General features: G+C 44.9%; 97 protein-coding genes, 8 tRNA genes and 1 other annotated feature (2 of these 106 cut by a window edge). Of the genes, 33 read left to right on the forward strand and 72 right to left on the reverse strand.

Features of this window, described 5'->3' with window-relative positions; all coding sequences use genetic code 11:
* On the forward strand, window positions 1–1,371 hold the 3' portion of the coding sequence (lnt, locus tag K5609_RS14185; protein ID WP_221074217.1) for an apolipoprotein N-acyltransferase. It extends 183 nt beyond the left edge of the window; only the last 1,371 of its 1,554 coding nucleotides appear in the window; its start codon lies beyond the left edge, outside the window; it ends in the stop codon at window positions 1,369–1,371.
* Between the two features lie 43 nt (window positions 1,372–1,414).
* Here lnt and K5609_RS14190 read toward each other — a convergent pair whose 3' ends face one another.
* Window positions 1,415–1,909, reverse strand: coding sequence for a zinc ribbon-containing protein (locus tag K5609_RS14190; protein ID WP_221074218.1), 495 nt, complete (start codon window positions 1,907–1,909; stop codon window positions 1,415–1,417).
* 173 nt (window positions 1,910–2,082) lie between these two features.
* Between K5609_RS14190 and leuS the strand changes: the two genes are divergently transcribed.
* The 14 genes from leuS (at window position 2,083) to lipA (ending at window position 15,787) form a co-directional block, all read left to right on the forward strand.
* The gene (gene leuS / locus K5609_RS14195; protein ID WP_221074219.1) at window positions 2,083–4,662 is read left to right on the forward strand and encodes a leucine--tRNA ligase; all 2,580 of its coding nucleotides are present in this window, start codon (window positions 2,083–2,085) and stop codon (window positions 4,660–4,662) included.
* Between the two features lie 46 nt (window positions 4,663–4,708).
* A complete protein-coding gene (locus K5609_RS14200) occupies window positions 4,709–5,203 on the forward strand; it encodes an LPS-assembly lipoprotein LptE (protein ID WP_221074220.1) in 495 nt (164 codons plus the stop codon).
* 1 nt (window position 5,204) lies between these two features.
* Window positions 5,205–6,215 carry a DNA polymerase III subunit delta gene (gene holA, locus K5609_RS14205; RefSeq protein WP_221074221.1) on the forward strand — a complete coding sequence of 337 codons (1,011 nt, stop codon included), beginning with the start codon at window positions 5,205–5,207 and terminating at the stop codon, window positions 6,213–6,215.
* On the forward strand, window positions 6,208–6,849 hold the full coding sequence (gene nadD, locus K5609_RS14210) for a nicotinate-nucleotide adenylyltransferase (RefSeq protein WP_221074222.1): 642 nt from the start codon (window positions 6,208–6,210) through the stop codon (window positions 6,847–6,849). Before holA ends, nadD begins: the two co-directional genes overlap by 8 nt.
* 57 nt (window positions 6,850–6,906) lie before the next feature.
* Entirely contained in the window at window positions 6,907–7,251 is a 345-nt protein-coding gene (rsfS, locus tag K5609_RS14215) for a ribosome silencing factor (protein WP_221074223.1), read from the forward strand.
* Window positions 7,248–7,718, forward strand: coding sequence for a 23S rRNA (pseudouridine(1915)-N(3))-methyltransferase RlmH (rlmH, locus tag K5609_RS14220; RefSeq protein WP_163131315.1), 471 nt, complete (start codon window positions 7,248–7,250; stop codon window positions 7,716–7,718). The genes rsfS and rlmH overlap by 4 nt, the downstream gene beginning before the upstream one ends.
* A gap of 10 nt (window positions 7,719–7,728) precedes the next feature.
* On the forward strand, window positions 7,729–9,591 hold the full coding sequence (mrdA, locus tag K5609_RS14225) for a penicillin-binding protein 2 (protein WP_221074224.1): 1,863 nt from the start codon (window positions 7,729–7,731) through the stop codon (window positions 9,589–9,591).
* A 2-nt stretch (window positions 9,592–9,593) separates the two neighbouring features.
* The gene (gene rodA, locus K5609_RS14230) at window positions 9,594–10,706 is read left to right on the forward strand and encodes a rod shape-determining protein RodA (RefSeq protein WP_221074225.1); all 1,113 of its coding nucleotides are present in this window, start codon (window positions 9,594–9,596) and stop codon (window positions 10,704–10,706) included.
* A gap of 8 nt (window positions 10,707–10,714) precedes the next feature.
* Window positions 10,715–11,692 (forward strand): lytic murein transglycosylase B, encoded by a 978-nt coding sequence (mltB, locus tag K5609_RS14235; RefSeq protein ID WP_221074226.1) that lies wholly within the window; start codon window positions 10,715–10,717, stop codon window positions 11,690–11,692.
* The gene (locus K5609_RS14240; protein WP_221074227.1) at window positions 11,682–12,491 is read left to right on the forward strand and encodes a septal ring lytic transglycosylase RlpA family protein; all 810 of its coding nucleotides are present in this window, start codon (window positions 11,682–11,684) and stop codon (window positions 12,489–12,491) included. Before mltB ends, K5609_RS14240 begins: the two co-directional genes overlap by 11 nt.
* A gap of 93 nt (window positions 12,492–12,584) precedes the next feature.
* Window positions 12,585–13,763, forward strand: a complete 1,179-nt coding sequence (locus K5609_RS14245; protein ID WP_221074228.1) for a serine hydrolase — start codon at window positions 12,585–12,587, stop codon at window positions 13,761–13,763.
* Between the two features lie 124 nt (window positions 13,764–13,887).
* Complete coding sequence (ybeD, locus tag K5609_RS14250) at window positions 13,888–14,166, forward strand: DUF493 family protein YbeD (RefSeq protein ID WP_425514838.1); 279 nt, start codon at window positions 13,888–13,890, stop codon at window positions 14,164–14,166.
* The gene (gene lipB, locus K5609_RS14255; protein ID WP_221074230.1) at window positions 14,166–14,822 is read left to right on the forward strand and encodes a lipoyl(octanoyl) transferase LipB; all 657 of its coding nucleotides are present in this window, start codon (window positions 14,166–14,168) and stop codon (window positions 14,820–14,822) included. Before ybeD ends, lipB begins: the two co-directional genes overlap by 1 nt.
* Window positions 14,819–15,787 (forward strand): lipoyl synthase, encoded by a 969-nt coding sequence (gene lipA / locus K5609_RS14260; protein ID WP_221074231.1) that lies wholly within the window; start codon window positions 14,819–14,821, stop codon window positions 15,785–15,787. The genes lipB and lipA overlap by 4 nt, the downstream gene beginning before the upstream one ends.
* A 75-nt stretch (window positions 15,788–15,862) precedes the next feature.
* On the opposite strand, the gene K5609_RS14265 is transcribed toward lipA, so the two are convergent.
* The 5 genes from K5609_RS14265 to K5609_RS14285 all read right to left on the reverse strand — a co-directional run bounded on the left by K5609_RS14265 (window position 15,863) and on the right by K5609_RS14285 (window position 21,264).
* Window positions 15,863–17,083 (reverse strand): OmpP1/FadL family transporter, encoded by a 1,221-nt coding sequence (locus K5609_RS14265; RefSeq protein WP_221074232.1) that lies wholly within the window; start codon window positions 17,081–17,083, stop codon window positions 15,863–15,865.
* 104 nt (window positions 17,084–17,187) lie between these two features.
* A complete protein-coding gene (locus K5609_RS14270; protein ID WP_221074233.1) occupies window positions 17,188–18,177 on the reverse strand; it encodes an efflux RND transporter periplasmic adaptor subunit in 990 nt (329 codons plus the stop codon).
* Window positions 18,178–18,180: 3 nt separating this feature from the next.
* A complete protein-coding gene (locus tag K5609_RS14275) occupies window positions 18,181–18,678 on the reverse strand; it encodes a magnesium transporter (protein ID WP_221074234.1) in 498 nt (165 codons plus the stop codon).
* A 68-nt stretch (window positions 18,679–18,746) separates the two neighbouring features.
* The gene (locus tag K5609_RS14280; RefSeq protein ID WP_221074235.1) at window positions 18,747–19,241 is read right to left on the reverse strand and encodes a hypothetical protein; all 495 of its coding nucleotides are present in this window, start codon (window positions 19,239–19,241) and stop codon (window positions 18,747–18,749) included.
* A 46-nt stretch (window positions 19,242–19,287) separates the two neighbouring features.
* Window positions 19,288–21,264, reverse strand: a complete 1,977-nt coding sequence (locus tag K5609_RS14285) for an alkyl sulfatase dimerization domain-containing protein (protein ID WP_221074236.1) — start codon at window positions 21,262–21,264, stop codon at window positions 19,288–19,290.
* 151 nt (window positions 21,265–21,415) lie between these two features.
* Here K5609_RS14285 and K5609_RS14290 point away from each other — a divergent pair, with 151 nt between their 5' ends.
* Entirely contained in the window at window positions 21,416–22,345 is a 930-nt protein-coding gene (locus tag K5609_RS14290; RefSeq protein WP_221074237.1) for a LysR family transcriptional regulator, read from the forward strand.
* An 83-nt stretch (window positions 22,346–22,428) separates the two neighbouring features.
* On the opposite strand, the gene K5609_RS14295 is transcribed toward K5609_RS14290, so the two are convergent.
* Window positions 22,429–23,889, reverse strand: coding sequence for a DUF3360 family protein (locus tag K5609_RS14295; RefSeq protein ID WP_221074238.1), 1,461 nt, complete (start codon window positions 23,887–23,889; stop codon window positions 22,429–22,431).
* 360 nt (window positions 23,890–24,249) lie between these two features.
* Between K5609_RS14295 and K5609_RS14300 the strand changes: the two genes are divergently transcribed.
* Window positions 24,250–26,826 carry a DUF294 nucleotidyltransferase-like domain-containing protein gene (locus K5609_RS14300; RefSeq protein ID WP_221074239.1) on the forward strand — a complete coding sequence of 859 codons (2,577 nt, stop codon included), beginning with the start codon at window positions 24,250–24,252 and terminating at the stop codon, window positions 26,824–26,826.
* A 256-nt stretch (window positions 26,827–27,082) separates the two neighbouring features.
* Complete coding sequence (locus tag K5609_RS14305) at window positions 27,083–28,429, forward strand: family 8 glycosyl hydrolase (protein ID WP_221074240.1); 1,347 nt, start codon at window positions 27,083–27,085, stop codon at window positions 28,427–28,429.
* Between the two features lie 40 nt (window positions 28,430–28,469).
* Here the strand turns inward: K5609_RS14305 and K5609_RS14310 are convergent, their stop codons facing one another.
* The gene (locus tag K5609_RS14310; protein ID WP_221074241.1) at window positions 28,470–30,233 is read right to left on the reverse strand and encodes a sigma-54-dependent Fis family transcriptional regulator; all 1,764 of its coding nucleotides are present in this window, start codon (window positions 30,231–30,233) and stop codon (window positions 28,470–28,472) included.
* A gap of 243 nt (window positions 30,234–30,476) precedes the next feature.
* On the opposite strand from K5609_RS14310, the gene exaC reads away from it, so the two are divergent.
* Window positions 30,477–31,997 carry an acetaldehyde dehydrogenase ExaC gene (exaC, locus tag K5609_RS14315; RefSeq protein ID WP_221074242.1) on the forward strand — a complete coding sequence of 507 codons (1,521 nt, stop codon included), beginning with the start codon at window positions 30,477–30,479 and terminating at the stop codon, window positions 31,995–31,997.
* A gap of 73 nt (window positions 31,998–32,070) precedes the next feature.
* On the opposite strand, the gene K5609_RS14320 is transcribed toward exaC, so the two are convergent.
* Window positions 32,071–32,793, reverse strand: a complete 723-nt coding sequence (locus tag K5609_RS14320; RefSeq protein WP_221074243.1) for an SDR family oxidoreductase — start codon at window positions 32,791–32,793, stop codon at window positions 32,071–32,073.
* A 133-nt stretch (window positions 32,794–32,926) separates the two neighbouring features.
* Between K5609_RS14320 and K5609_RS14325 the strand changes: the two genes are divergently transcribed.
* Window positions 32,927–33,769, forward strand: coding sequence for a LysR family transcriptional regulator (locus K5609_RS14325; RefSeq protein WP_221074244.1), 843 nt, complete (start codon window positions 32,927–32,929; stop codon window positions 33,767–33,769).
* Window positions 33,770–33,788: 19 nt separating this feature from the next.
* Here the strand turns inward: K5609_RS14325 and K5609_RS14330 are convergent, their stop codons facing one another.
* Together K5609_RS14330 and K5609_RS14335 are read right to left on the reverse strand one after the other, a co-directional pair.
* Complete coding sequence (locus tag K5609_RS14330; RefSeq protein WP_221074245.1) at window positions 33,789–34,631, reverse strand: hypothetical protein; 843 nt, start codon at window positions 34,629–34,631, stop codon at window positions 33,789–33,791.
* A 31-nt stretch (window positions 34,632–34,662) separates the two neighbouring features.
* Complete coding sequence (locus K5609_RS14335) at window positions 34,663–37,077, reverse strand: beta-mannosidase (protein ID WP_221074246.1); 2,415 nt, start codon at window positions 37,075–37,077, stop codon at window positions 34,663–34,665.
* Between the two features lie 347 nt (window positions 37,078–37,424).
* On the opposite strand from K5609_RS14335, the gene K5609_RS14340 reads away from it, so the two are divergent.
* Window positions 37,425–37,958, forward strand: coding sequence for a hypothetical protein (locus K5609_RS14340; RefSeq protein ID WP_221074247.1), 534 nt, complete (start codon window positions 37,425–37,427; stop codon window positions 37,956–37,958).
* Between the two features lie 93 nt (window positions 37,959–38,051).
* Here the strand turns inward: K5609_RS14340 and K5609_RS14345 are convergent, their stop codons facing one another.
* The 6 genes from K5609_RS14345 to K5609_RS14370 form a co-directional block, all read right to left on the reverse strand.
* A complete protein-coding gene (locus K5609_RS14345) occupies window positions 38,052–38,579 on the reverse strand; it encodes a SixA phosphatase family protein (RefSeq protein ID WP_221074248.1) in 528 nt (175 codons plus the stop codon).
* A gap of 69 nt (window positions 38,580–38,648) precedes the next feature.
* Window positions 38,649–39,902, reverse strand: coding sequence for a glutamate-5-semialdehyde dehydrogenase (locus K5609_RS14350; RefSeq protein ID WP_221074249.1), 1,254 nt, complete (start codon window positions 39,900–39,902; stop codon window positions 38,649–38,651).
* Between the two features lie 10 nt (window positions 39,903–39,912).
* Complete coding sequence (proB, locus tag K5609_RS14355) at window positions 39,913–41,022, reverse strand: glutamate 5-kinase (RefSeq protein ID WP_221074250.1); 1,110 nt, start codon at window positions 41,020–41,022, stop codon at window positions 39,913–39,915.
* Window positions 41,023–41,127: 105 nt separating this feature from the next.
* Window positions 41,128–41,523, reverse strand: coding sequence for a sigma factor-binding protein Crl (gene crl, locus K5609_RS14360; protein WP_016402229.1), 396 nt, complete (start codon window positions 41,521–41,523; stop codon window positions 41,128–41,130).
* Window positions 41,524–41,599: 76 nt separating this feature from the next.
* On the reverse strand, window positions 41,600–42,829 hold the full coding sequence (locus tag K5609_RS14365) for an alpha/beta hydrolase (RefSeq protein WP_221074251.1): 1,230 nt from the start codon (window positions 42,827–42,829) through the stop codon (window positions 41,600–41,602).
* A gap of 96 nt (window positions 42,830–42,925) precedes the next feature.
* Window positions 42,926–44,215 (reverse strand): NCS2 family permease, encoded by a 1,290-nt coding sequence (locus tag K5609_RS14370; protein ID WP_221074252.1) that lies wholly within the window; start codon window positions 44,213–44,215, stop codon window positions 42,926–42,928.
* Between the two features lie 403 nt (window positions 44,216–44,618).
* On the opposite strand from K5609_RS14370, the gene K5609_RS14375 reads away from it, so the two are divergent.
* Complete coding sequence (locus tag K5609_RS14375; protein WP_221074253.1) at window positions 44,619–46,082, forward strand: aminoacyl-histidine dipeptidase; 1,464 nt, start codon at window positions 44,619–44,621, stop codon at window positions 46,080–46,082.
* Window positions 46,083–46,228: 146 nt separating this feature from the next.
* Here K5609_RS14375 and dinB read toward each other — a convergent pair whose 3' ends face one another.
* On the reverse strand, window positions 46,229–47,323 hold the full coding sequence (dinB, locus tag K5609_RS14380; protein ID WP_221074254.1) for a DNA polymerase IV: 1,095 nt from the start codon (window positions 47,321–47,323) through the stop codon (window positions 46,229–46,231).
* Between the two features lie 166 nt (window positions 47,324–47,489).
* On the opposite strand from dinB, the gene K5609_RS14385 reads away from it, so the two are divergent.
* The 3 genes from K5609_RS14385 (at window position 47,490) to K5609_RS14395 (ending at window position 50,982) form a co-directional block, all read left to right on the forward strand.
* Entirely contained in the window at window positions 47,490–49,364 is a 1,875-nt protein-coding gene (locus K5609_RS14385) for a hybrid-cluster NAD(P)-dependent oxidoreductase (protein ID WP_221074255.1), read from the forward strand.
* A gap of 38 nt (window positions 49,365–49,402) precedes the next feature.
* A complete protein-coding gene (gene gloA, locus K5609_RS14390) occupies window positions 49,403–49,858 on the forward strand; it encodes a lactoylglutathione lyase (RefSeq protein ID WP_221074256.1) in 456 nt (151 codons plus the stop codon).
* A gap of 158 nt (window positions 49,859–50,016) precedes the next feature.
* Window positions 50,017–50,982 (forward strand): GGDEF domain-containing protein, encoded by a 966-nt coding sequence (locus tag K5609_RS14395; protein ID WP_221074257.1) that lies wholly within the window; start codon window positions 50,017–50,019, stop codon window positions 50,980–50,982.
* Between the two features lie 148 nt (window positions 50,983–51,130).
* On the opposite strand, the gene K5609_RS14400 is transcribed toward K5609_RS14395, so the two are convergent.
* The 6 genes from K5609_RS14400 to K5609_RS14425 form a co-directional block, all read right to left on the reverse strand.
* Entirely contained in the window at window positions 51,131–51,769 is a 639-nt protein-coding gene (locus tag K5609_RS14400) for a protein-methionine-sulfoxide reductase heme-binding subunit MsrQ (RefSeq protein ID WP_221074258.1), read from the reverse strand.
* Window positions 51,770–51,779: 10 nt separating this feature from the next.
* Window positions 51,780–52,787, reverse strand: a complete 1,008-nt coding sequence (gene msrP, locus K5609_RS14405; protein WP_221074259.1) for a protein-methionine-sulfoxide reductase catalytic subunit MsrP — start codon at window positions 52,785–52,787, stop codon at window positions 51,780–51,782.
* 76 nt (window positions 52,788–52,863) lie between these two features.
* Window positions 52,864–54,144 (reverse strand): CinA family nicotinamide mononucleotide deamidase-related protein, encoded by a 1,281-nt coding sequence (locus K5609_RS14410; RefSeq protein WP_221074260.1) that lies wholly within the window; start codon window positions 54,142–54,144, stop codon window positions 52,864–52,866.
* A 12-nt stretch (window positions 54,145–54,156) separates the two neighbouring features.
* Window positions 54,157–55,170, reverse strand: coding sequence for a low-specificity L-threonine aldolase (gene ltaE, locus K5609_RS14415; RefSeq protein WP_221074261.1), 1,014 nt, complete (start codon window positions 55,168–55,170; stop codon window positions 54,157–54,159).
* 2 nt (window positions 55,171–55,172) lie between these two features.
* On the reverse strand, window positions 55,173–56,003 hold the full coding sequence (locus K5609_RS14420; RefSeq protein ID WP_221074262.1) for an SDR family oxidoreductase: 831 nt from the start codon (window positions 56,001–56,003) through the stop codon (window positions 55,173–55,175).
* Between the two features lie 451 nt (window positions 56,004–56,454).
* Window positions 56,455–57,474, reverse strand: a complete 1,020-nt coding sequence (locus K5609_RS14425) for a LacI family DNA-binding transcriptional regulator (protein ID WP_221074263.1) — start codon at window positions 57,472–57,474, stop codon at window positions 56,455–56,457.
* Between the two features lie 196 nt (window positions 57,475–57,670).
* Here K5609_RS14425 and pdxH point away from each other — a divergent pair, with 196 nt between their 5' ends.
* Window positions 57,671–58,324 (forward strand): pyridoxamine 5'-phosphate oxidase, encoded by a 654-nt coding sequence (gene pdxH / locus K5609_RS14430; RefSeq protein WP_221074264.1) that lies wholly within the window; start codon window positions 57,671–57,673, stop codon window positions 58,322–58,324.
* On the opposite strand, the gene K5609_RS14435 is transcribed toward pdxH, so the two are convergent.
* From K5609_RS14435 to K5609_RS14460, 6 genes are all read right to left on the reverse strand, one after another.
* Complete coding sequence (locus K5609_RS14435) at window positions 58,314–60,254, reverse strand: transglycosylase SLT domain-containing protein (protein ID WP_221074265.1); 1,941 nt, start codon at window positions 60,252–60,254, stop codon at window positions 58,314–58,316. The genes pdxH and K5609_RS14435 overlap by 11 nt on opposite strands.
* Before the next feature lie 36 nt (window positions 60,255–60,290).
* Window positions 60,291–61,862 carry an ABC transporter ATP-binding protein gene (locus tag K5609_RS14440; protein WP_221074266.1) on the reverse strand — a complete coding sequence of 524 codons (1,572 nt, stop codon included), beginning with the start codon at window positions 61,860–61,862 and terminating at the stop codon, window positions 60,291–60,293.
* Between the two features lie 10 nt (window positions 61,863–61,872).
* Window positions 61,873–62,925, reverse strand: coding sequence for an ABC transporter permease (locus K5609_RS14445; RefSeq protein ID WP_221074267.1), 1,053 nt, complete (start codon window positions 62,923–62,925; stop codon window positions 61,873–61,875).
* A gap of 1 nt (window position 62,926) precedes the next feature.
* A complete protein-coding gene (locus tag K5609_RS14450; protein WP_221074268.1) occupies window positions 62,927–64,018 on the reverse strand; it encodes a microcin C ABC transporter permease YejB in 1,092 nt (363 codons plus the stop codon).
* Between the two features lie 7 nt (window positions 64,019–64,025).
* A complete protein-coding gene (locus K5609_RS14455) occupies window positions 64,026–65,798 on the reverse strand; it encodes an extracellular solute-binding protein (RefSeq protein ID WP_246611860.1) in 1,773 nt (590 codons plus the stop codon).
* A gap of 94 nt (window positions 65,799–65,892) precedes the next feature.
* Entirely contained in the window at window positions 65,893–68,100 is a 2,208-nt protein-coding gene (locus K5609_RS14460; protein ID WP_246611861.1) for a putative bifunctional diguanylate cyclase/phosphodiesterase, read from the reverse strand.
* Window positions 68,101–68,372: 272 nt separating this feature from the next.
* On the opposite strand from K5609_RS14460, the gene hpf reads away from it, so the two are divergent.
* Window positions 68,373–68,747, forward strand: a complete 375-nt coding sequence (hpf, locus tag K5609_RS14465; RefSeq protein WP_221074269.1) for a ribosome hibernation-promoting factor, HPF/YfiA family — start codon at window positions 68,373–68,375, stop codon at window positions 68,745–68,747.
* 85 nt (window positions 68,748–68,832) lie between these two features.
* Window positions 68,833–68,961, forward strand: a sequence feature (Phe leader region).
* Window positions 68,962–68,978: 17 nt separating this feature from the next.
* The gene (gene aroF / locus K5609_RS14470; protein WP_221074270.1) at window positions 68,979–70,982 is read left to right on the forward strand and encodes a 3-deoxy-7-phosphoheptulonate synthase; all 2,004 of its coding nucleotides are present in this window, start codon (window positions 68,979–68,981) and stop codon (window positions 70,980–70,982) included.
* 172 nt (window positions 70,983–71,154) lie between these two features.
* On the opposite strand, the gene ffh is transcribed toward aroF, so the two are convergent.
* Window positions 71,155–72,552: a signal recognition particle protein gene (gene ffh / locus K5609_RS14475; RefSeq protein ID WP_221074271.1), complete on the reverse strand. Its 1,398-nt coding sequence runs from the start codon at window positions 72,550–72,552 to the stop codon at window positions 71,155–71,157.
* 142 nt (window positions 72,553–72,694) lie between these two features.
* Here ffh and K5609_RS14480 point away from each other — a divergent pair, with 142 nt between their 5' ends.
* Together K5609_RS14480 and K5609_RS14485 are read left to right on the forward strand one after the other, a co-directional pair.
* Entirely contained in the window at window positions 72,695–73,486 is a 792-nt protein-coding gene (locus K5609_RS14480) for a cytochrome C assembly family protein (protein WP_221074272.1), read from the forward strand.
* Between the two features lie 71 nt (window positions 73,487–73,557).
* Entirely contained in the window at window positions 73,558–74,835 is a 1,278-nt protein-coding gene (locus K5609_RS14485) for an HlyC/CorC family transporter (RefSeq protein ID WP_221074273.1), read from the forward strand.
* Window positions 74,836–74,899: 64 nt separating this feature from the next.
* Here K5609_RS14485 and luxS read toward each other — a convergent pair whose 3' ends face one another.
* The 6 genes from luxS to K5609_RS14515 all read right to left on the reverse strand — a co-directional run bounded on the left by luxS (window position 74,900) and on the right by K5609_RS14515 (window position 81,674).
* Complete coding sequence (luxS, locus tag K5609_RS14490; RefSeq protein ID WP_221074274.1) at window positions 74,900–75,409, reverse strand: S-ribosylhomocysteine lyase; 510 nt, start codon at window positions 75,407–75,409, stop codon at window positions 74,900–74,902.
* A gap of 52 nt (window positions 75,410–75,461) precedes the next feature.
* Window positions 75,462–76,106 (reverse strand): transglycosylase SLT domain-containing protein, encoded by a 645-nt coding sequence (locus K5609_RS14495; protein ID WP_221074275.1) that lies wholly within the window; start codon window positions 76,104–76,106, stop codon window positions 75,462–75,464.
* Window positions 76,093–77,670 (reverse strand): glutamate--cysteine ligase, encoded by a 1,578-nt coding sequence (gene gshA, locus K5609_RS14500; protein ID WP_281423324.1) that lies wholly within the window; start codon window positions 77,668–77,670, stop codon window positions 76,093–76,095. Before gshA ends, K5609_RS14495 begins: the two co-directional genes overlap by 14 nt.
* Window positions 77,671–77,756: 86 nt before the next feature.
* The gene (locus K5609_RS14505; RefSeq protein ID WP_246611862.1) at window positions 77,757–80,603 is read right to left on the reverse strand and encodes a M16 family metallopeptidase; all 2,847 of its coding nucleotides are present in this window, start codon (window positions 80,601–80,603) and stop codon (window positions 77,757–77,759) included.
* Between the two features lie 24 nt (window positions 80,604–80,627).
* The gene (locus K5609_RS14510) at window positions 80,628–81,059 is read right to left on the reverse strand and encodes a YqaA family protein (RefSeq protein WP_246611863.1); all 432 of its coding nucleotides are present in this window, start codon (window positions 81,057–81,059) and stop codon (window positions 80,628–80,630) included.
* A gap of 9 nt (window positions 81,060–81,068) precedes the next feature.
* Entirely contained in the window at window positions 81,069–81,674 is a 606-nt protein-coding gene (locus tag K5609_RS14515; RefSeq protein ID WP_221074276.1) for a beta-phosphoglucomutase family hydrolase, read from the reverse strand.
* Window positions 81,675–82,086: 412 nt separating this feature from the next.
* Between K5609_RS14515 and K5609_RS14520 the strand changes: the two genes are divergently transcribed.
* A complete protein-coding gene (locus K5609_RS14520) occupies window positions 82,087–82,254 on the forward strand; it encodes a hypothetical protein (protein ID WP_221074277.1) in 168 nt (55 codons plus the stop codon).
* Window positions 82,255–82,306: 52 nt separating this feature from the next.
* Here the strand turns inward: K5609_RS14520 and K5609_RS14525 are convergent, their stop codons facing one another.
* The 16 genes from K5609_RS14525 to recA form a co-directional block, all read right to left on the reverse strand.
* Window positions 82,307–83,437: a sodium ion-translocating decarboxylase subunit beta gene (locus K5609_RS14525; protein ID WP_221074278.1), complete on the reverse strand. Its 1,131-nt coding sequence runs from the start codon at window positions 83,435–83,437 to the stop codon at window positions 82,307–82,309.
* 12 nt (window positions 83,438–83,449) lie between these two features.
* Complete coding sequence (gene oadA, locus K5609_RS14530) at window positions 83,450–85,231, reverse strand: sodium-extruding oxaloacetate decarboxylase subunit alpha (RefSeq protein ID WP_221074279.1); 1,782 nt, start codon at window positions 85,229–85,231, stop codon at window positions 83,450–83,452.
* A gap of 20 nt (window positions 85,232–85,251) precedes the next feature.
* Window positions 85,252–85,494, reverse strand: coding sequence for an OadG family protein (locus K5609_RS14535; protein ID WP_246611864.1), 243 nt, complete (start codon window positions 85,492–85,494; stop codon window positions 85,252–85,254).
* Between the two features lie 351 nt (window positions 85,495–85,845).
* Window positions 85,846–85,922, reverse strand: a tRNA-Arg gene (locus tag K5609_RS14540).
* A 59-nt stretch (window positions 85,923–85,981) separates the two neighbouring features.
* Window positions 85,982–86,058 (reverse strand) — tRNA-Arg (locus K5609_RS14545).
* A gap of 11 nt (window positions 86,059–86,069) precedes the next feature.
* Window positions 86,070–86,162, reverse strand: a tRNA-Ser gene (locus tag K5609_RS14550).
* Between the two features lie 45 nt (window positions 86,163–86,207).
* A tRNA-Arg gene (locus tag K5609_RS14555) sits at window positions 86,208–86,284 on the reverse strand.
* Between the two features lie 48 nt (window positions 86,285–86,332).
* Window positions 86,333–86,409: transfer RNA gene (locus tag K5609_RS14560), tRNA-Arg, on the reverse strand.
* Window positions 86,410–86,462: 53 nt separating this feature from the next.
* Window positions 86,463–86,539, reverse strand: a tRNA-Arg gene (locus tag K5609_RS14565).
* A 47-nt stretch (window positions 86,540–86,586) separates the two neighbouring features.
* A tRNA-Arg gene (locus K5609_RS14570) sits at window positions 86,587–86,663 on the reverse strand.
* A gap of 11 nt (window positions 86,664–86,674) precedes the next feature.
* A tRNA-Ser gene (locus tag K5609_RS14575) sits at window positions 86,675–86,767 on the reverse strand.
* A 242-nt stretch (window positions 86,768–87,009) separates the two neighbouring features.
* On the reverse strand, window positions 87,010–87,189 hold the full coding sequence (gene csrA, locus K5609_RS14580) for a carbon storage regulator CsrA (protein WP_016402827.1): 180 nt from the start codon (window positions 87,187–87,189) through the stop codon (window positions 87,010–87,012).
* 107 nt (window positions 87,190–87,296) lie between these two features.
* Entirely contained in the window at window positions 87,297–88,511 is a 1,215-nt protein-coding gene (locus tag K5609_RS14585; RefSeq protein ID WP_221074280.1) for an aspartate kinase, read from the reverse strand.
* A gap of 38 nt (window positions 88,512–88,549) precedes the next feature.
* Window positions 88,550–91,174 (reverse strand): alanine--tRNA ligase, encoded by a 2,625-nt coding sequence (gene alaS / locus K5609_RS14590; RefSeq protein ID WP_221074281.1) that lies wholly within the window; start codon window positions 91,172–91,174, stop codon window positions 88,550–88,552.
* A 142-nt stretch (window positions 91,175–91,316) separates the two neighbouring features.
* Window positions 91,317–91,766, reverse strand: coding sequence for a regulatory protein RecX (locus tag K5609_RS14595; RefSeq protein ID WP_221074282.1), 450 nt, complete (start codon window positions 91,764–91,766; stop codon window positions 91,317–91,319).
* Window positions 91,767–91,800: 34 nt separating this feature from the next.
* Window positions 91,801–92,844: a recombinase RecA gene (recA, locus tag K5609_RS14600; RefSeq protein WP_221074283.1), complete on the reverse strand. Its 1,044-nt coding sequence runs from the start codon at window positions 92,842–92,844 to the stop codon at window positions 91,801–91,803.
* A gap of 160 nt (window positions 92,845–93,004) precedes the next feature.
* Here recA and mutS point away from each other — a divergent pair, with 160 nt between their 5' ends.
* Window positions 93,005–95,578 (forward strand): DNA mismatch repair protein MutS, encoded by a 2,574-nt coding sequence (gene mutS / locus K5609_RS14605; protein WP_425514839.1) that lies wholly within the window; start codon window positions 93,005–93,007, stop codon window positions 95,576–95,578.
* Between the two features lie 68 nt (window positions 95,579–95,646).
* On the opposite strand, the gene rpoS is transcribed toward mutS, so the two are convergent.
* The 14 genes from rpoS to rlmD form a co-directional block, all read right to left on the reverse strand.
* Complete coding sequence (rpoS, locus tag K5609_RS14610; protein ID WP_221074285.1) at window positions 95,647–96,597, reverse strand: RNA polymerase sigma factor RpoS; 951 nt, start codon at window positions 96,595–96,597, stop codon at window positions 95,647–95,649.
* Between the two features lie 55 nt (window positions 96,598–96,652).
* Window positions 96,653–97,312, reverse strand: a complete 660-nt coding sequence (locus K5609_RS14615; protein ID WP_343212479.1) for a peptidoglycan DD-metalloendopeptidase family protein — start codon at window positions 97,310–97,312, stop codon at window positions 96,653–96,655.
* 148 nt (window positions 97,313–97,460) lie between these two features.
* Window positions 97,461–98,039 (reverse strand): YqaA family protein, encoded by a 579-nt coding sequence (locus tag K5609_RS14620; RefSeq protein ID WP_221074287.1) that lies wholly within the window; start codon window positions 98,037–98,039, stop codon window positions 97,461–97,463.
* Window positions 98,036–98,677, reverse strand: coding sequence for a protein-L-isoaspartate(D-aspartate) O-methyltransferase (locus K5609_RS14625; RefSeq protein ID WP_221074288.1), 642 nt, complete (start codon window positions 98,675–98,677; stop codon window positions 98,036–98,038). The genes K5609_RS14620 and K5609_RS14625 overlap by 4 nt, the downstream gene beginning before the upstream one ends.
* Window positions 98,677–99,432, reverse strand: coding sequence for a 5'/3'-nucleotidase SurE (gene surE / locus K5609_RS14630; protein ID WP_016402837.1), 756 nt, complete (start codon window positions 99,430–99,432; stop codon window positions 98,677–98,679). The genes K5609_RS14625 and surE overlap by 1 nt, the downstream gene beginning before the upstream one ends.
* The gene (gene truD, locus K5609_RS14635; protein ID WP_221074289.1) at window positions 99,413–100,468 is read right to left on the reverse strand and encodes a tRNA pseudouridine(13) synthase TruD; all 1,056 of its coding nucleotides are present in this window, start codon (window positions 100,466–100,468) and stop codon (window positions 99,413–99,415) included. The genes surE and truD overlap by 20 nt, the downstream gene beginning before the upstream one ends.
* Complete coding sequence (ispF, locus tag K5609_RS14640) at window positions 100,469–100,942, reverse strand: 2-C-methyl-D-erythritol 2,4-cyclodiphosphate synthase (protein ID WP_221077276.1); 474 nt, start codon at window positions 100,940–100,942, stop codon at window positions 100,469–100,471.
* Window positions 100,943–100,948: 6 nt separating this feature from the next.
* Window positions 100,949–101,653 carry a 2-C-methyl-D-erythritol 4-phosphate cytidylyltransferase gene (gene ispD / locus K5609_RS14645; protein WP_221074290.1) on the reverse strand — a complete coding sequence of 235 codons (705 nt, stop codon included), beginning with the start codon at window positions 101,651–101,653 and terminating at the stop codon, window positions 100,949–100,951.
* Window positions 101,654–101,676: 23 nt separating this feature from the next.
* Window positions 101,677–101,964: a cell division protein FtsB gene (gene ftsB / locus K5609_RS14650; RefSeq protein WP_016402841.1), complete on the reverse strand. Its 288-nt coding sequence runs from the start codon at window positions 101,962–101,964 to the stop codon at window positions 101,677–101,679.
* Between the two features lie 136 nt (window positions 101,965–102,100).
* The gene (gene eno / locus K5609_RS14655) at window positions 102,101–103,399 is read right to left on the reverse strand and encodes a phosphopyruvate hydratase (protein ID WP_221074291.1); all 1,299 of its coding nucleotides are present in this window, start codon (window positions 103,397–103,399) and stop codon (window positions 102,101–102,103) included.
* Between the two features lie 63 nt (window positions 103,400–103,462).
* Entirely contained in the window at window positions 103,463–105,094 is a 1,632-nt protein-coding gene (pyrG, locus tag K5609_RS14660; protein WP_221074292.1) for a CTP synthase, read from the reverse strand.
* Between the two features lie 134 nt (window positions 105,095–105,228).
* Window positions 105,229–106,044, reverse strand: coding sequence for a nucleoside triphosphate pyrophosphohydrolase (gene mazG, locus K5609_RS14665; protein ID WP_221074293.1), 816 nt, complete (start codon window positions 106,042–106,044; stop codon window positions 105,229–105,231).
* Window positions 106,045–106,066: 22 nt separating this feature from the next.
* The gene (gene relA, locus K5609_RS14670) at window positions 106,067–108,286 is read right to left on the reverse strand and encodes a GTP diphosphokinase (RefSeq protein ID WP_221074294.1); all 2,220 of its coding nucleotides are present in this window, start codon (window positions 108,284–108,286) and stop codon (window positions 106,067–106,069) included.
* A gap of 51 nt (window positions 108,287–108,337) precedes the next feature.
* Entirely contained in the window at window positions 108,338–109,648 is a 1,311-nt protein-coding gene (gene rlmD / locus K5609_RS14675; RefSeq protein WP_221074295.1) for a 23S rRNA (uracil(1939)-C(5))-methyltransferase RlmD, read from the reverse strand.
* Between the two features lie 94 nt (window positions 109,649–109,742).
* Between rlmD and barA the strand changes: the two genes are divergently transcribed.
* A complete protein-coding gene (gene barA, locus K5609_RS14680; RefSeq protein WP_221074296.1) occupies window positions 109,743–112,520 on the forward strand; it encodes a two-component sensor histidine kinase BarA in 2,778 nt (925 codons plus the stop codon).
* An 80-nt stretch (window positions 112,521–112,600) separates the two neighbouring features.
* Here barA and K5609_RS14685 read toward each other — a convergent pair whose 3' ends face one another.
* The 5 genes in view from K5609_RS14685 to era are tightly spaced (at most 24 nt apart) and all read right to left on the reverse strand, a layout consistent with a single transcriptional unit that may run on beyond the window.
* Window positions 112,601–112,900: a hypothetical protein gene (locus tag K5609_RS14685; protein ID WP_221074297.1), complete on the reverse strand. Its 300-nt coding sequence runs from the start codon at window positions 112,898–112,900 to the stop codon at window positions 112,601–112,603.
* A gap of 14 nt (window positions 112,901–112,914) precedes the next feature.
* The gene (gene acpS / locus K5609_RS14690; protein ID WP_221074298.1) at window positions 112,915–113,289 is read right to left on the reverse strand and encodes a holo-ACP synthase; all 375 of its coding nucleotides are present in this window, start codon (window positions 113,287–113,289) and stop codon (window positions 112,915–112,917) included.
* A gap of 3 nt (window positions 113,290–113,292) precedes the next feature.
* Window positions 113,293–114,033 carry a pyridoxine 5'-phosphate synthase gene (gene pdxJ / locus K5609_RS14695; protein ID WP_221074299.1) on the reverse strand — a complete coding sequence of 247 codons (741 nt, stop codon included), beginning with the start codon at window positions 114,031–114,033 and terminating at the stop codon, window positions 113,293–113,295.
* Between the two features lie 24 nt (window positions 114,034–114,057).
* Window positions 114,058–114,765 carry a DNA repair protein RecO gene (gene recO / locus K5609_RS14700; RefSeq protein ID WP_221074300.1) on the reverse strand — a complete coding sequence of 236 codons (708 nt, stop codon included), beginning with the start codon at window positions 114,763–114,765 and terminating at the stop codon, window positions 114,058–114,060.
* Between the two features lie 2 nt (window positions 114,766–114,767).
* Window positions 114,768–115,343, reverse strand: partial view of a GTPase Era gene (era, locus tag K5609_RS14705; RefSeq protein ID WP_221074301.1) — the 3' portion only. The gene runs 324 nt beyond the window's last position; the window shows 576 of its 900 coding nt (coding positions 325–900); the start codon falls outside the window, past its right edge — the gene reads right to left on this strand; it ends in the stop codon at window positions 114,768–114,770.

Here is a 115,343-nt window from a genome sequence, read left to right on the forward strand (position 1 = left end):
TGGTTTGGCTATGGCATTCACTGGGTACATGTAAGCATGGCCGAATTTGGCGGTATGCCATTAGTGGTTAGCTTAGCGCTAATGGCGCTGCTGGTTGCTTACCTCTCACTTTACCCCGCGTTTTCTTGTTGGCTAGCCAATAAATGGCAGGGCCGACGCGGTGCACTGTATTTTCTAATGTGGTTTCCCAGTTGTTGGCTATTAGGTGAATGGCTCCGTAGTTGGGTATTAACCGGATTTCCTTGGTTGCAGCCGGGTTATAGCCAAATAGACTCGCCGCTAGCAGCTATTGCACCAGTATTTGGCCTCTATGGTGTTACTTGGCTAGTACTGCTATTAGCCGCAGCCGGAGCACTTATAGTGCGCCAAAGCGGCAAAGTGCGCTGGCTTGCCTGCGCAATCATCGCCTTACCGCTGATTATTGGTAGCATTTTTACCGGCACCAGCTGGACTGACGCACAGCCCTCGTTAAAAGTAGCGCTGGTACAAGGCAATGTACCTCTAGACATAAAGTGGTTGCCTCAACATCGCGCAGCAAGCTTGGTGATGTATCAACAAGAAACCGCCGCAATTGAAGATGCCGATGTAATAGTATGGCCGGAGTCCGCTATCGCAGCCTTAGAATATGAAGTCATTGATTTCTTGCATGACTTAGACGGCCAATTGCTTAATAAACAACAAGCCTTAATTACTGGTGTTATTGCTCACGATTTACAAAACAACCAGTATTACAACGCACTAATAACACTTGGCCAGCAAACGGAAGAAGCGGGGGCTAGCTCTGCGTATTACTACGAAAACCCTAATCGCTACTATAAAAATCACTTATTACCGATAGGTGAATTTGTGCCTTTTGAGCAATTGCTGCGCCCCTTAGCGCCGTTTTTCAATTTGCCAATGTCTTCGTTTAATCGCGGGGATACTACGCAGCAGAACTTGGAAGTAAAAGGACATCAATGGCTAGCGGCAATTTGCTATGAAATCGCCTTTGGTGAATTACTAAGACCGCAATTTACGCCAGAGACCGACGCGATTATAACGGTCAGCAACGATGCTTGGTTTGGCACCTCTATTGGCCCCCAACAGCATTTAGAAATAGCGCAGATGCGCGCCTTAGAATTTGGCCGTCCGGTGCTGCGCTCCACCAATACTGGAGTAACCGCAATAATCGACCGCTTTGGCAATATTCAGCAACGTGCACCAGAGTATCAACAGCTCACCCTAAGCGGAGAGGTTATCCCAGCAACGGGTGTAACGCCTTATCAGCGCTTTGGCCTATGGCCTGTCGCATTAATCGTGTTACTAGGTTTAGCCTCTGGCTTGGTACAACGGATCCGCCAGCGAAAGCTGCAACCTACTGCCAACTATTAAACTAAGCATCAAAGCGCTGTTGTTATAAGCGCTTTGAGTTATCTCAAGCCTGCTGCTCACTAATAGGATGACGATAAAATCGCTTACCTTGGCAGTGCTCACAGCTACTAATAATGGTTGGGTGCCACAAGGCGGTTTTATCACCACACTCGGTGCATTCAATCACCCCTAAACCAATTAACTCACCGCTTTGGTATACACCTTGGTGTTGCAAGTCACCAATTAGCTCATGCCATTCCACTTGGCTTTGGTCACTCAATTTAGCTAGCCAATACCAAATGCTCTCTTTGAGCAAGGCCATTCCGGGGCTTTCGTCATAAGCACGCTGGTAATCGCTGCGCCAATCACTTAAATCACGACGTACATAATTGGCAATTAGTTGCCATTCATCTTGGCTTAAGTCGCTAGCGGCTTGTAAATACTCTTGCGTGGTATCAATAAGCTTAGACAGCTCCTCTTGACCCACTTCTCCACTTTCTTGAATACGCTTTTCAAGATCTTCCACAAAGGCTTGATAGGCTTTTACTCGCTTTGGCATAACTCACCCACAGTCTAAAGTGCATTTACATTATTAAGCATAGACCTTTTGTTTCACTGCAAATGTGCGCTAGCTATTGTTGTCGGCAGGCGGACTCGGTATCCTATGCGGATCGAGTATGGTAGCAATAGGCTGCCTAATCCAAATTTGGTTCATTCTGGAAGATTCCATCAATGCAAGAGCAATACAATCCGCGTGATATTGAAACCAAAGTGCAACAGCACTGGGAGCAAGCGCAAACCTTTAAAGTTGTTGAGCAGCCTGGTAAAGAGAAGTTTTACTGCCTGTCTATGTTCCCTTACCCAAGTGGCCGTCTACACATGGGTCACGTGCGCAACTACACCATTGGTGACGTAGTCTCTCGCTACCAGCGCATGCAAGGTAAAAATGTTATGCAACCAATGGGTTGGGATGCATTTGGTCTTCCAGCAGAAAACGCAGCCATTAACAACAATACCGCGCCAGCTAAATGGACCTACGAAAACATTGAATACATGAAAACTCAGCTAAAACAGCTGGGTTTTGGCTACGACTGGGATCGTGAACTGGCTACCTGTAAGCCAGATTACTACCGTTGGGAGCAGTGGTTTTTCACTAAGCTTTACGAAAAAGGCTTGGTATACAAAAAAATGGCCACGGTTAACTGGGATCCAGTAGACCAAACCGTACTGGCTAACGAGCAGGTTATTGATGGCCGCGGCTGGCGCTCTGGCGCATTAGTTGAGCAAAAAGAAATCCCGCAGTGGTTTATTAAAATCACCGATTACGCTCAAGAGTTACTTGACGATTTAGACCAGTTAGATGACTGGCCAGAGCAAGTTAAAACCATGCAGCGTAACTGGATTGGCCGTTCTGAAGGCGTAGAAATGCAGTTTGGTTTAGAGAACAGCAACGAGCAGTTCTCTATTTACACCACCCGCCCAGACACCGTAATGGGTGTAACCTACGTTGGCGTAGCTGCGCAACATCCACTTGCTTTAGAAGCCGCTAAAACTAACCCAGAATTAGCCGCCTTCATCGAAGAATGCAAAAACAACAAAGTGGCCGAAGCCGACATGGCGACCATGGAGAAGAAAGGCATGGCTACTGGCCTAAATGCCGTTCATCCTCTAACGGGTAAGCTAGTGCCAATTTGGGTCGCTAACTTTGTATTAATGGGTTACGGCTCTGGTGCAGTAATGGCTGTGCCAGCACACGACCAACGTGATTTCGAATTTGCTCAAGCTTACGGTTTAGAGATTGTAGGTGTCATTAAGCCAAGCGATGCTGAGCTAGACTTATCAGAGCAAGCATTCACCGAGAAAGGCGTATTGTTTAACTCGGGTGAATTTGACGGCTTAGAATTTAAAGCCGCCTTTGATGCCGTTGCAGCCAAACTTGAATCCATTGGCAAAGGTAACAAACAAGTTAACTTCCGCCTACGCGATTGGGGCGTAAGCCGCCAGCGTTACTGGGGTACGCCAATCCCAATGCTAAACCTAGCTAACGGTGATGTTGTGCCAGTGCCAGAAGACCAACTACCGGTTGTTCTTCCAGAAGATGTGGTGATGAATGGCGTAACCTCGCCAATTAAAGCCGATCCAGAGTGGGCAAAAACTGAATTTGAAGGTCAAGAAGCCTTCCACGAAACCGATACTTTCGACACCTTCATGGAATCTAGCTGGTACTACGCGCGTTACTGTAGTGCTAACAACGAAGACATGATGCTAGACCCAGAGCAAGCCAACTACTGGCTGCCCGTTGATCAGTACATTGGTGGTATTGAACACGCAATTTTGCACCTACTTTACGCCCGTTTCTTCCATAAGTTATTGCGCGACTCTGGCTTAGTAGACTCAGACGAACCGTTTAAACGCTTGCTAACGCAAGGCATGGTATTGGCAGACGCCTTCTACTATGAAGATGAGAAAGGCGGCAAGGTTTGGGTTTCTCCGGTAGATGCGATCACTGAGAAAGATGAGAAAGGCCGTATTACCAGTGCAAAAACAGCCGAAGGTAAGCCACTTGTTTATGCTGGCATGAGCAAAATGTCGAAGTCGAAGAATAACGGCATCGACCCACAAGTAATGGTAGACAAATATGGTGCCGATACCGTGCGCTTGTTTATGATGTTTGCCGCACCTGCAGAGCAAACACTTGAATGGCAAGACAGTGCAGTAGAAGGCTCGTTACGTTTCCTACGTCGTGTTTGGAAGCTGGCCTTTGACCACGTTAGCGCTGGTGACGCGCCGGCATTAGATGTTGCTAGCTTAAGCACCGCGCAAAAAGACCTACGCCGCGAAGTACACAAAACCATCGCTAAAGTGAGTGATGATGTTGGCCGCCGTCAAACCTTCAATACCGCTATTGCAGCGATTATGGAGTTGATGAACAAGCTAACCAAAGCTGACCAAAGCGATGCCAACAACCGTGCAGTAACCCGTGAAGCGATTAATGCCGTAGTATTAATGCTGTCGCCCATTACCCCGCATGTTTGTGCTCAGCTATGGCAACAGCTAGGTAACGAAGGCGAGATTGATACTGCTGATTGGCCAGTGGCTGATGAAAAAGCCATGGTAGAAGACAGCAAACTTATTGTTGTTCAAGTAAACGGCAAGCTACGCGCCAAACTCACCGTGGCTGCAGATGCAGACCAAGAAGCGGTTCAAGCGCTGGCAATGGGCGACGAAAACGTGGCTAAGTTTGTTGACGGAAAAACCGTACGCAAAGTAATTTATGTTGCAGGAAAACTGCTAAACATTGTTGCTAACTAAAGTTATACGGCGGGTACCAGCCCGCCGTTTTTAATTACGAGAAAGCATGACTTTAACAACCATTCGTTTCGCCGTTATTGCCCTAGCCATCAGCTTAGTTTCCGCCTGTGGCTTTGCACCCCGTGGCAGCTACATGCTCGATGACAAACTCACTCAAATTTATGTCTCTTCAAGCGATGAATTTAGCCCACTAGTTCGTGAGTTAAAGCGCCAGCTAGCGCAAAACAATGTAGCAGTATTTGAGTTCCCAGAAAGCGGTATCCCTACCCTGCACTTACGAGGCGAAGACATTAGTAAACGTACCTTGTCTTTGTTCGAAAATGGTCAGGTAGCAGAGTACGAATTAAGCTATCAAGTAGGTGGTTACTTACAGGTAGCCGACCAAGGTAACTTCCCGATTAATGTGCAACTGCACCGAGATTTCCAAGATAACCCTTTGGCAGCTTTAGCTAAACAGCGTGAACGTGAATTGCTTTATTCAGAGCTTAGAGTAATGGCCGCAGACCAAATCATGCGTCAATTGGCTACGGTTAGTTGGTAAGATGCGCATCTACGCTGACCGCCTGTCACAGCAAAATGCTGCAAATTACGGCTGTTACTTAGTCGCCGGTGAAGAGCCGCTGATTAAACTAGAGAGTATCGATAGCATTCGCCAACAGTTGAAGCAACAAGGCTTGGCTGAAGAGCGGATAAAGTTCACCTATGATGCAGAATTCCAGTGGCCAGATTTATTTGATGCGATGTCTGAGCTGTCGCTATTTAGCCAGTATCGTTTAATTGAACTGCAACTTGATCGCGTGCCCGATAAAGCCATTCAAAATCAGCTAGATGAGCTACTACCGCTAATTAACCCTGAGACCCGTTTTTTACTCAGCCTGCCAAAATTAACCAAAGCCAATGAAAAGCAAAACTGGTACAAGTTTTTTGACCAGCAAGGCTTGGTGGTAATGATTTATCCACCGGAAGGTGGTCAGCTGCACGCTTGGGTAAGGCAACGCTTAGGCCAACATCAGCTTCCAGCCAGTAACGACCTTATTTCGCTGTTGCTGCATTACTACGAAGGTAATCTGCTGGCTTTAAATCAAGCAATCTCAACCATCTCACTGCGTTGGGGACAGCAACTGCCATCGTTAAAAGAAATTGAAGCGGGCTTATCTCACGCCAATCATTTCTCCAGTTTCCAGTTAGTGGATGCCCTACTGGGTGGAGACTTTCAGCGCAGTTTATTAATCATTAAGCAGCTCCAGTTAGAAGGCGAAGAGCCCACGTTAATTAACTGGGGTTTAGACAAAGAATTTAAACTACTGCAGCTACTACAAGAGCAGCCCACTAGCCATCACTCAAGCTTGTTTAAACAGCATGGCGTATGGAATAAACGCCAAGGCTTGGTGAGTGGCGCGGCCAAACGCTATAGCCCGCAACAAGTAAACGCAGCGCGTATGCAAGTCGCCGAAATAGACAAGGCCATTAAGCAGTTTGCCGGTGACCATGCATGGCACCAATTAGAGCGCTTAGTATTTGAGTTAGCATCCCCCGCGGTAAAACATGCTTAAGTTGTTTTTTGGTGGTTCTTTTGACCCAATACACCTAGGCCATATTGTTAGTGCCCAGCAGCTGCTAGCCGCCACCCATGCAACAGATATCACCTTGTTGCCTAATGCACTATCACCACTAAAAGAAAAGCAATATAGTGCTGCAAGGCATCGCAAACAGCTATTAGAGTTGGCGCTAAGTGATTATCCTCAGCTTAAAATCGATTGGCGAGAAGTAGAGCGTGGTGGCCATTCTTATACCTGCGATACCCTTAAGCAACTCGCTAATGAATACCCAAATCAGCCGCTTGGCTTTGTGATGGGTTTAGATTCGTTCAATCATCTTGATAAGTGGCGTGAATGGCAAACGCTTTGCGACTACGCTCATTTGATCGTGATTTCACGCCCCGGTTACCACTTACAAGTCTCAGACCAGCTAAGCCAATGGCTTGAAACTAAGTTGTGCAATGATGTTCGTGAGCTAAGCGCTCACAACAATGGCAAAATTTATTTCTGTCAGCTGCAAGAGATGGACATTTCTTCTAGCGAGATTCGCCAGCTCTTGCAAAACCAGGCAAACCTAGACTTGCTGAAAAATCAGCTATCTGAAAAGGTGCTCGATTATATTCTTCAACATAAGCTTTACGGTGCTTAACCTAGCCAGACAGAGCGTGATATACTTATCTTTTAAGCCAAATTTGGGGTTCTTTTGTTGCAAAACCAACAACTGATCGATTTTGTAGTAGACAAAATTGAAGATATGAAAGGTCGAGATATTCAAAATCTAGACGTAAGCCAACTCTCTAACGTGACCGATACCATGATTATCTGTAGTGGTAATTCTAAGCGTCATGTTAAATCCATTGCCGACAACGTAGTTAAAGAAGCCAAACTGGTTGAGCTAGAAGTGATTGGCATTGAAGGCATGGAAGAATCAGAGTGGGTATTGGTTGATCTAGGTGATGTGGTCTTGCATGTTATGCAAGACAGCGCTCGTGACTTTTACCAACTTGAGAAATTATGGGCACCAGCACTTTCTGAGTCCAAAGCCGGATGAAAATACAGTTAGTGGCAGTGGGCACAAAAATGCCCGCATGGGTTGAGACGGCCTATCAAGAATATGCCCGTCGTTTTCCCAAAGATATGCCACTAGAGCTGGTTGAGGTAAAAGCCGGTAACCGCGGTAAAAATGCCGATATAAAGCGCATTCTCGATAAAGAAGGTGAAGCCACCTTAGCGGTAATTCCTAAGGGCAACCGAGTAGTCACTTTAGAGGTTACCGGAAAAGCCTGGACCACTCCTCAGCTAGCCAAACAGCTAGATAGCTGGAAAATGGACGGCCGCGATGTAAGCCTATTAATTGGGGGCCCAGAAGGTCTAGCACCTAGCTGCACGAGCATCGCCGAACAACGCTGGTCTCTATCGGCACTTACTTTACCCCACCCAATGGTGAGAGTTATCGTTGCCGAGACTCTCTATCGTGCGTGGAGTGTTACGGCTAACCATCCTTATCACAGAGAATAAACGCTAAAGTATGGCAAGACAGCGCGTCGCAATGCGAGACCACTCGGCTGAATCACGGTTATTTAACCGTCGTTCACTGGTGGCTATTCTAGGTACCTTCGCGCTTATCTGTGTATTGCTGGGTAACCTATATTATCTGCAGTTTGAACAACACGAAACCTACACCACTCGCTCTAACGACAACCGCATTAAAGTATTGCCTATTGCGCCTCCCCGCGGCTTGGTTTACGACCGAAACGGAGTATTACTGGCAGAAAATCGCCCCAACTTTAGCTTAGAGATCATCCCTGAGAATGTAGACGACCTCGACCAAATGATCGCCGAACTCAGTGAATTACTAGAGCTTAGCGAAACCGATGTTGAGCGATTTCAACAAAACCGCAAACACACCCGTCGCTTTAAGCCGGTAGTGCTTAAATCACAGCTCACCGAGCAGCAAGTTGCCATGTTTAGTGTGCAGCAGCACAAATTTCATGGCGCCAGTATTGATGCCAGCCTAATACGCTTCTATCCCTATGGTGACAGCCTTACCCACTTATTGGGCTATGTGGCGCGCATTAACGCAAAAGACTTAGAACGCCTAGAGAAAGAAAACAAACTGGCCGAATACGATGCAACCCGCACTATCGGCAAACAAGGTATCGAGCGCTACTACGAAGAAATTCTCCATGGCAGCGTTGGTTATCAAGAAGTTGAAGTAAATAACCGTGGCCGAATTATTCGAACCATGAAGATTGTTCCGCCTATTCCAGGTAAAGATCTCTACCTCAACGTAGATATTCGCTTGCAACTAGAAGCCCAAAGGTTACTAGCAGGGCGCCGTGGTTCCGCAGTTCTGCTTGATGCCAAAACCAGTGGCGTACTGGCCATGGTTTCTAGCCCAAGCTATGACCCCAACCTGTTTGTAAATGGCATTAGCAGCAAAAACTATAACAAGTTGCTTAACTCTACCGACCGCCCACTAATTAACCGAGCTACCAAAGGTGTTTACCCGCCAGCTTCTACGGTTAAACCGCAGTTAGCGGTTATGGGCTTAGAGCTGGGTAAAATCACCGTCGAGCAACGCATGTGGGATCCAGGTTGGTTCCAAATCCCTAATACCAAACGTCGCTTCCGCGACTGGAAACGCTGGGGTCATGGTTGGGTTGATGTGTATAAAGCCATTGAACAAAGTGTAGATACCTACTTTTACAAACTGGCTTACGAAACCGGCATCGATGAAATGCATACCTACATGAGCAAGTTTGGTTTTGGCAAATACACCGGCATTGATATTCATGAAGAAAGCCGTGCCAATATGCCTAGCCGCGAGTGGAAACGTGCTCGCTACCGCCAACCTTGGTGGCAAGGCGATACTATTTCGGTTGGTATTGGCCAAGGCTATTGGACCACCACACCAATTCAGCTAGCTCAAGCCACCAATATTTTGGTGAACAAAGGTAAAATCATTACCCCGCGTATTCTAAAAAGCGTCGGTGATGCCAACTCTCACATAGGCTTACCGCCGCAAGTTCAAGCGCCTATTGCTTTAAACAGTGATAAGAATTGGCAGGTCGCTTTAGATGGCATGTATGGTGTAATCAATAAGAGTAACGGTACCGCACGCAAAGCTTTTGAAGACACCGCTTATGTCGCTGCAGGTAAATCAGGCACTGCACAAATTGTTAGCATTGCTGAAGATGCTGAATATGATGCTGAAAGCCTTAAAGAGCAACACCGCGATAACGCAATGTTTGTAGCCTACGCACCATTTGAAAAACCCGAGATTGTTGCCTCGGTTGTGGTGGAAAATGCCGGCGGTGGTAGCTCCAATGCAGCGCCGGTTATTCGTAAGTTATTTGATAGTTATTTTGAAACCAAGGACACCTTTTAAGCATGGGCAATTATAGCCAAGAGCAGAAAAACTCTTTGTGGTGGCGGCTACATCTAGATTGGCCCTTATTGCTTGGCTTAGTCTTATTAATTGGTTTGGGTATGTTTGTATTATACAGCGCTAGCGGCGAAAGCATGGCCATGTTAAATCGCCAACTGGTGCGCATTGCCTTGGCCACGGTGGTGATGTTTGTACTAGCGCAAGTTCCCCCCGACGTTTATTTACGCTGGGCACCCTTCTTCTTTTTCACGGGTTTGTTGATGCTATTGGCCGTGCTGATAGTGGGCGATGTGGGTAAAGGAGCCCAGCGCTGGCTAGATCTTGGTTTTATTCGTTTCCAACCATCTGAAATTATGAAGCTGGCCGTGCCGCTAATGGTGGCGCGTTATATTAGCCAGCATCCTCTTCCGCCTAGCTTCAAACATCTATTAATTGGTGCAACCATTGCTATCGCACCAACCCTGCTTATCGCAAAGCAGCCCGACTTAGGTACATCTTTGTTGGTGGCTGCTTCTGGGATTTTCGCATTGTTTCTTGCGGGAATGAGCTGGCGTTTAGTTGCAGCAGCAGGTGCCGCCATTGCCGCCTTTATTCCTTTGTTATGGTTCTTCTTGATGCGCGACTATCAGCGTCAGCGGGTACTCACTTTACTTAATCCAGAAAGTGACCCACTCGGCGCAGGGTACCACATTATTCAGTCTAAAATTGCCATTGGCTCGGGTGGTTTTTCAGGTAAAGGCTGGCTGCAGGGAACTCAATCTCAATTAGACTTTTTACCAGAGCGGCATACCGACTTTATTTTTGCAGTATTTGCCGAAGAGTTTGGCTTCTTAGGGGTAGTGCTACTGATGTGTTTATATTTCTACATCATTGGTCGCGGCTTGTTTATTGCCACTCAAGCACAAACAGCCTTTGGCCGCTTGCTAGCTGGTTGCATCATTTTAACCTTCTTCGTTTATATCTTTGTAAACATTGGCATGGTGAGCGGTTTATTGCCCGTAGTAGGTGTTCCACTTCCTTTAGTCAGCTATGGCGGCACATCGATAGTGACACTGATGGCAGGTTTTGGCATTCTGATGTCTGTTCATACTCACAAACGGCTTTATGCCCAATAAGGATTGCTATGCGCTTATGTTGTTGCTTATTACTCGCTCTGTCTCAAATGTGGTCGTTTTCAGCCTTGGCCAACACCGAACAACAGCAACGTATTGAAGCATTAAGCCAAGAACTTGATATTCCACTTAAAAGCTTAGAACAAGCCGCCGAGCAGGCCACTTATCAACAAGCGGTAATCGATGCAATAACTCGCCCATGGGAGGCCAAACCCTGGTACCTATACCGTGATTTATTCCTAACTGAAGAACGTTTGGAAGCAGGTTTAGCCTTTTGGCAAGAGCACCAGCAAACCATCCAGCGCGCCGAGCAAGAGTTTAAGGTGCCAGCGCAAATTATCGTTGCCATTATTGGCGTAGAAACCTATTACGGTCGCCACAAAGGTACCTACCCAGTCATTGATGCCCTCTACACCTTAGGCTTCCACTACCCTAAACGCGGCCGGTTTTTTAGTAAAGAATTTGCCTACTACATTCGCTTGGCCGAGCAACAAGGTTGGCAGCTTGATGAAGTAAAAGGCTCCTATGCGGGCGCTATGGGCTTTGGTCAGTTTATCCCTTCTAGCTATATTCATTACGGCGTAGATTTTGATAACGATGGCAAAGTAGACATGCTAAACAATCCCGTTGATGCCATAGGCAGCGTAGCTAACTACTTTGCTAAACACCGCTGGCAATTAGGCCAACCCGTAGTGCATGCCGCTGAGTCAAACACTACACAGGCCAAACCATGGTTAAGCAAAAAGTTAGAAATTAACAATACTTGGCAAGAGCTGTCTCAAGCGGGAATAAAAACCGAAGCGACCTTAACAAATAACACCCCCGTCAAACTACTAGAGCTGGAAGAAGCTGAAGGCCACAGTTATTGGTTAGCGGAACATAACTTCTATGTAATTACTCGCTATAACCGCAGCCCGCTTTATGCCATGGCGGTGTATCAATTTAGTGAGCAACTACGAAAGGCTCAGGCGCAAGCTAATGCCAATTAAGTTTAAACGCCTTGTCACCGTTTACTTAAGCAGTGTTGCCTTAGCAGCACTGCTAAGTGCTTGTAGCTCATCACCTAGCGAGCAACGTTATGGTATGAGCAATGATAAGGCACCTGATGCAGCTCCTGAGCTAGACCATATCGAAAACCCCATCCCACGTTTTGAGCCATACAGCCGCCAAGGTAACCGCGATTACACAGTAAGAGGCAAAAGCTATCAAGTTTGGCGCGACATAGAACAACACGAAGTTGAAGGAGAAGCGTCCTGGTACGGTAAAAAGTTTCATGGCCACCTCACTTCCAACGGTGAGATTTACGACATGTATAGCATGTCGGCTGCCCACAAAAACTTGCCACTGCCCAGCTATGTAGAAGTCACCAACTTAAGCAATAACAAAACCGTTATTGTAAGAGTTAACGACCGTGGCCCCTTCCACCAAAAACGCATCATCGATTTATCTTACGCAGCAGCTTACAAGCTCGATATGCTTAAATCCGGCACCGCAAAGGTAAAGATTAAGCTATTGCGTTTTGATAACGATAATAACGCCACAGAGCCGCAACCGGGTGCTCAGCAATACTATGTTCAACTGCTCGCCAGTAAAAACCAGCAAGTATTAGAACAACACCAGCAGCAGTTAAAAGCTGAAGGTTTAAGCACTCAATTAGTTACTGAAAATGGCTGGCAGAAATTGCGATTAGGCCCCTATTACGATGTATTAAGCGCCGAGAAGTACTTGGCAAATATGCGTAAAGGCCCCTATAAAGACGCTTACATCATTAATCTGAAAGCAAACTAGCGGATTTAGCGCAGGATACTAACAAACTGCCGAAAACTTTTGTTATAGTGTTTGCCGTCCGTGTTTATTGACTAACAAGCCAAAGAGCCAACCATGATAAAAAATGTATTTCAGCGTGTTAGCTGCGCCTCTGCGCTTCTGATTGCAAGTAGTATGAGCCTTGCCTATGCCGCTCCTCAAGTTATCCCTAATGCTCCAATTATTTCTGCCAAAGCCTACTACTTAGTCGATTTTGACTCAGGCCGGGTAATCGCTGCGGAAAATGAAGATGACAGCCTAGCGCCTGCCAGCTTAACCAAAATCATGACCAGCTACATCATTGGTAAAGAAATCAAATCAGGCAAGCTTGACCCAAATGGCATGGTCACCATTAGCGAAAAAGCTTGGTCGAAGAACTTCCCTGATTCTTCAAAAATGTTCATTGAAGTGGGCAAACAGGTCAAAGTTGCTGATTTAAACCGCGGCATCATTATTCAATCAGGTAACGACGCCTGTGTAGCTATGGCAGAGCATATTGCCGGCAGCGAAGACTCTTTCACCAGCTTAATGAACTCTTGGGCTGGCCACTTAGGCATGGTAAATACTCACTTCGCTAACAGCCACGGCCTAGACAGCACCGAGCAATATACCACCGCTAAAGATATGGCTATTTTAGCTACAGCGATGATTCGGGATGTGCCCGAGGAATACGCCATCTACAAAGAGAAGTCATTCACTTTTAATGGTATTACTCAGCACAACCGCAACACCCTATTGTGGGATAAAAGCCTAAATGTAGATGGCATGAAAACTGGCCATACTAGCAAAGCGGGTTATAGCTTAGTGTCTTCTGCTACCAACAAAGACATGCGCCTAGTCGCAGTAGTAATGGGAACTAACTCTGCTAAAGCTCGTGCTGCCGAGAGTAAAAAGCTACTCAACTGGGGCTTTAGATTTTTCGAAACCGTTAAACCTTATAAAGCTGGCGACAGCTTTGTAGAGCAAACCGTGTGGATGGCCGATCAAGACACGGTATCTTTAGGTGTTAACCAAGATATCGCCCTTACCCTACCACGCGGCCAAGCAAGCCAGCTTCAAGCAAGTTTTGAGCTAAAAGAAGAGCTAAAAGCACCTTTAAGCCAAGGCCAAACCGTAGGTTCTGTTTACTTCCAAATTGGTGACGAAGATGTTGCCGAATACCCCTTGGTTGTGCTTCAAGAAGTAGAACAAGGCGGCATTTTCAAACGTTTACTGGATTACATTAAGTTGTTCTTTGCTTCTTTATTTAGTTAAGCAATAAGGCCTGCGCATAAACTCTAAGCGAATAGGCGGAAATTTTAGGCAAAGCTCACAAAAACGCGTTAGAATAACGCGTTTTTTATTTCTAGCTCGACCAAAAATCGCGGCTTAAATCAGTATTCTTAGGTCAGAAATGCAAACTAAATTTGATGAATATTTAGAGTTCCCATGTGATTTTACTTTTAAAATCATGGGCGTAAACAACGATACTTTAGAAGATGAAGTGTTGAGTGTTATACAGGGGCTCGCACCGGGTGACTACAGCCCAAAAACGCGTCCAAGCAGTAAAGGCAACTACAAATCAATTACTTTGGTTGTAAAAGTTACAAGCAAACAACACATTGAAAGCCTCTACACTCAGGTTGGTGCCATTGAAGACGTACGCCACGTACTATAATGCCTGAGCAAAACCGCTTAATCATTCGCCAACTAGGCCTTCAAGACTATTCAAGCATCTTGCAAGCTATGCGTGATTTTACTGATCAACGCAGCGCTGAGCAGGACGACGAATTGTGGCTGGTAGAACACCAGCCAGTGTTTACTCAAGGTCAGGCGGGTAAAGCGGAACACCTACTAGCCAGCAGCGACATCCCGGTGGTGCAAGCAGATAGAGGCGGTCAGGTCACTTACCATGGCCCTGGCCAACTGGTGGCTTACCCCTTGCTCAACTTGCGTCGCCGTAAACTTGGTGTTCGCGACTTAGTCACCATTATCGAACAAAGCATTATCGAAACCCTTAGTCATTATAAGATTGAGGCTTTTGCCAAAAAAGACGCACCCGGTGTGTATGTAGATCAAAAGAAGATAGCGTCTTTAGGATTACGGATCCGCAAAGGCTGCTCTTTTCACGGTTTAGCATTAAACGTAGACATGGACCTAAGTCCGTTTTTGCAAATTAACCCCTGTGGTTATGCCGGTTTAGAAATGGCGCAAGTTAGCGATTATGTCGCTACTCCAAACATTAGCCAAATTGCTGAGCAACTTAGCCAAGTATTAGTCAAGCAATTAGCCTATAGCAGTACAGAACATCAACAAGGACTACCCACACTATGAGTGCAAAGAAAGTGCGTATGGAACCCGGAGTAAAACTTCGCGATGCCGACAAAATGGCATTTATTCCAGTGAAGGTAATACCCTCTGAAAAGGAAACAATGCTACGCAAGCCAGATTGGATGCGTATTAAACTTCCTGCTGATACCACGCGCATCAACGAAATTAAAAGTGCTATGCGCAAACACAAGTTGCACTCGGTATGTGAAGAAGCCTCCTGCCCTAACTTAGCAGAGTGTTTTAACCACGGTACGGCTACCTTTATGATTATGGGTGACATCTGTACTCGTCGTTGTCCATTCTGCGATGTAGGCCACGGTAAGCCGCTAGCCCTCGATACCGAAGAGCCAGCCAAGTTAGCAGCCACCATTGCCGACATGAAGCTTAAGTATGTTGTAATTACCTCGGTAGACCGTGATGATTTGCGCGACGGCGGTGCTGCTCACTTTGCTGAATGTGTCAGTGAAATTCGCCAACACAGCCCACACATCCAGATTGAAACTTTGGTGCCAGATTTTAAAGGCCGCATGGACCGTGCCTTAGAGATCTTAGATAAGAACCCACCGGATGTATTCAACCATAACTTGGAAACTGCACCGGGTTTATACAAGCAAGTTCGCCCAGGTTCAGACTATCAATGGTCGCTAACTCTGCTAAAACGCTTCAAAGAGCTACACCCAGACGTACCGACTAAATCGGGCTTAATGATGGGTTTGGGCGAAACCAACGAAGAGATTTTGCAAGTAATGCAAGATTTGCGCGACCACGGCGTAACTATGCTAACGCTAGGCCAATACTTACAACCTAGCCGTCACCACTTGCCGGTTGAGCGTTATGTACCACCAGCAGAGTTTGAAGAATTAAAAGAAAAAGCCGAAGCCATGGGCTTTACTCATGCGGCTTGTGGTCCTTTAGTACGTTCAAGCTACCATGCAGACTTACAAGCCAAAGGCGAAGAAGTTAAATAAGCGCAAGCTGCATTAACGTCCCTTTAGTAAAAAAACCAGCAAGTATTTGCTGGTTTTTTATTGGCTTAACAATAACTAAAACTGGTAGTTAAACAGCACACCAAAGAAATGAACGGCTGCCTCATAATCGCCTTTTAGTGTACTTTCTGCCGCGCTTCCCTCAAACAAGGTGTAGTCAATACTAGGAGTACCACCGTAGTAATACTCGTAGTACATTTGCATGCGCCAATTTTGGTTAATCTCGTAGCTGGCTCCAAGCCCAAGCTTCCATAACTCGCCAGTAGGTACGTCTGGATATTGCAAACTTGGATCATCTTGCGGCGAGGTTTCATAGTAAACACCGCTTTCTAAACGCCAATGCTGGTTTAATGGGTAATGCATGCCGACGCTAGCAGAAAAAGTATCTTGCCATTCACGCGCAATACCCGCATCTCGATTCGGCAGAGCAATAGCGGTTTCAGACACTTTACTAAAATCACTCCAACCTAAACTCCACAATAAAGCAGGCTTACTGTTTAGCTGATGGTAACCACTTATAATCGCCGTTGCAGGCATTATAATGTTAACCGACGAAGTGCTACCGTTATTGCTAGTACTGATATCTCCATCCATCGCATGATTTAGCTCAGAGCGATAAGTAAAGCCAATACGGTTATTATGGTTAAACTTGTATAAGCTGCTAAAGGTGTAACCAAACTCAACACTGCTTCCCTCTGCGGTTAACGGAGGTAACAAAGACTCCTCATGACCAGCAAAGTTTTGCTCTAGTAAGCCATATTCAGCCACCAGCCCCAAACCTAGTGACCAATTGTCTTTTACCTGGTAAGCAATGCTAGGGTTAAGCTGCACCGTGGTTAGTTGCGCATCTTGTAACAATAAAGAGCCCGAAAACTGGGGGCCATAATCGATAATAGAACCGCCAGCTGACGCAAAAGCCAAGCCAGCTGACCACTTATCGCTAAGTGGCGTAACAACATAAAACGAAGCTACCGGCATAGCGGTTCCCGCTTTAGTCGATGAATCACCACCCGCAAACAAGCCAGTAGAACCGCTATCGGTATAGTTAATATTGGACACCATACCTTGCAAGTTAAAAGCAACGGCGGTGGAACTAAGTTCGGTCATTGCAGCGGGGTTAGCAAAAGCCGTTTCAGCGCCTTCGGCAACCGCTTGAGCGCCCGCACCAGCAGTGCTAATGCTCATCATGCCAAGCTCAGGGAACATATAAGCGCCCGGATAAGCCTTAGTCACCAATAGAGAAGAGCTTGCTAGCAACAATAAATTTTTAAATTTCATAGAAAACCTAAAATCAGCGCTAAGAAAATTTAGCGCTGAAATAAAAAATTAACAGGAGAAGGAGAATCGCAAGCCCAAGAGCTGGGCGCACTTTTATCCCCTTTTTACATGGCGTTTAAATAAGACTTATAAGAGTGCAGGCGAACGGTAGCTGCGCCAATTACATCGATAAAGCCAAAAAATGTGTGCGGTTTACTGGCCGAGATCCAAGCCGAACCAGTAGCGCCAATCGGGATAACTTTGTCTTCTGGCTCAACAATTTCTAATATTACTGTTCGACCATGAGCACTAGTATTAGCACCCACATGTTGGCGAACACTTTGCGGCCCCTGCATTGGAGAAACCGCTGACTCACCAGTACCTGCAGTAAGGCTGTGAACTCTAGCTCGGAAAATCTCGCCTGGATAAGCATCCACATAAAACTCAGCAAACTGCCCTACCTCAACGTAACGATAGGTTTGATCCGGAATACGCATTTCCATAAACTTACGTCCAGTATCGTATATATGCATATTGCCCACGCGGCTTCCGTCTGCCACATTTACCACAGCGACTTGTCCATCAAAAGGCGCACGAATGGTTTTTCGTTGCTGTACAAACTCAGTACTTTTAGCATCGGCATGTAACGAGGCCAGGGCAGACTCTGCTATGCGTAGTTGTGAATGGTAATACTCAACATCTCGCTTTTTAAAAATATCAGGCGACTTTTTAGCGCGAGCTACATCCCGTTTAAATTGGGCAATGGCTTCTTCTTGTTTAATTATCGACGCTTTTATTTTCTCTAAGTCTGCGCTAGATGTTGTGTCGATGAGGGTATAAATTACCTCACCTTGTTTAACATACTGATTATGCTCAACATAAATAGTGTCTATTTGTTCGCCTAACAACGGCGAAAGTACCGAGTGCGGTGCCTTAACGGTAGATGAATAACTTAAGTCTACAGGCGCCCATAAGCGGGACAAAATACCAAGCAATACCAAAATTAATAGGCCACCAGACACGATCCAGAAAGCACTTTTCAAGGTCCATTTAATCGCACCAGTCGAGACCAAAATCCACATAATTAGAATGTAGGGAATCATTACCTCTTTCATTACTTAGGCCTCCGGAGTTTCAGTTGCACGCAGGCTTGATGAGACTTTCTGCCTTCCATCACTAATAACCTTGCTTATCGACGCACCAATGTGTGCCCAGTTGGCAAAAGCTATGATAATGGCTAATACCCACCAAGCCTTATGCAAAAATAGGCCACACAAAGACAGTGCGAATACCAACTGTATATGGGCACTTTTTCTCTCATGCGCTTTATGCACGGCAACTTCGTGTAACTGCCACAATAAATAAGCCACAAAAATAACCAAGGCGATAGTCACTGCGAACAGGTATCCACTAAAGTACTCAGAGTTAAACAGCATCATCATGGTATCGTTGGGCATGCTGCTATATATACTCTTATCAATATCTTTTGAGTTAATGGTGCCCATTGGCGCTAACAAATAAGCACCTCCCAGCATCACAAACATGAAACAAACAAATTTGATTAGCACCATAAGTATGATGCTAACTTTAGAAAAAATAGAACGAAGTAAGCGCATTAAGCACTCCTCAAAATTTGGTTATATGCGAAAAAGTAAGCAGCAAACCGCAGCTTTAAGCTCTGGATTTATGCGTTTGTGGGGAACAGCGAGGCAAACCAATGCTCCAAGGCTGCTAGATCTTGGGCATTACCATTAATAACAATCAAACCTTGTTCGCTTGCGTTCTCCCAGCTAAGTTTTCCGGTTGCTAGTGCATCTAATACATCTAACTCGGTAACCACCAAAAGCTCTTGTTGAGTGGGCCGTGTTTCGCGAGACACTATCTTTAACCTTGGCTCAACAAGTACTTGTCGGTAATGTCCTTTAATCGCTTCAAATAAGCTGAAACTAACAGCGTTTGAACTATCTTTAGCTAGCTGGCGCATAAACAAATAAAGCCTGAATTGTTCAGGTTTATCGGCATTGCCTAAAGCGTTACTCTTTCTTGCTTCTACAATGTTTTCCAGTACTGCTAATGAGCCAGGCTCAGTTTGAAAATACAAACCGGTACTCTGGTGAAGGCCACATGCAGATACCGCCATTGGAATAATAACCAGCAGATATGTGAGCAATCTAAACATCTGTTACCTCTTTAAAAAGGAGCCTCTCGGCTCCTTTCATCGTTGCTTAACGTACAATCAACATTAGATCTTGTGGGCTGGTAGCTTGGTCAAAATAGCTCATGAATAAACCAAAGCCTTTTATGCTGCCTTGCTCAAACTTAAAGTTGCCATTTTCCATGTTGCTCGCAATCACTTGCAGCGAATTAGGACCTGCCATAAGTATTTGGTTTAATACAGCACGAGAGGTAGCAATTTTCACATCGGCGTCGGCTAATGCTTCAGTGTGTAGCTGAGCAATACCATTGCGAATCTCAATGGTGAAAGCCTCTTCGGTATCAGCAAAGCTGTAGCTCATCGCCATGTTCACATCTACGGTATTTTCAGCAATAAGCGTTGCAGTCATCATGTCGAAGATCTGCTTACTTGGCAGCGCCGTTAATACGTCAACCGATGCAAAGCTAATAAGGTTAGAGAAATCACGCTCGCCTTCTAGTTCAGCAGCTGCGTTTAAGGCCCAGTTGCGCCAGTTAATGTTAACCTGCTCCGCAGACCACGCTTTATAGGCTGCCGCTTTAAGCTCGCGCGCCTGCATGTCATCTTTATTTACGGTAATTGGGTAAGATAGAATCTCTGCCGCAAAAGTGTAGTTTTTAGCTTCAATTGCCGCTTTAGCGGTGCTGATGATGTTGTCACGTCCACCCATTAGCTCAACAAACGCCTTCGCACGTTGTTGGTAAGCCATAGGCTCTAGTTGCCAAGGATCGGCTTCATAGAAACCAACATAACCAACGTAGATCTGACGAACAGCGTGAGCAACAGTACCGTAGTGCTCGCCCAACCAAGGGTGCTCTGCCAGGTGTTTAGGTAACTTAACTACCTCAACCAACTCATCAGGCGTTAAACCTTTATTCATGTAGCGAATAGTTTGGTCGTGAGTATATTGAATCGCATCACGATAAGCCGTTAATACATTTGCAACCGCTGCTTTGCCTTCAACCGGGCGACCATGTGAGTTGATCATGATTTCAGTATCAAACTGACGCATCACATCAATGCCTTTAAACCACATAGCTGGGTCGCGGAACTTGGTACCACGAATAGTGTGCAAGTTAGGGAAGTTTTCGCCCTGCAATACTTCTGCAGCATGCAGGATTTTTTGCTCGGGTAGGTAAACAACCACTTCGTCTTTAGTTTCAGAAGGCACGTTTACAATTTGCATACGCACGCCAGCGATAGTGATATCTAAAGTAGCATTGGTGGCGATAAGAGTATTAGGCTCAATGAAAGAGATAGCCCCCTGCATAAAGCGCGGACCAAGACCGTCATTTACAGTACCGTGTTCGCCCTCTTCCACATGTTTTGCACCAGTGTAAGAAGTACGGTGTCCAAATAGAGAGCCAAGGTTAGACGACCAGTTAGCCACTGCTGCGGTTAGGCCATCTTGGGCGATAATTTTCACTTCACCAGAGCTTACTTGCTCATCAGTTACCCAAGCACGCACACCAGAGATATGGTCGATATGGTTGTGTGAGAAAATAATGGCTTTAACTGGCTTATCGGTAATTTTCCTAAACTGGTCTTTAACCGACTCAGCCATTTCTACCGACTCACCTGGATCAACGATGATGATACCGTCATCGCCTTCAATCATTACTGGGGTGTCGATACCAAAGCCGTAACCAAGATAAACGTTATCATCCACTTGGATAATCGCTTGGTCCATCTTGCGGCTGTGTTTCGTCAAGGTTGGATGAACATGTTCAGATTCAGCAGTGTAGGCTAAGGTCTCACCGGTTTTAGACAAAACTTTGATTCGCTCGCCTTTACCCCAGAACAGGTTTGATGAATGCTCAATCAACACGCCGTCGTTATAGCGAGCATCCAAATCAATATTTTGGTATTGGCTTGCCGCACTAGTTTGTAGTTCTTGACCCACTGTAGAACTGGCTTCAACTACCGGTGTAGCTGCGCTATAACTTGCTACCAACAAAGTACTGGTAATAGCTACTGGCAGTAGCAACTGCTTAAATCGCTTCGTCATTATTCAACCTTAAGGCTTTACATTTATTTGATTGCAGCCACTGTATTGAGTTCTGGACTATCAAAAAATAGGCTAATATGATTGTTAATCATCGTAATTACGATAGGTAGGTATAAGAGCTTTAGCTCTAAGCTGACAATGGTGAGCGAACATGCAAAACGATATCCCCAAATACAATCTACTAGCAGCTTTTGCCGCGGTAATGGAGCACGGCAGTTTAAGTAAAGCTGCAGAGTACCTAAATACTAATCAGTCAACCATTTCTACCATGCTGGGGCGCCTTAAAAATGAGGTACAGCAGGAGCTTTTTATTCGTAGCGGTCGCGGTGTAGCGCCCACCAACTACTCGGTGAACCTTTACGCACAAATCCAAGAACCCTTGCAGCAGCTTAATAATGTATTTCAATCTTTCGGGCATTTTGATGCAGCGAGTTCGAAGAGAAATTTTGTCGTCACTGCGCCTGAGCATTTGCAGTGGGTACTGCTCGACCAATTTGCCCAAATTCCCAATAAACACTTAAGCCTAGAGATATTTGACCAACCCGAATATGAAGAAAATATGTATGAGTTGCTGATTACTCAAGAATACGACGCGATGATCGATATTCTCCCTCCCAAAGACCCTAGCTTAGCCTGCCAAAAGCTGTTTGACGGAGACTTTGTAGTGGTATGCAGTAAAGCTCACCCACGAATTCAAGGCAGCTTATCCGAAGCGCAATATATGCAGGAAGAGCATGCGGTATTAGAAAGAAAAAGAAAGCGGCAATACACCATTAGCCATTACACCAACATCGACTTAAGCAAAAGGCGAGTGGCTTATCATGGGCGTTCCTTGTTTAGCAACATCATTATGTGTAGCCAAAGTCACTACCTCACTGCAGTGCCTCTATCTATGGCTTTACAATTTGAAGAACGGCTACAGTTGCAAGTGTTTAGGCCACCATTTGAGTTTAGAAGCGTATCCAACTACCTTATTTGGCCGAAAAAAGTTAGCCAAGATCCAGCTCATGCTTGGCTAAGAAACAAGTTAATCGATATTTCAGCCAAAATCGAACAGTACATGCAAAAGAATTTCGTCTAGGTTTAATTGTTTAATCTTGAGCAATAATAAAAAGGCAGCCAAAGAGGCTGCCTTATAGCTAAACGAGATAGGTTTTATCTCGTTTAATTACCAATTAAAGCTGGAATGCCAGGAAGCTGACCCACCATCGCTAGCGAACCCACACAAATCACAAAGGCTATGCCCGGAATAAGGTACTTATCTTTAGCCGATAGTTCTTTAGCGCGCTCATGGTCGCCAATTAACCCCATGTTATCTAGGAGCATGGTAGTGGCCCAACCAAACACTGGGTTAACAAAGGCACAGGCAAAAATACAAATACCGGCACTTAAAGAATCTTTGTGCTTGTGAATCATTTGCATGCCAGCTTCAAGCAAAGGCAAGAACACCCCAACGATAAGAGCAACACGCAACACTGGCTCCCACATGGCTAAGTCCATAGGATAACCAAGTACCGATGCCAATACACACAAGATACCCGTTAGCAAAGCGCCACCAGGAATCGGGCGCTTAGCAATAGCTGCAGGGATCATGTAGGTTCCCCACGATGAGGCTAAGTTACCTCCGCCCAATAATGCACCAACACCTTGACGCACAGATGCACCCACCATGGTGTCATCCACATCCATTAACACGCCTTTGGCTTCTTTCGGATAATTAAGCTCTTGGAATACACGGTGACCTAAATAGTCTGGAGACCACATAGCTACCGCAAGCAAGGCAAAAGGAATAACCGCAATGAAGTGCTGAAGATTCGGCCAACCTAATTGCCAACCAGTATCTTCACCCCACCAGTAAAACGGACTGAAATGCGGTAAGCCAGGTGCGGTGGTAAAGGCAAAATCTGCTCCACATACATAGGCAACAATGCCTGCTAAAGCTGAACAAAGCGGAATAGCTAACCAACGTTTACCTACTTTTGCTAAATAGGCATACACTAAAACGGTAACGCCAATCACCGCAAACGATATGTAACCTTGGTTTCCAGCTGACGCCCAAGCTTCGGTTTTGTTAATTTGACCAATTAAACCAACAGCACCAAGGTAAATCAACAAGCCCCCTCTAACACCAACCCCGGTTAGTGTCATTAACTTAGAGCCCCCCTTGGTATAAGCCAAAATCAAACCAAATACACACACCATTAAACCCAGCGCGAGTGGGTGTCCTCCTGCGGCGGCAATTAATGGAATTAAGGGGATCATTGGCCCATGAGTACCGGCCAAGTTTGCATTGGGGTTTAAAATAGCAGAGAACAAAATTACAAATAAGGCGCCGGCAATAAGCAGCTCATAACGTACGTTTTCGGCAACAAACTCTGGCGATAAGCCAAATTGCGCGGCAAACGCGGCAACCATTGCGGTTACCATCACTACTTTACCAATGGTGGCGGCTAAGGCTGGAACCCAATCCTCAATCTCAATGCTGTAATCTCGCAGTGGTAAATGGATCCCCCAGCGACGAAAACTCATAATTTTGAGATCGTGGTTCAAAAATTCTTCACGGTTGTCGAATTCCTGCGCTTTTCGGCGCATATCTCTATAGAATGTCTTGTTCTTACTAGACATGTTTTTACTTCCTATGTAATTGCGGGGGCCATTGCGCATTAACTTCCATTTATGCTCTGTATGTTAACCTTCGGCTAACACGAGACGACATCCCAGACGCTACAGAACACCTAGTAAGCAGGTGCCTAAAAGCTGGGAGCTAAAGCCACATATTTTCCCGCAGGCTGAAAAAAGGGTACGATACGCGCCCTTAGTAACTGGTACTGGAAAATTTGTCTTAGTATAAGACAATAAAGTTTGATGACTTTTTGATTTAGATTACTTTTCATGCAAGTTAACTGCTTTTTATTTTACCCTTTCATCGATATGCTAATTCTCTACTAATTGTTATGCTGAACTTAGTTCAACCAACTGATTACGATGAAAATTTCCGAGCACGCGCAGCGCACAGAACAGCTATTTGGCATACGAGCAGAAGACATCCATAAATGGATTGACGGCTTTTTCGACCACGACGGATTTGATCACTACCTGCGTGAAGGCAAGCTAGACCAATACGACCCTTACGACCATCGCAGGTTTAGACACTGCAAAGAAGCACTTCAAGAAGCCTACCAAGAGTTCGATGGCAAGTATTCACGCCAACAAATTAAGAACGTTGTCGAAACCCATATTAAAGATGATTACGACGGCTACCTGCCTTCTCGTGCCGATTTTGAAAATGGTACGTTTACTGCCAAATACCATGACGCCACCCACAATGAAGAACTCAGTGCGGTATTAGACGCCAAGGAGCTAGCCGAATATTTTGATGGCCTACGTGATAACGAAGCTAATCAACAAGGTTTTATTGGCAGCTTTGCTTTTCGCATTGTACTGCCCACCATTTTGGCCATTATATTATTTGTCAGTGCGGTTGCTTTGGTGATTATCCCGCTGGTAGAAGACTCGATGATGGGTCAAAAACAGCAAATGATCAAAGAGCTCACTTCCTCGGCCATTAGCATTGTCGACAGTTATGTAGCGCGAGAACAAAGCGGAGAACTAAGTCTAAGCCAGGCTCAAGCAAAAGCGGCTAACGAGCTAAAAGCAATGCGCTATGGTGATGAAAACAAAGATTACTTCTTCATTACCGACATGCATCCACGGATGATCATGCACCCCTACCGTAAAGACTTAAAAGGCCAAGATCTCACTCATTACTCAGACAATGAAAACAAAAGTGGCAAACACATTTTTGTTGAGTTCACCAAGCTGGTTAAAGCCAACCATGAAGGCTACTTAGAATACCTCTGGCAATGGAAGGATGATGCCAACAAAACAGCGCCCAAACTTAGCTACGTGCAAGCAGTGGAAGAGTGGCAATGGATAGTCGGAACCGGTGTCTATTTTGACGATGTGCAAAAAGAAGTCGATAAGCTAGAGCAAGCGCTGTTTACCACCTTTTTCCTCATTACTTTGGGGCTTAGCGCCATAATGACTTACATCATTGGTCAAAGCCGAACCATTGAGAATAGAAAAAAACGCGCCGAAGTCGCCCTGCACGAGGCTAAAGATCGTTACCGCGCCTTGGTTGAATCATCTAACGAAGGTTACATTCTAGAAGCCGACGGCGATATTCTTTACTCAAACAACCGACTACATCGCATGTTAGGTTACAACGACTCAGAGCTTCAAAGCACCAATATTTGGCAGCAGCTATTTCCCGCCAACGCCAAAAATACCCCTTTATTGCAGCATTTAGATGGGCTATTCAAACACACCGCCGAGCCTGCAGAATTTGAAGCCTGCTTAAGCACCAAAAGCGGCAAACAGCTAGATATAATTGTTAGTTCGTCAAAGATATTCTTTTCTGAAAAGCATGGTCATGTGATTTCATTCCGCCCAATAACCCGAAAGATTTATGGCGGCGCCTATGGCCTTGTAAAGCAAGTCAGCGATTATCAAGTGCTAAACAGTCGCGTGGTCGAAGATATTGCACTTAGCGATAGCCAAGGTGGCGTGGTAGAAACCCTTAATCAACTGCCAGACTTAATACGCGAGATGATTGATGCAGGCTCCCGTCCTGATAATCTTCGCCGAGCCATTGGTAGTGCCTACGATGCGGCCATTTACCGATTTATAGAGCTAAGCATTAAAGAGTTAGGAAAACCGCCAGTACCATTTTCCTTTATCTCTTTTGGCAGTAATGCTCGCCACGACATGACCCTGTTCTCAGACCAAGACAACGCAATTGTATTTGAAACACCAGAAGACCCAACAAAACTAAAACAGATCCGCCGCTATTTCTTACATCTAGCGCAGCGGGTATGTGGCTTATTAAACCAAGCTGGTTACCCCTATTGCGATGGCTTGATTATGGCCACTAACCACCAATGGTGCTTAAGCTTAGACGAATGGACCGCCAACTTTAGCGCTTGGATTAACCACGCTAAGCCGGATTCGATATTAGAACTAAACGTGTTTTTTGACATACGTGCCACCTATGGCGAAAAACAACTGGTCGACAGCATTCAGCAACATATTCAAACAACCGTGCAAAACCAGCCGCAGTTTCTAGCCACCTACGCCAAAAATTGCCTGTCTTACAAAGTGCCACTCACTAGCTTTAAACAAATCAAAACCGAGAATATCGACGGCGTAGAGTCAGTTAATCTAAAAGCCTGTTTACGCCCAATGGAAATTTTTTGCCGAATTTACGCACTCAAGCACGATATTCGCGAAGCGAACACCATGACAAGACTTAAGCAGCTAGCCGCCAAACAAGAAATCGACGCCATGAGCTTTCGCGAAATGGTCTACATTTTCGACCATATTTGGCAGCTGCGCTTTATGAACCAAATCGTGGAATACACAGATTTGCGTAAAGTAAATGATGTACTGGCCTTGGCAGATTTAACCGAGCTAGAGCAACAAAATCTGCGCAACGTATTGAAAAGAATTAGCTTATTTCACGACAAAATTAGCCATGATTTTCTGAATGCTAAATCTAGCTAAAGGGAAATCTATAAATGAACAATAATTCCCCTCCGGTAATTACTAAATTTACACAGCTGCTTTTACCATATTTGTTTGCCTTGGCCAGACTAAGCTGATGCAACGCAAACTATCCAGATTTCACAGTAATTTGCGGAAAATCACAGTATAAGCTCCCAACCCTTTGCACTAGCCTGAATACATAGTTTGGCTTAGCACGTATTTAAAAGCCCTATGAACAGTGATTACAATTAGAACAAAGGTAACAAAGCATATTATGACTATGAATATTTTTACCACCCACCGTAATACCCTAATGAAAACGGTGAAAACCTTGGCGCTTTGCGCCTTGCCTTTAGGTTTGGCCTCTTGCGCGGCACCCGTTGAGCAATCTTCTGCTCCAGCAACTAAGCAAAGCAACACTAGCACCAGCAACATTAGTGCTCCTGGGGCTTTTTATTCTGGTGAATACCGCAATGCCTTTGTTGAGCTAGGTATCGCTTCACCAGAGCAAGTGAATAAGAAAGTACAAGATACTTATCAGCAGCTGTTTTACTCTGATTCTCGCAGTGAAAGCGGCGAAGCGGTGTTTTTCCCGGTTGGTGACGACATGGGCTTCATTAAAGATATTGGTAGCAACGATATTCGCTCGGAAGGTATGTCTTACGGCATGATGATCGCCGTGCAGATGGACGACCAAGAGATGTTCAATAAGCTTTGGAAGTTCTCTAAAACTTACATGCAACACCATGATGGCTGGTACAAAGATTACTTTGCTTGGCATCTAAGACCAGAAGCGCCGTTTGCCAAAATAGATAACAACCCTGCGCCAGACGGCGAGCTTTACTTTGCTATGGCCTTATTCTTTGCAGAGAACCGCTGGGGTGCCGGTGAAGGTATTTTCCAATATAGCGATGAAGCTAACGTAATTCTGCAAGCCATGGTTAACAAAGAAGAAACTGACTCGCAGGTTCCTATGTTTAACCGCGATGAAAAACAAATCCTATTTGTTACCGAGAAAAGCTTAGGTTTATACACCGATCCGTCTTATCACGTGGCTGCTTTTTATGAGCTACTGGGCCGTTGGGCAGATGAAGACCAACAACTATGGCTTGATGCCGCACAAGTAAGCCGCGATTACTTGTATAACGCAGCTCACCCAGAAACAGGCTTGTACTCTGAATACGCTGCTTTTGATGGAACTCCACAAAAAACCTCGTTTAACGATATTAGCCATAAATCTGGTTACGATGCATTCCGCGTAATTGGTAACATTGCCATGGACTACCATTGGTTTAACGATGACCCTCGCCAAACCGAGTTAGCTGACCGTTTAATTTCGTTCTATGCCGACGAGTACAAACGAAAAGGTCAAAACTTTGCGGTACATGAAATGGGCGGAAAGGTTGCATCTGAATGGGGCAGCTCTGGCCAAAACGCAATGAACGGCACTGCTGCTTTAATTACCGATAGCCAAGAAGCCAAAGAGTTCACCGAACGTTTGTGGAAACAAGCTACGCCAACCGGTAAGTGGCGTTACTACGACGGTTTATTGCACATGTTTGCAGTACTGCAAATGTCGGGTGAATATAAGATTTACGGCCCAACAGACGCAAATCAGTAAACAACTACCTTAAAACAAAAGAGAGCCTAAGCTCTCTTTTTTAATGTTTAAGTTTTAGTTGGCGTAACTTGCGATACAAGGTATTGCGGCTAATCCCTAGCAGTTTGGCACTTTTCGTCACGTTACCTTGGCAATGCTGATAAACCTGCGCGATGTTTTGCTCAATGGTTTGCTGCAGCTCTGCTTGTTCACAGTTTTGCTCTAGCGGGTTAGTTAAGGCCAGTTGTTGTTGCAACGATTCGGGTAAATCAGTACTGCGTAGCAAAGCTTGCTGCTCGGTCATTAAACAAGCTACTTGCATAAAATTGTCTAGCTCACGCAAATTACCCGGCCAAGTATACGCCAGCATTTTGCTAAACAAGCGCTGCTCTATATCTTGTTTATGCTCGCAATAACGTTGGTGAAGCTTATTGATGAGCAAACCTATGTCGCTGCGCTCCCGCAGGGCAGGCAGGCTTATTTGCAAACCTTTTAAGCGATAATAAAGATCTTCTCTAAACAAACCCTCACTCACCCTTTGCTGCAAATTAACATGCGTTGCTGCAACCACTTGAATGTCTACCTTATAGGCCTGATTGCCCCCCACCGGCACCACTTCTCGCTCTTGCAGCACCCGTAATAAACGCGCTTGGGCAGCCAAAGGCATTTCACCAATTTCATCTAAAAACAAAAAGCCACCATCGGCTTGACGAATTTTCCCCACAAAACCCTTAGGGTTAGCCCCAGTAAATGCGCCTGCTTGATACCCAAACAGCTCTGCTTCCACCAGCTCGTTTGGCAGGGCTGCGCAATTTACGGCTTGTAAGGCCTTGCTAGCTCGTTGGCTTTGTTGGTGCAGCTGTTTTACAAAACGCTCTTTACCTACACCAGTTTCACCTAAAATGAGCAGTGGAATTGATTTACTCACCACCTTGCAAGCTTGCCACCAAGCGGTATTAACTCGAGGATCGCGGGACTCACTCTTACTAGAAATGCCTTTACTAACGATTGGCCTTGCTTTTAAAGACTTAGTTTGCAGATGAAGGTTTGCCTTATCTGCCAAGTGAGCTTGCTGCCAATCCTCACCAAAGTGACTAGCCAAGGCTTCGCCTACATGTAACTTATCCACCAATTGACGCGCCATTGGGTTTAAGCCTAATACCTTGCCGTCGCTGTCGGCCACCACAATGCCTTGCCACCCGGAGTTGAGCAAATGCGGCTGCGCGGCAAGATCAACCCGATAATGGCTCTCGGGCAACTGGCATAACAAGGCTGTTTCAACTTGCTGGGCCAGGCTAGCAGCAAGCAACATGGTTTGCTGAGTATGCCGTTGTTGCTCACTGGTGATATCTAATATGGCAAGCATTTCGCCCTTCGGACTAAAGATTGGGCAAGCGCTGCAACTCATAAAGCGATGCTGTTGAATAAAGTGCTGCTCGCCAATTACCGATACTGCTTGCCCAGTGGCAATAGCGGTACCAATCGCATTAGTGCCTTTATATTGCTCTAACCAATTCACCCCAGTCTCTAGCGCAATAGTTGCCAACTTATCGTTATAGCGTTTCACTCCCCAATGGTGAATAAGGTAACCGTCTACATCCGACAAAATGAGCCTGCTCGAACTATGGGCCATTACTTGCTCAAACAAGGGATAGGCGTAGCGCTCTACCAATGAAATCAACGCTTGTTGTCGATGGTGACGCTCTGCCAACTCGGTTTTAGCCAAGCGTAAAACCTGAGGAACGACTTGCTCTTGCAGGCCGGCATCTTGGCTACGTAACCAAGATGCATTAATAGAGCTAGGAAGTTGTAGCTTGTTGGTCATTGCAGTGTTCCATAGTGAGACAATGTAACTGTGCCAAAAAGTAACAGTGTGACAAGCCCGTTAAGCCGGCTAGTTTTCGCTACTCACACTGTGCAAAATTGTTTGTGTGAATAATCATAGTTTTACATTTTGTTAACAACAAGTTTCTGCGCAATGGCTTAGCACTTGCTATGTAAAGCGCAGGCGTGTCATGAAACACGCTCACAAGAAACATATTGATAACAAAACAAAAAGGAATTGACTATGGTTTACGCACAGCCAGGTACCGAAGGTTCGTTAATCACTTTTAAAGAGCAATACAACAACTTTATTGGCGGCGAATGGGTAGCGCCAGTAAACGGCCAGTACTTTGATAACCCTTCTCCGGTTAATGGTGAGGTTTATTGCCAAGTGGCCCGCTCAGACGCTGACGATATCGGTCTTGCTTTAGATGCTGCCCATGCAGCCAAAGAAAGCTGGGGAAGTACTTCAGTTACCGAGCGTTCAAATATGTTGCTGCGCATTGCCGATAGGATTGAACAGAACCTAGAGTATTTGGCCGTGGCCGAAGCTTGGGAAAATGGCAAAGCGATCCGCGAAACGCTCAATGCCGATCTACCTCTTGTGGTTGATCACTTCCGCTATTTTGCTGGCTGTATTCGAGCTCAAGAAGGCGGTGCAGCCGACTTGGATGCCAGCACTGTGAGTTATCACTTCCCCGAGCCACTAGGCGTTGTGGGTCAAATTATTCCTTGGAACTTCCCAATGCTAATGGCAGCTTGGAAACTCGGCCCAGCCTTAGCGGCAGGTAATTGTGTGGTGCTTAAACCCGCCGAACAAACCCCTGCCTCCATTATGGTATTAATGGAGTTAATCGAAGACCTTATTCCAAAAGGCGTGGTGAACATAGTAAACGGATTTGGTGAAGAGGCTGGCCAAGCCTTAGCCATTAGCCCTCGTATTGCCAAGCTTGCGTTTACCGGGTCTACCGAAATTGGCCAACACATTCTTAAATGCGCGGCAGATTCATTGATTCCTTCCACCGTAGAGCTAGGCGGTAAATCACCCAATGTGATATTTGCCGATGTCATGGACCACGAAGATGAGTATTTGGATAAAGTGATTGAAGGGCTACTTCTAGCATTTTTCAACCAAGGCGAGGTGTGTACTTGCCCTTCACGCGCACTAATTCAGGAATCTATTTACGATAAGTTTATGCAGCGGGTATTAGAGCGAGTGAAAACCATTAAGCAAGGTGACCCCTTAGATGTTAATACCCAAGTTGGCGCTCAGGTTTCTAAAGGGCAGTTAGACAGAATTATGAGTTATTTAGAGATAGGCAAAAACGAAGGCGCCGAGGTATTAACTGGTGGCGTCACCGCAGCGTTGCCGGGTGAGCACAATAACGGCTATTACGTTAGCCCAACTATCTTAAAAGGCACTAATGACATGCGAGTATTTCAGGAAGAAATATTCGGCCCGGTCATCTCTGTTACCACCTTTAAAGATGAAGCAGAAGCACTGGCCATTGCTAACGATAGCGAATATGGCCTTGGCGCAGGAGTATGGACACGCGACATGAACTTAGCGCAGCGTATGGGGCGTAAAATTGAAGCAGGTCGAGTATGGATAAACTGCTACCATGCCTACCCTGCCCACGCTGCGTTTGGCGGCTACAAGCGCTCGGGTATTGGCAGAGAAACGCACCAAGTGGCGATTTCTCATTATCAAAACACCAAAAACCTACTAGTGAGTTACGATGTTAACCCACTCGGCTTCTTTTAAGCTTTAACAGTCAGCCATAAAAAAGAGAGCTTAGGCTCTCTTTTTTATTTGCTACCTTAATGACTAACAATACCTAAGCAGGTTGGCCAGTGGCGGCGAGTACCACTTCACGAATACACACGTTTTGCGGCTGGCCATAAGCGTAAGCGACAGCGTCTGCAATGTTTTGGGTATTAAGCACGCCGCCCATTTCTTCTTTCCATACTTCATAACCATCTTTAATCTCTTGGCTAGTGGTATGGCTAAGTAATTCGGTTTCTACCGCGCCTGGGGCAATCACGGTTACCCGTACGTTATCTCCTGCCACTTCTTCGCGAATGTTCTCACTTACTGCATGAACCGCAAACTTGGTACCGCAATACGCAACATGACTAGGAAAGGTTTTACGCCCAGCAATTGAACTCACGTTAATAATAGTGCCTTGCTGGCGCTGCTTCATTCCTGCTAAAACCAAATGAATACCATTAAGTAAGCCCATAACATTTACGTCCAACATGGTTTTCCACTCGCTAGGTGCTTGCTCGTGAGCCGCACCTAATAACATGACTCCGGCATTGTTTAGCAACATATCAACTGGGCCATACAAGGCTTCGGCATCTTTAATTGCTTGCTCAAAACCGGCAAGCTCGGTCACATCAACTTTACGACAAAGGGTATTTGGCAGGTTTAGCGCCTCCAATCGTTCAATACGACGCGCTACCAATAACAACGGATGCCCCGCAGCCGACAAGGTTTTTGCACATGCTTCGCCAATTCCAGAACTGGCACCAGTAATAACAACTAAAGGCTTAGACATAAGATTCTCCAATACATAAATAACCCACCACAAGGCGCTACATTTGCGCTTGCTGCTTTATTGGCGCTAACTATAGTTCTGCTATATATAGGTGTAAAATATCGATTTCCTTTGGTTGTTATAGGCAATAATTATGGAAGCGCGTTTACTAAGATCCTTTGTGGCAGTTTTTGAAGAGCGTTCGATGACAGCCGCCGCCGAGCGTTGTTATGTCTCTCAGCCATCGCTATCTTCGGCCATTAAACAGCTTGAGTCAGAGTTAGGGGTTCAGCTATTTATTCGCCATAAGCGCGGGGTTGATTTAACCGACCAAGCTCATCACCTTTACCCGATGGCCGTTCAAACGCTAGGTCAGCTCAAGCGCATGTCTAATCTGTTTGCTGAGCAACCGGCCAGCCTGCCGATTAAACTGGCCAATTTTGACGACCTAAGCCCTAGCTTGTTGGCGGAGTTTATTCAGCACTGTAAAAGCCAACAGCCATTGTTTAACTTTGAGCTACTCGATCACCAAGATAAAAGCGCTCAGGCCAGGCTAACTCTTGATGTGTTCAAACAAGAAGACGAGCTATTCATTCCACTTTGGCAAGAAGATTACGTACTGTGCGTACCTCGCCAACACCCGCTCGCGCAGCAAAACCAGGTAGAGATTGCAGCTTTAAACAACTACAACTTTATTGAATGTGTAGTATGTGAAGCCCACCAACAAACCTTGAGTTTGCTGGCTTCAAAAGGTTTTGCAGTTAACTTGGTCGCCAAAGCGCAACACAAAACCCAAGTTAAACATTTGGTAAATGCAGGCATCGGCATCTCATTTTTACCTACAGGCGTGCTCGAAACAGCGCCGCAACTACAGCAAGTAAAGCTGCTAGCACCTCGTATGTACCGCAGCATTGGTTTATGTATAAAAGCCAGCGCCAGTGCTAAACCTGCACTAGCCGCGCTAATTGAAGCTGCTAATAATTGGGAAACTAATTGATAAACCAAAATGTAGAAAGTTACTGTTCATGCTTAACTAATCCACTCTTTTCGCTTGCAATGTAAACATCTGACAAATTTAGAGAATCTAGGATAATGCGTGAAATAATATCGTTATCCAAAGACTTAACAATTAATGATTTCATGTCATCCACGTTGTTTTTTCCGGCTTTAATTTGCTTTTCACTATATTTGAAAATAAATATAGGTGGCAAAATCCCCCCGACACGAAAAATATAATATCCATCAGAGTCAATCTCACGACGCTCTCGAAATACTGGATTACCTTCTGAACCGTCGATATCGCTTAGAATATTTCTAATGCTATTGTAGATATGTACCCCTAGATTGAATGATTTGTTGTTTGCTAACTGAGCACCAATTTCATTTTTTCTTTTACTATGTTCTTGGATTGAGCTCACTGTTACTGGATATCTTGCTTCATTCACAATGAAACTACTGAATATGCCTAAAAGCTCTCTTTCAGAGCTAGCTAAATTAATATGTAGATCAGTGCACATATTCTGTAATTTATGACCATACTTCCGGACTTTTAGCTCCAATAAGTGTTTAGGGGCATTGATTAACAATGAAACGACTCCAGACTTTAAAAGTAGTTCGATTGCATAACCAAGTAACAAAAAACTTGATTTGTTTGCAGATTCGATTGTTTGAATCAAGTCGAAAACGCTTTGAGAATTAGCTTTACCGCTCTCGCAAAGTTCTTTAAGTTTATCCTCTTTTACACTCGCTGCTTCTCGCAAAATCTTTGCACTAGTTAGTTTACTATCAGCCTCATTTATCCAATCTATTTTATTATGAACTCCCTTTTCTCCAGATTGTTTTAGTCGTTGATTACTCAATAGTTTCCCCCTTCTTTAATAGTTATACATGCTAATAGCTATCAGCCAACTGGTAAACTCGCAAACTACTCACCATTGATGCAAAGTCATCACCCAAATATTTGATAGTTTGCGGCTGATTAGCCAACAAAGTAATGCTTGAATCAGAAAAGCGTCCCGGAGCATCACTTTCTAAATGAACAAAAAATGCCGGTTTATCTGCTAACAAAATAATGGTTCTAGTACTTTCATCCACCGCGCAAGAGACCTTAGCCTTGGCTAAAGGTAAGTTTTTGTAGTTATCCCCTACCCAAGTATTTTGAACGCGAGAACCTTCACATGTGAGTGAAACAATCAAAAAGCCTTGCGTACGCCACTCATCAAGTTGCGCTTTAGCACATTGCCACGCTGATACATTAGCATCTGGCTCAAGGCTTAAGGCCAACTGCTCGCTAAATTCCACCTTGCCTTGCCAGTTCACTCGCTGTAGGTACACCTTAATAGATTTGGTTTTGGGGCTGTCGTTAATTATCCGCAGTTCTAAACCCTGCTCATCCTCAATAAAACTCGGGTATTGCGGAGCAAAAAAGCGCTTGGCGTGATAGTGCAACTGCTTCCAGCGGCCGCTATATTCGATGCTCGACCACGAGCTTACCGGCCAATTATCATTAAGCTGCCAATACAGCATTCCTCTGCACTGGGGGCTATTAGCTCGCCAAAAATCACAAGCCGTTTTTATCGCAAGTGCTTGTTGCACTTGGCTCAAATAAAGCATTTGTTCAAAGCTTGCCGGAAAGCGGAACATCCGCGTAAACATCTCGGTAATAATGCTATTACCACTAGGGTTCTTTTGATGCGCTTCAAAAGTGGGTGAGCAAATATTCCAGTCATCTTCGGGTACAAAGCTTTTCACCTCGGCCAATGACGGCCAAGACTGATAACCAAACTCAGAGCAAAAACGTGGCTTAATTTGTTGGTAAGCAGAGAAGGATTTACCCGAATGCCAAACATCCCAAAAGTGCATATCGCCTTTACTATCATCATGCCATGCATCGCCATAATCTAATGCGCCATTGCAGGGCGAACTAGGCCAAAATACCCGGCTAGCATCATGCTGCTCTACCGCCTGTTGAATGGCGCGATTAAGCCTGTCGTAATTAACCACATAACGTTCTCGATTAGCTTTGGATTCTGGGTACCAGTTAATTGCACCAATCACTTCGTTGTCGCCGCACCACAGCACAATACAGCTATGGTCACGTAAGCGTTGAATTTGGTCGCTTAACTCTAGCTGCACGTTTGCCACAAACTCATCGGTACTGGGATACAATGAGCAGGCAAACATCATGTCTTGCCACACCATTAAGCCTAATTCATCACACAGTTGATAAAACTCATCAACCTCGTACTGGCCGCCGCCCCAAACCCGCAGCATGTTCATGTTGGCGGTTTTGGCATCGGTTAATAGCTGGCGATAACGCTCTGCTGTTTGCCTCGATGGCATCGCATCAAGCGGTATCCAGTTAGCACCTTTGGCGGTAATGGGGCAATCGTTAATCACAAAGGTCATCGCAGAACCATGGCTATCTGCTCGCGTATCTAGCTCTAGCTTTCGCAAGCCAATCTTCTTCTCAATAAGCTGCTCAGCCAACTTAACTTGCAGCGAATATAAAGGCTGCTCACCATAACCTGCTGGCCACCATAGCTGTGGCTCCGCAATGTGGAATCGCGCCTCAGTAATGGATGATTCAGTTGAGGGTTGTATTTGCAAGGCATGTTCTGCAAATTGAATATCAATTGGTGAGCGGCAAGATGAGTCATGACTAACCTTAACCACCACATCCACACTATTGCCATGCCACTGCTGCTCAACTTGCACAGCTAACAATCGAGCTTGGTTAGTGAACTTAATTTCCACCGAATCGTAGATACCGTTCACCATCAAGCAAATCCCCCAATCCCAACCAGCGTGGCACTGCGACTTGCGTAAACTATTCATATAAGGAATTTGGTTGTTGCCCATGGAAGATGGGACGGCAAAGGGTAAAGAGCTTGCTCGTTGCTTTGCGGCTAAATCAGAACGGGAAAACCGCACTTGCAGCTGGTTACTGCCAGCCTTTAAATAAGGCTTAATATCAAAAGACCACAAACGAAACATATTGTCGCATTGCGCGACTAAATGCTGGTTAATATAGATATCGGCAATGGTATCGACACGACCTAAATGTAAATCGATAAAGTCGCTGTCGAGCTGCTCAGCACTTACCTCGAAGCGGCTAGATAGCACCCAGTTAGCCTGGCCCACCCACTGAACATCTGCTTCATTACAAGCTTGGTAAGGATCGGCAATTAAACCCGCCTCAAGCAATGTAGAATGGTTATCACCGGGAATCTGGCAAGCTACCTTAATCTCTGGATATTCTGGAGAACTTAACAGCCAAGCTTGATTTAGGAATATCTGCGTCATTTAAGCACTCACTAAGCATTACAACATAAGGTTTATAAGCAGCCTACGTAGTGCAGATAATAGGAACAAGAGATAGAGAAATGCTTTGTGGAAGGTATCAAAAATTACCAGTGTTGGCTGATAGAGTTTCAAGAGCGCTAGCACGGATTTCTAGCGTGCTTCTCGCTCTTTACATGTTTCAGCACTCATAAAAACACCGAGCTTATACAACAGCTTGCAGCTACTGCTTTCTAAAGGTACTTGCACCCTTTCATATTGACTTTTTTGTTACTTTATCGCTAAGAAGCTGATATAGATAATAAAAAATGATAGCCTAATTAACATAAAGTTTATAAACAGAAGAAATAATGGAAAACGAAACAAACTGTAAGGCCTGTTATGGGCTTGTAAATACTAAAGCCAAGTACTGCCCTCATTGTAGAACACCACAAAACAGGCTTTCTGCATTCAAACAATACTTACCATTAATTATTATACTTTTAATAATCTTTTTCAGTGTAACGTTTGTTAAATCAACAAATAATAATGAGTATCAACCACCAGTCTCCTTTGTAGACCATAAAGATGAAATTATAGTTAAATCATCAGAGTTAAGTTTCAGTGATTGTGGAGACTGCAAAAAGAAAATATATACTGTGACAATAGGCATGATTGAAAATTCATCGCAATACGGATGGGAAAACTTTCAAATTGAAGTTCGCTTTTTCAATACTGAAGGAAAATTAATAGATTCTGTCTCTGATTCAATTTATGGGCTAGCTGTTCAACCCAATAGTGAAGTGAGTTTTCGTGTGTTTGAGCGAGCAGCAAAGCCTCAAGAAGAGTATTCATCACATAAAGTGTATATCAATGATGCCAGCAATATTTCAGATTACTACTAATGCATCCAACAAAGCCAAGCAGCCGCTGTTGGCGGCATTAATGCTTTATTCCAAACAGAGAGAAATCCAAAGCGCTTATTGATGAGTGATAAACTACAACCTAGCCGCCAACTTCTTGGGCGTATCAAACAAACTTAAATAGGCGCTCTGCTCACTCCAATTTTGCCAATCTAACTCAGCCTCAATCACCGCTAGGCTTGCGGTAGGAAACTTGATTAAGTCTTCGCCCGTTAAGTAGTTAACGAGATCTTCAAAAGCTGGGTTATGCCCTACTAGCGCAACTTTACTTATTTGCTTAGGCAAGCTTTGAATATGTACCAGTAAATCTGCCCAGCGAAATGTATATAGGCTGTTTTCACAAGTGATTTGAAGGTCGACCTCTACCTCACTACCTTTAAGGTATTGGCTGCGCTGTGCTAACCAATACTCGCAGGTTTGCTGGGCACGCAGTGCTGGTGAGCAATGTACTAATTCAAGCTGAGAGAACTGGCTCGCGTAGTGGCTTGCCATAAGCTTTGCGGCCTTGTGGCCGCGCTCTGCTAAGGGGCGTTGTTTATCACTTAAGCTTGGGTCGCCCCAACTGGATTTAGCATGGCGAATTAACCAAAGTTGGCGAGACATACGCATACTCCTGCATCCCAAAAACAAAAAAGCCTGCAAAGCAGGCTTTTAGCATAAGTGAATTAAAACTTAAGGGCGAGCTAACATGTCGCCAATACCGATCCACTTGTAAGAGGTTAACTCTTCTAAGCCCATTGGGCCGCGAGCATGCAGCTTTTGGGTAGATACTGCCACTTCGGCACCTAAACCAAATTGCGCACCGTCGGTGAAGCGGGTTGAAGCATTTACATAAACCGCGGCAGATCCAGCAGCATTCACAAAACGCTCTACAGCATTTAAGTTATTCGACAAAATTGCGTCTGAATGGCTAGCGTTGTGCGTACGCATGTGAGCGATTGCTTCTTCTACATCGGCAACAACTTTTACACCCAAGGTGTAGCTTAGCCATTCTGTATCAAAATCACCTTCGCCAGCCGCTTGTAAGTCTTGCGCATTTGCCAAGCCAGCCATGGCGTTTTCGGTAGCCACTAACTTAACCGAGGCTTTGTCCATGCGCTCAGCTAGCATTGGCAGTAACTCAGCTGCTACGTTCTGGTCAACTAACAGGCTGTCTAAGGCGTTACACGCCGAAGGACGCTGCACCTTAGAGTTTTCAATTACATCTAGTGCTGCTGCTAAATCTACCGAGTTATCAACGTAAATATGGCTAATGCCAAAGCCGCCGATAATCACTGGAATAGTGCTATTCTCCTGACACATCTTGTGCAGGCCAGCGCCGCCACGAGGAATAATCATATCCACGTATTCATCTAAACGAAGCAGCTCTGCCACCAGCTCACGATCAGGCTTTTCGATGTATTGAACCGCAGCCGCTGGTAATCCACTTTGCTCTAAAGCAGATTGAATAACTGCTACCAAGGCCATGTTTGAGTGGAAGGTCTCTTTACCGCCACGCAAAATACTGGCATTGCCGGTTTTTAAACATAGCGCTGCGATATCAATAGTTACGTTAGGGCGGGCTTCATAAATAACCCCTACTACGCCAAGCGGTACACGGCGGCGCGATAGGCGCAGGCCATTTTCTAATACGCGGCAATCCATTTCGCTACCAATAGGATCGTTAAGCGAAATAACGTTGCGAACATCGCTAGCAATACCTGCTAGTCGCTCACTGTTTAGCATTAAGCGATCGAGTAATGCTTCAGATAAACCCGATTGGCGAGCGGCGTCTAAATCTATTTTATTAGCCGCTAAAATGCTTTCTTGCTGAGCTTCAAGCTGATCAGCAATTGCCGCCAAGGCTGCGTTTTTTTGGCTAGTACTTAAGGTGGCCAAATCAAAGCTGGCTTGTTTAGCCTGTTGACCAAGTGTTTGTAAGCTCATCTAACAATTCCTATTTTAAAACTAAATCGTCACGGTGCACCGCAACTGATCCGTAGCCATAACCCAGAGTCTTATCAATTTGCTCTGAATGTAGCCCTTTAATTAAATTCATATCTTTGGCCGGATAGCGGCAAATACCACGGGCAATTTCACCACCTTGCGGATTTACAATGCGTACCACATCGCCGCGGTTAAACTCGCCGTTTATCGCGGTAATCCCTTTGGGCAGCAAACTAGAACCACGCTCTACTACTGCTTTACATGCGCCGTCATCCAATACTAACTCGCCATGTGGAGGAGGCCCAGCCAAAATCCATTGTTTGCGATTTTCCAGCGGGCTATTGGTTGGCGGGAAACGAGTGCCAACACTTTTTCCTTCACTTAAGCGGGTAATTACGTTCTCACTGTGGCCTGCGGCTATTACTACTTCAATGCCTGCTCTACCGGCTATTTCGGCGGCTTGCAGTTTAGTTGCCATACCACCAGTACCCAAACCGCTTACACTATCGCCAGCTAAAGAGCGAATAGAGGCATCAATCTCGGCCACTTCTTCAATGAGTTTAGCATCCGGGTTATTACGCGGATCGGCAGTAAACAGACCAGGTTGGTCGGTTAGTAATAATAGTTTGTCTGCTTCGCCTAAAATAGCCGCTAGCGCCGACAAGTTGTCGTTATCACCCACTTTAATTTCTGCAGTGGCTACCGCGTCATTTTCGTTGATGATAGGTACAATGCCATGATTGAGTAGCGCTTTAAGCATGTCTTTAGCGTTAAGGAAACGCTCGCGGTCCTCTAAATCGGCGCGAGTTAACAGCATTTGGCCTACATGAATATCGTAGATGCTAAATAGGCTTTCCCATACTTGAATGAGTCGGCTTTGCCCCACTGCAGCGAGCATTTGCTTATTAGCAATGGTGGGCGCGATATTGCCATGGGTTAGCGATAAGTGCTCGCGACCGGCGGCAATGGCTCCAGAAGTAACCACAATAAGTTGATGACCCGCCTTTCGTAGCAGCGCGCATTGGCGTACCAGCTCTATCATATGGGCGCGGTCAAGTTTAGACGTGCCGCTGGTTAACACACTGGTGCCTAACTTAACGACGATGGTTTGCTTCGACATGCTATTTTACTATTCCAACTCGGCTAAAATGCAAAGCGAGTATTCTACCTGATATTAAACCGACGCACAGAGCCTGTGCGCCATTTTTTTGCGGAACTCTTCGGCTTACGCTGCCGGGAGAGCTAAATTGGGGGACAAAGAGGGGGCAGCGCTTAGGTCTAACTCCAACTTTTGCAGTGTATCCAGCAGCTTTTGATAAAACACCTCTAGTGACTGTTGCACTTCTGTTTGGTGTTTACTCGGAATGGTACCTTCCTGCCATTCGCCTTGCTTGTCGTATAAACCAAACCAGTAGTGGTATTCAAAACTGTCTTCGTTTACCCGTAATTCAAACCACCAGCCATAAAACTCGCGTTCATCAGCTGCAGGTTTAGAGCTTACACAAGAGGCAAGGCAATCAAAAAAGTACATTTCTTTGCTGCTGTGTTCTTTACGAAAATACGGACCCATGGCCGTAAATCTCGATGTTAACTTTCCATGGCTTGGCCAAGTCACTTCCATGCGCTTAATCTCTCCACAGTAGGACAATAGTTTGTATAACGTACCGTATGTCCATAATGACCACAATTAAGCTAAATCACAATTGCTTTTGTAGCCAATGCGTGACCTTAGTGAAGATCTGATTGTAATTTTGTAGTGAATCAAGCTCTTTCAGCACTTCAACCTTGCAATTTGGCGAAGCCATACTAAGTAAAGAAACATCGGTTTCTGGGCATATTGCGTCATTTTTACGGCCAACCACAAACATTGGCAACTTTGTTCTTGGCCCGCCAAGTATGCCCTGAGTTTTCAAGGACAAAGGCATACAGCGATAATAGAGTCCTTCAGTATTTGAGGCATTAACCCCACTGCGATTAGCTAAACAATCTTGATACATTTGCGGTAAGTTATTAAATCGCTGTATATCGCTAAATAATCGGTCTACTGGCGCACCAATAGTAACCACTGCGCGCAGACGCTCTGCGGCAACAAAGGCCAAGCGAGCGGCTACATTACCGGCAAAGCGATAACCCAACATGGCAACACGGGCATGATCCACCCAGGGCACTTGAGGTAAGTGATCGAGAATGGCTAAGTGAATACGGCTGCTATCTTGTTGCAGCTTCCAGTTAAGGCAATGCCCCGCTCCTGGCATGTCTACGGTTAACATGGCAATACCTGCAGGCGCTAAGAAGCGTTCAAAAAACGGGTAAAGCTCAGTTTGAATGGTGTCTAAGCCGCCACTCACCATCACCACTGGTTTTACCGAGTCGGTATCTGGAAGATGCAAATAACAAGCAACTTGTTTACCGTCTATCGGTACGTTTATGGTTTTACACTCATATTTACTTTGCTCTGTAGCAGCCATTAAATTGCTGTGAGCTAAAGCATGAGCTGAAGCAACTAAATCATCACCCTTAAAATGTGGGTAGGCAGCAATAGTGGCGCTATAACTGGCTAGCAAAAACTCTTGGTAGGCTTTATCTCGCTGACCATTTTGCTCGGCATCTTTAGCTGAAATTTGGTGTTTAACTGCACGTTGCATCCATTCGTAGTTCCAGTTGCCCGGCTGGTAACCGCCAATGGTATCGAGCAACTCGCTAGTGCGCGGTTTATCGCACATTGCGATGTCGGCAAACAGGCTTTCTGTTTCAATAGGATCCAAACCTAGCCAAGCCCAGTACTCTCTGCGCAGGATACGATACCAATTGCGACCTTCTTCTTGGCCTACCGCGGTTAATTGAGCCGCGCTCGAGTTAGACACGGTGGATGTTTCCACCACATTAATACGTGGTTTAAACAATACTTCTGACAGATTTTCTTTCAAAACAACCTACTCACTTGCTTATCAATTTATAAAATATATCACAAAAAAAAGCCGCCACGATGTGACGGCTTAGCATGTATTCTGAATTTGTCAGCTTTAGAAGAAAGCGAACTTAAGCACAAATACAGCAGCTAGTACCCAAACACTTAATGGTACTTCTTTATAACGACCCGCGAGTAGCTTAATTACCGCGTAAGAGATAAAGCCCAAAGCGATACCGTCTGCGATAGAGAACGACAGTGGCATTAAAATAGCTACAATCGCTGCTGGAGCAGCTTCAGTAAGGTCTGTCCAATCTACATTAATTAAGCCCGATAGCATTAAGGTACATACGTAGAACAGTGCGCCAGCTGTTGCATAAGCTGGAATCATACCCGCCAACGGCGAGAACAATAGAGCAAGAATAAACAGAATGCCCACAACCACAGCAGTTAAACCAGTACGGCCACCGGCTTCTACACCAGCACCACTTTCAATGTAAGAAGTAGTGCTTGAAGTACCTAATAATGAACCGGCAATAGTAGCACTAGAGTCTGCCATCAACGCTTTTTTAAGATTAGGTAAACGGCCTTTCTCGTCAAGCAAGTTACCGCGTTGGGCAACTGCCGTTAAGGTACCTGCAGTGTCGAATAAATCTACAAACAAGAAGGCAAAAATAACGCTAATCATGGTGACATCTAAGGCACCCATAATATCTAGCTGTAAGAAGGTCGGCGCTGGATTTGGTGGCATAGATACAATGCCGCCATATTGGGTGTATCCCAATATAATAGACAGTACCGTAATTGCTAGGATAGAGATTAATACGCCGCCTTTTACCTTGCGGTATTCAAGGCCAATAATTAAGAAGAAACCTAAAGCAGCCAGAATCATCTGGTGCGGGTTTTCGCTGCCTAAACTTACTAAAGTAGCTGGGTTATCAACCACAATACCTGCGTTTTTAAGCGCAATAAAACCAAGGAATAAACCGATACCTGCAGCAATACCTACACGTAAAGTTTGCGGAATCGAGTTAATAATCCACTCACGCACTTTAAATAGGCTTAGCAAAATGAAGATAACACCCGACAAGAACACTGCACCTAAAGCAACCTGCCAAGTATGGCCCATGCCTAGTACAACGCCGTAGGTGAAAAAGGCATTTAAGCCCATGCCAGGCGCTTGAGCAATTGGGTAGTTAGCGTACAGGCCCATAATGAAACAGCCAATGGCCGCAGCCAAACAGGTTGCAACAAATACTGCACCTTGATCCATCTCTGTAGCAGCAAGCATGCTAGGGTTAACAAAGATAATGTAGGCCATAGTTAAGAAGGTGGTTAAACCTGCAATGACCTCTGTGCGCACATTGGTTCCGTGCTCTTTTAGCTTAAATAATTTCTCTAACATAGCGGCGTATGTTCCTTGGACAGACAGTTGGTTATTTGGACCACTAACAGGCACTCCGTTATGCTGCTAGCAGAAATCGCGTGGCATTATATTCATCCCAAATCTAAGAAGCTAGCCGATGATGCAACCAACCTGCGCTAGATCAGCAAAAAAAGCTAAAATCACCAACTCATAGCGTTAATATGCGTCGAGTTGCTGAGATTATTTAGTTTATATGGGAATTTTGATACTTTCTTGATAGTGATTATCATGCTAGCCACTATTAAGAAAACAATCAGTTGAACAGTAGCTTTATTGCTCACAAACAATTATTCCAACGAAAAGCACATAAACAGACTTATATTCAAGGTTTCTAGCTGATAAAGTCCTATTCATACTAGTAATACAATTAAAAGGTGGCTTTGTGTCTACACTATCTTCACTTCACCCTCAGGGCTTATGGCAACACTTCGAAACCATGTGTTCTATTCCCCACCCCTCTAAACATGAACAAGCAATGATTGACTGGGTAATGGGTTTGGCCGCTGAGCACCAACTTGAGCATTTTCAAGACGAAGTTGGCAATGTAATCATCAAAAAGCCAGCCACCGCTGGCATGGAAGATCGCCAAGGGGTAATCTTGCAAGCCCACTTAGACATGGTGCCGCAAGCTAATAACGACACTCAGCACGACTTTACCAAAGATCCCATCCGCCCTTACATAGATGGCGAGTGGGTAACCGCAGAAGGCACCACCCTAGGTGCAGACAACGGCATTGGTGGCGCATCAATACTGGCCATTTTAACCAGTAACGAGATTGCTCATGGCCCTATAGAAGCCTTGTTCACTATTGACGAAGAAGCAGGAATGACCGGCGCTTTTGGCTTACAAGCTGGTGTATTAGAAGGCAAACTGCTGATTAACACCGACTCAGAGCAAGAAGGTGAAGTGTATATGGGTTGTGCTGGCGGCGGCGATACTAACGTAAGCTTCCCCCTAGAACAGCAAGCTACTAACGCAGAGCAACTAGCCGTAGAGTTAACAGTTAAAGGCTTAAAAGGCGGTCACTCAGGTTGTGACATTGATACCGGCCGAGCCAACGCTAATAAACTGTTAGTGCGTTTATTAGCAGCTCTGCAGCAGCAAGGCATTGAACCAGTAATTTGCCAGATTCAAGGTGGAAGCCTGCGCAATGCCATTCCTCGCGAAGCAAGCTGTACCTTGGTATTTAATGCAGCCAAGCAAGCCGAACTTGAGCAAGTTATCGAACAGCAGCGCAGCCAGTTCATCGATGAATTTGGCTTAGTTGAAACAGGCTTAAGCATTAGCAATGAGCAGCTTACTACTCCAGAGCAAAGCTTGAGCACAAACTTATCTCAACAACTTATCGCCAGTTTAAATGCCTGCACCAATGGCGTGGTGAGCATGAGCCAAACGGTAACAGGTGTTGTAGAAACTTCGCTAAACCTGGGCGTAATTAGCCAAACAGAATCCACTATCGACGCTAAAATTTTAGTCCGCTCGCTTATTGATTCAAGCCGCTTACAAGTAGAGGCAAGCCTAGCTTCACTATTCAGCTTAACCGATGCAGAAGTAAGCCATACTGGCGCTTACCCTGGTTGGAAGCCTGAAGCAGACTCGGTAATGAAAAGCGTAGTTCAACAAAGCTACCAAGAGCTATTTGGCAAGTGCCCAAATGTAATGGTTATTCACGCCGGCCTAGAATGCGGTTTATTTAAAAGCGCTTACCCAGAGTGGGATATGGCATCGTTTGGACCAACCATTAAGTTTCCACATAGCCCAGACGAAAAGGTAGAAATTGCCGCGGTAGAAAAATACTGGCAACTACTAGTTAGTGTACTTAACAACATTCCAGCTAAAGCCTAATTAGTTAAGCGAAAAGCAAACTGGTTTATTAGCCTGTTTGCCTATCATCCTTAACATGAAGATAAGCAAAGATCTTATCGCTACGTTTTGAGTCTTTGGCTTAAATGTAAGTACAGCTAAGCGACTTAGCTACGACCGAGACCTCACTAAGTAGTTAAGGGCTCGAAGGGCAAAACCAGTTGTGGTGACTGGTTTTGCTGCTCATAGGCCAAACCAATATGTAAACCTATCAGTCGAACGGCCTTACCTTTTCCTCTAGCGAACGCTTCTTCAAACAATTCTAATAATGCCGACTCATCAATACGCTGACACTGTTGCTCTTTAGTGGTTTGTTGAAAGTCAGCAAACTTAATCTTCACCCCAAGTTTATTCATTTTGGCTTGCTTTAAATGCTTTTCACTACGCCGCTTTAACTCTGGCAGCAAAGCTAACAAACGCTCAATCAAAATAGCAGGATTGCCTTCATCTTTGGCAAAGGTGCGCTCTACAGCCACGGATTTTCGCTTACGATCGTTACTTACCGCCCGCTCATCCACCCCTTGGCAGCGCAACCATAACATCTCGCCAAACTTCCCAAATAGTTGCTTTAACTTATCTTTATCGGCTCGGCGAATATCACCGCCAGTATATAAGCCTTGATGGTGCAACTTTTCAATACTCACCTTGCCCACCCCAGAGATTTTTTCCAACGCCAGCGTCTCGATAAATTCGCTCACTTGCTCAGGCTTAATTACATACAGGCCATTGGGCTTGTTTAAGTCTGAAGCAATTTTGGCTAAGAACTTAACTGGTGCTACACCAGCAGAAGCTGTTAGACCTGTTTTAGCAAAGATATCTTGGCGGATTTGCTCTGCAATAAGAGTGGCTGAGCCTTTGCAGGCCTCACTATTGCTCACATCCAAAAAGGCTTCATCTAAAGATAATGGCTCAATGGCGTCGGCGTAATCATGAAAAACACTTTGTACCTCTCGGCTCACTTCCTGATAAACCTGCATGCGCGGAGGCACCAATACCAAATGTGGGCAAAGTTGCAGTGCTTTATGGGTTGGCATGGCTGAGCGAACACCATATTCACGCGCAAGGTAGTTACAAGTCGTCAACACCCCGCGACCGCTGCGCATGCCGCCTACAGCCAAGGGAACGTTGGCTAGCTCTGGCTGGTCTCGCATTTCTACAGCTGCATAAAAACAGTCCATATCTACATGGATTATTTTACGTTGTATTGGCTGTAAATCTGCCACAGCTATCGCCTCAAAACTGTATATAAAAACAGTATAAATATTAGTATTCAATTTGCCAAGTGAACAATTTAGCAAATAGCATGAGGAAACCAGCTGTTAGCTATAGCTTGATGAAATCACCTTGAGTACTATTGCTAGATTAAATAGGCAAAAGGAAGCTCAAGCAGTGAATGATGCTCGTGTTAGTCAATTAAGTGTTTATCCGATCAAATCAACCGCAGGTATTCATCTAAATCATGCCTTTGTTGAAGAACATGGCTTAGCCTTTGACCGACGCTTTGTGGTTTGCCAACCGGATGGCAAACAAATTACCGCACGTACTCACCCAAAGTTGGCTCAAGTTCATGCTGCGCTTACCCAAACAGGTTTGCAGCTAAGAGCCGAGAACATGCCAAACTTAGCGATACAATATGCCGAGTTCTCTAGTCACTATAAAGAGATAATGATTTGGAAGGATACAGTGCAAGCCCAGCATTGCAGTGAATCTTACGACCAATGGTTTAGTCGCTATTTGGGGGAAAAATGCCACTTAGTATTTTTTGGTGAACATTCATCTCGTTTGGTAAAACAGCGTGAAAGCCAAGTCGCCTTTGCCGATGGTTACCCACTGTTACTGATCTCAGAAGCATCACTTGAAGACTTGAACCTACGCTCTACCACCAAACACAGCATGGAACAATTTCGCCCCAACTTAGTGGTTAAAAATACCGATGCTTTTGCCGAGGACGGCTGGAAGCGCTTTAAGATTGGTGAAGTAGAATTTGAAGTGCAAAACCCTTGCTCACGTTGTGTATTTACCACCCTTGACCAGCGCACTGGTGAGTTTGATGCCAACAAAGAACCACTTAGTACTCTAGCTAAGTATCGCCAAGGTGAAGACGGCAATCTTTATTTTGGGCAAAATGTCGTTGCGCTTAACAGCGGAAATATTAGCTTATACGACCCAGTAGAAGTGCTTGAAACTCGCACACCAGAGCGTTACCCAGAAAACGTAAATAAACGAAGCCAAGCTTCCCCAGACAAACAACAGTGGCAACAAGGTGAGGCACTTGAGTTACGTTGTTTAGCAGTAAAACAAGAAACTCACGATGTAAAAACCTTTATCTTTGAGGCCCCCGAGCAAACCTTGAGCGAATATTTGCCAGGCCAATATATAGGCTTCGAGTTTGAAGTTGACGGAAAGCCACTGCGCCGCAACTACACGCTTTCTAGCTCCCCTACTCGCCCACAACGCTTAGCCATTACCGTTAAACGGGTGCTTAATGGCCAAGTGTCTAACTGGCTTCATGATACCCTCAAGCCAGGCATGAGCTTAAAAGCCCATGCCCCTGATGGCGATTTTCATGTTAAGCAAAGTAGCAATGCCAAATTACTTTTACTCTCCGCCGGTAGTGGTATTACCCCTATGTTGTCGATGCTACGCTATTTAAGTGATTTGAATATCGACAGAGATATTGTGTTTTTGCATAGTGCTCATAGTGAAAATGACCTCATTGCCGAGCAAGAGCTAGCGCTACTTAGCCAAAGCTTTAGTCACTGCAGTATCCGCTATACACTCACCCAACAAGCCCCTGAAAACTGGCAAGGCTATCAAGGTCGCCTAAACCGAGGCATGTTAATGGATGTAGCAGATTTAGAACAACGCGCTGTGTATGTATGTGGCCCGCAAACCTTTATGCAAAGCGCTAAAGAACAACTGTTAGCCTTAGGTTTACATGAAGACGATTATTACGAAGAGAGCTTTGGTCATCACGCTACCACGAGTTCAGAGACTAAAGCGCTGAATATTTTATTCGACAGTTGGGATACCTACCTTCAAGGCAACAATCAGCAAAACTTATTAGAGCAAGCAGAACAAGCAGGCCTAAACTTACCTTACTCTTGCCGTGGCGGCTTTTGTGGCAGCTGCAAAGTTAAGCTGCAAAGTGGTGAAGTTGAAGTACTAGAAGATAGCGGATTAACCGACGATGAAAAACAACAAGGCTATATCTTGAGTTGTAGCTGCATTCCCAAAGAAGATGTCTGCGTTACTCAGGATTAGCAAAAACCTAATCATTATTAAACTAACAGGAAGACAATATGAAGTTTCTTCACACCATGGTTCGAGTTAAAGATCTCGACGAGTCCATGCGTTTCTACTGCGATTTACTTGGCATGAGCGAAGTGCGTCGTTACGAAAGCGAACAAGGGCGTTTCTCTCTCATCTATTTGGCTGCCGATGAAGACATTGAGCGAGTAAAAGCCGAAAACGCGCCTTGCTTAGAATTAACTTACAACTGGCCAGATGAAAATGGCCAACAGGAAAGCTACACCGGCGGTCGTAACTTTGGTCACATTGCTGTGTCAGTAAAAGACATTTATGGCTTGTGCCAAAAACTGCAAGATGCCGGTATAACTATTAACCGCCCACCAAGAGACGGCCATATGGCATTTATCGTTTCTCCAGATGGGATCTCTGTAGAACTCTTGCAACAAGGAGAATCTCTACCTCCACAAGAGCCTTGGGCATCTATGCCAAGCACTGGTTCTTGGTAAGAATTAAGGCCTTAAATAACAGCTTGTAAACTTGGCGATACGGAATAAAAAACTGTATCGCCCTTTAGATTTGACCAGGGAGTCAAATAATTATAGGAAAGCGAGAGTAAAATTTGATAAACTGCTTACAATTGTAAACACATTGTGAAGCCGCATTAATGGATGAAAGCGACAAGATTATCGCCGAACTGCGCGAGCAAAATCGGCATCTACAATCCCAACTCGATGACACTAAAAACCTTCTTAATATTGCCCTAAACGACAGCGGACTTGTGCTTTGGGAGCAGGATATTCCTAGTGGTAGGCTTAGTCTTTACAATTGTGAATACGGAAAAATTTGTGGCATTTCAGCTTCTGAGCAAGAAGCACTCTACGAAAATTGGAAATCTAACCTTCACCCCGAAGACAAAGAACTAGCTATTGATGCTTTTGAATCGATGATTCGTGGGCATAGCAATGAATACAATATTGAATATCGCATGGTACATCAAGATGGCAGTACTCGCTGGATTAAAGACCGCGGTACCATTCAAGAGTATGATCGCGACAATAACCCACTTCGAGTGATTGGCACGCATATCGATGTCACGCAACTACGCGTAGACCAACACCGCTTATCTAAGTTGGCTCACCATGACACCTTAACGGGTTTACTAAACCGCCATGCATTTGAAACGGAGTTCAACCGATTTTGCCAAACCATAGATGCCAACGGCGGCACCTTAATGTTTGTCGATTTAGATCAATTCAAACCAATTAACGACCAGTATGGCCATACTGCGGGCGATCAAATACTAAAAGCTTGTGCTAAACGTATCCAAGATTGCTGTCCTGAAAACGCAAAGGCAGGGCGCATTGGCGGTGATGAGTTTGCCATACTGCTGCCCTTTAGTGATACCGAGCAGCTAGAGCAACAGGCTAAAACATTGCTCGATAGTTTCAACCAAACTCATAGTTTTAATCATATTGAAGTTTCGGTGAGCCTAAGCATTGGTATATGCAGTTTTCACCGCCACAACGAAGAATTTAACCAAATTCTCCATCGCGCAGACCAAGCCATGTACCAAGTTAAACATAATGGCAAAAACAACTACGCACTGTGGAAGGCCCCTACTCCGAAGTAGCTATTTATACCAATCGAACTAAGTATCTGTTCATTCTGTCTGGTCAAAATACTCGATAATTGCGTTAGAATTTTTGATTGTAGAATAACTACTTATCGAAAAATCCTGCCTTATTCTCGAGCATTTTTCCTGCGTTATTTCTGATCACTTACTTAGTGTGATTGGTATTATTAAAACTACCCAACCAACGCTGAATTTGCAGCTTTCGCAGTGAAAACAAGCCAGCAACCACTACTAAGTAAAGCACCGGTTCTAACCACCCAGACTTTAATGACCACCAAAAATGAACCAGAACAAGCAAGGTTATAGGATAAACAAAGCCATGCAATTGCAGCCAACGACGCCCTAGTTTTTGTTGTAAGGCTTTAAGCGAAGTAATGCTCATTGCTAGCAAAACCACAAAGGCAATCATGCCTAACCAAATGTAAGGTCGTTGGATATTCTCCTGCCAAAATAGCTGCCAATCTAAACCTAAGTCAATCACCAAGTAAGCCGCTAAATGCAACAGTGCATAAACGAAAACATAAAGGCCAATTAAGCGCCGATAAGCTAGTAAGCTGGGTAATTTAAACTTGCGTGACACAGGCGCTAAACACAGCGCAATAACTAAAATGTTTAATGCACTGTTCGCTAGGTAATGAATAATAGCCTGAACGGGGTCTCCTCCCCACCAGCCATTAACGACCGCTAAAACACAATAAAACAACGGGCATAATAACAGCAGATGCAACAGGCCTTTTAGTTGCCAACGATAGCTGGCAAGCGTTTTGTTTATAGCTTTACTCACCTAAGCACCATTAGAAGTAGCGGGTTAAATCCATGTTTTTGTATAAGTGGGCAACCTGCTCACCATAACCATTGAACATTTCGGTATCGATACGCTTGCGTCCCAATAAACCCGCGTCATCAATTCTACGTTCAGAAGCTTGGCTCCATCGAGGATGGTCGACCTTGGGATTAACATTGGCATAAAAGCCATACTCATGGGGTGAAAGGATATTCCAAGTGGTGGGCGGCTCTACATCGGTAAAGCGAATTCGCACTATCGACTTAATGCTCTTAAACCCGTACTTCCAAGGCAGAACTAAGCGCAGTGGCGCACCGTTTTGCGCAGGTAAGGTTTTGCCATACATGCCCACTGCCATAAAGCTTAAAGGGTTCATCGCTTCATCTAAGCGCAAGCCTTCTACATAGGGATAATTAATGCCGCCACCTACAAACCGGCTTTTCTGCCCTGGCATTTGTTCTGGATCGTACAGCGTTTCAAAAGCAACATAACGCGCCGATGACAAAGGTTTAACCTGCTTGAGCAAATCACTCAAAGAAAAGCCAACCCAAGGAATAACCATCGACCAAGCTTCTACACAACGTAAACGGTAAATACGTTGCTCTAGAGCCATTTTAGCCATTACGTCATCTAAATCTAAGGTCAGTGGTTTTTCCACTAAACCATCGATGGTGAAAGACCAAGGGTTAGGATTAAACTGGCGGCTGTTCTTAACGGGGTCATCTTTAGCGGTGCCAAACTCATAAAAATTATTATGGCTAATGGCTTTTGCCTCTGGCGTTAAAGCATCGTTATGCAAAGGGGGAATATCGGTTTTATTGAGAGCGCGTCGCACTATTGCTGCAGGCTCTTCGTCGTCACCACCAAACCAAGAGGCAGCGTGCCCCGTAGCAGGAAGCAAACTGGCAGCTCCTGCAACGCCAAAGCCTTTGATAATATTGCGGCGCTGCTTAAACAGCGCTTCAGGGGTAACAGCCGACTCGGGCTCTTCCCAATCACGTTTAAATTTCAACCACATAGCATCTCCTTTTTATAACAGACCACACTAGTGCCAAATAAATTTCGTGAAACTAACCGCAGTTAAACTAATTCAGCTACAGGATTCTATCGGCGCTATGAATGCGTTTTAAGTGCTGGTAATAACCCAATACTGGCGAGCCGGTTAAGTATCGGCGTAACATATCCATAGCAACGGCGGTAGACATAATACGTACTACCGAGCGGCTTCGATTACTGAGTAATAGCTGCTGGCTAATACATTTATCGCCTTCTGCTAAGGTAAAACAAACAGTACCTACCGGCTTATCCTCACGACCACCACTTGGCCCTGCGATGCCAGTGACCGACAAAGCAATATCTGCCTCACTATGTTTAAGTGCGCCTAGAGCCATTGCTTGGCTAGTTTCTATTGATACTGCGCCATATTGCTCAATTGTGGCTAAGGGCACCCCTATGCTTTGCTGCTTTGCCTGATTACTGTAAGTAACAAAGCCGCGATCCAAGTAGGCAGAACTTCCCGCAACCGCAATCAGTTCTGCAGCTAACATCCCGCCAGTGCAAGATTCAGCTAAGGCCAGCTTTTTGCCCTGCGCGATCATCAACTGTTGCAGGTGCAAGGCCCAATTGCCTTGGTCTTCGGTAAATACATGGTCGGCTAACTCGTTGCGAACAACTTGGCTTAGTTGCTCATACTGAGGCGCGTCTTGCGGATAAAACAGCTTAACTTCAATACTTGGACGCGCCGAGCGATACCCCAGATGAACACCTTCAGGTAGCGCTAAATGGTTAAAGCGATCACTAAGTGATGACTCAGACAAGCCAAAGGTATAAAAGCGCTTAACCTTGGCTTGCGCATTGGGTGCAGCGGCGATTAGCTGTGGAAACCACTGCTCTTTGAGCATTCGCTTAAACTCACTAGGCACGCCCGGGGTAAAGATAAGTTTTGCCCCAGCATGTTCCACTATAAAGCCACATGCAGTGCCTATAGGATTATCCACTAACACTGCGCCCTTGGGTAACATAGCTTGCTTGATATTACTCTCAGGCATTTTAGTGTTTTGTGCCACATACCAAGCTTCAAGCTTCTTTAGCCAATCTTGGTTAAGCTCTAGCTCACAAGCGGTTAACCGCGCTGCGGCTTCAGCGCTCAAGTCATCGCTGGTTGGGCCTAAGCCACCATTAACTAATACCCAATCACTGCGCTCAGCCGCTTGTTGCAGCGCATCAACAATATCACCCATATTATCTGCCACCGTTTGGCGACGACTAAAGCTTAAACCCAGCTCATTTAACTCTTGACCACACCAAGCAGCATTGGTATCGGCGATATCACCTTGTAACACTTCATCACCGGTACTCAGCATTTCAATTTTCATGATTTAAAGTCCTTACAGTCCGAGGTAAAACTGCTTAATTGCTGCAATCAAGCGATCTATATCTTGTTGGTTTACATTCAAGTGAGTAACAAAACGCATTGGCGTGCCCGCCGTCATCAAAATTCCTTGCTCAGCTAGTGCAGCGGCCAGTGCGCTAGATTGCTGCTTTAAACAAGTGGCATATACAATATTAGTTTGTACCGTACTTGGTTCACTGCTCAGCTCTTCTATAGAAGCCAGTTGCTCAGCTAAATACATGGCATTGGCATGATCGTCTGCCAAACGCTGAACATTGTTCTCCAATACGTATTGGCCAGCAGCAGCGATAATACCAGCTTGACGCATTCCGCCACCGAGCATTTTTCTTATCCGAGTCGCACGTGAGATCAGCTCTTCACTGCCCAATAACAAAGATCCAATCGGTGCACCAAGTCCTTTGGATAAACAAATTGTAAAGCTGTCGAAAGGGTCAACAAGTTTTCGTTCATCTTCGCCGCTTTTAACTATCGCATTAAAGATGCGTGCGCCATCCAAATGCAAAGCCAAGTTATTTTGCTCAACAAAAGGGCGTAGCGTAGCTAAATAATCCATTGGCAATACTTTTCCGCCGATGGTGTTTTCTAAAGATAACAAGCGGCTTCTGGCAAAGTGAAAATCATCGGATTTAATAGCAGCTTTTACTTTATCTAAGTTAAGGCTGCCATCGGCTTCATTTTCAATAGGCTGTGGCTGCACACTGCCAAGCACAGCAGCTCCCCCGCCCTCGTATTTATAGTTGTGAGCGCTTTGTCCACACAAATATTCATCGCCACGTTGGCAGTGAGCCATAATCGCTAATAAGTTGGCTTGCGTGCCCGAGCAGCAAAACAAAGCAGCTTGTTTGCCCATGCGCTCGGCAGCATAGTGTTGTAGGCGATTTACCGTTGGGTCGTCCCCATAAACGTCATCACCCACTGGTGCTTTACTCATTAAATCGCGCATGGCCTGGTTAGGTTGAGTAACCGTATCACTTCTAAAATCGCTCATTATTATGCCTCTTGAATATTGTCCCGTAACCATGCCATGGGATCAGGATAAGTAAATTGAAAATTTAAGCTGGCTTTAAGTTTGTTATTAGCAATAACCTTGTTACTTGCTGTTCCATCAACAAAATAGGGAGCAGGTAAACCTAGCTGCTCTGCGGCTAGTTGGTAAAAGGTTTGCTTAGTGGGATGAAGATCTGCGCTGGCATTAAAGGTTTCTCCCCAGCAATCGCGCTTAATGATTTGGCTGATAATTTCAATACAGTCGCTGCGATGGATAATATTAATTGGGCTGCTAGGGCCACTCACCGTTTTCCCCGAGAGAAAACGTCCAGGTTTACGCTGCCCACCCACTAAGCCGGAAAAACGTAGTACCGAAGCTTGTATATCAGCATCGTTAAGTAAGTTATCTTCTATCTGCTTTAAGGCTTTGCCAGAGGTGGCCTCTGGTAGCCTTGGGCTTGATTCATCCACCACGCCTTGCATTGGACCATAAACAGAAGTAGACGAAACAAACAGCACCTTTTTCAGCCCTTGCTGTTTGGCTGCTGCCAATAAGTTAGCTATTTGCGCGATATGAAATTCGGCGGTGTTGGTTTTTCGCCCCGGTGGAATGTTGACGATCAACAAGTCGCTATTAAGTAATGCTTCAATGTTGTTTGAATCAAGCTGCGGGTTTAGCTCTAGACGGTAAGCTTCTACACCTGCGGCACTTAAATCTGCCAGCTCTTCACTGTGTCGCTTAGAGCCAAGCACATGATAGCCTTGCTCTAGCAATGACTTTGCCAAAGGCATCCCTAGCCAACCACAACCTACAATACTAATTCGCTTAATCACTGGGCTTCCTTCTGTGCCTTAGGTTTGCCTAGTATACCTATCTAGCTATGTGGCTGATCACTATTAACAATAAAAATATGGGTGGAAGCCAAGTGGCTTTAAAGACAAGTAAGTTCAGCAGCATTTTTCTTCATCTTCAAATAGAACCGAGCTTTGATTAACGGCTTGCATGGGGCAGTTGGTAAATCAGCTTCGCTAAAACGCAGACAAAAAAAACGACCTAATAAATTAGGTCGTAACAGCAAGTTTTTTAGAATTGTTGATACCTAGAAAAGGCTAAGTAATTCAAACAACCCTATACAGCGGGAAAGTTTCAATTAAGTCATCTCAAACTCAATCTTCAAATGCGGCTAACAGTTGCACTCGATGTGAAAACGATACCAGAAAACGATTTCAAGACAAGTCATAAAAAAGGCTGCAAGCAGCCTTATTGATTATTCTTTGAATTAGATCACGATTTATCGCTAGCGGAGTCTCGAACGATCAATTCTGGGTGGAATTTTAGATCCATTACATTCGGTCCCATTTCGTCATCTTTCGACTCTAAGATGTCGATAGCTAACTGTGCAGCACGTTTACCCATGTCTTCAATTGGGTAGCGAACCGTAGTTAGTTTAGGGTGAACAAAACGCGCATAGTGGTTATCGTCGTAACCCACTACAGAAATTTGACCCGGGATATCGTAGCCCTTATCACGCAGTGCTGATAACGCGCCTGCCACCATAGAGTCGTTGTAACCAACAATGGCACTAAACTCTACACCACGCTCTAGCAGTTTATCTACAGCTTGGCTGCCACCCACTTCGTCGGGATAAGCTCGCGCAATTAATTGCTCATTAAGCGGACCAGAGCTTTCTTCCATCGCTTGGCGATAACCCGATAAACGCTCTACACCATCAGTAAATGACAAGTCATCGGTGGTGATAAACGCAATATCTTTATGGCCTTTTTCAAGTAGGAATGAAGTCGCTTTATAACAGCCTTCATGGTTGTCTAAATACACACAACGATTTTCAAAACCCGGTACTAAGCGGTTAATAAAAATAAATGGAGTATCACAATCCGCCACTTCGCGTAGCTCTTCATCACTTAAAGCCATTGAGTGAACAATTACTGCATCACATTGGCGCTGCAATAAAATATCAATGGCGTGGCGTTCTTTTTCTGCACTATGGTGACCAGACATCACAATGGTGTATTTATCAGACTCATCAACAACTTCTTCAATGCCTTTCATCATCTGCACGAAGAATGGACCACCGCCTAAGTCACCCACGATTAAGCCTATGCAATCTGAGCGCTTGCTCACTAAAGCTTGGGCAAAGCTATTAGGGCGATAATGCAGTTCTTCCATCGCTCTGAGTACGGCCTCTCGTTTCTCCGGGGCTACCTGGGCAGTATTGTTAATAACACGAGATACTGTTGAAATAGATACATTCGCCAACTGAGAAACGTCTTTAATTGTGGCCAAATTACTTACCCTCTTTTCGTCTGCTAAGCAGAATTAAACCTGAAACTCAAACTAGGCAAAACTATATCAAGCCAAAGCAAAACTTGATAGTGAAACCGTGCTACAGAGTGTAAACTATGATCTTTAGTCAGGTTCGCTATTTTTATCCTTTTATGCAAATTTTGTTTGTTGCATCAACTAATTAAGCAAGTCAATTATGTCACTCTTAAGTAAAATACGCTGCGCGCTAACCTTAGGCCAAGGGGTGCTGCTTTCTCCGCCAGAACCAAAAGGAAACGAAGATCCTTTTGAGCTATTTGGTGATTGGTTTAAACAAGCAGAGAAATCGGGCATTGTTCTGCCAGAGTCAATGACCATTTCTTCGGTTGGCCCAGACGGCCGTCCCTCGGCACGGGTGGTATTACTCAAAGACTTTGATCAACAAGGTTTCGTTTTTTATACCAATTATGGCAGTAGAAAGGGCCAAGAGTTAGAAGCTCATCCTCTTGCTTGCCTTACTTTTCATTGGAATATATTACAGCGCCAAGTTCGAATTGAAGGCCGTGTAGAGCGAGTAAGTAAAGAGGAATCAGAAGCTTACTTCCATAGTCGAGGCCGGGGTAGTCAAATTGGTGCCTGGGCGAGCCACCAAAGCCAAGTTATCTCAAACCGCGAAGTGCTCGAACAACAAGTGGAACACTACAAACAGAAGTTCCCTAACAAAACCATCCCATTACCTGAGTTTTGGGGTGGCTACCGGGTGATCCCAGATACCATTGAGTTCTGGCAAGGCAAAGCAGATCGATTACACGATCGCTTTCGCTATACCAGTGATGCCAAAGGTTGGAAGATAGACCGCCTTAGCCCTTAGAACCACCGTATTGGTAACCCAATTCATTGAGCGTTAAAAACGGCGTAAGTTGCTGCTTACGCCGATACTGGTATACCACCTGGTAAGCCAGCACACTTTGCACATAATGGCGGGTTTCCTTAAAGGGAATAGACTCTACCCACACATCAGCAGGCACATCACCACGCTCCTTCAACCAGCGATTTACTCGATGTGGCCCTGCGTTGTAGGCGGCTGCAGCAAGTATTCGATTTCCTTGATAGCGATTAAGTAAACCATCAAAGTAAGCACTGCCCAAACGTATATTGTCTTCAGGTTCGAACAATTGGCTTCGCGAGCGATAACGGAAACCTATTTTTCTTGCGGTTTCTTTGGCTGTAGCTGGCATTAGTTGCATTAAACCACGCGCGCCTACCGAGCTTTGAGCCAATGGGTACATGGCGCTTTCTTGACGAGCCACTGCATACAGTAAACTGGCTTCCACCTGCCGTTTATTAGCAAAATACTCAAACTCTTTAGAGAAGCTAAGAGGAAAACGCATTTCTAACTGATCCCACTGCTTTGCAACAATCGATGCTTGAACCGCTAAATCTTGCCAATCATTATTAAGCGCCAACACACCTAGATCGAGCTGGCGCAATAAACTTGAACGGCGCAACAAGGTGTCCCACTCGGTTCGGGCAGAATAATACTCACCCAAAGCAAGTAGCTCAGTGACTTTAAGCACCACGGGGTGTTGATTGAGCTGCTTCAGCGTATCGCCAGTAGTGATATGACGCTGCTCGCCCAGTTGATAGGGTTGCTGCAAAAACTGCGCAGACAAAAAGCCGTGATAACTGCGCTCTTTAGCCAGTAGTTCGAGTGTGGGCTGAGCTCGCTCTTTTTGCCCTAAAGCAACCAGTGAGCGGGCTTGCCAGTAAGTCCAACGTTCTTGTTTTTGCTTAGCTTCTGGAAGGCGAGCAATCCACAAGCCTATTTGATCCCATTGCTGCTCCGCTATCGCTAGACGAATTCGACGTTCAATTGTCGCCGAATCGGGGTTAAGGCGTAATTGTCGGTCGGCCCATTTCAATAATTCCGGGCTTTTATCGCTAATCACCTTGCGGATCAAATAGCGTTCAACACTAAAGTACAAGGTATCTGATTTAGCCAATACTTTCGACCAACGCTCAATATGTTCGACCGCCGACTCTAAGTCTGAGCGGGCTAGCCGCTTAATGGCGAGTAAAGCGACTTCTTGATGGCGGCTAGATTGGTTTATCTCTAACTTACTGGAGCTTAATACTGCCATAGGCTTAACATAAGCGTCGGTTAATAACTTAGCATCGGCTTTCTTAGAATCAGATAATGACTTCGCTAGATACTTCATTAAGCCGGGCTTGCTGGCTTGAAAACTCAATAGCATTCTTTGCCAACGTAACTGATCGCTGATGTTGCCAGCTTTTTCCCAGCTATCGAATAAGGGATCGCAGGATTTAGGCCGGGAGCGCCCATGCAGCCACAGATTCTCGGCGCCTTGCCAGGCTTGGCTAGCGTCCCCCACTTTAAGTTGCGCGTAATAATGGTGGCACTGCAAATCGATACTATTGGGTAATTTGGGGTAAAACTCTAAGTAACTTTGCCACTGCTTGCGTCTGGCCAGCTCCAGCATAAAGCTGCGCTGCAGGGCATTGCTTAAATAAGATTGAGGATAGTCTACAATAAACTGCTCAACTTGCTGGCGAGAAGCCTTACGCAATTGGCCACGCAATTGATAATACTGAAGGTGATCAACCAGAGGGTAAGCCGCTAGTTTCTCAATAGACTTTTCTGCCTGCGCCCATTTGTCGGCGCGTTGCAGTTTTCTTATATCTTTATAAGACTGCTGTTGGGGGCTTAACTCTATAGCATGAGCCATGCCCAAGCTGCCACAAACCAAACAAACCAGTACTCGCCAAAACCGCTTGAGCATTACTCGTGGCGCCCTATCAAAAGAAACTACTGATATTTAGATTAACGCAGCATTGATCAATCGGCGAGTATAATCTTGCTTCGCATCAGAAAAAATTTGCTCGGTTTCGCCTTGCTCTACCAGTTGGCCATGTTGCATCACCATCACTCGATGACATAAGGCGCGAATAACCGCCAAATCATGGCTAATGAACAAATAGCTAAGGTTATATTTTACCTGAAGTTTTTTTAGTAGTTCTAAGAGTTGCTTTTGTACCGTGCTATCTAAAGCCGAAGTGGGCTCATCCAAAATAAGTACTTCTGGCTTTAATACCAAGGCTCGCGCTAAAGAGATGCGCTGACGTTGACCACCAGAGAACTCGTGTGGATAACGATGCATGGTATCGGGCTCTAGACCAACATCTTGCAAGGCTTCAGAGACTCGTTGCTCAAGTTGCTGCTGGTTAAGATCGAAGTGTAGGTTTAAGCCTTCACCTATAATTTGTAGTACCGACATGCGGGGGCTTAAACTAGAAAACGGGTCTTGAAAGACAATTTGCATAAAACGCCGCAAAGGCCGCATCTGCTTTACCCCATAGTCATGAATAAATTCACGCTTAAAAGCAATTTCACCTTCGCTATCAATCAACCTAAGCACCGCTTGAGCTAAGGTACTTTTGCCCGAACCACTTTCGCCCACAATGCCCAAAGTCTCACCACGCTTTAAGTGAAAGTCGATGCTATTGACTGCTTTAATGTGATCAACAGTGCGTTGCAAAAAGCCTCGCTTAATCGGGAACCATACCTTTAACTTGCTCGCCTCTAACAATAGCTCTTGCTTAGCGGCTGGCAGTTGTTCGCGCACGGGCTCAGAATCGAGCAATATTTTGGTGTAGCTGTGCTGAGGAGAAGAAAACAGATCCTTACAGGTATTTAGCTCCACCAACTCTCCTGCTTTCATCACCGCCACGCGGTCTGCGTAGTTGCGCACCACATTTAAGTCGTGAGTAATCAGCAAAATGGCCATACCTAGCTTTTGCTGTAACTCTTTTAGCAACTCCAATATTTGCAGTTGAATGGTTACATCCAAGGCAGTGGTTGGCTCATCGGCAATCAGTAACCGAGGCTCGGTGGCCAAGGCCATGGCTATCATTACCCGCTGGCGCTGACCACCAGATAATTGATGAGGAAAACTATTTAAACGTTTTTCTGGCTCTACAATGCCAACCAAGTTAAGCAGTTCCAGCACTCGGTCGCGAGCTTGTTGCTTGTGCATGCCTCGATGAACACAAAGCACTTCGCTGATTTGCTTTTCAACACTATGTAAGGGGTTGAGCGAGGTGAGTGGCTCTTGAAATATCATCGCGATTTGATCGCCACGCAGCGCTTGCAGCAACTTCTTCGGTTGATTAAGTACCGACTTTTGCTGCAATAGAATCTCGCCCTTAACCTCGGCTTTATCGCCCAACAAAGACAATACCGATAAAGCTGTGACCGACTTACCCGAGCCGCTCTCCCCCACCAGGGCGAGAATTTCTCCAGCGTGTACATCAAAACTCACTTGCTTAACAACGGGCTCTGGCAGACCAAAACACACCGATAGCTGTTTTACTTCTAATAACTTTTTCATGCTCAGCTACCTACACACGTTTTCTAGGGTCAAAGGCATCACGGGCAGCTTCGCCAATAAATACCAGCAAAATGAGAATAATCGACATTGAGAAGAACGCGGTGATGCCTAGCCACGGCGCTTGCAGGTTATTTTTGCCTTGGGCGACCATTTCACCTAAAGATGGAGAGCCAGGTGGCAAACCAAAACCTAGGTAATCTAAACCGGTTAAAGCAGTTAAGCCGCCGATAAAAATAAACGGCATAAAAGTTAATGTAGCTATCATCGCATTAGGCAGTATATGTCGTGCCATTATCGCTCTGTCGCCGACACCTAAGGCACGGGCCGCTTTTACATACTCTAAATTACGGCCTCGTAAAAACTCTGCACGTACTACATCAACCAAACTCATCCAGCTAAATAGCAGCAATATGCCTAATAACCACCAAAAGTTTGGCTGCACTAAGCTAGAAAGAATGATTAGCAAGAACATTTGCGGCATGCCTGACCAAATCTCAATAAAGCGCTGGCCAAACAAATCCACACGGCCACCAAAGTAGCCTTGCATGGCTCCCACCGCTACGCCAATAACTGAACTGCTTATGGCTAGCACTAAGGCAAACAATACCGACAAACGAAAACCATATAACAAGCGAGCAAATACATCTCTAGCTTGGTCGTCGGTACCTAACCAATTGACCGAAGTAGGTGGTGAAGGCGATGGAATATTTAAGTTGTAATTGATTGTGCCATAGGAAAAACGCACCGGCGGCCAAAGCATCCAACCGCCTTGTTCCTCAATTAACTCTTGAATATAAGGCTCGGAATAATCAGCCGCTAAATCAAAGTTTCCACCAAAGTCGAGCTCGGTATAGTCACTGACTACCGGCATCATCCATTGCTGTTGATAGCGGATAAGCACCGGTTTGTCGTTAGCAATAAACTCGGCAAACAAGCTGGTGAAAAACAATAATATGAATAACCAAAAACTCCAATAACCGCGTCGGTTAGCTTTAAACTGCAACCAACGACGCTGGTTTAAAGGGCTAGCTTTAACGCGCTTCCATTGAGCGACAACTCCCATGCTACTGCCTCCCTTCAAAGTTAATTCGAGGGTCAATCATGGTATAGGTAATGTCACTAATCAGTTTAAGCACCAAGCCAATTAAGGTAGACATGTACAAGGTACCAAACACAACTGGGTAATCACGGTTAACCACCGCTTCAAAACCCAGTAAACCTAAGCCATCTAGGGAGAAGATAACTTCAATCATGAATGAGCCGGTTAAGAAAATACTGATTAAGGTAGCTGGCAAACTAGAGATAACCAATAACATGGCATTACGAAAAACGTGGCCATACAGTACGCGGTTTTCGCTTAAGCCCTTAGCGCGCGCAGTAAGCACATATTGCTTGTTAATCTCATCTAGGAAGGAGTTTTTGGTCAGCATAGTTAGGGTGGCAAAACTGCTAATTACCATTGCCGTTACCGGTAAGGCGAGGTGCCAAAAGTAATCACCCACTTTGCCTAGTAAACTCAGTTCATCCCAGTTGCTAGAGGTTAAACCACGCAGAGGGAACCAATCCCAATAACTACCACCAGCAAAAAGTACAATCAGCATAATCGCGAATAAGAAATTGGGAATAGCAAAACCAATCGTAACCGCTGTTGAACTCCAAACATCAAAGCGGCTGCCGTGTTGTACCGCTTTGCGGATCCCCAAAGGGATAGAGATACCGTAGACCAACAAGGTGGTCCATAAACCCAGAGATATCGACACCGGCATTTTTTCGAGAATGAGGTCCACCACCGAGCTATCTCGATAAAAACTATCGCCAAAATCGAAACGCAGGTAGTTGCCTAGCATTTCAAAGTAACGTTCATGTAAGGGTTTATCAAAACCATAGAGCTGTTCTAACTCTTCTACCAGCTCTGGCGGTAAACCTTGAGCACCTCGATACTGGCTAGAATTACCCCCGTTATTGCTTTGAATAATCTCGGTATCTACACCGGAATCAACGCGGCGGGTAGCGGAGGTATCAATGCCCTGTATCTTGGCAATGGCTTGTTCAACCGGACCACCGGGCGCCGATTGAATAATAAGAAAGTTGAGAGTCATGATCCCCAACAAGGTGGGGATCATCAATAATAAACGACGAAGAATGTAGCTAGTCATTGGGTAACTATTCAACCCACCAGCTATCTAAACCAAGCGCATACTTAGGATTACGCTGTGGGCGTTTAAGCTTGTCCCAGTAGGCAACCCGCCAAGCATTTAAATGCCATTGCGGCACCACATAATATGACCACAACAATACCCGATCTAAGGCACGGGTAGCATCGATAAGTGCTTGTCGGTCATCGGCAGCAATAATCGCTTCGATAAGGCTATCAATCACTGGGCTGTTTACACCAATGATATTGCGCGAACCAACATGCTCAGCCGCTTTACTTCCCCAAAAATCGCGCTGTTCATTACCCGGTGAAGAAGACTGACCAAAGCTGCCCACCACCATGTCAAAATCAAAGTTCTGAACACGATTCACATACTGAGAGACATCTACCACGCGAACTTCGGTGCTAATGCCAATTTTTTGCAGGTTACGGGTATATGGCAGCACAATGCGCTCGAAGGTTTTTTGATACAACAAAAACTCGATATGCATTTGTTTGCCATTTGTATCCACTAGCTTGCCTTTATCTAAGCTCCAGCCAGCACCTTTTAACAAAGCCAATGCTTCACGCATTTGCGGACGAATATTTCCGTCACCGCGGGTTTTGTCTAAAGTGAATTCTTTAGTGAATACCTCTTCCGGTAGCTGCTTTTTAAAGGGCTCGAGTAAAGCCAACTCGCCGCCTTCAGGTAAACCGGTTGATGCCAGTTCCGATGCAGCAAAATAACTATTGGTACGTTTGTAGGCACCGTAAAACAATTGCTCGTTAGTCCATTCAAAATCAAACAGCAAACCAATCGCTTTGCGCACATCGCTTTGTTTAAACAAATCACGACGGGTATTAAATACAAAGCCTTGCATGCCTTGAGGATTTTCATTTTGCAGGGTGTCGGTGTGTACTTTTCCACTGTCGAACATTGGGCCCGTGTAGGCGGTTGCCCAATCTTTAGCGCTAGTTTCAATACGGTAATCGATGCGACCCGACTTAAATGCTTCTAATGCAACCGACGAGTCTCGGTAATACTCATACTTTATTTCTGCAAAGTTATAACGTCCGCGATTAATCGGTAAGTCTTTTGCCCAATAGTCTGTGACTCGTTGGTAGCTAATCGAACGGCCGGTATCAAACTCGCCCAATTTATAGGGGCCAGAACCTAGAGGAACAGTTAAATCCGCCTTGGAGAAATCATGATTTTGCCAAAAGTGCTTAGGCAATATCGGCAGCTGTCCCAAGATAAGTGGTAACTCGCGGTTGGTACCATCGGCAAATGTAAAACGCACACTCGATGCAGACTCGGCTTTTACTTCTTTAATGCTGCCATAATAAGCGCGGTAAAATGGCGCGCCTTTTTCTATCAATAAGTTAAAGGTGAACACCACATCTTCTGCAGTTACTGGCTTGCCATCGTGAAAGCGCGCTTCGGGGCGAAGGTTAAAACGAACCCAAGAGCGATCTGCTGGTAAATCAATGCTCTCGGCCAATAAGCCATATTGAGCGAACGCTTCATCATCGTTGCTGGTTAATAGGGTATCGTAGATTTGGCCAACACCAGCAGCGGCGTTGCCTTTCACAATGAAGGGGTTAAAAGTATCAAAGGTGCCTTGCGCTTCATGAGTCACACTACCCTTCTTGGGCGCATCAACATTCACATAAGGTAGGTGGCTAAAATCTGCGGCTAAGGCAGGTTCACCGTGCATCACTAGGGCGTGGGAGCGAACAAAATCTTCGGCATGAGCTACGTTTAAAACCAAAAGTGCAAAAGCCGATAACAGCCATTTCATGATACGCGGATCCTTATTGAGTGAGTCGAATCATCGACTTAACTAATATCTAGTTCTAGTTATAACCGACTCGAAAGCAAAAGATAAAGGCCTATTAGCCAAATTTGCCCTGAAAACGCTGAATATATCTCTCCAAGGCTTCGGCAGTAATCGCTTTGCTGGATAAATAACCTTGATAAAAGGTACACCCTTGTTGTTTAAGAAATGCTAATTGCTGGCGCGTTTCTACACCTTCGGCAGTTACCGTGAACCCCAAATGGTTGGCCATCGCCAATACTGCATCTACAATCGCCATATCTCGGCTATCACGGGGAATGTCGCGAATAAAAGAACGATCAATTTTTAGCTCATCCACCGGCAATCGTTTCAAGTAACTTAGCGAGGAATAACCCGCGCCAAAATCGTCTATTGAAAAGCGAAGCCCGATTTCTTTGAGCTGAGCCATTTTTCGAATGGTATCTTCGGCGTGGCCTAACACCACAGATTCGGTTATTTCAAGGTTCAGCATAGCGCCATCGATTTGATAACGGGCCATTAGCTCTTCGACTTTGTCGACAAATTCAGGGTGATGAAATTGCTTGGCACTGACATTCACCGAAAGTTCTGGCAACAACAAGCCCTTTTGTTGCCAACTAGCCATGTGTTTACAGCTTTGCTCTAATACCCACATACCGATATCAATGATTAAGTCTGACTCTTCGGCAATGGGAATAAACTCGGTGGGAGAAACTAAACCTTTACCTTCTGGCTGCCAGCGAACCAAAGCCTCTGCGCCCACTAACTCTCCGGTAGAGACCATGTGCTGCGGTTGGTAGTAAAGCAGTAACTCGTCGTTAGCCAACGCTCCCCGTAAAGCGTTATGCAGCTTTAATCGCTTATCGGCTTGCTTTTGCATACCATCATCAAAAAAGATAACGGTACGTCGACCGGCTGACTTTGCTTGATACATCGCTGTATCAGCCTGTTTCAATAAGTCTTCAGCAGTTTGCCCCTTACCGGGAAACAAGGTAATGCCTACGCTGGCACCAATATGCAGCGACTGGCCATCAAAGGGATAAGGAGAGGAAATAGTTTGAATTAAGCGTTTACCCACAATATTGGCTTGCTGCTCTGCATGTGGTGGACTCTCTCCTAAATCTGCCAGCAACAATACAAACTCATCACCACCTAAGCGGGCCAGTACATCGCCCTCGCGAATCAAGCCTTGCAAGCGAGTCGCCACTTGCTGCAAAACCCAATCACCGGCAGCATGACCTAAAGAGTCGTTAATATTCTTGAAATGATCGAGATCGATAAACAACAAGGCGCCAATGGCATGTTGCTTCTTAGCTCGCGCAAAACACTGGCTTAGCTCTTCACGCAACTTACGCCGATTAGGTAAACCGGTAAGCTCATCAAAATAGGCCAAGTGTTGAATTTGCTGCTGAGTCGCTTTATTTGCTGATATATCCTGAATGCACACTACATAGTGTGTTAAGGAATCCACCTCATTACAAACCGCAGTTATGGTTTCTTGCTGGGTATAAGGCTGGCCGTTTTTACGCTGCCGTTCCACTTCGCCTTTACGCCTAACCGTCCCATCAACCGCTTCCATAAAAACCGGACTTGGGTTGCCAAACACCTCGCTAAGCTCGTGTCCTAATAATTCATTCTGTTGATAACCAGTAATTTGGCTAAAGGCTTTATTAACCTTCACGATGCGATAATTTGCATCGGTGATAATTAGCCCCTCATTACTTTCAAAGGCTATTGCCGACAAGCTTAAGGCTTCGCGTTGTTGTTGCAGCTCAAATTCGGAGCTTAAGCGCGCTACAAATGGTGCTAATAGCTGCTCGAGAATAGCGTGGTCAAACTTCGCTTGCGTAAAGCTAAAGGCAATATAGCCAATCACTCGCTGCTGTTTAACAATCTGATGAGCCCAAAAGCCTTGTAGCGCTTGCGAAATTTCAGGCTGAGTACAGGCATAATCAGGATGGGCTTGTGACAGCTCTGTGATATGTACCACTCGCCTTGCGCGTATTTCAGCCAGTAAGTTAGCGGATGCAGGGCTCAGCTTTCCACTAATAAACTGGCCTTCTCGCCAGTAACGGATACAAGGCAGACTAGGCGTTCGAGAATCAAAATGGGCAATATAACTTTCGTAGGCACCAACTTGTTGAGACAAACGGCTAATCAGCTCATCAAAAAAACCTTCGCTAGGCTTAGCTGCTAAGGCGAGCGCTAGCTCGGCAAGTGCCGTGGTAATGTCGGAAGAAGACGCTGGGGAATTCAAAACGGTGGCTGTGGGTTGAGAACTGTCCATAGTGGTCAACAATGAAGCAAGGCATCCTTTGGCTTATGACTAATTAATAAACTAATTGCTAACACCAAGCGCTTGTTATTCACTCCAATGTGCCCAAGTTCGCTATAACATTCAAGCGATTTTAAGTAATAAATAGTACTTTTCGCTAAGTAATCACATTCACAGACTAAGCCAAACTAACCCTTAAGAAATAGTGATCTAGATCTGGTTTTTTATTTATGAAAGTCGTATTCTGAACTTGAAATAATTACTAAATAGTCTTTGGGAGGCTTATGATTATTGATATTACCAGCAAGACAATTTCTATTACCCCAACCATTCGTGAGCACATTGCCGCGCGCTTTGAGAAACTGGAAAAAAACCAAATTCCGCTCATATCACCAAAAGTGATTATCACCACCGACAATAAAAAGGTAAAAGTAGAAGCGAAGATCAATCTGCCAAACGGACAACTGTTTGCCAGCGATGAACATCAAGACCTGAGCGTTGCCATTAACAATTTAGGGCAAAAACTTGAACGCCAGTTACACCGCTTCCAAGATAAGCCTAATGCGCACCGCGCTAGCCGCTCTGGAAAAGATTTCTTACGTTCGCCGAGTGAAGTAGACGACGGCGAGCCTAGCTCCGAGGATGAACAAGCCGCATAAAGGCTAAATAAAGAGTAATACCAAGCAACTAATCGCTTGGTATTACTTGACTTTCCCCTGATTGCTTTTTAGTCTGACGTCATGAAAATATTCAACACCCGATTTTTGTTTGGTTTCTTTTTTACTCCACCCTTTTAGGGAGGCGGACGGAATTGGTGTAAAAACGAAAACACACAGAATCCATAAAGCCTCCTTCTTAGGAGGCTTTTTTGTTAACAGGGAATACAACAGATGGCAGACTTAGAGCAGATCCGAACAAAAATAACAGCGCTCGACCAATCATTATTAACACTGCTGACTGAGCGTCGCCAACTCAGTGTTGAAGTAGCAAAAAGTAAAATAGAAAACCCCAAAGCGATTCGCGACCAAGAACGTGAACAGTTATTACTGGTTAAGCTAATTAATAAAGGCAGAGAGTTAGGCTTAGACGCCCACTATGTCACCCAGCTTTATCACACAATTATTGAAGATTCGGTGCTATCGCAACAGGCATTTTTGCAAGGTATTACTAACCCTGATATTCATGCTCAAGCAGTGCGAGTGGCATTTTTAGGCAACAAAGGTTCTTACAGCAATATTGCCACCCACCAATACTTCTCGCGCTACAAAAAGCAAATTGTTGAGTTTGGGTGCAGCGCTTTCCAGGACATTGTTGATACTGTGGAATCTGGCCAAGCTGACTACGGCATGCTGCCAATTGAGAACACTAGCTCTGGCAGCATCAATGAAGTATACGATGTTTTGCAACACACGAGTTTGTCGATTGTAGGTGAACTATCTATACCTATTGATCATTGTATTCTGGCTCACCCCAAGGCCAAGCTCGAACAAATCACCACCTTATACGCACACCCGCAGCCTTATGCTCAGTGCAGCCTTTACTTGCGCACCTTAGCCAATACCCGAGTAGATTTTGTAGATAGCTCATCTAAAGCCATGGAAGTGGTTGCTGGAGGCGATGATTTAACCGTTGGTGCTATTGGCAGCAAAGTGGGCGGCGAAATGTATGGTTTGCAAGCCTTAAAAACCGATATCGCTAATCAACAACAAAACTACACTCGCTTTATTGTTGTTTCTCGTAAACCGGTGGAAGTTGCTGAGCAAGTGCCAGCGAGAACGACTTTTATTATGTCAACGGCACAGCAAGCAGGTTCGTTGGTAGAAGCGCTGTTGGTTCTGCGCGAGCACGACATTAACATGAGCAAACTCGAGTCTCGTCCAGTACAAGGCAACCCTTGGGAAGAGATGTTTTATGTAGATGTTTCGGCCAATGTTAAATCCAGCCAAATGCAATCAGCACTGGCAGAATTAACCCGTCTCACCCGTTACATTAAAGTGCTTGGTTGCTACCCAAGTGAGAATGTTGACCCAACTCTAATCCCTCTCGAAGCTCTGGCCAATAAAGATGTAAACAAAGCCGGGGCACCGAGTTTAATTAGCACCGTACAAGAAGATGGCGCCTTATCGAGCCGCTCACACAAAACCACCGCCACAGTAGTTCGTGTTGGCGATGTGAAAATTGGCGACGGCGGCTTTATTACCTTCGCCGGTCCTAGTGCAGTTGAATCAGAACAACAGATTGTAGCTTGTGCTGGCGCAGCCAAAGAAAGCGGCGCAGCAGTTTTAGCCGCCGGTTGTTTTAAACCTCGCAGCTCGCCATACAGCTTCCAAGGCTTAGGTGAAGAAGGCTTAAATTACTTAAATGCTGCTGGCAAAAAGTACAAACTGCCAACCATGACCGAAGTAAGCGCGGTGGATCAGGTTGTCACTCTAGCAGCGAAAGCTGACATACTGCATGTTCGCTCACGCCATATGAAAAACTTTAATCTGTTAAAAGAACTCGGTAAGTCTACCCGCCCTATCCTTTTAGAGCGCAATAACATGGCGTCTATAGATGAATGGTTACACGCTGCGGATTATATACTAGCCCAAGGAAATCAACAGGTTATTTTGTGTGAAGCAGGGGTGAGGACCCTAGAGGGTAAAAACAAAATCACTCTAGATTTGGGCGCAATTAGCCTACTTCGCCAACGCACTCACCTGCCAATCGTAGTAAACCCTGGCGAAGCAGTAGAAGAACTAAGTGCTGTAGCGCCAATGGTCAAAGCAGCTAAGCTGCTAGGCGCCGACGGTATTGTGCTTTGTGCTCACCCCTCACCTAGCGATGCCAGTGTAGATGCTGATAAGTCGCTCGATTTTAAACAGCTACAAAGTTTGATGAGCGACCTTTACTAAAAGCCACTCTATAAGTGAAAAGCCCAGCCAATTGTTGACTGGGCTTTTTAATATGCGACTTGCTGTTACCAGTGTTTTCCCGCAATCTGAGGAAAATTCTAAAAAACGCCAAATATAAAAATAAGAAAGCCCAGCTAGATGCTGGGCTTTCTGTAAGAGTTCTTCACTTAGCTTAGAAGCGACCTGGACCACGGCCACCGCCGCCAAATCCGCCCATACCACCTGGAGGCATCATGCCTTTCATTTGGCTCATCATTTTGCGCATGCCGCCTTTACCAGACATCTTCTTCATCATTTTTTGCATTTGAGTGAACTGCTTAAGCAACTTGTTCACATCTTGGATCTGGGTACCAGAACCAGCAGCAATTCGGCGTTTACGCGAGCCTTTAATAATGTCTGGACGTTGGCGCTCGCCTGGAGTCATAGAGTTGATAATCGCTTCCATTTGGTTAGTAAGCTTATCATTCATCTGATCTTTAACATTGTCGGGTACTTGCCCCATGCCAGGCAGTTTATCCATCATGCCCATCATACCGCCCATGCTTTTCATCTGGACTAATTGCTCACGAAAGTCTTCTAAATCGAAGCCTTTACCTTTTTGAACTTTCTTAGCCAGCTTTTGCGCTTGGTCTTTATCAACTTTGCGCTCTACTTCTTCAATAAGAGAAAGCACATCGCCCATGCCTAAAATACGCGAAGCGATACGATCAGGATGGAACGGTTCTAAGGCGTCAGTTTTCTCACCCACACCCATAAATTTAATTGGCTTACCGGTAATATGACGAATCGATAAAGCCGCACCACCACGCGCATCACCATCGGTTTTAGTTAAGATTACACCGGTAAGCGGTAAGGCTTCATTAAAGGCCTGAGCAGTATTAGCGGCATCTTGACCGGTCATGGCATCTACCACAAACAAGGTTTCTACAGGTTCAACTGCCTGATGAAGGGCTTTAATTTCGTCCATCATGTCTTCATCAACATGTAAACGACCAGCGGTATCAACTAACAATACATCGGCAAACTGGGTTCTGGCTTCGGCTATTGCGCCATTTACAATATCAACCGGGTTTTGCTTTTCATTACTTGGAAAGAAAATAGCGTCAACTTCAGTGGCTAGCGTCTCAAGCTGTTTAATCGCAGCGGGGCGATAAACATCGGCGCTCACAACCATTACTTTTTTCTTTTCGCGCTCTTTTAGGTACTTGGCTAACTTAGCTACAGAGGTGGTTTTACCGGCACCTTGTAAACCAGCCATCATAACTACTGCTGGAGGTTGAGCTGCGAGATTTAGGATTTCGTTAGATTCGCCCATGGCAGATTCGAGTTCTTGCTGAACAATCTTAACGAATACTTGGCCTGGGCTTAGGCTTTTATTAACTTCTTGGCCTAAAGCACGTTCTTTTACTTTTTTAACAAACTCGCGAACTACGGGTAAGGCTACATCCGCTTCCAACAAGGCCATACGCACTTCGCGTAGCGTATCTTTAATGTTGTCTTCGGTCAGTCGGCCGCGGCCGCTGATATTCTTTAAGGATTTCGAGAGTCGATCAGATAAGTTTTCAAACATGCTTTTTCCTGTTGATCATATAGCGAGCACTGTTTAGCCGCCACATTATACCGAAGCGCTGATATTCTAAAAGCTAATTCTAGCCCTGACTGTGTAGGGCGAGTATACTGAACCCAAACAATCAGATAGTTAGCTTCAAATCATGAATCTATTGGTACTTCCTACCACCGTGTTTTATCTGCTGGCCGCCTACGTATGTATTACTGGCTTGCTGAATAAACAAAGCGGTGCCAACAAATGGCTATGGCTAAGCGCAGGCTGCGCGATGTTGCTGCATGGCATTTGGGAAGTGGAGCATTTATTTTTGGCTCAAGGCCAAGATTTAAGCCTATTTAACGTTGCTGGCTTAGTTAGTTTGTTAATTGCACTTACCGTTACAGCCTTAGCGAAGCCCTTCAAACTATGGTTTGTATTGCCTGTTGTTTACCTATTTTCCATTGTTAGCATGCTGCTAGCGGTAATGATACCTAGTGACTACATCATTCATTTAGAGCTAAAACCTCAAGTTCTGATTCATATTAGCGTTGCCCTGGCTGCGTTTACAATATTAATGATTGCCAGCTTATACTCCCTGCAGATGGCCTACTTGGACTGGACGTTAAAACGGCATAAACCCGGCGCGATTCACCCTGCTATGCCTTCACTGATGAGCATTGAAAAACAGCTATTTACCTTAATTCGAGTGGGCTTAATTTTACTCAGCATCTCTTTATTAAGTGGCTTTGTTTTTTTAACCGACTTTTTTGCCAACGGTCGCGGCCATAAAGCAATATTCAGCCTAATCGCTTGGTTTATCTACGCTAGCCTACTTTGGGGCCACCACTATCGTGGTTGGCGAGGCAAATTAGTGGTGATCTTGACGGTAATTGGTTCTATCTTGCTGAGTTTGGCCTATTTTGGCTCACGCTTTGTTAAGGAAATCATCCTCAACTAAAATGATACCTTGACAGTCCTTTGGGGCTGCATATAAATTAGCCCTGTTATATTAATCAAGGATTCTCCTGTTTGGACGACATATCTACAAGTAGCTTACTGCTACTTCTCGTGTTCCTCATAATTTGCTCTGCTTTCTTTTCTAGCTCCGAAACTGGCATGATGTCGCTTAACCGCTATCGCCTGCGCCATCTAGTTAATACTAAGCACAAGGCTGCTAGTCGAGTTGATAAACTTCTGGATCGCCCCGACCGGTTGATAGGTTTAATTCTTATCGGCAATAATTTAGTGAACATTTTTGCCTCGGCAATTGCCACTATTATTGGCTTACGTTTATTTGGTGATGTAGGAGTGGCGATTGCTACGCTTGCGCTTACATTTGTGATTTTAATTTTTGCTGAAGTCACGCCAAAAACCATGGCTGCGCTCTACCCTGAAAAAATTGCCTTTCCAGCGTCTATTTTGCTAAGACCATTGATGAAGCTATTGTTCCCATTTATTTGGGCCACCAATGGCGTCACTAATGGTCTACTGCGCTTATTGGGGGTAAACCCTACCAATAAAGAGGACGAAGCGCTGAATCCTGAAGAGTTACGCACCGTTGTTGACCAAGCGGGCACGCTAATACCCAAACGTCACCAAGACATGTTGCTAAGCATTTTGGACTTAGAAAAGGTTACGGTTGACGACATAATGATCCCGCGCAACGAAATTGCTGCCATCGACATTAACGATGATTGGGACAGTATTTTGCGCCAGCTCACGCAAAGCACTCATACTAAGATTTTGCTGTTTCGCGATACCATTGATGACTCGGTAGGCTTTGTACACTCACGTGACTCCCTGCGACTATTGTCCCGAGAGCAGTTTGATAAAACCTCTATGCTGCGTGCCGCCAAGGAGATTTACTTTATCCCAGAAGGCACACCGCTAAATGTTCAGTTATTAAAGTTCCAGCGCCGTAAAGAGCGTATTGGGCTTATTGTGGATGAATACGGCGACATTCAAGGCTTGGTGACTTTAGAAGACATTCTTGAAGAAATTGTTGGTGACTTTACCACTAGCATTGCCCCTGACCCTAGTGAAGAAATCCATCCACAAATTGATGGCAGTTACTTAATCGACGGCACAGTGAACATTCGAGACTTGAATAAGGAAATGAGCTGGAGCTTACCTATCGATGGTCCAAAAACACTCAATGGCTTGATTGTGGAGCACTTAGAAGACATTCCCGAAGCTAACTTGTGTTTACGTTTAGCAGGCTACCCTATCGAAATTGTCGAAATAGAAAATAATACCGTGAGCCTAGCGCGTGTGATACCGGCGTTTTACAAACAGCCAAAAAAATAAGTTCGCGAATTGAAGATATAAAAAAGCCAGCTTAACGCTGGCTTTTTTATTGGCTAAATGCGGCTTAAAGCTTACCTAGGATCTCGTCAGATAATCCCAGTTCATCATTTTTGTTCACGCTAATACCACGTTCGATGATGTTTTTAGCAATGCTCTTAGCTTCATCTAAAGAGTGCATAGCGTAAGTACCACATTGGTATTCATTAAGCTCTGGAATGTCATTTTGATTAGCAACGCCAAGTACATCGTTCATAGAAGCTAACCAAGCATCAGCAACTTGCTGCTCGTTAGGGCTACCAATTAAGCTCATGTAAAAACCGGTACGACAACCCATTGGTGAAATGTCGATAATTTCTACATCGGCGGAGTTTAAATGCTCACGCATAAAGCCGGCATAAAGGTGCTCTAAGGTATGAATACCTTTCTCAGACAAAATCTCTTCGTTAGGCACACAGTAACGTAGATCAAATACAGTAATAGTGTCTTTGCTTGGGGTAGACATGGTTTTGGCTACGCGCACTGCTGGTGCGTGCATGCGAGTATGGTCTACGGTAAAACTATCTAATAAAGGCATGATTTTCTCTCTTCATATCCCAGCTTAGCTGAGACTCATTATTTGGGTGTATTTAAGCAAAGAATAGTCGCCATAGCCAGCTACTATCTAGATCCTCTTTACACTTATTATACTGGGCCGCATAGCGTTTCGATCGCTGGTCTACTGTACCCGCGACTTTCACCAACCATTGTTTCTGATGGTAAGTACCACGCTTATAGCCGCCCCAGCCTTCGTGATAGTTTAAATACTGATTGCGCGCATCCCATTTGGATACGCCGTTAATCTTGTGGGTTTTATTGGTAAACCAACCCATAAAATCGATGGCATCATCAAAATTAGTTCGTGACGACCAGGAATTCCCAGTTTCGCGCACGTAATCGTCCCAAGTCATGGTTTTAGCTTGGCTATAACCATAAGCACTACTAGCACGCCCCACCGGAATAAAACCAAACCAGTATTGCATTGGTGGGCGGGCATTATGCTTGAAGCTAGATTCTTGGTACATCATAGCCATAGGAACATGCACCGGCGTGCCCCACTTCTTGTTCATTTTTTTGGCGGATTTATACCAATCGCGCTTTTCTTCAAAAATGCTACATAGGTTCTCAGGATCCTTTGGCGGCGCGCTGCTACACCCCGCTAATACACCCAAACCCAAAACTACCACGGCTACTTTAGCCCACTGAACAAGCGATACATCCCTACTTATTGGCATTCTCAAAATACTTAGTTAAAAAGTGGTCAAAATCGAGGTCATCACTAGCTTCTATTGCTTGTTGCTCAGCAAAGCTTTGTTCAGCCATCGCGCTAAAGTCTTGATCTTGCCAGTTATTAGCCTTATGACCAAGCATCTCTTCGCGATATTGTGCAGCCCATTGCAAGCCCAAGTTGCTGTTATCTACTGATTGTGATTTTAACAAACGCAGAAAACGTGAAGAGTAGGTATTGTCATTTGCTACATCGGCAATCGCCTGCACTAGTGATGCGCTAAAATCCGGTTCAGGGCGCTGAGTATCAAGCAGTTGAGCGGCCTGTTGCATCTTAGCCAGCAAGCTTTCGATATGCACCGGCAAGCTTTGTTGTTCCCCGGCGATAGTCAGTGACAATTCAGGGTTACGTCCTTCAATGGCCACGGCGTTAAAGTTGTCGCGACAGGATTGCAACTCGGCTTTACACATTTCGGGAGAGTCCATCAGTACACAGGCAAGTAACAAACTATCTATCACTCTCACCTGCGCCTCGGTTACACCTACCGCATCAAAGGGGTTAACATCTAATGCTCTAATCTCGATGTATTCAATACCATCTTCAGCTAAGGCTTGAGAAGGTGTTTGCCCTGACTTAGCAACACGCTTAGCGCGAATCGGCGCATACAACTCATTTTCAATCTGCAGTATATTGGCATTTAGCTGGCGATACTCGCCATCAACTTTAACCCCAATATTGGCAAACTCTTCAGAATGAGAACTCACCGCTTTACGCACGCTTTGAACGTACTCGCTCACGCTGTTGTAGTTGATATCTAAGTCGTGCTGGGCCGAACTGGTGTAACCCAAATCACTCAAACGCAATGAAGTGGCATAAGGCAAATAAAGAGTACCTTTACCCATTTTTTGGAAGGCCAGTTGGCTCTCGCCAGCGTTCATGAACGAACCACACAGAGCCGGCGAAGCGCCATAAAGATAAGCCACCATCCAACCATAACGATAAAAGTTACGAATTAAGCCCATATAGCGCTGCGAAATATAATCTGATAAAGGCTGTTGGTCGCCATCTACTTGCTGTAATTGTTGCCAAAAGCTTTGCGGCAAAGAGAAGTTATAGTGCACACCCGAGATCACCTGCATGGCGCTGCCATAGCGATGACGAAGCCCCTGACGGTAAGCGTGTTTCATCTTACCGATATTCGATTGGCCATAATCAGCCAATACAATGTCTTGCTCGTCACCAATGTAACAAGGCATGCTTAAAGGCCATAAACGTTGTCCATCAAGCTGCTTTAGCGTCTCATGGTGGATATCGGTAAGACGCGATAATACCTGCTCAACACTGTCAGAAACCGGAGTAATAAACTCCAATAAAGTTTCCGCATAATCGGTAGTGATGAGGGGGTGAGTTAGCGCTGCGCCTAGTGCTTTAGGGTGGCCATTGGTCGCAAGATTTCCTTGCTCGCAAATACGTAAAGCTTCACGTTCAATACCGCGTTTAATGCCAAGCACACCGGTATTCGCCATTGCTGCGCTCAATTGCGTCAGCCGAGTAGTAAACTGTTGAGTCAAGTTGAACTCACTATCTTGTTAAAACGCGTAATGTGGCAAAGCATAGCGAGAACGCCCATGTTTTGCCACCACTGTGCGTTGCTACGTTACAATGCAAGTTCTTGAACTGGCATACCTATTTTCTTTAGCTCTGGTAATAGTTGCTGTTTATCGCCCACTACCACCACGATCATTTCTTTGGGTGAAAAATACTTCGCCGCCAATTGCTGTAATTCAGCTTGGCTAATATTGGCAGTAATTTGATTCTGAGTGGCGACAAATTCTGGCCCCAAATCAAAGGCCAACATTTGCATCAAAAATGAGGCTTTCTGCGATGGTGTTGCGTAGGCCAAAGCCTCTTGCTGGGATACTGCACTGCGCATATAAGACAACTCTTCATCGCTTGGACCACTTTTTGAGTAAGCTTCTAGCTCGGCCAACAGCTCTTGAATCGCTGATGCGGTGGCGTCTTGTCGCACATCGGTTGAGATAACAAAACTACCGCTATCTTTAAAACCACCAAATCCACTACTTACGCCATAGGTATAACCTTTGTCTTCGCGTAAGTTCATGTTAATTCGACTATTGAAGTTACCGCCAAAGTTAAAGTTCATTAAGTTGGCTTTGAAATACTCACCAGTAGCATCGTAAGGCATCGCTAAACGACCAATACGAATCACCGACTGTACAGCACCTGGTTTATCTAGCAGATAAATGGTGTTGTTCTTTGCAGAAGGTTTCGCCGTTAAATGAGCAGCCTTGCTGGCCTCGCCTTGCCATTGTTGCTGTAAAGGTTGCAATGCCTGTTCAATCTCAGTTTGATTGAGGTTGCTTACAGCAACCAACTGGCTGCCCTTGGGTTGGTAATGCTGATGCCAAAAATGCTTCACATCTTCAAGAGAAAGCGCAGCTATGCTATCGCGACTCCCCCAACTCGAGGTTGCTAGGCGACTGCCCTCACCAAAGAACAAGCTTTGACTAGCAATACTGGCTAGCCAATTTGGCTGATTAAACTTCTGCTCAATACTTTGCAAGTGACGGGCTTTTTCACGCTCAAACTCTGCACTATCAAAAGCGGGAGTTAATAAACGCTGCTGCAAAATTTCCAGCACCTGTGGCAAGTTCTCGGTTAATGAAGACAGACTAATATTTTGACTATACAGCCCGCCACTAAAGCTGACCGACGCGCCCAACTCGGTAAGTTGATCAGATAACTCAGCGGCAGCAGTTTGCTGGGTGCTTTGCATCAACATTTGCGCCGTTAGCTTAGCCAGACCTTCTTTGCCTTTGGGTTCCGAAATACTACCGCCGGGCATCCTAAACTGCAGGGTAACCGTGGGGGTGGGCTGCTCAGATGTCCCTAATACTTGTAAGCCGTTAGTTAACTCTGCATGCCATAATTTAGGTAATTTAACTGCTACAGCGGGGCCGGAAGGAGGCTCAATGCTGCGGTCAAAGTCATCTTTTACTTCACGCAGTGCTAGTTCGCTGTCTTCAATGTGCTGCTGCTCAGGTAGGGTGCGCGGCGCAGGGGTAAAGTTGTCTTCAGCTGCAATTAACTGGCTTTGCCCTCTTGGTACAACACTCATCACCACTCGAGGTTTGTTTAATATGTAGTGCTGGTAAGCTTGCTGTACCTGCTGGTCATTAACGTTTTGAAACTGTTGTAATACTTCACTGATATACAAGGGCTGCTCAAAGAAAGTTTCGCCAAAGGCAAGCTGAGTCACCACATCTGAAACACTCTCTAAACTGTAGATAGTAGAAGCTTTAAGCGATGAGCGAACGCGCTGCAAGTCTTCAGCATTCACTCCACGCTCTGCAAAGTCATTAATGGCTTGGTCAACATCTTGTTCTAGCTGAGCCAAGGTTAAACCGGCCTGCGGATTAGCGCGTACGTATATAGACAAGGTACACGCCATTTCACGACAATAATGGGAGCTGCCAGCAGATAAGGCTTTACCTGATTCAACCAATGATTGATGCAGTAACGAGCTTTTGCCACCACCTAAGATCTCGGCAAACATATCTAGAGCAACTTCGTCTTCAGCGCCGGCATACACAGTTGGATAGCTGATATAGAGCAGAGGGATATGAACACGATCTTCTAAAGAGATATAACGTGTTTCGCTTAACTTCGCTGGGCTTGGGGTAATTTTGGGGATCTCAGGGCCGCTTGGAATGTCACCAAAGTACTGGCTAATCCATTCTAAGCTTTGAGTCTCATCTATATCGCCTCCAATGCTTAGCACTGCATTATTGGGCCCGTACCAACGTAGGAAAAACGCCTTAAGGTCGTTTACGTCTACCCGATTTAGATCTTCAATATAGCCAATTGGCTGCCACGAATAGGGATGTTCTCGAGGATAAAGGGCTTCGTCTACGCGTTCAGACAACAGACCATAGGGCGCGTTATCTACGCGCTGAGCGCGCTCATTTTTCACCGTATCACGCTGGATTTCGAACTTCTTCTGGCTTACAGCCTCAAGCAAAAAGCCCATTCGATCAGCTTCTAACCACAGCACTTTTTCTAGCTGGTTAGCGGGTACGGTTTGATAGTAATTTGTGCGATCTTTGGTTGTGGAGCCATTCATGGTTCCACCCGCTTCGTTAATAATGCGGAAATGCTCTTGGTCGCCTACGTGTTTTGAGCCTTGAAACATCATATGTTCAAAGAAGTGGGCAAAGCCAGACTTGCCCGGCTCTTCGCGATTGGAACCAACGTGATAAGTAATATCTACATGCGCCAAGGGCGCGTTATCATCTTGGTAGAGCAATACCGTTAAGCCATTGGCTAAACGATACTTTTTGTAAGCTATCTGGATGTCGCTATTATTGGCCTGCGAGGTTTCAATTAACTCCACACCCTTGGGTAGCTCAAGCGAAGATTTAGGGTCTATCTGAGTACAAGCAGCTAACCACAGAATGCTAAGCACACTTAACCATCTAAGCACTATATTGACCTCTCTAATCATTATCTAAAAACTCACAACTGCATTACCTAATGCTAATAGCAAAGCGTAACGGATCGCTTTGCCAATAAGCATGGCAACGGTGCTTTGCCAAACTGGAAGTTTAGCTGCGCCCGCTACAAAACAAAGCGCATCGCCAATTACTGGTGCCCAACTCATCAATAAGCTCCAGGCGCCGTATTTGACCAACCAAGGCTTCGCCTCGGCTTGTTCATTCAAGTTAGGTAACCAACTGAAATGTCTGTTACCAAAGTAAAAAGCCCCCCACCCCATGGCAAAGGTTACTAAGCCACCTAGGGTATTACCTAAGGTAGCCACAACTAACAAGCTAAGCCACTGCTCCGGAACTTGGCTGGCCAAACCCAGCAATACGACTTCTGAGCTGCCAGGTAATAAGGTGGCTGATACAAAGGCGCTAAAAAACAATAGGACTAACAATAGAACCGCCTAATCAACAAAATAGTTCGCTGGCCACAAGTTTCTTACATCAACCACCGCCATTCCGGCGGCCTTTGCAGCCTCTATGCCAGCATCAGCGTCTTCAAATACCAGGCATGCTTGCGGTTCTGCTTGCATCAATTCTGCACACTTTAAGAAGGTGTCAGGAGCTGGCTTATGCTTTGCCACTAAATCGGCCCCAACAATCGCTTGCAGTTTATCGGCTATACCCAGTTTGCTTAGTATCATCTCAGCTTGTTGCTGGCTAGCACCAGTGCCCACAGCCATTAGCTTTTCACCTAAAAAATGCTCATAGACTTTAATTAAAGGTGTTGGCTGTATTTCACTATTCACTAGTTGGTGATAACGCAGCTCTTTAGCATCAACCACTTGCTGAACATCTATCCCCTTTATATGGGTATCGGCAAGCAAGTTTTCAACTGTTTGTAAGGTTGGCCATCCACTCATTGCCAGCATTTGTTCTGAGCTAAAAGGAATGGAAAACTGATCCAGAGCAGACTGCCACGCGTTTTGATGATGCTGCATGGAATCAATCAAGGTTCCATCCATATCAAAAATAAAAGCGGCATAGTTTTGGTAATCTTGGAAGTTCATAATCTACTCTGTATGCGGTCGGACTGAACTGCAGCCGATGTAGCCTGCATCATACCAATTAGCGGCAATTTAACTAGAATATTTTGTAAAGCGTGTTAATGCGTAAAGCGAGCAACAGTAGTGAATTGGGTGAAACCGAGTAATCATTGTGAAGCGTAGCGAAGTTAGTGATTAGCTTATACCAATCGTACTAAGTAGCTGTTCATTCTATCTGGTTAAAATGCTCGATAACTACGTTAGGTTTTTTGATTGTAGAATAACTACTTATCGAAAAACCCTGCCTTATTCTCGAGTATTTTTCCTGCGTTATTTCTGATCACTTACTTAGTGTGATTGGTATTACTTCAATTTGTAAGTAATGAAGGTAAACTAAAAGTTCTTCAATTACTTAAGTGACCCAGTAGGTAGAATTATGGTGCGATTTTTCTTGTTGCCCTTGTTATTAACCATTTTATGGACACTGTTTCTATTCCATTATGGCTTAAGCTTCAAACAAGGTTTAAAAGGTTACTATTGGATTATTGGGATTAGCACCGCATTGATTGGATTCTTCTCATTAATGATTTGGCTAACCCATTAGCTACACATAAAAAAAGCTTGCCGAGGCAAGCTTTTTGTTTCGCTGTTAGGTATTAACCAACTAAAGACAGCAGTACACCCGCAGCTACGGCACTACCTAGTACCCCAGCAACGTTTGGTCCCATAGCATGCATTAACAAGAAGTTATGAGGGTTTGACTCTAAACCTACTTTATTTACAACACGTGCAGCCATTGGCACCGCAGATACACCGGCAGCACCAATCAATGGATTAATTTTACCGCCACTTAAACGGCTCATTAACTTAGCCATAAGTACTCCAGAAGCAGTACCAATACCAAATGCCACAGCACCTAAGCCAAGAATACCTAGCGTTTCTACAGTTAAGAATTTGTCAGCAGATAACTTAGAACCTACCGCTAAACCTAAGAAGATGGTCACAACGTTGATAAGTTCGTTTTGTGCAGTTTTGCTTAAACGATCAACCACGCCGCTTTCACGCATTAGGTTACCTAAACAGAACATACCCACTAGAGGTGTTGCCGCTGGTAAGAACAAAATGGTTAAGCCAAGTACAGCGATAGGGAAAATAATCTTTTCTCGCACGCTAACCGGACGCAATTGCTCCATTTGAATTTCGCGTTCTTCTTTAGAGGTTAAGGCCTTCATAATCGGCGGCTGAATAATTGGAACCAGTGCCATGTATGAATAAGCAGCTACCGCAATCGCACCTAATAAATCAGGTGCAAGTTTAGAGGCAAGGAAGATAGCCGTAGGGCCATCTGCTCCACCAATAATTGCAATCGCAGAAGCATCAGCCAGGGTAAAATCAAAGCCTGGGATCATGTTTAATAGAATTGCGCCAAATAGCGTCGCAAAAATACCAAACTGAGCCGCTGCACCAAGCAATAACATTCTTGGGTTTGCGATAAGCGCACCAAAGTCTGTTAACGCGCCAACACCCATAAAGATAAGTAGTGGGAAAACACCGGTCTCGATTCCTACATGGTAAACGTAGTAAAGCAAACCGCCTTCATCGTTAAACCCAGCATTTGGAATGTTGGCCAGCACAGCACCAAAACCAATCGGTAGCAGCAATAAGGGCTCAAATTTACGCACAATTGCCAAATATAGCAGCAGTAAACCTACTGCCATCATCACTAATTGTGCTGGTTCGAAGTTAGCTAGGCCGGTCTCCAGCCATAGCTTAGTAATTCCTTCCACGTTCTCGCTCCCTTATGCGATGCTAAGCAGGACTTCGCCCACAGCAACCGCATCACCTTCTCTAACTAATACCTCGTCAACAACCCCGGTTTTAGCGGAACGGATTTCGGTTTCCATTTTCATTGCTTCCATAATCAGCAATACATCGCCTTCTTGCACATTAGCGCCAGGCTTAGCGAGAACTTTAAAGATGTTACCCGCTAAAGGAGCTGGTAAGGCTTCTCCTTTGCCACTGGCAGCTGGTGCTGCTGGAGTGGCCGCAGCTGGCGCTGAGCTGGCTACTGGTGTTACGCCATCAATAGAACCCTCTGGGCCTACATCTACGGTGTACAGCTGACCGTCCACTCGTACCGAGTAAGTTTCTACTGCGCCAGGTTTAGCAGGAGCCGCTACTTTAACGTCATCAGCGCTTGGTACTGGCTCAAATGCATCTGGGTTGCCGCGATTCTCTAAGAACTTAAGGCCAATTTGTGGGAACAATGCATAAGTTAAAGCATCATCAATCTTGTCTTCAGCTAGAGCAAAACCTTTTTCTTTGGCTAGTTGCTCTACTTCAGTTTTAAGGCGCTCCATCTCCGCTTGCAGTAAATCTGCTGGGCGGCAGGTAATAGCTTCTGCACCATCAAGAACACGCGCTTGTAACTCTGCATTCAGCTCGCCAGGCGCTTTACCGTATTGACCGCTTAAGATACCTGCGGTCTCTTTGGTAATCGTTTTGTAACGCTCACCAGTTAAAACGTTAAGCACTGCTTGGCTACCTACAATTTGCGAAGTAGGTGTTACCAGTGGGATGTAACCTAAGTCCTTACGTACTTTAGGGATCTCTAGTAATACTTCATCAAGTTTGTCTGCAGCGCCCTGCTCTTTAAGCTGGCCTTCCATGTTGGTTAACATGCCACCAGGTACTTGCGCGATAAGAATGCGTGAATCAACACCTTTAAGGCTGCCTTCGAACTTAGCGTACTTTTTACGTACTTCGCGGAAGTAAGCTGCAATAGATTCCAGTTTAGTTAGGTCTAAGCCTGTATCGCGCTCAGTACCTTCTAGCATCGCTACAATGGTCTCTGTTGGGCTGTGACCATAAGTACAGCTCATTGATGAGATTGCTGTGTCGATGATGTCTACGCCGGCTTCAATGGCTTTAATGTGGGTAGGTAAGCTTAAGCCGGTCGTTGCATGACAGTGCAATGCAATTTCTACATCAGTTTCAGCTTTAAGACGCTTAATCAGTGTTTCAGCTTCATAAGGTTTTAATAAACCCGACATATCCTTAATGGCAATAGAGTGACAACCAATGTCCTCTAAGCTCTTTGCAAGGTCTACCCAATTATCCAAAGTGTGAATTGGGCTAGTGGTGTAAGAAATCGTCCCCTGCGCATGTGCGCCGCAATCTAGGGCTGCTTTTACTGCAGTTTGAAAGTTACGCGGATCATTCATCGCGTCAAAGATACGGAATACATCCATACCATTTTTAACCGCACGTTCTACAAAGCGCTCTACAACGTCGTCAGCATAGTGGCGGTAACCTAGTAAGTTTTGGCCACGCAATAGCATTTGCTGCTTAGTATTAGGCATTGCCTTCTTAAGCGCGCGTAAACGCTCCCATGGGTCTTCGCCAAGATAACGAATACAGGCGTCAAAGGTTGCGCCACCCCATGTTTCTAGAGACCAATAACCAATTTGGTCGAGTTGCTCAGCAATAGGCAACATATCTTCAAGGCGAAGACGGGTTGCTAATAATGATTGATGCGCGTCGCGCAATACAACATCGGTTAATGCAAGTGGTTTAGACATTGCGTTAAATCCTCTTTTAGTTATTGGGCCTTCCGGTACTGTTGAACAGCAGCTGATATAGCGGCTACTACAGTGGCGTTATTGGCAGGTTGGGGAGCTGGAGACGAGGTTTGCTTTGGTTCCGCTACTTCGGCTAGCGGTGGCGCCAGCTTAGCTAAGCCATTTACCGCAACAATAAGTAGCGATAAAAAAGCGAATACGGCGATCATCCCGACCCCCATTAACGTTGCTGCTTCCACTAACAGCTCAGTCAAATCCATCATATTATTAATCCACATCCTTTGAGATTGGCGTAAGAATTACATGCTAAACAACAAAAATCAAACTTGATTTTTGAATAATTATTCAAAACCTTGGTATTGTTAACTTTATTTTACCAATGACAAAATTCGCAATTATACGCCACATCGCTCGTTACACAGTTTAAACCGCCAAACGATAACATTTAGTTAACAACTGATTTACAGCTTCACGACAGCATAATTCATTAACTAATCTAGCAGCTTAGCTACCTCAAAAGTAGTAATGGCGATCACAAGAGATGCAATTTTAAGATGAATAAGAGGTGAATAGTGATCTAGGGCGTGAAAGGGAATAAATAGAAACAGAGAAAATGGCGCGCGTGGAAGGATTCGAACCTCCGACCGCCTGGTTCGTAGCCAGGTACTCTATCCAGCTGAGCTACACGCGCGTGGGTTATGAAACAAAGCCTAGAAGAGAATGGGCAATGCATCAAATAAAAACAGAAAATGGCGCGCGTGGAAGGATTCGAACCTCCGACCGCCTGGTTCGTAGCCAGGTACTCTATCCAGCTGAGCTACACGCGCGTTGAAATCGATGGCGGTGAGGGAGGGATTCGAACCCTCGATAGGGCTACAAACCCTATACTCCCTTAGCAGGGGAGCGCCTTCGGCCACTCGGCCACCTCACCTCGATTTCCTTCAGCAAGCTCGCCCAAGGGCAAACTTAAGAAGAATGGCGCGCGTGGAAGGATTCGAACCTCCGACCGCCTGGTTCGTAGCCAGGTACTCTATCCAGCTGAGCTACACGCGCGCAGAAAACACTTTGTAAACAAGAACGACAAGTCATTCTTTTAAAATATGGCGCGCGTGGAAGGATTCGAACCTCCGACCGCCTGGTTCGTAGCCAGGTACTCTATCCAGCTGAGCTACACGCGCACAGATAACACTTCAATAAAAAAAGCTCACATAACTATGAGCTTTTTAAATAATGGCGCGCGTGGAAGGATTCGAACCTCCGACCGCCTGGTTCGTAGCCAGGTACTCTATCCAGCTGAGCTACACGCGCGCAGAAAACACTTTGTAATTAAAACTACTAATCTTTCTTTTAAAATATGGCGCGCGTGGAAGGATTCGAACCTCCGACCGCCTGGTTCGTAGCCAGGTACTCTATCCAGCTGAGCTACACGCGCGTTGAAATCGATGGCGGTGAGGGAGGGATTCGAACCCTCGATAGGGCTACAAACCCTATACTCCCTTAGCAGGGGAGCGCCTTCGGCCACTCGGCCACCTCACCGCGATTTCGGATGCAGATATTACTGCTTCCAAAAATATAGTCAAACCTTTTTTGTCACTTTTCTTTTGTTCGTTCAGCTTTCGAACAGTTGGCTATGTATTTGTTTAGCAACTGACTACAAAGCAAACGTTCTGGTGATTAAGCGGTGGATTTGTAGCCGCAGCTCATAAGCCGCAAAACCCTAAAAAACAAAAGGAAGCCAGAGGCTTCCTAAAGATAAATCTTGGCAATGTAAGGCTTGCTTAGGCGCCTGCACTTTTCTCTGCTTGAATGCGCATGTAGATCTCTTCACGGTGCACAGATACTTCTTTTGGTGCATTTACACCGATACGTACTTGGTTACCTTTAACACCCAATACAGTTACGGTTACTTCATCCCCAATCATCAACGTTTCGCCTACACGGCGCGTCAAAATTAGCATTCATTATCTCCTTAAATTCATATTCTTGTTCTTTAGCGACTTATCTAAGCTGTTATTTTTCTGCTATTAAGCGTATAGACTAGCTTGTTTAAGCCAAAGAGTCATTATTATTGCTCTAGGTTATATGCACTATGCAAAGCACGTACAGCCAACTCTAAATACTTTTCGTCTACTACTACCGACACTTTGATTTCAGAAGTCGAGATAAGTTGCATATTAATGCCCTCGTTTCCTAAGGTTTCAAACATGGTTTTAGCAACGCCAGGGTGATTCATCATCCCCACCCCAACAATAGAAATTTTTGCCAAGGAGTCTTTACCTTGAACTTCGCGCGCCCCCAGTTTGCTAGAGGTTTCTTCTAACAGCTCTTTGGCACGCTTATAATCATTACGGTGAACCGTAAAAGTAAAGTCTGCGGTGTTATCACCCATCGAGTTTTGAATAATCATATCTACGTCGATGTTAGCATCGCCAATAGGCGCCAATATTGATGCGGCAACGGAAGGTTTATCTGGTACACCCAAAATCGTTAAGCTTGCTTCATCACGATTAAATGCGATGCCTGATATTACGGGTGACTCCATTTTATTTCCCTCATAACTAATTAAGGTTCCATTACCTTCAGTAAAACTTGATAGAACACGCAACGGCACATTATATTTGCCGGCAAACTCTACAGCGCGGATCTGTAAAACTTTTGCGCCTAAACTGGCCATTTCTAGCATTTCTTCAAAAGTAATGCTCTCTAAACGGCGGGCTTTAGGCTCTACTCGTGGGTCAGTAGTGTATACACCATCAACATCGGTATATATCTGACACTCATCAGCTTTAAGCGCCGCTGCAATAGCCACTGCCGTAGTGTCTGAACCACCACGGCCTAAAGTAGTAATGTAGTTGTCTGGGCTCCTACCTTGGAATCCAGCAATCACCACTACTTTATTCTCTTTTAAGTGAGCTTGAATATTATGATCGTCAATATCGGTGATACGTGCTTTACCGTGAGCCTTATCGGTATGCATACGGATCTGATCGCCAGTCATAGAAATCGCATCACAGCCTTTCTTCTGTAAAGCAATACTCAGCAAAGCAATAGTCACTTGCTCACCAGTAGATACCAATACGTCTTTTTCACGCTCACTGGCGTTTTCGTCTATCTCATTGGCTAGACCTAACAAGCGATTGGTTTCACCAGACATCGCTGAAAGAACAACCACGATATCGTCGCCCGCTTCTTTACAGCGAATAACGCGATCGGCTACGGCTTGGATACGCTCTAAGGTACCCACCGAAGTGCCGCCATATTTTTGAACAATTAGTGCCACTTGCTTTCCTTTTTCTCTAACACTTAATGCATAACTATTTAAAGCTTTTCAATAAGCCACTCTTTCACATCGGCTAGAGCTTTTGGCAAACCATCTGGATTAGACCCGCCCGCTTGAGCCATATCGGGTCGGCCACCGCCTTTACCACCAACACATTGAGCAGCGATGTTCACCATCTCACCGGCTTTAACGCGACCAGTAAGATCTTTAGTAACACCTGCAACCAGGCTAACTTTGCCATCGTTTACTGTACCAAGCAAAATTACGCCGCTTTCAAGCTTAACCTTGAGTTCATCAACGCTACTGCGAAGGGCTTTACCCTCAGCACCATCAATTAAGGCAATCAATACTTTCACACCATTAATGGTTTGTATTTGATCTGCAGCATCATTACTGGCAGCACTAGCTAACTTAGCTTTTAGCTGAGTCACTTCTTTCTCGAGCATTTTGTTGCGATCAACTAACTGAATCACTTTATCGCCAATATTGAATTGGTCACCTTTAACCAAGTTAGCCGCTTTTTCTGTTTCTTCGGCTAGGCGGTGAATCAAGTCGATAGCAAATTGACCGGTTACCGCTTCAATACGACGAACCCCAGCAGCAATACCTGCTTCGCTGGTGATTTTAAAGAAACCGATGTCACCAGTGTGGTTTACGTGAGTCCCCCCACATAGCTCAGTTGAGAAATCACCCATACTTACAACACGCACGTCGTCGTCATATTTCTCACCAAATAAGGCCATCGCACCAGCCTGCTTAGCTTCATCAAGGTTCATTACCTTGGTCTCAACAGGCAGGTTGCGACGAATTTGTTGGTTTACTAGGTGTTCAACTTGGCGTAACGAGCGCATAGACACACCTTCAAAGTGTGAAAAATCGAAACGTAAACGCGCCGCTTCTACCAAAGAACCTTTTTGAGTAACGTGCTCACCTAAAGTTTGACGCAATGCAGCGTGCAATAGGTGCGTTACCGAGTGATTTAGCGCAGTATTCCAGCGACGGCGTGAATCAACCTTAGCTTGAACTAACTGCTGAACATTTAAATCACCACCTTGCACATAACCTTTATGTACAAAAGCTTTACCCACTTTTAGGGTGTCTTGCACAACAAAGCTTCCGCCTTCATACATCAACTCGCCAGCATCGCCAGCTTGACCACCTGACTCGGCGTAAAACGGTGTTTTATCTAACACGATAATAGCTTGGTCACCGCCGGTAAGAGACGATTGAGGCTCGCCATCTTTATACATTTCAACAATCTTAACGTCTGCTTCTAAGTGTTGGTAACCAAGGAACTCAGTCGCGCTGTCAATAATTAGATTGTCGTTATAATCCGTTCCAAAGTTACTGGCTTGCTTCGCTCGCTCACGTTGTGCTTGCATGGCCGCTTCAAACTCGGCCTCATCTACACTTAACTCTCGCTCACGGGCGATATCAGCGGTTAAGTCTGCAGGAAAGCCATAAGTGTCATAAAGCTTAAATACTAAGTCACCAGGAATAACCGAACCATCTAACTCGCTAAGTGCTTCGTCCAAAATTAACAAACCACGATCAAGGGTTTTGGCAAACTGCTCTTCTTCTAGCTTAAGCACACGCTCAATAACCGGTAATTGAGTTTGCAGCTCTGGGTAGGCTTCACCCATTTCTGCGATTAGCGCCGGCAATAACTTATAAAAGAATGCATCAGTAGCACCCAGCTTATTACCATGGCGTACTGCACGGCGAATAATGCGTCGCAAAACGTAACCGCGGCCTTCATTGGCCGGCATTACGCCATCTGCGATTAAGAAACCGCATGAACGAATGTGGTCTGCAATTACCCGCAACGATTTGTTTTCCAAATCATTGGTGCTAATGATTTTTGCGGCTGCAGCAATCAAGTTTTGGAAAATATCGATTTCGTAGTTAGAGTGCACGCCTTGTAATATTGCTGCAATACGCTCTAAGCCCATACCGGTATCAACTGAAGGATTTGGTAAAGGATCCATGGTTCCGTCGGCTTGACGGTTGAACTGCATGAATACTACATTCCAAATTTCAATGAAACGGTCACCATCTTCTTCAGGGCTGCCTGGAGGACCGCCCCAGATATGCTCGCCATGGTCATAAAAGATTTCGGTACAGGGGCCACAAGGACCGGTGTCACCCATTTGCCAGAAGTTATCAGACTCGAACTTCTTCTCAGGAGACTTGTCGCCAATACGAATGATGCGCTCTTTAGGTACACCAATTTTATTAGCCCACAAATCAAACGCTTCATCATCGGTTTGGTAAACGGTAACTAATAGCTTTTCTTTAGGTAACTTAACAACTTCAGTTAAGAACTCCCACGCATAGCCAATGGCTTCTTCTTTGAAGTAATCACCAAAGCTGAAGTTACCTAGCATTTCAAAGAAAGTGTGGTGGCGTGCCGTGTAGCCTACGTTTTCTAGATCGTTGTGCTTACCGCCAGCTCGTACACAGCGTTGCGATGTAGTGGCTCGGCTGTAATTACGCTTATCAATGCCAAGAAATACGTCTTTGAACTGATTCATACCCGCATTGGTAAATAGTAAGGTAGGATCGTCGTGAGGGACTAATGAACTACTGGCAACTACTTGGTGATTTTTGCTGTTAAAGAAGCTTAAAAATGCATTTCTTACTTCAGCTGAAGTCATCTTCATGAAACTCTTTCCTGGGGGTTTGTAGCAACTCGACATAGCGGTGAAACCTAAAGTTTCCCGTCGATAAGCGCTAAAAAAGGTGAAACCGTTATTAATCGCGACAATATATCACGCAGACCTTTGCAGGCAAAGTGTTCGAGGCTTATTGCTGTTGTAGTTCGCTATACAAGATATTGATTAGTTCGAAATCAAAGCCACGTCGAAACAAATAGGCAGTACATTTTTGCTTTTGCATTCGGTCGCCGGGTAAACCTTGTTTAAATTTTTTGTTAAAACAAAGCTCGATGGCTTGGTACCAATCCCAGTCATCCTGTTCCAGTACCTCACTGGCTAAATCGCCACTAATCCCCTTAGTTTGCAAGTACTGTTTGATGTAGTTTTTGCCGTAACCTTTGCTAACCCGAGCGCGGGTTAGCGATGCTGCGTAACTTTTGTCATCTAACCAAGCGTTTTGCTGAGCATATTCGAGGGCATCGCTAACCTCTTCATCTTGATAGCCTTTTTGCCGTAGCTTTTGCGCTAGCTGCTGTTGGCTATAAGAGCGTCTTGATAGCAAATCGATGGTGGTATGTAGGGCGCTGCGGTTAGTCATAACAAAAAGGAGCCCTTAGGCTCCTTTATCTCGCTTATGCTTCTTGATCTGCTGGAGCTTCAGCGGCAGGTTCTTGCTCTTCGAGCTCAACCTTGTTTAGAAGGTTATTACGAATAGTCATCTCAATTTCTTGAGCAACTTCCGGATGCTCTTTTAAGTAGGTAGAAGCGTTGGCTTTACCTTGGCCGATTTTACTGCCTTTATAAGAGAACCAAGCACCGGCTTTATCTACGAGTTTTTCTTTAACACCTAAATCAACTAGCTCACCGTAGCGGTTAAAGCCTTCACCATACATAATCTGGAATTCAGCTTGCTTAAATGGCGCAGCAATTTTATTTTTAACCACTTTAACGCGAGTTTCGTTACCAACTACTTCATCGCCCGCTTTTACCGCACCGATGCGGCGAATATCAAGGCGTACAGATGCATAAAACTTAAGCGCATTACCACCGGAGGTAGTTTCTGGGTTACCAAACATTACACCAATCTTCATGCGGATTTGGTTAATAAAGATACACATGCAGTTAGTTTGTTTTAGGGTACCCGTTAGCTTGCGTAAAGCTTGCGACATTAAACGTGCCTGCAAACCAACATGGCTATCGCCCATGTCACCTTCGATTTCTGCTTTTGGTGTTAATGCTGCTACCGAGTCAATTACGATCATATCTACAGCGCCAGAGCGCGCTAACATATCAGTAATTTCTAGAGCTTGCTCACCAGTGTCAGGCTGAGACACTAATAAGTTATCTACATCTACACCCAGTTTTTTAGCGTAAATAGGGTCTAGGGCATGCTCTGCATCCACAAAGGCACATACCTTGCCCACTTTCTGCGCTTGTGCAATCGCTTCAAGAGTAAGAGTGGTTTTACCAGAACTTTCAGGACCATAGATTTCAATCACTCGACCCATTGGTAAGCCGCCAGCACCCAAGGCAATATCAATTGATAAAGAACCAGTAGAAATGGTTTCGATATCCATGGTACGGTTATCACCAAGCTTCATGATTGAGCCTTTACCAAATTGCTTCTCAATTTGGCCTAGGGCCGCAGCTAATGCCTTTTGTTTGTTCTGATCCATATCGCCCTCGTTAGGTGCTTTTAACTATCTTGTTGACCAGTAGTATACTGGATGTTCATACAGTATCAAGTTTATTCCATAAAATTCCTAAAAGAGTTTTGCCTAATTTGCTGGCAGCTTTTATCCTTGCAGCTTCGTTTAACTAAATAGCAATTATTCGATTACGCCGATGACTGAAACAAACCTAGAAAAACATACGCCGATGATGCGCCAATACCTCAACCTAAAGGCGCAACACCCCGATATTTTACTGTTTTATCGAATGGGCGATTTCTATGAATTGTTTTACGATGACGCTAAACGCGCTTCAGAGTTAATGGATATTTCACTCACCAAACGTGGGCAATCCGCTGGCACACCTATTCCCATGGCGGGCATTCCTTATCATGCTGCTGAAAACTACCTATCACGATTAGTGCAGCTGGGTGAGTCGGTGGCTATTTGTGAACAGATAGGCGACCCTGCTACCAGCAAAGGTCCAGTTGAGCGTAAAGTTGTTAGGATTATTACCCCAGGCACGGTTAGTGATGAAGCACTACTAGAAGAAAAGCACGACAACCTATTGGTTAGCGTTGTGAACCAACAGCAGCAAATTGGTCTCGCTTATCTGGATATTGCCAGTGGTCGCTTCGTTATCAATCAGTTTAATGGTGAAGATCAGCTACAAGCAGAATTGCAAAGATTAAACCCTGCCGAACTGCTCTACCCCGACGATTTTGAATACTACTCAAGCCTGCAAAACTATAAGGGTTTACGCCGACGAGGTGAGTGGGAATTTGATTTAGCCACAGCAGAAAAAGTGCTAAACCAGCAGTTTGGTACTCGTCATCTAGATGGTTTTGGCGTAAGTGAATATCCACTCGCCTTATCGGCAGCGGGTTGCTTATTGCAATATGTACAGGATACACAACGCACCGCATTGCCACATATCAATGCCATTATTATTGAAAGCCAAAGTCAGTTTATTCAGTTAGATGCTGCTAGTCGCAAGAACTTAGAACTTACTCGAAACTTATCTGGCACTTACGACAATACACTTAGCACTATACTAGATCGTAGCGCAACAGCCATGGGCAGCCGCTTACTCAATCGCTGGATTCATCAACCGCTAAGTAATCAGCAAGAAGTTGTCGCTCGCCAAGATTGCATTGCTGAGATGCTAAGTTCAGACCTCTACCCACAGCTACAAAGCATTCTTAAATCCATTGGTGACATTGAGCGTATTTTGGCGCGTTTAGCACTGCGCTCAGCTCGTCCCCGCGATTTAGCTCGCTTACGCAATGCCTTTGAGCAACTCCCAGAGCTACAAAGTTACTTGCACAATAGTCAGGCCTTGGCACCCTTAGCTAAGACCATTGGAGAATTTCCAGATACACTGGGTTTGCTGCAAAGTGCCATAATCGATAATCCTCCAGTACTTATTCGCGATGGAGGGGTAATTGCTCCAGGCTACAATCAAGAACTCGATGAGTGGCGAAACTTAAGTGAAGGCGCAACTCAGTTTTTAAGAGATATTGAGCAACGCGAACGAGAACAAACCGGTATCGCTAACCTCAAAATTGGCTATAACAAAGTACACGGTTTTTATATTGAAGTTAGCCGAGCACAAGCAGAGCAAGTTCCTGATCATTATATTCGCCGCCAAACTTTAAAGAATATGGAACGCTACATCATTGCCGAGCTGAAAGAACACGAAGAAAAAGTGCTTTCTAGCCAGGGTAAAGCGCTCGCTCTAGAGAAACAGCTATACGAACAACTTCTCGACCTGTTAATGCCTGCGCTAAGCAAAATGCAACAAAGCGCCCAAGCCGTTGCTCAGCTAGATGTTCTCGCTTGTCTGGCGGAAAGAGCCGAAAGCTTAAACTACTCTCGCCCAAGCTTTAGTAAAAGCTCGGGTATTAATATCCAAGGTGGCCGTCACCCAGTAGTCGAACAGGTACATGACACACCTTTTATCGCCAACCCAGTTCAGCTTAACAAACAACGACAGTTGTTGATTGTAACTGGCCCTAACATGGGGGGGAAGTCAACCTACATGCGCCAAACCGCGCTTATATGCTTAATGGCTTATATGGGCAGTTTTGTTCCAGCTGATGGCGCGGAACTAGGTCCGATTGATAAGATCTTCACGCGTATTGGCGCGTCAGATGACCTGGCAAGTGGTCGTTCAACCTTTATGGTTGAGATGACTGAAACAGCAAATATTTTGCATAACGCCACTGCCAATAGCCTAGTGCTAATGGATGAAATCGGCAGAGGAACAAGCACTTATGATGGCATGTCGCTGGCCTGGGCAGTAGCGCAAGCCCTTGCAAAACTTAAATCACAAACGCTATTTGCCACCCATTACTTTGAGTTAACCCAACTTCCAGAGCTATTGGAAGGGGTAGCCAATGTACATTTAGACGCGGTTGAACATCAGGACACCATCGCATTTATGCATCAAGTTCAAGATGGAGCAGCTAGTAAAAGCTATGGTTTGCAAGTGGCCGCTCTTGCCGGCATTCCAAAAACAGTCATCAACCAAGCTAAACGAAAGCTCAAACAACTTGAAGCCACTGAGTCTACTGGTTCTAATGCGATAAATGGAGACTTAGCTGGTCAATTAAATATGGACTTAGGCGAGCCTGACCCTCATCCGGTTTTAATACAGCTCAATAAGCTAGATCCTAATGAATTATCGCCTAAAGCGGCTTTAGATTTTCTGTTCAAACTTAAACAACAAAGCCAATAAGCCTTTAATTTAAATAACAAAAAAAGGAAGCCTAAGCTTCCTTTTTTACTATTTTGAGGATTGTTTTTCTACACTTTAAATAGCGAGTCTATCGATAAGTTTTGTAGAGAAAGAATATCCCGTAAACGACGCAGTGCTTCGACTTGAATTTGTCTTACTCGTTCCCGCGTTAAACCAATTTCTCTACCAACATCTTCCAAGGTAGAGGCTTCGTAACCTAACAATCCAAAACGGCGTGCTAACACTTCGCGCTGTTTACTGTTGAGTTCGCCTAACCAACCAACAATGCTATTTTTCATATCATCATCTTGGGTTTTATGCTCTGGACCGTGATCGTTTTCGTCAGAAATGATATCAAGCAAAGCCTTATCGTTATCACCGCCGATAGGGGTATCAACTGAGCTGATACGCTCGTTTAAACGCAGCATTTTGGTTACGTCTTCAACTGGGCGGTCTAAGGTTTCGGCAATTTCTTCAGCGGTAGGTTCATGGTCTAAACGATGCGCTAGTTCACGAGCGGTACGTAAATACACGTTGAGTTCTTTAACCACATGAATAGGTAAACGAATAGTTCGTGTTTGATTCATAATCGCACGTTCAATGGTTTGACGAATCCACCAAGTCGCATAGGTTGAGAAGCGGAAACCGCGTTCTGGGTCAAACTTTTCCACAGCACGAATCAACCCGAGGTTCCCTTCCTCGATTAAATCTAACAGTGCTAAACCTCGATTATTATAGCGGCGAGCGATTTTCACTACTAAGCGAAGGTTACTTTCAATCATTCGTTTACGCGCAGCTTCATCACCTCTTAAGGCACGCCGAGCGTATAGAACTTCTTCTTCTGCGGTGAGTAGTGGAGAGAAACCAATTTCACCAAGATAGAGCTGAGTAGCATCTAAACTCTTGGACACATCGGCTTGCATGATGTCATCTTTGTCTGATTTTTTGCTAACAGATTGATTCTTAGAACCTTCTGTTGAAACGCTTTTAAGTTTTACAGCAGTTTTTACTTGGGTCATAGCATAACCTCCCTGAACAAGACCTGATTGCGATTATTGTTATGTGCAATCTAGGCTAGAGTGCCGGTAGATACTTAGCTGGATCTACTGACTTTCCTTTGAAACGGATCTCAAAATGTAATCGCGTATCGGTTGTTCCTGTATCGCCCATATCGGCGATATGTTGCCCTACTACTACTTGCTGTTTTTCTTTTACACGTAAACGACTGTTGTGTGCGTAAGCACTTAAATAATCGTCGTTGTGTTTTATTATTATTAGTTTTCCGTAACCTCTTAATGCGCTGCCCGCATACACCACTCGACCCGGTGCTGAAGCTACTATTTTCTGGCCTTGTTTACCACGAATATCTAGGCCTTTATTACCGTTCTCTTTGTTAGAGAACCCCTTGATAACATTGCCTTTTGTTGGCCAAATCCAGCCTTTAACAGGGCCAGTTTTAGCTTTCGCAGTAACTTTCGGCGAGTTTTTAGCGTATGCCTTTGTTGACGTCGGTTCAAGTTCTTTTGACGATTTATTAACATCTTTAACTTGCGACTTCACAGTTTTATGCTTATTAGTTTTGGCATTACCGGACTTAACACCGCTACCTTTCAGTTTGATGGTTTGTCCAACATAAATTGTGTAAGGAGCCGGAATATTATTTCTTTTTGCCAATTGTTCGGGGTCTATCCCAGCTCGCCAAGCAATAGAGTAAAGAGTCTCGCCTTTTTTCACTTTATAGCTAGAACTGTTTAGTACCCCACGCGTCTCTGCGTTGTAGGTTCCTGCATTGGTAACTGGTGCAGGGCCTCCCTCTCGACTACAAGCTTGTAGTAAGCATAAGAGCAATAAAAAACCTAAATAACGCAGGTAATTCATTTATTTAGCGAAGCAATAAGTACGCAACCACTGCCAAAGCCACTACCAACCAGCCCAAAATTTCTACATATTTACGAAGTTGTGCTTCCATTTTCTCCCCGCCCCACATCATCAAGCCAGCAACCAAGTAGAAGCGCATACCACGGCCAACCAAGGAAATAAGCAAAAATGGAATAAATGCCATATTTAAAATACCGGCTGTGAGGGTGAAGACTTTATAAGGCACAGGGGTAAAGCTAGCGACAAAGATGACCAATACTCCCCATTTCTCAAACCACTCAAAAGCCACATCCATTTTATGCTGATAGCCCACGGATTTAATAAATGGCTCTACCAGAGGCTCATAAAAAAACTGACCTAAGGCGTAACCTAAGGCCGCTCCTAAAACAGAAAAAATAGTTGCTAACATAGCAAAGCGTAGAGCTTTGTTGGGACGAGAAAGCGCCATTGGCGCGAGCATAACGTCTACCGGAATAGGCCAAAAGATAGATTCTATAAAACTCATCCCTGAAAGATAACGTACAGCGTGGCGGTGCTCAGACCACGTCATCACTCTATCGTATAAGGCACTAAATATTTTCACGCTAATTCACCATTAATTAAAGGAACAAAACGAACGGGTTCAAGATTATGCTGGGTAAAACCTTGGGGGTGTTTTTCTATCAAGATTAGAGCCTGTTGTTGCTGTTGCTCTCCGACAGGAATAATCATTCTGCCGCCAACGCTAAGCTGCCCGACCAAAGCCTGAGGAATAGCGGCGGCAGCTGCGGTAACAATAATGGCATCAAACGGCCCTTTGCTTGCCCAACCTTGCCAACCATCGCCATGTTTTGTTGCAACATTATGTAAGTCGAGCATCTTTAAACGACGCTTGGCTTGAAATTGCAAAGTTTTAATTCGCTCAACAGAGTAAACTTGGTCCACCAAAGAGGCCAAAACTGCTGTTTGGTAGCCTGAACCAGTACCAATTTCGAGAACTTTTTTCGGCTTAGTTTGTAGTAAAATTTCGGTCATTTTTGCCACAATATAAGGCTGAGATAAAGTTTGCCCTTGGCCAATTGGCAAAGCGGTATTATCCCAAGCTTGATGTGCAAGCGCTTCGTCAATGAAATACTGTCTCGGTAATTTCGCGATAGCATTCAGAACGGCTTGGTTTTGTATACCGTGTTGACGCAGTTGATTCACCAATTTCACACTATTTGGGCTTTCGCCAAATTGCATTACCTTGCCTCCCAATCCTTGATCCATGTGTCTAGTTTGCCAATAAAGCTGTGGGCTGTCATATCTATTGTTAAAGGTGTTATTGATACATAGCCCTGAGCAACTGCGTGAAAGTCGGTGCCTTCTCCTGCATCTTGCTTTTCTCCAGGTGGACCAAGCCAATAAATGTCGTGGCCACGTGGATCTTGTTGTTTAACCATCACTTCTGCACGATGCCGGCTGCCAGCCCGAGTTACCTTTACGCCCTTAATCTGCTCCATTGGCAAATCAGGAACGTTCACATTAAGAATTTGATTACTCGGTAAGGCATGCTCGCGCAGTTGCTTAATCAACTTTAAAGTTACTTCTGCAGCGGTTTGATAGTGCTTCCCTTCACTGCCTACTAACGATACAGCAATTGCAGGTAAACCCAAGTTTCTTCCTTCCATTGCTGCAGCAACGGTACCAGAATATAGTACGTCATCACCAAGGTTGGCACCTGCGTTAATACCCGCCACCACGAGTTCTGGTAGCTCATCCACTAACTCGTTAATCGCTAGATGCACGCAGTCTGTGGGCGTCCCCTTAACAGAGATAGTTTGTTCATCTAAGTGCACAATGCGTAAGGGGTTTTCTAGAGTTAAAGAGTTGCTGGCACCGCTACAATTGCGGTCTGGGGCAACCGTTAACACCGGCGCTAGTTGCTTTAAACACTGTGCTAAACACTGAATGCCAGGTGCATGAATACCATCATCATTACTCACTAATATGGTCATGACCTTCACCTTGACAGTTTACAATTTCACGCAAAATACTGGTGGCATAGTTACCAGCACTCAGATAAAAGCTCAGCACAAGATCATTCCCATCCGCCTTGGCACTAAACTGCTGGGGTTTAAGCGCTAAAGCTCTACGTTCCATCTTTAAGCCTGCTTCACTTAAGCCTGAAATTATCTCTGGGGAAGTCCCAAGAACACTAGTCTCAAATTTTAAAGCATCACCTAAGCTAGCTAGCTCGCCCTTGCCCACCATTGGCGCAGAAAGCTCAATCTCACCTTGTTGAAAACGCGCTAAGATATCGGCATCCACTTGTTCAGCAACAAAGTATGCATTGCTGCTAGCAAACTTCATCACATCGCCAGTTAAGACCTCTGAGAAATGTTGCTGAGCAATACGTTCACTCACTGCGCGGTTAAACACCAAACTACGCGCAGCAGAAAGGTAGATACTGCGTTTATCTCGATTCTTTACTCGCTGACCAGTAAACATCGCTAAGGCGCTGTCAATATTACTGGCGCCTCGTCCAAAACGCTGGGCCCCAAAATAGTTTGGTACCCCAGCTTGGGCGACTGACTCGGCGCGCGCGATGGCATCTTGCATGTCTGAAACGTCACGCAGACGGATCCGAAAATTATTTCCTGATAGCGCGCCGCGTTTTAATTTTCGATTGTGGCGTTTAATAGCGAGAACTTTAACACCCTCGCCCAACTGCTCTGGCAGCTCTATATTGGGTTTACCTGGCAATTGAATACTAAACCACTGAGTGGTTACTGCATGCCTGTCTTTTAAGCCCGCGTAGCTAATCACCTTAGGGCTTACTTGGCAGGCTTCGGCCAACATTTTAACCACCCATGAGGTATTTTCACCGGTTTTTTCTACCTTCACCATCATGTGCTCGCCGTCGCCACTAAACTCAAAGGGCAATACTTCGTCCACACAAAAGTCATCAGCTTGCTGTTTCAGTATTCCACTGCTCTGCGGTTTACCATGTAAGTAATTGAGCTGGTTGATCTCTTGTAAATAGTTGCTCACCTAGCATTTCTCCAATAACACAACTGCATGGCTAGAAATGCCTTCTTTACGCCCTTCAAAGCCGAGCTTTTCAGTTGTTGTGGCTTTTACATTAATCTGGCTTACATCGGCTTGTAAATCTTCTGCAATATTTAGCCGCATGGCTTCTATGTGCGGCGCCATCTTAGGTGCTTGGGCCACAATGGTTAAATCAAGATTTGCCAGTTTAAAGCCACGTTCAAATATCTGCGCAACCACTTGGCGTAATAAGATTCGCGAGTCGATGCCGGCATATGCCTGATCATTGTCGGGAAAATGGTGACCGATATCGCCTAAGGCTAGTGCGCCCAACAAAGCGTCACATAAAGCATGAAGGGCAACATCGCCATCAGAGTGAGCAACAAACCCTTGCTCATAAGGAATGGCAACTCCAGCAACCATTAATGGGCCATCTCCACCAAACTTGTGAACGTCAAAACCGTGGCCAATGCGAATACTCACTTATAAATCCTCTTCAGTCTGTTGCTGGCTGATAAACCATTTTGCTAAGGCCAAATCTTCTGGGCAAGTCACTTTAATGTTATCGCTACGCCCTGTCACTAAGCTCACCGGGCAGTTCGCCCACTCCATAGCAGACGCTTCATCGGTAATCACAGCGCCAGTTAACAAGGCATTTTGTATATTGTCTTTAAGCTGCTTAACCTTAAACATTTGCGGGGTTAATGCATGCCAAAGCTGTTCTCTCGACACCGTTTGGGCAATTTTGCCATCTGCCCCGCGTTTCATCGTATCGCGAACTTGAGTGGCTAAAATACCACCATATTGCTGTAGCTCTACGGCGCTAATTAATTTGCTAATGTCACTTTGGGTAATACAAGGCCTAGCCGCATCATGCACTAAAACCCATTCATCTTGCTTAGCCGCCTTGAGCCCAGCTAACACAGAGTCAGCCCGTTCATCGCCACCAATCACTGTATTAATGCGTACGTCTTTGGCTAAGGGTAATTGGTTAAACCAAGTGTCGTTGGGGTGCAATACAATGATTAAGTTTTTAATAGCAGGGTGGGATAAAAAGACCTTGGCGGTAGTTTCTAAAATGGTCTGCTCACCTAAACGCAAATATTGTTTAGGAAGAGAGGCTTGCATACGACTACCAATACCTGCGGCAGGTAACAGCGCAGTATATTGCTTACATTCAGGTTTCATGAAATGTTGATACTCGGAGCCACTTATTGTTCTATTTCGGAGGACGGAATTATGCGATAAAAGGTTTCACCCTGCTTAATCATGCCAAGTTCATTACGCGCATGCTCTTCTACCGCGTCTAAACCGCTGCGTAGATCAGCAATTTCGGCAACCAACACCGAGTTTCTCTGCGCTAATTCTTGATTTGCTAAGTCATGCTTGGTGACCTCTTCACGCAGCGCGAAATAGTCATTAAGCGAGTTTTTGCCAAACCACAGTTGATACTGCAACAGCAAAACAATCAATATCAGTAAAATCTTAAACGAACGCATGGTTCCTCCCTAACAGAGATAATCCCATAAAGCCGTTTGTTACTCCATAAGTAGCGTGTTATTTATCTAAATCCTAGGCAAAAAAAATCCCCGCTAGTGCGAGGATTTTTAAAGCTATCGGCTTAATTCAAAAGAATTACTGGCCTTTAACTTCTTTAAGACCGTTGTAAGGTGCTTTTGAACCTAGAGCTTCTTCGATACGTAGAAGTTGGTTGTACTTAGCAACACGGTCAGAACGGCTTAGTGAACCAGTTTTGATTTGGCCAGCAGCAGTACCAACAGCTAGGTCAGCGATAGTTGCATCTTCAGTCTCGCCTGAACGGTGAGAGATAACAGCAGTGAAGCCAGCGTCTTTAGCCATTTTAATTGCAGCCAAAGTTTCAGTTAAAGAACCGATTTGGTTGAATTTAATTAGGATAGAGTTAGCGATGCCGTTGTCGATACCACGCTTAAGGATCTTAGTGTTAGTTACGAACAAATCGTCACCAACTAATTGGATTTTATCGCCCATTAGTTTGGTTTGGTGAGCAAAACCGTCCCAATCAGACTCGTCTAAGCCGTCTTCGATAGAAACGATTGGGTACTGTTCAGTAAGTTCTTGTAGGAATACGTTGAATTCTTCTGAAGTGAATTTCTTGCCTTCGCCTTTAAGGTCGTAGATGTTTGCTTCTTTGTCGTAGAACTCAGATGCAGCACAATCCATAGCTAGAGTAATGTCTTTACCTAGCTCGTAACCAGCGTTAGCAACAGCAGTTTTAATTGCAGCTAGTGCAGCTTCGTTTGACTCAAGGTTTGGAGCGAAACCACCTTCATCACCAACAGCAGTTGAGTGACCGCCAGCTTTAAGTACTTTAGCTAGTGCGTGGAATACTTCAGCGCCCATTCGTAGGCCTTCACGGAAGTTAGCAGCGCCAACAGGCTGAATCATAAATTCTTGGATGTCTACGCTGTTATCTGCGTGCTCACCACCGTTGATGATGTTCATCATTGGAAGAGGCATAGAGTAAACACCTGAAGTACCGTTTAGGTCAGCGATGTGAGCGTATAGTGGTACTTTCTTAGAAGCAGCAGCAGCTTTAGCAGCAGCTAGTGAAACAGCTAGGATAGCGTTAGCGCCAAAGTTAGCTTTGTTTTCAGTGCCGTCTAGGTCGATCATGATTTGGTCAAGCTCAGCTTGAGCCAATGCGTCTTTACCAGCAAGTGCTTCAGCGATTGGGCCGTTTACAGCTTCAACTGCTTTTAATACACCTTTGCCTAAGTAACGAGCTTTATCGCCGTCACGTAATTCTAGGGCTTCACGTGAACCAGTTGATGCGCCAGATGGAGCAGCAGCCATACCGATAGAACCGTCAGCTAGGTGTACTTCAGCTTCTACAGTTGGGTTACCGCGTGAATCCATGATTTCGCGACCAAGTACTTTTACGATATTAGACATTACTAATTTCCTCTATATAAATGAACTTATAACTCTCTAAAAAACGTTACCCGCTAATTCAGTCTAGCGAGCTTTATTAAATTCACCAGCTGCCTTTACAAACCCTGCAAACAATGGGTGTCCATCGCGAGGCGTAGACGTAAATTCAGGGTGGAATTGTGCTGCCACAAACCAAGGGTGAACTGGATTTTCAATGATTTCTACTAACTTTTTGTCAGAAGAAAGACCGGTTACTTGTAGGCCTTTCGCGGTAATTTTTGGCAAAATAGTATTATTAACTTCGTAGCGATGGCGGTGACGTTCATAAATTTCTACACTGCCATACAGTTCTGCAACTTTAGAGCCTTTGGTTAAATGACAAAGCTGCGAGCCAAGGCGCATTGTGCCGCCTAGGTCTGAGTCTACATCGCGAGTTTCTACTTTACCGTCTTCATCAATCCACTCAGTAATCAAACCTACCACTGGGTGTTTTGATTTAGGGTCAAACTCACTAGAGTGAGCACCTTTAAGGCCAGCTACGTTACGTGCGTATTCGATTAACGCCACTTGCATACCTAAACAAATACCCAAGTAAGGTACCTTATTCTCACGAGCATATTGCGCGGCTAAGATTTTACCTTCTACGCCACGTTCGCCAAAACCGCCCGGTACCAAGATCGCGTCTAAGTCTTTAAGTACATCCGTACCTTTCACTTCTAGATCTTGCGAATCCACATACTGAATTTTCACACTCAAACGGTTTTTAAGTCCGCCGTGTTTTAGTGCTTCGTTAACTGATTTGTAGGCATCTGGTAACTCAACGTATTTGCCTACCATACCAATCACAATCTCATTGGTTGGATTAGCTTCTTCGTAGATAACTTGTTCCCACTCGCTCAAATCCGCTTCTTCACAATTGATACCAAAACGTTCGGTAACCAGAGCGTCTAAGCCTTGAGACTTAAGCAATGCTGGGATTTTATAGATGCTATCAACATCTTTTAAGGAGATTACCGCACGGTCTGGTACGTTAGTAAACAAGGCGATTTTTGCGCGCTCGTTAGCCGGAATCGCACGGTCGCTACGACAAATAAGAATGTCAGGCTGAATACCAATAGAACGCAACTCTTTTACCGAGTGCTGAGTAGGCTTAGTTTTTACTTCGCCAGCAGCACCTAAATACGGTACTAAGGTTAGGTGCATGTACATGGCGCGTTCACGACCAATTTCAGTACCTAATTGACGAATAGCTTCTAGGAACGGCTGCGATTCAATGTCACCTACAGTGCCACCGATTTCAACAATTGCTACGTCTACACCTTCGCCGCCCGCCACAACGCGCTCTTTAATCGCATTGGTAATGTGAGGAATAACCTGAATGGTTGCGCCTAGGTAATCACCACGACGTTCTTTAGCCAATACATCAGAATAAACACGACCAGTAGTGAAGTTATTACGCTTAGTCATTTTGTTACGAATAAAACGCTCGTAGTGACCCAAATCTAAGTCAGTTTCAGCGCCATCTTCGGTTACAAATACTTCGCCGTGTTGGATCGGACTCATTGTGCCGGGATCAACGTTAATGTACGGGTCAAGCTTCATAATGGTCACTTTAAGACCGCGAGCTTCGAGGATCGCAGCTAATGATGCAGCGGCAATACCTTTACCCAAGGAGGATACTACGCCTCCAGTGACGAAAATGTACTTTGTTGTCATGTCTAACCTGAGAAGTTGGATGTGTTAAGGGCGTATCTGCGATACTTTGACGGGGGCATAGTATAGCAAAGCCTCTTTAACACCACAATCAATGTCACTCTATCAAGACTAAGATTTAGTGGTTTTGTTGTAAATCAATCTTTGTAACTTTCTTTCACTTTATCCCACAGCGCATCCATCTCTGTTAGGTCCATATTTTCTAATGTTTTTCCTGAATCCCTTGCCAATGCTTCGACACCCTGGAATCTACGGGTGAATTTTTGGTTAGCAGAGCGGAGTAAATCCTCAGCGTCAAAATCACAAGCCCGGGCTAAATTTACGCAAGAAAACAACAAATCACCGATTTCTTCGGCAATATCTTGCTGATTGTTCTCAGCGATGGCCTGTTTCACTTCAACTAACTCTTCTTCTACTTTATCGATAACAGGTGCCACATCTGGCCAATCAAAACCCACGCTGGCACAACGCTTTTGTAACTTTTGAGCACGACTTAATGCCGGAAGCGCCAAAGGAACATCATCTAATACACTTAAGTTGCAGGATTGCGCTTTACTGGCGCGCTCTTTAGCTTTTTCTGCTTCCCAATTTGCCTTAATGGCTGCTTCATTGTTAAACGCTTGCTCAGTGAAAACATGAGGATGACGGCGAATAAGCTTTTCGCAAATGCCATCCACCACATCAGCAAAATCAAAATCGCCCTGCTCTTTAGCAAACTGCGCGTAAAACACCACTTGAAACAATACATCACCCAGTTCAAGCTTCACTTCTGAAAAGTCTGCTTGCTCTAAAGCTTGGTTAATTGCATCTGCCAGCTCGTAGGTTTCCTCAATGGTATAAGGAATAATACTTTGCCAATCTTGTTTTTGGTCCCAAGGGCAACCCGTTTCTGGGTCGCGCAGCTGCGTCATAATGCTTAACAGCGTCTCTATGCTATAAGGGCGTTGTGACATTGAAATGAAAATTCCTGAATAGTTAGCGTAAACGGCGCGCTTCGATAATATGGTTAAGCTGATTTATTTTGGCTAATACCCGCGATAAGGTTTCCAAGTTATAAATCTCTATTTCCATATCAATGGTCGCGGTTTGGCTTTTTACATCTGAGTGGCTTTGCATACCCATTACATTCACTTTGTCGTTAGCCAACACAGTGGTGACATCTCGTAATAAACCGCTTCTATCATTGGCAATAATGCGAATAGTTAAACTATAACTGCTGGCAGTATTGTCGCCCCATACAGCGTCAATCACTCGCTCTGGTGTGCGACTCACTAACTCAGCTAGCTGTTCACAGTCGTGACTATGAATAGAAATACCACGCCCTTGGGTAATAAAGCCTTTAATACTGTCACCCGGAATAGGCTGGCAACATTTAGCGATATGAGTCATCAAGTTGCCAACGCCATCTACCACGATGGAATCTTTAGCCCGCTTTTTCTTTTGGCCGTGATGCTCTGCCTTTTTGGCAATGGTTTCTAATGCTTGGCGATCTTCTTCTTCTGCAGTTGGCTTATTAAGCGTAGCCTGCAAATGATGAATTAATTGGCTCAGCTTTACATCACCCGCGCCAACAGCAGCTAGCAAATCTTCGAGATTTTTAACATTGAAACGCTTTACACACAGTTCTGCATCACTTAGTTTAAAGCCATGTTTATGCAGCTCTGCTTCAAGCAGCTCTTTACCAACAACTTGGTTCTTGTCTTTGTCTTGTTTTTTAAACCACGTAGCAATTTTATTGCGTGCACGTGAAGACCTAACATATCCCAAGTTAGGATTGAGCCAATCGCGGCTGGGGCTAGCTTCTTTTTGAGTAATAATCTCGACTTGCTCACCGGTATGTAGCTGGTAGGTGAAAGGCACAATTCTGCCGCCAATTTTGGCACCAATACAGCGATGCCCTACTTGGCTATGCACGTAGTAAGCAAAGTCTAAAGGCGTGGAGCCGGCGGGTAAATCTATCACTTCACCGCTTGGGGTAAATACATATACCCGGTCGTCAAATACTTGAGAACGCAGCTCCTCAAGCATTGCACCATTTTCGGCAATATCATCTTGCCAAGCTAACAGCTTACGCAGCCAAGCAATTTTATCTTCAAAATCATTTCGGCCACCGCTGCCACCCTCTTTATACTTCCAGTGTGCGGCCACCCCAAGCTCAGACTCTTCATGCATTTGCTTGGTTCTAATTTGTACTTCTATCGACTTACCTTCTGGCCCAATCACTACGGTATGAATAGATTGGTAGCCATTGGGTTTAGGGTTAGCCACATAGTCATCAAACTCACTGGGGATGTGGTGCCAAGAGGTATGCACAATGCCTAAAATGGCATAACAATCTTGCAGTTTTTCAGCAACAATCCTAATTGCACGCACGTCAAACAACTTATCGAAAGATAAGTCCTTTTTCTGCATTTTTCGCCAAATGCTATAAATGTGTTTTGGTCGCCCATAAACCTCAGCTTGAATATTCGCACCGGAGATATCTTGTTGTAATTTGGCGACAAAGTCGTCGATATATTGCGTTCTAGCAAGGCGTTTTTCATCTAGCTGCTTAGCAATTTGCTTGTAAGTAACGGGATGCAAATAGCGAAAGGTAAAGTCTTCGAGCTCCCACTTTAATTGGCCTATCCCCAAACGGTTCGCTAGCGGAGCATAAATATCTTGGCTTTCTTTAGCGGCTAAAACCCGAACTTCTTCTTCTTCATTTTTTACTTCTCGTAAAAAACAAATACGCTCAGCCAGCTTAATCACAATAGCGCGAACATCACCCACCATGGCCAGCAGCATCCGCCGCACATTATCTATTTGGCCTGAAGACAGGCTTTTGTTTTGACCGGTTCTTAGCGCCTTCATTGCGTCCATTTGCGCCGCATCGTGACGCAATTTTATAACTTCATCGCTAAACTGAGGGCTTAGCTTTTCTTCTGCGAGCAAACCAGCATCAACAAAAGGAAATAACAGCGCAGCTTCTAGGGTAGGCAAATCCATGTTAAGGGTAACTAAGATTTCCACCATCTCCTTACCCTTGGTTAAACAACGATGGACTTGGTCTTTATCTGCTTCTAAAGCACGAAAGTAGTTGCTGGCGGCAAATAGATGCTGTTGATCTTCTACCGCAATATCAAGGCTAGCAACCCATTGATTCTCATCAAATAACAGTTGTTCATTTAGATGTGTTTCTCGTACCGAAACCATACAACAAAATTTCCTATATAAATGCTACAAACACGGATTCGCCGTCAACGATTAACGTTCAAATAAGGCCATGGTTTCTGCATGTTCAGTATGTGCAAACATGTCAATTAAGGCCAGTTGACTTAAACGATAACCCGCATGTTTAAGCACCTTGGCATCTCTCGCTAAGGTAGCAGGATTACATGAGACATATACTACGGTGCTTGGACTAAGCTTGGCAACCTGCGAAATGGCAAGTTTTGCCCCTGCTCGGGCTGGGTCGAGCAATACTTTGTTAATTTTAGTTTTTTGCCAAGCCATAGCGGTTTCTGCCTGCTCTAAATCACCGCAAAATGCACTAACGTTGCTTAAACCATTTGCCTCAGCATTAGCTAGCACTTGCTTAGTCATTGCTGTAACCCCTTCAACCGCAATCACTTGCTGCGTTTTTTGCGCCAGAGCCAAGCTAAAATTACCAATGCCGGCGTACAAATCCAGTATTTGGTCCTCTGCACAAGGCTGTAACCACTCTAAAGCTTTAGAAACCAGAGCTTGATTCATGGCTTCATTCACTTGAATGAAATCACCGGGCGTGAAGGCTAAGCGCAAATCCTGTTCAGCCAAATCGTAGTAAGCCTGCTCCCCCATCAAATAGCTCGATTGCTCATCGGTAGCGATGACTAGTGCTATTAAATGTTGCTGAGCAAAGCTGCGTAATTGCGCTGCAATTTTATCAGAAGGCTGGTTACGAACACGAACCCGGCAAACAATTTGCGGCTGGCAGTCAATAAGCTCGATATGACCTAAATTGATAGACTTTGGCCATGTTTTTATTAATTGTTGAAGAGGCACCAGTAGAGCCGACAGCTGAGGCTTAAGCACAATGCATTCTGATATAGCCACAATGTCTTTACTGGACTTTTTACGAAAACCAAGCAGCCAACCACGCTGCTTATCAAACCAAGTGCTCAAACGTGTAGCGCGTCGGTAATGCCAATCATCTCCACTTAATATTTCAAACTCGGGCAAGTCATGATAACCAGACTGGCGGCTGATGAGCTCAGCTACCGCTTTTAGTTTGTAATCTCGCTGAGCCTGCGCCGACAAATACTGGGCACTACACCCACCACACTCTTGGTAGAACTGACAAGCAGGCTCGATACGCTGGGGCGCATCATTTAAACGTTTAAGTAACTTAGCTGGGCCCGATTTAGCACTAGGCAATACATCAACTCGCTCTCCAGGCAACACCCCGTCAACAAAATAGGTTTTGCCTTGGTGTTTTACCACTCCGTTTAAATGGTGATCAAGCGCTAGAACCTGAGCGTCTCTAATTGCCTTTATCGAGGATGATTTTGCTTTTGCTTTAAAAAATTGGGCCATAGAAGAGACTTATTTACTCGGTGAATACAAAAAAGGACGGGCTTATGTCATCATAAGCGATTGGAACCATGTCATTTTCCCATAAGAAACATTTATGACCAAGTATGGCTTACGCGCCCGCGTATATATTCTCACCATTATACCTACTCTTTTTGTTGGTATCTTGTTAGCGAGTTATTTCACCTTTAACCGCAACCAGCAATTAGATAACTTTGTTATTGAACAGGGTGTGAATGTTATTGAGCCTCTCGCCATTGCCAGCGAAGTAGGCCTAAGCCGCTATAATCGCGAAAAAGTTAAATCACTAATTAGTGTTACTCACCGCAAAATGTCTCCGCTGATCAAAAGCATAGCGGTGTATGACAAACACAACCAACTTTTTGTAACCAGCAACTACCATCGCAATATTCGCTTGCTACAAAGTGACCCAGAACTACCGCTGCCACAATCAACTCAGGTAGAAATTTACCCTAACCGAATTATTTTGCGAGCCCCCATCTGGGCGGAAGCAGAAGGCAGCTTTGCCGCCTTTAGTAACGGTAAGCCTGAACTGCTTGGCTACATATCAATGCAGTACAACAAAGATCGCGCCTTATTATTGCAATTTAGAGATACCACGGTAGCACTGTTTATCGTGTTATTTGGCGTACTGATTAGTGTGTTATTCGCCTTCCAATTAAGTAAGCAAGTGACCCAACCGATTACTAACATGGTGAATATTGTTGACCGGATCCGCCAAGGGCGCTTAGATGCGCGTGTTGATGGCAGCTACACCGGTGAGTTAGGTTTGCTAAAACACGGTATTAACTCAATGGCCAAATCGCTGGCCGAATACCATGAAGAAATGCACCAAAGCATTGACCAGGCAACCAGTGATTTGCGTGAAACGCTTGAACAGATTGAGATCCAAAACATTGAGTTAGATATTGCTAAGAAAGAAGCCCAACAAGGCGCTAAAGCTAAATCTGAATTCTTAGCCAATATGAGCCATGAGTTACGAACACCGTTAAATGGTGTAATTGGTTTTGCCCGTCAGCTATTGAAGACCCAGTTAAACAGCAATCAAGCGGACTACTTACTAACTATTGAAAAGTCAGCTAATAACCTACTTGCCATCATTAATGACATTCTTGATTTCTCTAAATTGGAAGCTGGCAAACTCAAACTAGAACGCATTGAGTTTAACTTTCGCGATACCATTAACGATGTAGTCACCCTGCTCGCTCCTAGCGCCCAAGACAAGAATCTAGAGCTTAACTTGCTCATAGATCCTGAGGTGCCAGAAGGCTTGCGTGGCGACCCACTGCGCTTGCAACAGGTGTTTACTAACCTATTGGGCAATGCGATTAAATTCACTCACCAAGGTGAAATAACGGTTGCGATTAGCTTAGTTAAACAGCAAGGTCAGCAAGTGGTGCTGAATGCGTCAGTAAAAGATACCGGCATCGGTATTTCTAAAGAACAGCAATCACAATTATTCCAAGCCTTTAAACAAGCTGATACCAGTATTAACCGCGAATACGGCGGCACTGGCCTAGGGCTAGTGATTACTCAAAAGCTGGTTCAACACATGGGTGGCGATATCAAACTTAGCTCAGAGCCTGAGCAAGGCGCAGTGTTTAGCTTCGATATTCACCTAGAGTTGGCCAACATGGTATTGGGGGCTCCGCTCCCATTAACTGCCCTTAGCCAGCTGTCAGTATTAATGTATGAACCGCATCTAGTAAGCCAATCGGTTGTCATCGGATTAGCTCAACAATGGCAATTACCCTTGAAAACCGCGACCGACGAAGCGCAGTGGCAGTCACTGATCAAAGACTTCTCAGGCACCGTCATTATTGGTCATAGCAACTGGCAAACTCTGAGCCCACTAGAGAAGAAAATAAGTGATGCTTTAGAACGTAACTCGGAAGTGATTGTTTTAATTAACTCAAACGACCCAGATATTCACCAACAAGTCATCGAAGCAGGTGCCAAACACTGCCTTAGCAAACCGATTAATCATCGCAAACTTGCTCACGCATTGGTGGATGAAAAAATAGTAGCTAGTGCAACGATTACGCCAATGGCTAAAGTGTCCCGTTCAAAGCTCGTGCTTAAAGTATTAGCTGTGGACGATAACGCAGCCAACTTAAAACTGATTTCTGCCATGTTGCACGAGCTAGTCACCCAAGTTGATACCTGTACTAACGGCTTAGAAGCTATCACTAAAGCCGAAGAAGAGAGTTACGACCTGATCTTAATGGATATCCAAATGCCGATTTTGGATGGTATCAGTGCTACCGAAAAAATTCGCCAAGACAGTAAAAATGAGCAAACCCCTATTATCGCGGTTACCGCTCATGCTCTAGCTGGCGAGAAAGAGCTGTTGTTGGGCCAAGGCGTTGATGACTACTTAGCCAAGCCTATTGATGAGTCTTCACTAGAAAAGCTGATTCATCGCTGGCAGCCCAACGCCAAACTATTGAGTAGAGAAAATCTAGCCGCAACCTTAGAGCAACCTAAGTTAATTGAATTTGAAAGTGCTAGCTTGTCCTGGCAACTGGCCATGCAACGCGCCAATAATAATCAAGCCTTAGCCATAGATATGTTTGTCATGTTGCAGGACAGCTTTGTTGAGATAGAAGAAGCAATTGAGCAGATATTGAATCAGCAAATAAACGCCGATGAATTTGTACTGTTGGTTCATCGCTTCAGGGGAGGTTGTGCATACAGCGGCTGTAAGCGTTTAGAGTCACTATCAACCACCATTGAAGATAGCCTACGCCAACACGGTGATGTTGCCCAGGTGGAGCCAGAGTTATTGGAATTAAGTGATGAAATCGAAAAGGTCAAACAGGCTGCCAAGCAGTTAAATCAGCAGCTAAGCTAAACATTCACTAGACTACAAGCAAAATAAAAGCCGCATAATAGCGGCTTTTTTCTTTGGCAAGTGATAACTACACAGGCTAACTAAATATCCTGATTAGCTTCTTGCTCTTTAAGAAAGCGCCCAGTTAATATTTGGCCGCGATTGCGATTGCAGTACCAGTTGTAGAAGGGGTAACTAACTAAACCAAATAAGGCTGTCACTAAGGCATTACTAAAGGGCGAAATAATCATTGGCAAAACAGCCTGAATAATACTGCCACCATTCATTACGGTGTAAATAAGTAATGCCAAGCCGGCAATAACACCCACACCAAAACCCACTAAAGCCAATAACTTCATTAGACCAAATAAGTCTAACTGAACGCGATATCGTTCAACCAATGTTCTTCTCCTAATTAGCGCTCTAATACCACGGTAGCCACCGCGTAATCACGCTCATCACTTATACTAATAAACTGGCTACTTACCCCAAGTTGCTCACACAAGGCCAGTGCAGCGCCGTTAAATACCAGCTCAGGTTTACCAAAATGGTTATTAGATACTTCTATTTGCTGAAAACCAACTCCTTTAGCAATCCCGGTTCCCAGCGCTTTTGCGGCTGCCTCTTTGGCAGCAAATCGCTTAGCCAAAAAACGAGCGGGAGCAGCGTGTTGCTCAAAACGAGTAAGTTCGACTTGGGTTAATACTCGCTTAGCCAAAGCATGCATTTGCTTGCTATTGGCTATTCGCTCAACTTGAACGATGTCGGTACCTAAGCCTACTATTGCCACTGTTTACGCTTCACTTTTACGGGCTTGAACCATTAAAGCTTTCATTTCACGTACTGCTGCATCCATACCAACCATTACTGCACGAGCAATAATCGCATGACCAATGTTAAGTTCAATAATCTCTGGCATGGCAGCAATAGGTAATACGTTGTGGTAGTGCAAGCCATGACCAGCATTCACTTTTAAACCTTTATCGGCGGCATAGCTGGCTGCGGCGGCAATTTTTTTCAGCTCTGCTTGCTGCTCAGCTTCATCTGCTGCATCGGCGTAATGGCCAGTATGTAACTCAATAAATGGCGCTCCTGAAGCGATAGAAGCATCTATTTGCTCATCATCTGCATCAATAAACAGCGAAACTAAAATGCCAGCTTGGCTAAGCTTGGTTACCGCTTCGCTAATCTTTTCAAGATTACCAACTACGTCTAGTCCACCTTCGGTAGTTAGTTCTTCACGCTTCTCTGGCACCAAGCACACAAAATGTGGTTTGTGCTCACAAGCAATAGCTACCATTTCGTCGGTAACCGCCATTTCTAAGTTTAAGCGGGTTTGCACGGTTTCACTCATGATAGCAACATCACGATCAACAATATGGCGGCGGTCTTCCCTTAAATGAATGGTAATACCATCAGCGCCTGCCATCTCAGCAATGCCCGCTGCCAAAACTGGATCTGGGTAAGTTGTGCCGCGCGCTTGGCGAAGAGTGGCGATATGATCAACATTTACGCCTAATAAAATTTCACTCACGTATTTTCCTTTTTCAACAAGGCCTTAATTAAAGGCTCTATTGGTAGTTTTAATTTGGCTGAACAATTTGCGACTGGTCAATTCTCTGCCATTCAGCAGCTGAGCAATCACAATTCGACAAAATCGTTTTGCACATAATAGATGTTGTGCTTGCTGCGGGTCAAAAGCTAATAACATTAGTACTTCTTGATAGCTAAATTCCACATTAGAATAGCGGCTGATACTCGACACAAAACCTTCACCCAAGTGGTATTGATAATGTTGCCCTTGCACAAATTCTTCTGGCTCAGTTAAGGCAAAACCGAGTTCTGCTACTAACAGCAATTCAAATTCTCGTAAGCACGCCTCTAATGGCTGTTGTTTGGCCAAGGCCATTAAGCTGTCTTGATAATGGTGATACAAAGCTGGATAAGCGGTATTTTCTTCCAACAAGTAATAAAGCAACTCATTAAGGTACAGAGTGCTAAAAAGATATTGACCAAACAAAGGCAGCGCTAAGTTACTGGCTTCAACCTGTTTAAAGTTAAGTAAACTGCCTTTACCACTAAGCTCAACTAATAGCGGCACACCGGGTTGCAATATGCCTCGCCACTTAGAGCGTTTAGCTCTAGCCCCGCGAGCCACAGCACTCACTTTGCCATATTCGAGGGTAAACAGTTGTACTAATAAACTGGTTTCTCGATATGGCCGCGTATGAATAACAAACGCCGGTGTGAGTGCCTGTTCAGGCAAGCTTATTCGTCTCCGTAACCAAGACTACGCAAGGCGCGTTCGTCGTCAGCCCAACCGGATTTAACTTTCACCCACATCTCCAAGAACACTTTGTTATCAAACAAACGTTCCATATCTAGACGGGCTTCTCTACCAATGGTTTTTAGCTTCTCGCCTTTGTTGCCAATGATCATGCGTTTTTGGCTAGGACGCTCTACCAAAATAAGTGCGTTAATTTGATAAACACCATTTTCCTGCATTTTAAACTGCTCAATTTCTACGGTGGTAGAATATGGCAGTTCTTGGCCAGTAAATCGCATCAGCTTTTCGCGCACAATTTCTGCCGCCATAAAGCGTGATGAGCGGTCGGTAATGTAATCTTCAGGGAAAAAGTGCACGTTCTCTGGCAAGGTTTGTTGAGCCCACTCACGCAATTGTTCAACGTTTTTACCCTGCTTGGCAGAAATAGGCAAAATATGAGAAAAATCGAATTTCTCCTGCATCATTTTCATATGCGGGAACAGTTCTTCTTTTTCTTGCACGTTATCCACTTTATTAATGGCCAATACCACTGGCACTTTCAAGTGACGTAATTTACC

It is taken from the genome of Agarivorans aestuarii, from assembly GCF_019670125.1.
Taxonomy (GTDB): domain Bacteria; phylum Pseudomonadota; class Gammaproteobacteria; order Enterobacterales; family Celerinatantimonadaceae; genus Agarivorans; species Agarivorans aestuarii.

Coding starts and splice junctions, on each gene's coding strand:
- K5609_RS14190 (WP_221074218.1), bottom strand. CDS start 1,909: ATGCCAAAGCGAGTAAAAGCCTATCAAGCCTTTGTGGAAGATCTTGAA.
- leuS (WP_221074219.1), top strand. CDS start 2,083: ATGCAAGAGCAATACAATCCGCGTGATATTGAAACCAAAGTGCAACAG.
- K5609_RS14200 (WP_221074220.1), top strand. CDS start 4,709: ATGACTTTAACAACCATTCGTTTCGCCGTTATTGCCCTAGCCATCAGC.
- holA (WP_221074221.1), top strand. CDS start 5,205: ATGCGCATCTACGCTGACCGCCTGTCACAGCAAAATGCTGCAAATTAC.
- nadD (WP_221074222.1), top strand. CDS start 6,208: ATGCTTAAGTTGTTTTTTGGTGGTTCTTTTGACCCAATACACCTAGGC.
- rlmH (WP_163131315.1), top strand. CDS start 7,248: ATGAAAATACAGTTAGTGGCAGTGGGCACAAAAATGCCCGCATGGGTT.
- mrdA (WP_221074224.1), top strand. CDS start 7,729: ATGGCAAGACAGCGCGTCGCAATGCGAGACCACTCGGCTGAATCACGG.
- rodA (WP_221074225.1), top strand. CDS start 9,594: ATGGGCAATTATAGCCAAGAGCAGAAAAACTCTTTGTGGTGGCGGCTA.
- mltB (WP_221074226.1), top strand. CDS start 10,715: ATGCGCTTATGTTGTTGCTTATTACTCGCTCTGTCTCAAATGTGGTCG.
- K5609_RS14240 (WP_221074227.1), top strand. CDS start 11,682: ATGCCAATTAAGTTTAAACGCCTTGTCACCGTTTACTTAAGCAGTGTT.
- K5609_RS14245 (WP_221074228.1), top strand. CDS start 12,585: ATGATAAAAAATGTATTTCAGCGTGTTAGCTGCGCCTCTGCGCTTCTG.
- lipB (WP_221074230.1), top strand. CDS start 14,166: ATGCCTGAGCAAAACCGCTTAATCATTCGCCAACTAGGCCTTCAAGAC.
- lipA (WP_221074231.1), top strand. CDS start 14,819: ATGAGTGCAAAGAAAGTGCGTATGGAACCCGGAGTAAAACTTCGCGAT.
- K5609_RS14265 (WP_221074232.1), bottom strand. CDS start 17,083: ATGAAATTTAAAAATTTATTGTTGCTAGCAAGCTCTTCTCTATTGGTG.
- K5609_RS14270 (WP_221074233.1), bottom strand. CDS start 18,177: ATGAAAGAGGTAATGATTCCCTACATTCTAATTATGTGGATTTTGGTC.
- K5609_RS14275 (WP_221074234.1), bottom strand. CDS start 18,678: ATGCGCTTACTTCGTTCTATTTTTTCTAAAGTTAGCATCATACTTATG.
- K5609_RS14280 (WP_221074235.1), bottom strand. CDS start 19,241: ATGTTTAGATTGCTCACATATCTGCTGGTTATTATTCCAATGGCGGTA.
- K5609_RS14285 (WP_221074236.1), bottom strand. CDS start 21,264: ATGACGAAGCGATTTAAGCAGTTGCTACTGCCAGTAGCTATTACCAGT.
- K5609_RS14290 (WP_221074237.1), top strand. CDS start 21,416: ATGCAAAACGATATCCCCAAATACAATCTACTAGCAGCTTTTGCCGCG.
- K5609_RS14295 (WP_221074238.1), bottom strand. CDS start 23,889: ATGTCTAGTAAGAACAAGACATTCTATAGAGATATGCGCCGAAAAGCG.
- K5609_RS14300 (WP_221074239.1), top strand. CDS start 24,250: ATGAAAATTTCCGAGCACGCGCAGCGCACAGAACAGCTATTTGGCATA.
- K5609_RS14305 (WP_221074240.1), top strand. CDS start 27,083: ATGACTATGAATATTTTTACCACCCACCGTAATACCCTAATGAAAACG.
- K5609_RS14310 (WP_221074241.1), bottom strand. CDS start 30,233: ATGACCAACAAGCTACAACTTCCTAGCTCTATTAATGCATCTTGGTTA.
- exaC (WP_221074242.1), top strand. CDS start 30,477: ATGGTTTACGCACAGCCAGGTACCGAAGGTTCGTTAATCACTTTTAAA.
- K5609_RS14320 (WP_221074243.1), bottom strand. CDS start 32,793: ATGTCTAAGCCTTTAGTTGTTATTACTGGTGCCAGTTCTGGAATTGGC.
- K5609_RS14325 (WP_221074244.1), top strand. CDS start 32,927: ATGGAAGCGCGTTTACTAAGATCCTTTGTGGCAGTTTTTGAAGAGCGT.
- K5609_RS14335 (WP_221074246.1), bottom strand. CDS start 37,077: ATGACGCAGATATTCCTAAATCAAGCTTGGCTGTTAAGTTCTCCAGAA.
- K5609_RS14340 (WP_221074247.1), top strand. CDS start 37,425: ATGGAAAACGAAACAAACTGTAAGGCCTGTTATGGGCTTGTAAATACT.
- K5609_RS14345 (WP_221074248.1), bottom strand. CDS start 38,579: ATGTCTCGCCAACTTTGGTTAATTCGCCATGCTAAATCCAGTTGGGGC.
- K5609_RS14350 (WP_221074249.1), bottom strand. CDS start 39,902: ATGAGCTTACAAACACTTGGTCAACAGGCTAAACAAGCCAGCTTTGAT.
- proB (WP_221074250.1), bottom strand. CDS start 41,022: ATGTCGAAGCAAACCATCGTCGTTAAGTTAGGCACCAGTGTGTTAACC.
- crl (WP_016402229.1), bottom strand. CDS start 41,523: ATGGAAGTGACTTGGCCAAGCCATGGAAAGTTAACATCGAGATTTACG.
- K5609_RS14370 (WP_221074252.1), bottom strand. CDS start 44,215: ATGTTAGAGAAATTATTTAAGCTAAAAGAGCACGGAACCAATGTGCGC.
- gloA (WP_221074256.1), top strand. CDS start 49,403: ATGAAGTTTCTTCACACCATGGTTCGAGTTAAAGATCTCGACGAGTCC.
- K5609_RS14395 (WP_221074257.1), top strand. CDS start 50,017: ATGGATGAAAGCGACAAGATTATCGCCGAACTGCGCGAGCAAAATCGG.
- msrP (WP_221074259.1), bottom strand. CDS start 52,787: ATGTGGTTGAAATTTAAACGTGATTGGGAAGAGCCCGAGTCGGCTGTT.
- K5609_RS14410 (WP_221074260.1), bottom strand. CDS start 54,144: ATGAAAATTGAAATGCTGAGTACCGGTGATGAAGTGTTACAAGGTGAT.
- ltaE (WP_221074261.1), bottom strand. CDS start 55,170: ATGAGCGATTTTAGAAGTGATACGGTTACTCAACCTAACCAGGCCATG.
- pdxH (WP_221074264.1), top strand. CDS start 57,671: ATGTCACTCTTAAGTAAAATACGCTGCGCGCTAACCTTAGGCCAAGGG.
- K5609_RS14435 (WP_221074265.1), bottom strand. CDS start 60,254: ATGCTCAAGCGGTTTTGGCGAGTACTGGTTTGTTTGGTTTGTGGCAGC.
- K5609_RS14440 (WP_221074266.1), bottom strand. CDS start 61,862: ATGAAAAAGTTATTAGAAGTAAAACAGCTATCGGTGTGTTTTGGTCTG.
- K5609_RS14445 (WP_221074267.1), bottom strand. CDS start 62,925: ATGGGAGTTGTCGCTCAATGGAAGCGCGTTAAAGCTAGCCCTTTAAAC.
- K5609_RS14450 (WP_221074268.1), bottom strand. CDS start 64,018: ATGACTAGCTACATTCTTCGTCGTTTATTATTGATGATCCCCACCTTG.
- K5609_RS14455 (WP_246611860.1), bottom strand. CDS start 65,798: ATGAAATGGCTGTTATCGGCTTTTGCACTTTTGGTTTTAAACGTAGCT.
- K5609_RS14460 (WP_246611861.1), bottom strand. CDS start 68,100: ATGGACAGTTCTCAACCCACAGCCACCGTTTTGAATTCCCCAGCGTCT.
- hpf (WP_221074269.1), top strand. CDS start 68,373: ATGATTATTGATATTACCAGCAAGACAATTTCTATTACCCCAACCATT.
- aroF (WP_221074270.1), top strand. CDS start 68,979: ATGGCAGACTTAGAGCAGATCCGAACAAAAATAACAGCGCTCGACCAA.
- ffh (WP_221074271.1), bottom strand. CDS start 72,552: ATGTTTGAAAACTTATCTGATCGACTCTCGAAATCCTTAAAGAATATC.
- K5609_RS14480 (WP_221074272.1), top strand. CDS start 72,695: ATGAATCTATTGGTACTTCCTACCACCGTGTTTTATCTGCTGGCCGCC.
- luxS (WP_221074274.1), bottom strand. CDS start 75,409: ATGCCTTTATTAGATAGTTTTACCGTAGACCATACTCGCATGCACGCA.
- K5609_RS14495 (WP_221074275.1), bottom strand. CDS start 76,106: ATGCCAATAAGTAGGGATGTATCGCTTGTTCAGTGGGCTAAAGTAGCC.
- K5609_RS14515 (WP_221074276.1), bottom strand. CDS start 81,674: ATGAACTTCCAAGATTACCAAAACTATGCCGCTTTTATTTTTGATATG.
- K5609_RS14520 (WP_221074277.1), top strand. CDS start 82,087: ATGGTGCGATTTTTCTTGTTGCCCTTGTTATTAACCATTTTATGGACA.
- oadA (WP_221074279.1), bottom strand. CDS start 85,231: ATGTCTAAACCACTTGCATTAACCGATGTTGTATTGCGCGACGCGCAT.
- K5609_RS14535 (WP_246611864.1), bottom strand. CDS start 85,494: ATGATGGATTTGACTGAGCTGTTAGTGGAAGCAGCAACGTTAATGGGG.
- csrA (WP_016402827.1), bottom strand. CDS start 87,189: ATGCTAATTTTGACGCGCCGTGTAGGCGAAACGTTGATGATTGGGGAT.
- alaS (WP_221074281.1), bottom strand. CDS start 91,174: ATGAAGATGACTTCAGCTGAAGTAAGAAATGCATTTTTAAGCTTCTTT.
- K5609_RS14595 (WP_221074282.1), bottom strand. CDS start 91,766: ATGACTAACCGCAGCGCCCTACATACCACCATCGATTTGCTATCAAGA.
- recA (WP_221074283.1), bottom strand. CDS start 92,844: ATGGATCAGAACAAACAAAAGGCATTAGCTGCGGCCCTAGGCCAAATT.
- rpoS (WP_221074285.1), bottom strand. CDS start 96,597: ATGACCCAAGTAAAAACTGCTGTAAAACTTAAAAGCGTTTCAACAGAA.
- K5609_RS14625 (WP_221074288.1), bottom strand. CDS start 98,677: ATGCAATTTGGCGAAAGCCCAAATAGTGTGAAATTGGTGAATCAACTG.
- surE (WP_016402837.1), bottom strand. CDS start 99,432: ATGACCATATTAGTGAGTAATGATGATGGTATTCATGCACCTGGCATT.
- ispD (WP_221074290.1), bottom strand. CDS start 101,653: ATGAAACCTGAATGTAAGCAATATACTGCGCTGTTACCTGCCGCAGGT.
- ftsB (WP_016402841.1), bottom strand. CDS start 101,964: ATGCGTTCGTTTAAGATTTTACTGATATTGATTGTTTTGCTGTTGCAG.
- eno (WP_221074291.1), bottom strand. CDS start 103,399: ATGTCTAATATCGTAAAAGTACTTGGTCGCGAAATCATGGATTCACGC.
- pyrG (WP_221074292.1), bottom strand. CDS start 105,094: ATGACAACAAAGTACATTTTCGTCACTGGAGGCGTAGTATCCTCCTTG.
- mazG (WP_221074293.1), bottom strand. CDS start 106,044: ATGTCACAACGCCCTTATAGCATAGAGACGCTGTTAAGCATTATGACG.
- relA (WP_221074294.1), bottom strand. CDS start 108,286: ATGGTTTCGGTACGAGAAACACATCTAAATGAACAACTGTTATTTGAT.
- rlmD (WP_221074295.1), bottom strand. CDS start 109,648: ATGGCCCAATTTTTTAAAGCAAAAGCAAAATCATCCTCGATAAAGGCA.
- barA (WP_221074296.1), top strand. CDS start 109,743: ATGACCAAGTATGGCTTACGCGCCCGCGTATATATTCTCACCATTATA.